Genomic DNA, 110,369 nt, shown 5'->3' with positions numbered 1-110,369 from the left:
GCGACGCTGATGGGCCTCACCGGCCCGGCGCTGGCGGCGGTGATGATCGCCATGTCCGTGCCGACAGCCGGCGCATCCTACCTGCTTGCACGCCAGATGGGCGGCGACGCGCCGCTGATGGCCGAGATCCTGACCTTGCAGACGCTGGCCGCAGCGCTCACCATGCCTCTCGTCTTCCTGCTCGCACTCTAGGCGAGCGCCTCACAATCGCGGTGGAGAAAGCGCCTCCACGCTTGAGCGGTTCGGGCCCAGCGCCTATAGGGTAGGCTTTGATGAGCGCACACCCGACCCCCGCCGCGGACGCCTTTCCGCACCGCCACCTGCTCGGCATCGAAAGCCTGCAGCCTCACGAAATCTCGTTCCTGCTCGACAGGGCCGAGGAAGCCGTCGAGATCAGCCGCCAGGTTGAGAAGAAGAAGTCCGTCCTGCGTGGGCGAACGCAGATCAATCTCTTCTTCGAGGCATCGACCAGGACACAGTCTTCCTTCGAGATTGCCGGCAAGCGCCTCGGCGCCGACGTCATGAACATGTCGGTCGCCTCCTCCTCGGTGAAGAAGGGCGAGACGCTGATCGACACGGCGGCGACGCTGAACGCCATGCACCCGGACATCATCGTCGTGCGTCACCATGCGGCTGGCGCCGTGCATCTCCTGGCCCAAAAGGTCGGCTGCTCGGTCATCAACGCCGGCGACGGAGCGCACGAGCACCCGACCCAGGCCCTGCTCGACGCACTCACGATCCGCCGCCACAAGGGCCGCATCGCGCGGCTCACGGTGGCCATCTGCGGCGACATCCTGCATTCGCGCGTCGCCCGCTCGAACATCATCTTGCTCAACGCGCTCGGTGCGCGTGTGAAGGTCGTCGCCCCTTCCACGTTGCTGCCGAACGGCATCGCCGACATGGGCGTCGAGGTCTATCACGACATGCGCGAAGGCCTGAAGGACGCCGACATCGTCATGATGCTGCGCCTCCAGCGCGAGCGCATGCAGGGAGCCTTCATTCCCTCGGTGCGCGAATACTTCCGCTACTACGGCCTTGACCGCGAGAAGCTCGACGCCGCGAAGCCCGACGCGCTGGTCATGCATCCCGGCCCGATGAACAGGGGCGTCGAGATCGACCCGGAAATCGCGGATGGCCCGCAGAGCCTGATCCGCGAGCAGGTCGAGATGGGTGTCGCCGTGCGCATCGCCGTGCTCGAGGCGCTCGCCGCCCACCTGCCCAACTGCTGAGGAGCCAGGACATGGCGGAGACCCCTACCCCGATCGTGCTGGCCAACGCCCGCGTCATCGACCCCGCACGCGGGCTCGACGCGCCCGGCAGCGTCATCCTCTCCGGCGGCGCAATCCTTGCGGCCGGTCCGGAAGCGCAGAACCAGGGCGCGCCCGAGGGCGCCGAGATCATCGACGTGGCCGGCGCCGTGGTCGCGCCCGGCCTGATCGACGTTGGCGTCACGGTCGGCGAACCCGGCGGCGAACATCGCGAGACGCTGGCAAGCGCCAGCCGCGCGGCCGCGGCCGGCGGCGTCACCACCTTCCTTACCGCGCCCGACACCGACCCGGTGATCGACGACCCCGCGCTTGTCGACTTCATCCTGCGCCGCGCCCGTGACACGGCCATTGTCAACGTCCATCCGCTGGCCGCCCTCACCAAGGGCCTCGGCGGCGAGGAGATGAGCGAGATCGGCCTGCTCGGAGAGGCCGGCGCCGTCGCCTTCTCCAACGGCCACCACTCGGTCACCCACGCCGGCGTCATGCGCCGGCTCCTGACCTACGCCCGCGACTTCGACGCGCTGGTGATGCACCACACGGAAGACCCGGACCTTTCGGGCTCCGGCGTGGTCAACGAAAGCCTCGCGGCAAGCTGGAAGGGCCTGCCCTCGATCCCGCGCGAGGCCGAAATCATCATGCTGGAGCGAGATCTGCGCCTCGTCGCGCTGACGCGCGCGCGCTACCACGCGCAGACGATCTCCTGCGGCGAGAGCGCCAGGGCTGTCGCCCGCGCCAGGGACGCGGGCTGCGACGTCACCGCCGCCGTCACGATCAACCACCTGACGCTCAACGAGAACGACATCGGCCCCTACCGCACGTTCTTCAAGATGTCGCCGCCGCTGCGCTCCGAGGACGAGCGCCAGGCAATGGTCGCCGCCCTCGCCGACGGAACGCTCGACATCATCATCTCCAACCACGATCCGCAGGACGTCGAGACGAAGCGGCTGCCCTTCGCCGAAGCGGCGGATGGTGCCATCGGCCTTGAGACGCTGCTTTCCGCCGGCCTGCGGCTGGTCCACTCGGGCGATCTGGGACTTTCCACGCTGCTTGCCGCAATGACCTGCAATCCGGCGCGCCGCTTCGGCCTCCCGGGCGGGCGTCTCAGCGCCGGAGCCCCGGCCGATGTCGTCGTCTTCGACCCCGATATGCCCTGGGTCCTGGACAAGGAGAAGCTGCACTCGCGGTCCAAGAACTCGCCCTTCGAGGACGCACGCTTCACCGGCAAGGTGCTCAAGACGATTGTTGCGGGACGCATCGTCCCGGCCTAGGCTTACTTGGTCGCAACCGGAGGCTGCGAATGCCGGACCCGATTAGCTGGGGCCTCGTCTGGCCCTATTATCTCGCCGCACTCGTTTTCGGCTATCTCCTCGGATCGATCCCCTTCGGCCTGGTCATCACACGGCTTGCCGGACAGGGCGACATCCGCAAGATCGGCTCCGGCAACATCGGCACAACCAACGTCCTGCGCACCGGCAAGAAGCACCTTGCCGCGCTGACGTTGCTCGGCGATGCGCTGAAGGGAACCGTGGCCGTGCTTGTCGCCGCGCGCTTCGGCGGCCCGGATGCCGCCGTCATCGCCGGCGTTGGCGCCTTTCTCGGCCATCTCTTTCCGGTCTGGCTGCGATTTCGCGGCGGCAAGGGCGTCGCTACCTACCTGGGCATCCTGCTCGGCCTGTTCTGGCCGGCTGCTCTTGTCTTCGCCGCGATCTGGATCGCGGTCGCGGCGATCTCCCGTTATTCCTCACTCTCGGCGCTGGTCGCGACCCTCGCGACGCCGTTGCTGCTCTATTTCGCCTTCGACCGCGTGCAATACGCCCAGGTAATGGCGCTGCTGACGCTCCTGCTGTGGGTCATGCACCGCCAGAACATCCAACGACTGCTTGCCGGCTCCGAAGGCAGGATCGGGCAGAAGGGATGACGGAAACGCGGTCCGACGGCGGTGCGGGCCGCACGCTTTCCGACCGTCAGCGCACGGCCTGGCTTCGCCTCATCCGTTCCGAGAACGTCGGTCCCGTCACCTTTCGCGAACTGGTCAACCACGCCGGATCGGCGGAGGCAGCGCTTGCCGCGCTCCCCGAACTGTCGGCGCGCGGCGGCAAGCGGCGCATCCGCATCGCCAGCCAGGCGGAGGCGGAGGACGAGATCGCCGCGCTGGCGCGCATTGGCGGCGGTTTGCGCGCGCTCGGCGAGCACGGGTACCCCCCGCTCCTGCGGCAGGTCGACGGTGCGCCGCCGCTGATTGCCGTTCTTGGCTCCAGCGCGCGCCTCGCCAGCACCGCGACCGTCGCCATCGTCGGCGCACGCAACGCCTCACTCGCCGGCCAGAAGATCGCGACCGAGATCGCCACGGAACTTGGAAACGCCGGGTTCACGGTCGTCTCCGGGCTCGCGCGCGGGATTGACGCAGCCGCCCATCGCGCCGCTCTGGCCCAGGGCACCATCGCCGTTCTGGCCGGCGGTGTCGACATCATCTACCCGCCGGAAAATCGCGACCTCTACCGCGAGATTGCCGACCGGGACGGCGCGATCGTCAGCGAGATGCCGTTCGGCTGGAAGCCCCGCGCCCGCGACTTCCCAAGGCGCAACCGCCTGATCTCGGGCATTTCGCTCGGCACGGTGCTGATCGAGGCGGCCCGCGCCTCTGGCTCGCTCCATACCGCCCGCTTCGCCGCGGATCAGAGCCGCGAGGTCTTCGCGGTTCCCGGCTCACCTCTGGACCCGCGCTCGGAGGGTGGAAACCGGCTCATCCGCGACGGCGCGACCCTCGTCACCTGCGCCGCCGACATCCTCGAGAGCCTGCAGAGCATCGAACTCGGCCACCAGCCGGAACGCCCCTTCGACATCGGCGAACCGGCGAACGACGACGCGCCGATGCGTCCGATCGAGGTCGGCGACAGCGATCGCGCCCGTGTGCTCTCCGCCCTGGGGGCGGCCCCGGTCGAACTCGATGAGCTCATCCGCTACACCGGGCTCGAGGCCCGCGCCGTCCATGTCATCGTGCTTGAGCTGGAACTTGCCGGCCGGCTCGAGCGGCATCGCGGCCAGAAGGTGAGCCTCGTCGACGCCCGCTAACCATCGCGCCCGGCGCAATCAGGTTGTAAAACATAAAACAACAACCAAGATACAACCGGAGGCTCGGAAAATACCCGCGCGGTCGACATTGCCTCATTCATACAACCCTTGATTTCATCCCCTACGAAGGATCGCGATCAAACGCGCCCTGCTCCAGGTCAGCGTGTTTGTCGAACGCCTCGACCCGCGCCATTTCAAGCAAATAAGCTAAAAAAGTCAATTCGTTATTAGAAGCCAGATCTCTCAGTTCGCGGCAAATCTGGGCGCAGTAGCGCGCCGCTTCGGACCTGTCGGCAAGGTGCTCTATCGGCATTTTGTGACCCGGATATTGGCCGAATAAAACGGCTGTTTGCGCAAATGCAACCTGTAGTTTTTTAAAGGCATGATACACGTTATAAACGATCACATGCAAGGCGACCACAGCACTTTCGACGGTCCGAAAGGCGTCCTGCAACCGCCTTCGCCACGGGCTGGGTTGTATCCGCGGAGCTCGCCGCCGTTCATCCGTAATGTGACGGGGCGCACTTGACCCGTCTGGCCGGAAAGGTCATTTGACAGGCATCGTGCAGTTGGGAGATCGTCCGGCGTCCGTCACGTCGGCCGGACCGACACCTTCCGCCGCCCGCCGCGTCGCGCGGGCTACCCGTTTCCGTTTGGGGTCTCATGGATATCGTCATTGTGGAATCGCCGGCCAAGGCCAAGACAATCAACAAGTACCTGGGGTCCAACTATCAGGTCCTTGCGTCTTACGGCCACGTCCGCGACCTGCCGGCCAAGGACGGTTCCGTCGATCCGGACGACGATTTCGCCATGCTCTGGGACGTGGACGCCAAGTCCCAGAAGCGCCTCAACGATATCGTTCGCGCCGTGCGAGACGCCGACCGCCTCATTCTCGCGACTGACCCTGATCGCGAGGGAGAGGCGATTTCCTGGCACGTGCTCGAGGTGTTGCGGCAGAAGAAGGCGCTGAAGGACAAGCCCGTCCAGCGCGTCGTCTTCAACGCCATCACCAAGAAGTCGATCCTCGAGGCCATGAACAAGCCGCGCGACATCGATGCGCCGCTGGTGGAGGCCTATCTGGCCCGCCGCGCGCTCGACTATCTCGTCGGCTTCACCCTCTCTCCCGTTCTGTGGCGCAAGCTGCCGGGCGCCCGTTCGGCCGGCCGCGTACAGTCGGTCGCTCTGCGCCTCGTCTGCGACCGCGAGGCGGAGATCGAGCGCTTCGTCAGCCAGGAATACTGGTCGGTTCTCGCCAATCTCGCGACCGCGGGAGGCGCGACGTTCCAGGCCCGGCTCGCCGCCTTCGAGGGCAAGAAGATCGGGCGCCTCGACATTCATTCCGGCGAGGAGGCGGAAAAGATCTCCGCCGTCCTCAATGCCGCGACCCTCTCCGTGGCGAGCGTTGAATCGAAGCCCCAGCGCCGCCACCCGGCGCCCCCCTTCACCACTTCGACGCTGCAGCAGGAAGCCTCGCGCAAGTTCGGCTTCGCCGCCGCGCGCACCATGCAGGTTGCCCAGAAGCTGTACGAGGGCGCCGACATCGGCGGCGAGACCGTCGGCCTCATCACCTATATGCGTACCGACGGCGTGCAGATCGCCGGCGAGGCGGTTGCCGCCGTGCGCAAGGTGATCGGCCAGGACTACGGCGCCGACTACGTGCCGGAAAAGCCGCGCCATTATTCCACCAAGGCGAAGAACGCTCAGGAAGCGCACGAGGCCATCCGCCCGACGGAACTGTCTCGTCGCCCGCGCGACGTCGCCCGCTTTCTCGATGCCGACGCCGCGCGCCTCTACGAACTGATCTGGAAGCGCACCGTCGCATCACAGATGGAAAGCGCCGTGCTTGAGCGCACCACCATCGACATCGACGCCACGGCCTCTTCCGGGGCCGCCGTGCTCCGCGCCACCGGTTCGGTCGTGCGCTTCGACGGCTTCTTCTCCGTCTATCAGGAGGGCCGTGACGACGAGGAGGACGAGGAAAGCCGCCGCCTGCCGGCCATGGCAACCGGCGACGCGCTCAAGCGCCTGTCCGTCGAGACCAGCCAGCACTTCACAGAGCCGCCCGCCCGCTTCACCGAGGCAACACTCGTCAAGAAGATGGAAGAGCTCGGCATCGGCCGCCCATCGACCTACGCCTCGACGCTGCAGACCCTGCGCGACCGCGACTATGTGAAGCTCGACGGCAAGCGTCTCATCCCCGAGGACAAGGGCCGGCTCGTCACCGCTTTCCTGGAGAGCTTCTTCAACCGCTATGTCGGCTACGACTTCACCGCCGAACTCGAGGAGAAGCTCGACCGCATCTCCGCCGGCGAACTGTCATGGAAGGATGTCTTGCGCGATTTCTGGCGGGATTTCTCGGGCTCGGTGCACGACACCAAGGACCTGCGCGTGTCGCAGGTTCTCGACGCGCTCAACGACATGCTGGCCGCGCACGTCTTCCCCGATCCCGGCACCGGCGCCGATCCGCGCAAGTGCCCGGCCTGCGAGACGGGCCAGCTCTCCATCAAGGTGAGCCGCTTCGGCGCCTTCGTCGGCTGCTCGAACTATGACAAGGACAAGCTCGACGGCAAGTCGCCCAACGAGAACCCGCCGCATTGCGGCTACACCCGGCCGCTGTCGGCGCTCGGCGCCGCGGACGGCGATGCGGAGATGGCCGACGGACCGAAGATCCTCGGCCAGGACACCGACACCGGGCTCGACGTGTCGCTGCGCTCGGGCCGCTTCGGTCCCTATGTCCAGCTCGGCGAGGAGGCCAAGCCCAAGCGCGCCTCGCTGCCGCGCGGCTGGGAGATCGCCGATATCGACCTCGAGAAGGCCCTCATGCTGCTGTCGCTGCCGCGCGAGGTCGGACCGCATCCCGAAGACGGCAAGCCGATCAGCGCCGGCATCGGCCGCTACGGTCCGTTCGTGCTGCATGACGGCACCTACGCCAATCTCGAAAGCGCCGACGAGGTGTTCTCTGTCGGCATCAACCGCGCCGTCGACGCACTCGCCGAAAAGCGCGCGCGTGGCAATCGGCGCGGCGCGACCGCGCCGCTGAAGGAGCTCGGCGAGCATCCAGACGGCGGCCCGATCACCGTCCAGGACGGCCGCTACGGTCCCTATGTCAAGTGGGCGAAGATCAACGCCACGCTGCCCAAGGGAACGGATCCTCTGGCGATCACGCTGGAAGAAGCCCTGCCGCTGATTGCGGCCAAGGCCGAAAAGTCCGGCAAGGGCACAAAGAAGGCCGCACCGGCGAAGAAGCCGGCCGCCAAGAAGGCGCCCGCGGCCAAGAAGACCGCCACCAAGACCGCCGCGACCAAGAAGGCGACGACCGCAAAGAAGCCGGCCGCCAAAAAGGCCAAGGCCAAGAGCGAGACGGCGGACGAGGAAACCGCCTCTTGAGCCCCCGCAAGACATCTCGCCCGCCGGTCGGCGGCAAGCGCAAGTCCCCAACCGCTGCGCAAGGCGCGGCCAAGCGCGGCGGCGCTGCGGAACTTCCCAGCAAGGAGGATATCCTTGCCTTCATCGCCAACAACCCCGGCGCGGCGGGCAAGCGCGAAATCGCGCGCCATTTCCGCATCACCGGCGGCGCGCGCATCTATCTGAAGCAGCTCCTGCGGGCGATGGCCGACGACGGATTGCTGGAGAAACGCCAGAAGCGCCTGGTGAAGGCGGGCGACCTGCCGCCGGTTCTCGTCGTGCTCGTCACCGGTCGCGACGCCGACGGCGAGTTGCTCGCCGTGCCGGCGAACTGGGACGAGGACGAGCAGGGCACGCCGCCCTCGATCCTGGTCATCGACGATCAACGCGGGTCGGGCCAGCGCGCGCCGGGTCTTGGCGACCGCCTGCTGCTGCGCACCACCTCCGATGAACCGGGCGAACAGGCGTCGCGCGCCGGACGCATCATCCGTGTCCTCGACAAGCAGGCCTCGAGCATTCTCGGCATCCTGCGCAAGGGACCCCGGGGGCATTTCCTCGAGCCCATCGACCGCAAGCAGCGCGAGCTCGAGATCGACGCAAGCGACCTCAAGGAGGCCGAGGACGGCGATCTCGTTTCCATCTCCCTGATGCGCGGCAGTCGCAACGGCGGCCCGCGCGGCCGCATCGTCAAGCGCATCGGCGCCCTTCACTCGGAAATGGCGGTTTCCGAGATCGCCCTGCACACGCACGGCATCCCGCACGAGTTTCCCGAGCGTGTGATCACGGCGGCGGCCGAGGCCAAGCCCGCGACGCTGAAGGGGCGCGAGGACTGGCGACGCGTGCCGCTGATCACCATCGACCCGGCCGACGCCAAGGACCACGACGACGCGGTCCACGCAGAGGCGGATCCCGATCCCGCCAACGCGGGCGGTTACATCGTCACCGTCGCCATCGCCGATGTCGCCTATTACGTCCGCCCGGGCGAACCGCTCGACCGCGAGGCGCATCTGCGCGGCAATTCGGTCTATTTCCCCGACCGGGTAATCCCGATGCTGCCCGAGGAGCTTTCCAACGGGCTTTGCTCGCTGAAGGAAGGCGAGGACCGGCCGGCCATGGCCGTGCGCATGGTCTTCGACGCCAATGGCGGCAAGCGCGGGCATACGTTCCACCGGGTGATGATGCGCTCGGCCGCCAAGCTCGCCTATCAGACGGCGCAGGCGGCGATCGACGGCAAGCCGGACGAGGTTGCCCCCGCGATCCTTGAGGACATCCTCAAGCCGCTCTGGGAGGCCTATGCCTGCCTCAAGCGCGGCCGGCAGGCGCGTGAGCCGCTCGATCTCGATCTGCCCGAACGCAAGATCAGGCTGAACGCCGAGGGTATGGTCGAGGGCGTCTTCGTGCCCGAACGTCTCGATGCGCACAAGCTCATCGAGGAGTTCATGATCCAGGCCAATGTCGCTGCTGCCGAAACGCTGGAAAAGGCACGCGTCCCCCTGCTCTACCGCGTGCATGACGCCTCCAGCCCGGAGAAGCTGGTGGCGCTGAAGGAGTTTCTGTCGACGCTTGGCATTCGCCTTGCGGCTTCCGGTGGCCTGCGGCCTTCCGCCTTCAATGCCATCCTGCACAAGGTCGCCGGCACGCCGGACGCCGAACTCGTCAACCAGGTCATCCTGCGCAGCCAGGCTCAGGCGGAATATTCGCCCGAGAACATTGGCCACTTCGGGCTCAACCTGCGCCGCTATGCCCATTTTACCTCGCCGATCCGCCGCTATGCGGACCTCATCGTCCACCGGGGGCTGATCCGGGCCCTGGGTCTTGGCGACGACGGGTTGCCCGAAGCGATGGAAGCGAAACTGCCGGCGATCGCCGCCGACGTATCGGCGGCGGAGCGTCGCGCGATGCTGGCCGAGCGCGACACCGTCGACCGCCTGATCGCGCTGTGGCTTGCCGACCAGGTCGGCGCCCGGTTCTTCGGGCGCATCTCGGGAGTGGTGAAGTCCGGCCTCTTCATCCGGCTCGACGACACCGGTGCGGACGGGTTCGTCCCCGCCTCGACCATCGGCAACGACTACTACCACTACGACGAATCGTCGCATTCGATGGGAGGCCGAAGTACAGGTGAAACCTTCTCTTTGGGCGACAAGGTAGAGGTGCGACTGGTCGAGGCGGCCCCTTATGCGGGTGCGCTGCGGTTTGAACTTCTGAGCGAAGGTCACTATCACAAGAGACGAAGCGCCGGTCAGCGCAGCGCCAAGCGCGCGCATGCCGGCGGCGGTGCTGGACGCACCCGCAAACCGAAAGGCCGACAGACATGACGGTGACCTACGCAGACAATGAGGCGCTCGCGAGCCACGAGACCGTAGCCAGCATCGCCAAGCCTCGCCGAGAGGTCGGTCGCGCGATGATGCTTGGCGCCAAGGGACGCTGCCCGAGCTGCGGCACCGGCCGCCTCTTCGGCAAGTATCTCAAGGTGAACCCGGTCTGCCCCGCCTGCGGCGAGGAACTGCACCACCACCGCGCCGACGACGCACCCCCGTATTTCACGATATTCATCGTCGGCCACGTCATCCTGCCGATCGCGCTTGCCGTGGAAATCGCCTTCGTGCCGCCGATGTGGCTGCATGTGGCGCTGTGGCTGCCGCTGATCACGGCGATGACGCTGCTGACCCTGCCGCCGGTGAAGGGCGCCCTGATCGGCTTGCAGTGGGCCAACTACATGCACGGCTTCGATCCGAACGCCATCGGCGACGACCAGCCCGCCTATGACTTCGGCCCCGTGCCCGACGCGGCACGCGGCCCGGAGGTCCGATGAGCGAGGAGCTTGTCCGGCGCCTGTCGTCCGCCGAACGTCAGACCAACAATCCGAACCTGCGTCCGCGCGACGCGGCGACGCTGCTGATTCTCGACCGTTCGCAAGCCGGCAGCCCCCGCGTGCTGATGGGTCGCAGGCACATGCGCCACCGCTTCATGCCGGGCATGTTCGTGTTCCCGGGCGGCCGTGTCGATCCGGCCGACAGCCGCGTACCGGTTGCCGGAGCGTATCATCCGGTCGTCGTCGAAAAGCTCATGCGCACCATGAAGGGGCCGAAGACGGAAGCCCGCGCCCGTGCCTTCTCGGTCGCCGCCATGCGCGAAACCTACGAAGAGGCCGGCGTGCTTGTCGGCACCCACGGAGAAACCAACGGCTGGACCGGCAAGGGGGATATGGCCGCCTACTCCGAGCGCGGCCTGCTGCCCGACCTGTCTCCGGTGCGCCTGATTGCCCGCGCGATCACGCCGCCCCGCCGCCCGCGCCGATTCGACACCCGCTTCCTCGCCGTTTTCGCCGATGCCATTGCCGACAGCCTCCCCGAAGGCACCGGCCCGTCGGGCGAACTGGAGGATGTCCACTGGCTCAGCCTGGAGGACGCGAAGGCGCTTGAGTTGCCGACGATCACTCTGACGATCATCGAGGAACTGCAGGCCCGCCTTGCCCGCGATCCCGAGCTTGCCCCCGAAACGCCGGTGCCTTTCTATTACTGGAAGGGCAAGGGTTTCGTCCGCGAGGAGATCTGACCGGGATTTGCCGGCTCGAGGCACGGATGCCGTTGCTTGCCGCTTGACTTTAACCGCGCGAAACGTATGGTGCGCGCCAGTTTCCCCATACCAGCCGGTGGAGCGTCCCCCTCCGATTTCAGGAGCCCGCGACGTACGGCCGGACACCAGTGCAAGGACTAGAGCGATGGCCAAGGCCAACACCATCAAGATCAAGCTGCTGTCGACGGCTGACACCGGTTTCTTCTATGTGACCAAGAAGAACTCCCGCACGATGACCGAGAAGATGGTCCAGCGGAAGTACGACCCGGTCGCCAAGAAGCACGTCGAGTTCCGCGAAGCGAAGATCAAGTAATCTTCCTCGCAGCACGGGCCGGATGGGCGCAGGACGCCTCCGGCCCCGCGAGACGGGCGCAAACAGAAACGCGGCTTCTCTTTTCATGCCAGCGCTTCCGCAAGACGCTCCGCCAGGGCCCCCTCGGGGGCCTTTCGCATGTCTGGAGGGTGGCGCGCGGCCTGGCCCGGCCAATGGCCAAGAACACGGCACGGACACACCTGTCGTCGCGCGAAAGCAGGTCTCTGTGGGAAGATGATTGGTCGGAGGGGGATAGGCGACCGGCGTCCCCTCGGATCATTGAGGCCACTCGGACCCAAGGGGACGCCGGTCAACCCACGGTGTCAGGAGATGCGGCGGACCTGAACGTTCCGTGGGATTTCATGTCCGGAGCGAGACGATTGCCCCACCAGACCGAAGCCACCCTACCCAAAGCGTCAGCCGAATCAACGGCAACGGTTGATTGTTAAGATTTTATTTTCTTTTAATGTAAATGAACGCAGTTAATGGCTGGCCTACGTAATTTTATTGCGCGAACTTTTGACCAACTTGTCATTGCTATCGAGATTCTTTGCAATACGTCCGGACCCGCGGCATCTCTCACACACGGTCCACCGGCAAAGTTGCATCTCGATCCTGCCTGGGGATGATGTTGGCCGCCCGGGGGCGTTGCCCGGCGGGCAGGACCCTGCCGCCGCAGCAAGGATGCGCCCCGTCATGAAGATTTCGATTGCCCTCCCCCTCCTCATCGCCGGCCTTCTCGCGCTGGCCGGCTGCGAAACCGTTTCGAAGGAGCAATGCGTCGCCGGCGATTGGAGCGAGCTTGGCAAGGCCGACGGCGCGCAAGGTCACCTGACGAAGCGATTCGAGGATGTGGTCAAGGATTGCGGCCGCTACGGCATCACCCCGGACGCGGATGCCTATATGGCGGGCTGGCACCAGGGCGTGCGACTCTACTGCACCCCGCAAAACGGCTTCTCCCTGGGCCGCCAGGGCAAGGAGCTGTCGCCCGTCTGCCCGGCGCAGACGGCCGCCCTGTTTCGCCAGAGCCACGACCTCGGCCGGCGCATCTGGAAGGCGGAGGACCGGCTGCGTGATACGGAACGGCGGATTTCCTCGGCCGAGTCCCGCCTGCGCGAGACACGCACGAAGCTCGACGGACTCAACTGTCGCGATGTCGAGCGCGACCAGCGCGAGGCCTGCCGCGACCGGCGCGAAACGCTGCGCCAGCGGATGGACGATGCACGCTTCGAACTGCAGGATGCCCGCTTCGAGCTCAACGACCGCCGCCGCGCCTACGACATGGCGGTCTCCTCCGTCAACGCAGAGGCGTCGCGGGTGATCCCTGGATACCGGGGCGAATAGTCCCGTCGAAACCGGACCGGGGCGGCGGATACCGCCGCCTCAGTCTCCCAGATAGGAGCGGACGGTCTCCAGGAACTTCGCCACCGATATCGGCTTGGAGATATACGCCTCGCATCCACCCTGGCGGATGCGTTCCTCGTCGCCCTTCATCGCGAACGCGGTGACCGCGATCACCGGGATGATCTTGAGCTCGTCATCCTCCTTGATCCACTTGGTCACCTCCAGGCCGGACACTTCCGGCAACTGGATATCCATGAGAATCAGATCTGGACGATGGGCGCGCGCAAGCTCCAGCGCCTCGATCCCAGTGCGGGTCTGCAGCGTCTGATATCCGTGCGCTTCCAGCAGGTCATGAAACAGCTTCATGTTGAGTTCGTTATCCTCAACAATCAGCACGGTCTTAGCCATAATAATCGCCTTCGTCCCCGTGCCCACCGGGCCAGCCTCAGTCCTGCGCATATATGTCTCCAGACATCATCACGCGAGAGCTGCTGGCAATGGTCCCTTTCCCACGATAGGTACCATATATCGTAGAGAGAATTCGTTTCGGAAAGGCAAACACGAATGACCGAGCGACGTCCATCCCGCCAACAGGTGGCAGCGGCCGAGGCTCTGGCCACCGACGCGCTTGCCTATCTAGCTGGCGACCTTGAGCATCTTGGCCGTTTCCTGGCACTTTCGGGCATCGGTCCGGCGGAATTGCGCGATGCGGCGAGCGAGCCCGGCTTCCTTGTCGGCGTGCTTGAGTTCTACATGGGGCACGAATCGCTGCTGCTTGCCTTCTGCGAGGCGCGCGGCCACCGCCCCACCACCTTTGCCTCCGCCCGCTTCGCGCTGGACACGGAAGGCCGCGAGGCGCTCGAGGACGATGATCTCTGAGGTTTCCCGCCCGCTGGTCATCTGCGACGTGGACGAGGTGACGCTGCATTTCATCCGCCACCTAGAAACCTTCCTGGCCGAACGCGACCTGCGCTTCCTGAGCCATCGCTACCGGCTTGCTGGCAACATCGCCGGGGCGGATGGCGTCGCGCTCGACCAGCCCGCGCTGCAACCGATTCTCCAGGCGTTCTATGACGCATGGGTCGGCCGCCAGAGCCCGGTCGCCGGCGCCGCCGCGGCACTCGAGAGGCTCTCGGCCAGTGCCGAGATCGTCTTTCTGACCAATCTGCCCGGCCCCTGGAACGAGGAGACGCGGGCACGCACGCTTGCCCGCAACGCCATGCCCTATCCCCTCGTCGTCAATGCCGGCCCGAAGGGCGCGGCTGCCGCGCGGCTTGCCGGAGATCGCGCAGCCCCGGTGGTGTTTCTCGATGACAGCCCCGCGCATCTGCGCTCCGTCGCCGAGACCGTTCCGGGTGCCCGCCGCATCCACTTCGTCGCCGATCCGCGCTTTCTGGCGCTCTCGGAGGATGTCGAGGGCGTGGCGTTGAAGACCGATGACTGGCGCCGGGCGGAGGCGTATATTTCGAGCCTGTTCGCCCGCTAGAGAAGGATCGCGGCCCGCGCCTGCCGGCAGGGGCCGGATGAACGTCGCCATGGCCCCCAGTGAGCATGATGCGGGCGAAAGCCCCGCAACGGCGCGCCCGCTGTGTCGCGACTGTGGCGCCCGCCCGCAGCGCCTTGCGCCCGGCGGCAGCCTCGGTCCGCGCTGTCCGGTCTGTGGGAGCCCGCGCCTGTTGCGCCATCGCGAGCTCGACAGCCTCTCCATCGCTCACATCGACTGCGATGCCTTCTACGCCTCAGTCGAGAAGCGCGACAACCCGGAGCTCGCCGACAGGCCAGTGATCGTCGGCGGCGGCAAGCGCGGCGTCGTCTCGACCTGCTGCTACATTGCCCGCATTCGCGGCGTTCGCTCCGCCATGCCCATGTTCAAGGCGCTCGAGGCGTGCCCGGATGCAGTGGTGATCAAGCCGGACATGGAGAAATACGGCCGCGTCGGACGCGAAATCCGCGAACGCATGCGGGCGCTCACCCCGCTTGTCGAGCCGCTGTCCATCGACGAGGCTTTCCTCGATCTCGGCGGCACGCAGAAGCTGCATCGGGCAACCCCGGCGGAGGCGCTCGCCCGCCTGGCGCGCGAAATCGAGCGCGACATCGGCGTCACCGTCTCCGTCGGCCTCGCGGCCAACAAGTTTCTGGCCAAGATCGCCTCCGATTTCGACAAGCCGCGCGGTTTCTCGGTCATTGGCGCGGCGGAGGCGGCCGGTTTCCTCGCCGACAAGCCGGTCGGTCTCATTTGGGGCGTCGGCAAGGTGTTCCAGGAGAAACTAGCTGCCGACGGCATCCGCACCATCGGCCAGCTCCAGACGCGCGATCCCGTCGACCTTGCCCGCCGCTATGGCGCCATGGGCCTGCGGCTCGCCGAACTCGCCCACGGGCGCGACCGCCGCAGCGTGTCCCCCGACAGGGAAGTGAAAAGCGTCTCCAACGAAACCACCTTCGATACCGACATCGCCGATCTGGAGCGCCTGCGCGCCGTGCTCCGCCGGCTCAGCGAAAAGGTGTCGGAGCGCCTGAAGTCGGCGGAACTGGCGGGGCGCACGGTGACGCTGAAATTGAAGACGTCGGAGTTTCGCACCGTCACCCGGTCGCGCAGCCTCTCCGACCCGACCCAGCTCGCCGACAGGATCTTTTCCGCCGGCGATGCGCTGTTGCGACCGGAGGTCGACGGACGGCGCTACCGGCTGATCGGCATCGGCGTCTCGGAATTCGCCGATCCGGTGCAGGCCGATCCGGACGACCTCGTCGATCCGGCCGCCGGTCAACGAGCCAAGGCCGAGCGCGCCGTCGACGCGCTGCGCGAGAAATTCGGCCGTAACTCCGTGGAACTCGGGTTGACGCGCGCCGCCGACATCCGCCCGCAGCGCGACCGCTCGTGAGGCGCGGCCTCAGCCGCCGCAGGCGACCGGCTCGAGCCGCGTGAACTCCGACAGGTTGCCCTTCAGCGTGAAGTCGCCATAGTCGAGCGTCAGCCGGCGGCTGACGCCGTTTTCATAGAGCAGGAAGGAAAGCTGGTAGACCGGCGTCCGCTCGCCCGTCTCGTCGCTCTTCTCGTCGAAATAGGAAATGGTCACGGGCCAGTGGTCGGCCGTCCCGATGGCGTCCACCGCCTTGGCATCGTCGCGCTCCGGCGCGCCCGGCCCGTCGCGGCGCTGCCCGATCACCGCCGTTGTCTCATAGACCTTGTCGCCCGTATCCGAGCCATCGAAAATATCGGCGATGAAGATCGTCTCGCCCTGCTCCGCGGCATCGAGCATCCGTCGCAGATGCTCCGTCGGAAACAGCGCCTTGCCGTTGATCGCGGTGTCGCGCTTCTCGGGCTTCTTCAGCGCCAGCGCGATTCGCCCGTCTGCATGAACCGCCCGACCGCGCGTTTCCTCGCTGAGCGCGCGGTTCACATAGGTCTTGGAGAGAAACTGAAAGGTCTTGCCCGAAGCTTCCTCGTAGGAGCTTGTCTGCAGGTCCGTGACGCGCACCGCGCCGCTTTCGTCGGAGACCTGCGTCACGAAGCGGAACGCCACGCTGTAGCCCTCGCACGGCCCTCCTGTGATCTCATAGACCATGCGCCCGCGCAGACCTGCGATTCCCGCCCCGTCCGGCTGCTCGCCGAGGGCAAGGTCGTAGACCGCGCGGTGGGTCAGCAGTTCCATCGCTCCGGCAGCGGGAACGCCCGCCGCAATCGCGCCCAGAGCAAGCCCGGCCAGTCCGGAAAAGGCGCGGCGCGCGGACAATCCTGCCATGTGTCGTCTCCTAGAAACCTTCGCGCGTCAGTCTCGCGCATCTCGCCTGCTTCGGCCAGCCCCCGCGTGCGCGGGGGACCGCGGGCCCTCGCTTGCGGGCCCCGGCGATTTGCGTCACTGTCCGCGGCGAATGGGGCGGCCCGGCGGCATCCGCGAGGATTCGCAGCACCGTGTCGCCATCACGTCACACGGACTGCCCGCGAGACGCAAGCGCGACCGGGCTCCTGCCCACGAAAGGAAAAAGCATGAGCGGAACCATCGAGGCACGGCTTGGCGAACTCGGCGTCACGCTTCCCGTACCGGCCGCCCCCGTGGCGAACTACGTGGCGCACATGAAGTCTGGGAACCAGCTCTTCATTTCCGGCCAGGTGCCGATGGGCCCGAACGGCCCGGAGTACAAGGCAAAGCTCGGCGAGAACGCCTCCGTCGAGGACGGACAGGCCGCCGCCCGCCTCTGCGCCATCAACATCCTCGCCCAGGCGAAGGCCGCCCTGGGTGACCTCGACAAGATCGTCCAGCTCGTCAAGATCGTCGGCTTCGTCAACTCCACGCCCGATTTCACCGACCAGCCGAAAGTCGTCAACGGCGCTTCCGACTTCATGGTCGAGGCACTGGGCGAGAAGGGCCGCCACGCCCGTTCGGCCGTCGGCGTTGCCGCTCTTCCCCTTGGCGTCGCCGTCGAGGTCGAGGCGATCTTCGAGATCGCCTGATCCCGCCGGCACCTCCCCGCCCGCCGGTTTCGCGGCGGGCGGAGCCCCTTTACCTCCCCCCTTTCCCTCCACAGATCCGGTCCTGCTCCACCCATGCGCGACATTTCCTGGCTTACGAAGCGGCCAATCGCCCATCGCGGATACCACGACGCGAGCGCCGGGCGGCTCGAGAACTCCCCAAGCGCCGTCGAGGCAGCCGTTGCAAAGGGCTTCGCCATCGAGGTCGACCTGCAGCAGAGCGCCGATGGCAAGGCCATCGTCTTCCACGACGACAGGCTCGACCGGCTGACCTTCGAGACCGGCGACATCCGCGCCCGCACGGCCGACGAACTGTGCCGCCTGTCGATGCGCGGCAGCGATGACAAGCTGTGGCTCCTGGAGGACCTTCTCGCCCTCGTCAACGGCAAGGCCGGGCTTTGCATCGAGCTCAAGTCGCGCTTTTCCCGCCAGCCGTCGACCGAATGGGTCGCCGGCATCGCCGCCCAGTTGCAAGCCTATCAGGGGCCGCTCGCGGTGAAGTCCTTCGATCCCGACATGATGTCGTTGATGCGCGCGGCGGCTCCCGAGATCCCGCGCGGCGCGCTCGGCGACGGGGCTCGCGACATGAAGGAATGGGGCCGCGCCTCGCGCATCGACCGCTTCGCCCTGCGCCACATGCTCTACGCGGCACGCACGCGCCCGAGCTTCGTTTCCTACTGGGTGAAGGACCTTCCGGCCATCGCTCCTTCGCTCCTCAAGCGCGTGTTCGGACTGCCGATCATCACCTGGACCGTGCGCACGGCGGAGGACAGGGAGCGCGCCGCCCACTTCGCCGACCAGATCGTGTTCGAAGGTTTCGATCCCGACGCGGCCTGATCCGGTTTCTCCACCGGGCGCGGCCTTTTCCCCGCCCGTCGGCTGACCTACATTGAGCATGCGGAAGGTGACACGGCGCGCCCGGATCCTGGCCAGGCAGGCACGCTCACGACAACGAGGAGACCGGCCCGCGACGCCGGGACGGAGCCGCAACCATTGAGCTCGCACGAAGACAACACCGATGACTTCCGCCTGACGGCGATCGGGGGCCTGGGCGATATCTCTCGCCACGACTGGGACGCGCTCGCCAATCCCGGCTGGACACTCGGCCCCGGAGGGGCGCTCTCCCGCGATGTCGGAGTTGAATTAACATCTCAGGGCGCGGAATCGCTTTCTTCGGAAACCGCGTTCAACCCGTTCATCTCCCACGACTTTCTATCGATTCTCGAGGAAAGCGGCTGCGTCGGCGCGAAAAGTGGCTGGCTGCCCCAGCACCTGGTTCTGGAAGACCCGCGCGGAAAGCCCGTCGCCGCCCTGCCCTGCTACCTCAAGAACAACTCCATGGGAGAATACGTCTTCGACCACGCCTGGGCGGATGCGTTCGAGCGCGCGGGCGGCAACTACTATCCCAAGCTTCAGTGCTCGGTCCCCTTCACGCCGGCAACCGGACGGCGCTTCCTGACCAGCGCCGGCATCGATCGCCGGGCGGCGATCGGCGCACTGCTCGGCGGCGTCACCGCGCTCTGCCAGATGCGCGAGGCCTCCTCGGTTCACATCACATTCATGACCGAACCGGAATGGCAGGCGGCAGGCGACGAGGGCTTCCTGCGCCGCATGGACCAACAGTTCCACTGGCTCAATGCCGGCTATGCGTCCTTCGAGGCATTTCTCGACGATCTCGCCTCGCGCAAGCGCAAGCAGATCCGCAAGGAGCGGCGCGAGGCGCTGGCCAATGACATCGAGATCGACTGGGTCACGGGCAAGGACCTGACCGAGGCGCACTGGGACGCGTTTCACGCCTTCTATCGGGACACCGGAAGCCGCAAGTGGGGCCGACCCTATCTCAACCGGCGGTTCTTCTCGCTGCTGGGCGAGAGGCTTGGAGAGCGGGTGCTGCTCGTCATGGCGCGGCGCGAGGGGCGCCCGATCGCCGGCGCGCTCAATCTGATAGGCTCCGACACATTGTTCGGGCGCAACTGGGGCTGCACGGAAGACCACCCCTTCCTGCATTTCGAGGTCTGCTATTATCAGGCCATCGACTTCGCCATCTCCCGAGGCCTCGCCCGCGTCGAGGCGGGCGCGCAGGGTGCGCACAAGCTTGCCCGGGGCTATCTGCCCGCCCCCACGTACTCCGCCCACCACATCGCCCACCCGGGCCTGCGTCGGGCGGTTGCCGACTATCTCGAGCAGGAGCGCGACGCCGTCCAGCTCGAGGGCGAGGCGATCCGCGCCGAATATTCCCCCTTCAGGAAGACCTGAAGACCCTCAGCCAAGTGATTCTGGCGACTCAGGTTTTCAGGCCCGCTGACGCGACACGCGATGCGCTCGCCTGAATCATTTTCTCAAGCCGCGTGAATCACTTTCTGAAGTTGCCGTTGAATCAGAACTTGAACCCCGACGCCGGCTGTGCTGCCAAGAAGGTCACCGATCAATCAACCGTCGACGCGGGTTTGCGCGACGATTCAAGGGGAGCATCCATGCCCATCGACACATCCCTCGCCTATGACGACCAGAACGTTTTCGCGAAGATCCTGCGCGGCGAACTGCCGGCGCAGAAGATCTACGAGGACGACAAGACCCTTGCCCTCATGGACATCATGCCGCGCGGCGACGGCCACTGCCTGGTGATCCCCAAGGCTCCCTCGCGCAACGTCCTCGACATCGCCGAGGCCGACCTCTTTGCCGTCATGTCGAGCGTGCAGAAGCTCGCCCGCGCCGTCGTCAAGGCCTTCGACGCCGATGGCGCGACAATCCAGCAGTTCTCCGAAAGCGCCGGCGGCCAGGTGGTGTTTCACACCCATGTCCACGTCATTCCGCGCTTCGAGGGGGTGGCGCTGAAGCCCCACACCGGCACGATGGCCGAGCAGAGCGTCCTCGCGGATCACGCCGAGAGGATCCGCGCCGCGCTTGCCGACTGACGCCGACGATCCGGCAGGTGGCGGCTCAGCCCGCCGCCTGCCCAAGCGGAGCGCCCCCGGCATCCGTCGCGTGGATCGAGCCGGAGAGCAGCCGCCCGGAGAGCGCGACGCTTAGCGCGAAGACGGCCAGACCGCCAAAAAGATCGACCAGGTGGTGTCCGCCGTGCAGGAGAACCGCCAGCGGCATCGTCAGGTTGACAAGGACGAGCAGCACGAACAGCGGCCGTACCGAGCGGGCAAACCACACCGCCATCAGCGCCATGACCAGATGGACGGAAGGGAACGCCACCAGCCCCAGCACATCGCGCGGCGAGATCAGCGACACACCCTCCATCGCCAGCCGGTTGAGTTCCTCGCCATAGGTCGGTCCAACCACCATGCCAAGCCGTGAGATCACGTCCACGGGAATGTCGAAATAGGCCGAGGGACCGGAACTGGGGAAGGCGAACCAGAACAGGATCGACAGGGTTACAGCGAGAACCCCGGTGAGCAGGAAACGGTGCAGCTCGGCTGCCCGCCCCGTCAGGCCGAGCGTCAGGATCAGCAGCACGAACTGGAACAGCGAGCTCATGTAGACGAAGCCAAGCGCCCTGCCGAAGATCGGCGTCGCCGACATCGCCATGACCAGATCCGGCCAGGAATAGCCCATCAGCGCGTCGATACGCATGAGCAGCCCGTCGACCCGGCGCGGCCCGACCGGCAGCAGCAGGTAGTTGAACACCGAAACCGAGATGGTGAAGAGAATGAAGAGGCCGGCGCTCACGGCGGCGAGCGCGATGTTCGGATCCCGCCGGCGCAGCCGGTAGAACAGCCCGAGCGCCAGCACCCCGAGCCCGACACTGACGAGCGGCGCATAGCCGGCCCAGTCGATCGCAACCCCGCGCACCGCGACAAGCACGGCATCGACCAGATAGATCGCGCCAATTCCCGTTGCTACGACCCGTTCTGCTGGAAGAAGTGCCATTCCGCCCCCCGCTGCCTTCGCAGGCTCTCGATAGCAGGCGCGGTCTAAGAAAGCTTTAAGTGGCGGGAATTGCGAGCGCGAACCAGCCGGCGACCAACACCACCTCGGCCACCGCGACACCGACGACGACCCGCTGCCGCGAGGCCAGAAACGCGGCAAAGCCCACCGCCACGGCAAGGATGCGCAAGGCGACCGGCGCGGCCTCCAGCGCGCCAATGGGAAAGAGGATGAGCCGCGAGATCACGCCAGCGACGAGCGCTGTCGCCACGCATCGCACGAAGATCATCACCTCGCTGTCCTCGCGCAGCCGCCCGGAAGCCAACACGCCGAGCCAGCGCCAGACGTCGGTGGCGAACCAGCCCGCGACAAGGATCATTGCATAGGGCCACCACCAGGCATCGGCGGCCGTCATCGCCATCCCCTCCGCGCCACGCGCATGCCGACATAGGCGAGCGTGCCGCCGACCAGCCCGGTCCACAGCAGGTCGAAGCCCGGCTGCAACAGGAAGAACACCGGCCCGAGCACGAGCCCCGTCAGCATCGCCGCCTTGTCGGTCGGCAGCCGCGAGGCGCTCCACATGGAGCACAGGAAATAGATCGGCGTCAGCATCGAAAGCGCGCCGGCCAGGGCGATCGGCATGCCGTCGATCATCACATAGGCGACACCGGTCATGCAGAAGACGAAGGAGGTCAGGCTGCCGCCGAAACCGAGGAAGAACGGCAACCGCGCCGGCCTCGGCAGGTCCTGGAGATTGCGCATGGCAAAAACCCAGGCCGTCACCGCAACGAAATGCGAGGCGATCAGCAACGGCCAGCGGCTGCGCCTGTTGTCGTCACGCAGGATCGGCATCAGCGCCATGGTCATCGGCATCAGCCGCACGGAGGCCAGCGCCACGGCGATGCTGGCCGGCAACATGCCCATGCCCGAGGTGATCGCCCCCGTCAGCACGACGATGCTCGGCAGCGCCCAGACCAGCCCGGTCATCGCCAGCGTCTGGCCCAGCGTCAGGCCGCTCTCCCGGGCAAGGCCGGCGTAGCCGATAAACGCGGCAGTCAGGATCAGCGCCGGAATGGAAACCGCCGCGCGCATGCCGCGCAGGGCCCAGATGCGGGCCGGGAGCAGATCGTCTGGCGCGGGAGCATCTGGAGAAACGGGATCGCTGGTCATCACGGACTGTCGCTCGGGCGGGGCGCACGCCGGGCAAACCGCACGGCAGACGTGTCATTCTACCTAGCAGCTTGCCCGTGAAAAGCAAAACGGCGCCCAGGGGCGCCGTTTCGGTTTGTATCAGCTCGTCGTGAACGGATCTCAGTCCGCCAACGGAACCTTGGGCACCAGGCTGCGCTTGCCGCTGCCGCCACCCGACTTGCCTGCGGGCTTGGCCGGCTCGCTCGTCGCCTCCGCCTTCTTCGCGGCAGGCTTGCGCTTGCGCTTGGGACGCGCCGCCTTGGGCTTTTCGGCCTTGGGCCTGGCGATGGTTTCCTCGACGCTCTCCAGCAGCAGTCCTTCCGCATCCTCGGACACGGAGACCTTGACGGTGCCGCCCTTCCTGAGCTTGCCGAACAGCACCTCGTCGGCCAGCGGCCGCTTGATGTGCTCCTGGATGACGCGCGCCAGCGGGCGAGCGCCCATGCGCTCGTCGTAGCCCTTGTCGGCGAGCCAGGCGATGGCGTTCTCCGTCAGCTCGAAGGTCACGCCGCGATCGGCAAGCTGCGCCTCGAGCTGCATGACGAACTTCTCGACGATCCGGTGCACCACCTCGGTCGGCAGGCTGCCGAAGGCGATGACGGCGTCGAGCCGGTTGCGGAACTCCGGCGTGAACAGGCGGTTGATCGCCTCCAGATCCTCGCCCTCGCGCTTGACCCGGTTGAAGCCGATCGGCGTCTTCGCCATGTCGGACGCACCCGCGTTGGTCGTCATGATCAGGATGACATTGCGGAAGTCGACCTGCTTGCCGTTGTGATCGGTAAGCCGGCCGTGGTCCATCACCTGCAGCAGGATGTTGAACAGGTCGGGATGCGCCTTCTCGATCTCGTCGAGCAGCAGCACGCAATGCGGATGCTGGTCGACGCCATCGGTCAGCAGGCCGCCCTGGTCGAAGCCGACATAGCCCGGAGGCGCGCCGATAAGCCGCGAGACCGTGTGCCGCTCCATGTACTCCGACATGTCGAAGCGCAGCAGCTCGACGCCGAGCGAGGAGGCAAGCTGGCGGGCGACCTCTGTCTTGCCGACGCCGGTGGGGCCGGAGAACAGGTAGTTGCCGATCGGCTTGTCGGGCTCGCGCAGGCCCGCCCGCGCTAGCTTGATGGAGGTCGCAAGCGCCTCGATCGCCTGATCCTGACCGAACACCATCCGCTTCAGCGTCGACGTCAGGTTGGACAGCAGCTCTTCGTCGGACTTGGACACCGACTTCGCCGGGATCCGCGCCATCGTGGCGATCGTCATCTCGATCTCCTTGACGCCGATCGTCTTGCGACGACGGCCCTCGGGAACGAGTTTCTGCGACGCTCCGGACTCGTCGATCACGTCGATGGCCTTGTCCGGCAGCTTGCGGTCATTGATGTAGCGCGCCGACAGTTCGACCGCTGTCTTGATCGCGTCATTGGTGTAGCGGACCTTGTGGAAGGTCTCGAAATACGGCTTCAGACCCTTCAGGATCTCGATGGCGTCGGAGACCGTCGGCTCGTTGACGTCGATCTTCTGGAACCGCCGCAGCAGCGCCCTGTCCTTCTCGAAGAACTGGCGATATTCCTTGTAGGTGGTCGAGCCGACGCAGCGGATCGTGCCGGAGGCGAGCGCCGGCTTCAGCAGGTTGGAGGCGTCCATCGCCCCGCCCGAGGTTGCGCCCGCGCCGATCACCGTGTGGATCTCGTCGATGAACATCACCGCGCCGGGGTAATCCTCGATCTCCTTGACGACCTGCTTCAACCGCTCCTCGAAATCGCCGCGATAGCGGGTGCCGGCGAGCAGCGCGCCCATGTCGAGCGAGAAGATCGTCGCATCGAGCAGGACCTCGGGCACGTCCTTGTCGACGATGCGCTTGGCAAGCCCCTCGGCGATGGCCGTCTTGCCGACGCCCGGGTCGCCGACGAAGAGCGGATTGTTCTTCGAACGGCGGCAAAGAATCTGGATCGTGCGCGAGATTTCCGAATCCCGGCCGATCAGCGGATCGATCTTCCCCGCTCGCGCCTTCTCGTTGAGGTTGACGCAATAGGCCTCGAGCGCGTCCGTCTTCTGCTTGGGCTTCTCCACGCCCTCGTCGTCGGTCGCCGCCTCCTCGTCGGCGCCGCGCACGGGGCGGGCCTCCGACATGCCGGCACGCTTGGCGATGCCATGGGAGATGTAGTTGACCGCGTCGTAGCGCGTCATGTCCTGCTCCTGCAGGAAATACGCCGCATGACTCTCGCGCTCGGCGAAGATCGCGACGAGCACGTTGGCGCCGGTCACCTCCTCGCGTCCCGAGGACTGCACATGGATCACCGCGCGCTGGATGACGCGCTGGAAACCCGCGGTTGGCTTGGAGTCATCGTCATTGTCTACGACGAGGTTCTCGAGCTCGGTGTCGATATAATCGACCAGATTGCGCTTCAGCGCGTCGAGATCGACGTTGCAGGCCCGCATCACCGCAGCCGCGTCCTGATCCTCGATCAGGGCGAGCAGCAGATGCTCAAGCGTTGCGTATTCCTGCTGGCGCTCATTCGCGAAGGAGAGAGCCTGATGCAGGGCCTTTTCGAGACTTCTGGAGAATGAAGGCACAGGTGCCCCCTATTTCTTTTCCATCACACACTGCAGAGGATGCTGGTGTTTGCGCGCAAAGTCCATGACCTGCGTTACCTTGGTCTCTGCGACCTCATAGGTAAAGACACCGCACTCTCCCGCACCGTGATGATGGACGTGCAACATGATGCGCGTGGCTTCTTCACGGTCCTTCTGGAAGAACCGCTCGAGCACGTGCACGACGAACTCCATGGGCGTGTAGTCATCGTTGAGGAGGAGGACCCGGTAGAGGTTCGGCCGTTTGGCCACCGTCCGCGTCTTGGTGACGACCAGATTGCCGGTATCGTCGCCATCGCCGCGCTTTGGTCCATTCGTCATCGTCACTCCACTGCCCGCCGCGACGGGCCAACCCTGTCATTCATTGTTTTGCGAAGCCTGAGCCGGATTCGCGCTTCGCGCAAGCCACCGTTTGCGGCGACAGGCCGAAACCCGCAATCCCGCCCGGGCGTTTTCCCCGGACTGCCCGGGGCGGCCACTTCACCCTCCCGCCCGGTTTCATCGGCCAGGAGCACAGGCAGCGCTTCAAGAGGATCGGCCCTGCGCTGCTGCTCAGGCCGGCGGTCACGACGCGACCGCGTTATCTAATGTATGGCATCCGCGCCGAACCTCAATGGTCGGCAGGCCCGACAAACGCATCTTGCGCCGGTGATCGTGCATTCACTTTTTCGGGAGCATGTCGCGCTCTCGGCCGACGGGACAAGAAAAGCCGGCGAAGGAAAGCTGTGGTGAAAAAAGAAGTTTCTGCAAAATGACCCGCGGGCGCACGCCCAGCCGCGAAAACCACGGCCAAAACGAAAAACGGCGGGCAAGATGCCCGCCGCTGAACCGAAATCCGAAGGCTTACTTGGCAGCCTTGGAAAGCGCGCCCTCGTAGGACTTGTAGCTTTCCTTGGCGATCTCGGAATACATCTCGCCGATCTTGGTCGCCTCGCCGACGAAGGACTCATAGGCGCCCTTAACGTATTCGCTCTGCGCCTCGAAGGCCTTGTCGAGCGACTTGGCGGAGACGAGCTTCTCAAGAGCGGCGGAGCCATCCTCGAAAGACTTCTTCTGGTAGTCGGCGACCTCGGAGGCGATCGCCTGCATGCCCTTGGTCATGGCGCCGAAGCTCTGCATCATGACGTCCATATTGTCCTTGCCGAACTTCTGGAAGTCTTCAAATCCGTTCATCATGGAAACCCCTGTCATATGGTTACCCGTTGCGCCGGATCGTGTCTTACTGACGAGGGCGCCTGAGGGATCGTGTCTTTAGGCCCGAGGCCGAGAACGTACCGGTTGCACCGCAAAAGCGGGCGCCCCGGCGGCGCATCTCGATATCGAGCACATCGATTACGTCCTGATATTTATGCGCTGCACAAATCTTGTCAAGGTTGTATTTTGCACTGCAGCATAACCAGTTCTCCGTATTGCATGACACAAACGAATGGTTAGGGTTTTCGGTTCGCCCGGTCGGAGCGGCGCCGGACGAGCCGGGAAATTCGCTTCCCGCAAAAAAATCCCGCCTGGACTCCCATGCGCGGCGCGCTCGGCCCGGCTTTTGGCCGTTTTTGGCGCCGATGGGTTGCAAACAGACGCCCCGGTCGGTCAAGGTGCGCCCTGTCAACGAGCGCTTCCAGGGGTGCTCGGTAACGGCACATTAACTGCCTTTTGCGACTCTCCGGTATCGACCATGCACATGGCAAACGGCTGAATGCCTTGAAAAACCCTATCGCTCCCCGATGGCGTTTGGACATTCGTAACCCTGTTTGAGGCATGGTCGGCTGAGATGAGCGGAGCCGACACGCGAGCGCCATGCGCCCCGAGGCTCCGGAGACCGAAACACCTGGCCCGAATGGGGTGACATTGTGCTGAGTAAAGGTGTGAAGCGTTTCGGACGCGCTATCGCTATCGGCCTTCGCGGAACGATTTTCGCCGGCCTTGTGCTCGGCGTTTCCGCACTGGCGGCCATGCCCGCCGTCGCCAACTCCAAGTATTCCGGTATCGTCGTGGACGCGAAGACCGGCAAGACCCTCTACAGTTACAAGGCGGACACGTACCGCTTTCCCGCGTCGCTGACCAAGATCATGACGCTCTATGTGCTTTTCGAGGAAATCGAGGCGGGTCGCATGTCGATGCAGACGCCCCTCAAGGTCTCGAAATACGCATCGAGCCGCCCGCCCTCCAAGCTGGGGCTGAAGCCGGGCAGCACGATCAAGGTCAAGGACGCGATCATGGCGCTGGTGACCAAGTCGGCCAATGACGTGGCCGTCGTCGTCGCCGAGAATGTCGGCGGCTCGGTGCCCCGCTTCGCCAAGCGCATGACGCGCACGGCCCGCAGCATCGGCATGAAGCGCACGACCTTCCACAATCCCTCGGGCCTGCCCGACAAGCGCCAGGTCACCACGGCGCGCGACATGGCGCTGCTCGGCCGCGCCATCAAGGATCGCTTCCCGAAGTACTTCAAGCTCTTCAGCAAGCGCTCCTTCGCCTACAAGGGCCGCCGCTATGGCAACCACAACCGGCTTCTCGGCAAGGTGCGCGGCGTCAACGGCATCAAGACCGGCTACACCCGCGCCTCCGGCTTCAACCTGGTGACCAACGTCGAGACCGACGGCCGCCACGTTGTCGCGGTCGTGCTCGGCGGACGCTCGGGTGCCTCGCGCAACGCCCAGATGAAGAAGCTGATCGCGCAGTATCTTCCCAAGGCAACCCGCGGCCGGCGCACCGCCCCCGCGCTCGTCGCCTCCGCGCCGGCAAGCAGCCGTCCCGCCTATGCGGAACTGCGCAATGTGCCGGTGCCTGATCTGAAGCCGAGCGTCGCGGTCGCGGTCGCGGCAGCGCTGCCGTCCCCCGCGCCGGCGGCTCCGATCCCCCTGCCCGTCTCCGCGCCGATCCAGGTCGCCTCCGCCGCGTCCGAGCCGATCGTCACCGGATCCATCGTCCCGGTGCCGCAGAAGGCCGATCTCAAGGCCGCGCTGCGTCGCAAGACGCTGGCCTATGCGGGCGCCAACCAGGTGCCGACCCCGCGTGCCCCGGATCTTGCCATCCGTTCCGTGCGCACCCAGGCGATCCATGTCGCCAACGCCCAGGCGCAACAGCAGGAGGCCCGCCCGCTGCCGGACGCGCCGAAGTCCGCCTCGGTGACGCTGGCGACGAACAACATCGTCGAGCCGCAGCCGGGCTGGCAGGTCCAGATCGCCGCAGCCGACAGCGAGGACGCGGCCGTCGCAATGCTGAAGAAGGCGCGCACCGCGGCCGGCTCCACGCTGCGCGGCTACGATCCCTACACGGAGCCGGTCGCTTCCGGCGGCGCCACCCTCTATCGCGCCCGTTTCGTCGGGTTCGAGACGAAGACCGCCGCGTGGAATGCCTGCTCGACACTGAAGCGCAAGCGCTTCAACTGCTACGCCGTATACCAGTGAGGCGGGCCTCGCAGCCCGTCGCGCCGGACTTGAGTGTGTAACGCGTATCTATGAGTTCAGTCATGATCGAGAAGCAGGTCCTTCGCCTCGTTGAGTTTCGCGGCGAGAAAGCCGCTCCCTCCCTGGTCGGGATGGACGCGCTTCATAAGCCGGCGGTGCGCCGCGCGGATTTCCGCCTGGCCGGCGCCGGGCGCAAGCCCCAGAACCTGGTAGGCCTCCTCCTTGGTCATGGCGCCCGCGCCAGGCGCGGCTCCATGCCCCGCTGCAGCATCCGCCTCGAAGTCTACACGCCATCCGGGATGCCGGCGGTCGAGATAAGCTTCAAGTAAGGCTCGACTGTCGGGATCTCCCGACACCTCCCGCAGGAGCCCCTCCAGCTCCGCGACCGAAAACTCGGATAGCCGGCGCCCCTCATGGGTGCCGGCAAGAACCTCCCCCTCCATGTCGCCGCTGTCGTGATCGAGACGCATCTCGAGGAAGGCCGAGCGGACGACGGACACCTGCCCCCCGCCTCCGCCACTCCCCGCCGGCCGGAACCCCTTCGCCCGCCCGAGACCGAGCATCGCCAGCCCGGCGCCTCCGACGAGCATCGCCAGGTCGATCCGACGGACCCAGACCAGCACCCCCGCTCCGGCAAGCAGCGCCACCCCCGCACCGGTCTTGATCTGACGGGCAAGGCGCGCCGGATCGGCGCTGGTCATCGAGCTCGCGAACATGAAAAGCAGGCCGAGAACTGCCACGCCGAGCAGCAGAAACCCCATTGCGTCATCCCCTTGTTGATCAGGCAGGTAAAGGCGGCGGCACTATAGCCCAAGCCTGGGCGCCGGCCGCGCGGCAGGCGAGCGCCATGAATTATCTGACGTGACGCAGAAGCAGCCGGGCGCCGGCATCGCCGGTCTTTTCCAGCCGCGCAAGGCCATCGCGACCGCCCGCCGCATAGACCGCGGCGGCCTTCAGCAGCGAGGCCAGTTCGCCAGGAGACGACCCGTCGAGGCGGAAGTGGGCGCCTCCCGTCAACCGTGCGATCTCGCGAAACGCTGTTTCCGCCCCCGCCTCGCGCCCTTCCTGGAAGATGAAGGCCGGCACGCCCAGAACGCCCAGTTCCCCGGCGCGTGCGCAGAGCATGTCGACGTCCTCCTCCACGCAGTCGCCGACATAAACCAGCGCCTGCACCTTGCGGCGTCGGGTTTCGTCGATGGCGTGGCGCAGCACCTTGCGGATCTGCGTCTGCCCGCCCCGGCAGTCGATCCGGCTCATGAGCGCGGCCAGCGTCGGCCCGTCCTTCACCCATTTCGAGGCGGCGCAATCGCCGAAGCCGCGAAAATAGACGAGTTGCATGGCGAGATTGCCGACCCGGCCAGCCGCCTCGAACATCTCCGCCTGGATATGGCAGGCGCGGTCCCACGTCGGCTGGCGGCTCATGGTGGCGTCGAGCGCGATGACGAGCCGCCCGGCGGTGGCCAGTCCGCGGGTCTCGCGCGCGGCATCGAGAAAGGCCGAGACCTTACCGCTCGAGGTGGCCGAAACCGCCCCGCCCCGGCTCCCGCGGTCAAGCGGCCTTGCCGCGCCTCCGGTTTCGAGGCCCGTCCTTGCTCCGGTGCTGTCGTCGGTTTTCCCGGCCACCTGCCACTCCCCTGCAAGCTGGTTTCATCATTGAAATTTCATATGGCGTGCATTGCGGAAAATTCCAAACAATGGACGCGAAATGACGCTAGAACACTCGCCGGGTCAACGGGATGGGAGAAACGCCGCGATGACGACACCGAATGTGTACCGCACGGTCGACGACCTGCGCCAGGCGGTCGCGGCCGCACGCGCCCGGGGCGAGCGCATCGCGATGGTGCCGACGATGGGCGCGCTCCACGAAGGCCACCTGTCGCTCGTCCGGCAGGCGCGGGCCGAGGCCAGCTTCGTTGTTGTCTCGATCTTCGTCAATCCGACGCAATTCGCCCCGACCGAGGATTTCGACGCCTATCCGCGCGATGCGGACACCGACCTCGCGCTGCTTGCCGGAGAAGGCGTCGCCGGCGCCTTCATGCCCTCGGCGCGGGAAATGTATCCGCAAGGCTTCGCCACCAGCCTCGCTGTCGGCGGTCCGGCCGAGGGTCTGGAAAGCGCGACGCGCCCGCATTTCTTCGGCGGCGTCGCCCTTGTCGTCACCAAGCTGCTGCTCGCCGCCCTGCCCGACGTGGCTGTGTTCGGCGAGAAGGACTACCAGCAGCTCTGCGTGGTGCGCCGCTTCGTCCGCGATCTCCATATTCCCGTGGCGATCCTTGGCGGCGAAACGGTGCGCGAGGCGGACGGGCTCGCGATGTCATCGCGCAACCGCTACCTGGCGACCAGCGAGCGGGCCCGCGCCGCGGTGCTACCGAAGGTGCTGCGCGACGCGGTCGCCCGCCTCGAGGCCGGCGACGATGCCGGCGCGGTTCTCGCCAGCGGCGTCGACGCCCTGTCCTCCGGCGGCTTTGATGTCGATTATCTGGAGCTGCGCGCGGCGGAAACGCTGGCCCCGCTCGACGCGGACAGCCGCGACGCACGCCTTCTCGTCGCAGCCCGGCTCGGATCGACGCGGCTCATCGACAACATGGCCGTGACGCTTCCCGGCTGAAGCGGAGCGCATTCAGATCAGGCAGAGCTCGGCGAGTTCGCGGCGCATCGCCTCGGGAATATCGCCGCCGCCCTCGAGACGGGGGATGTCGGCGGGCGCATCCTCAGCCTTGAGATAGCGCCAGCCCTGGAAGGGGCGGCGCGGCTGCGGCCGTGTCTGATGCAGCACCGGCTCCAGCACCAGATGGCAGCGCTTGATACCCGAGGTGTCGGTGAAGGGACGCACCGCCAGCAGCTTCTGGCGGGCCTGTACCGCGCCCTTGATCACCCAGTAGAGCGAACCGCCGTCGAGCAGTTCCCCGGTTCTGGTCGGCGCCATGCGGGTCGTATGGGTCTGCTCCGCCGCCGCGCCGTTCTCCTTGAGTTCGGCGAGACGGAAGTCGATCCACGCCTGCAGGTCCTCGAAGGAATCGACACCGACGCACAGCTTGACGAGATGAAGGGTCATGCCCTCCGTTATAGGCCGGTCGCGCGCCGCGCAAAGCCGAAACCGCCGCATCTTTGCCCGCTATACACATCGTCGCGCGCCAATGCCGCTGCGGGCGCCGGGCCTCGGCCTTCGCCGGCGCGGGCGCACACGGGCTTGCGCGAATCGAAGATGCGGCCCTTCCTTGCTGCATGAAGGTATTTCTGACTGGCGGAACCGGAACGATCGGGCTGGCGGTGACCGCCGCTCTCATAGCCCGCGGCCATCGGGTGAGCGGACTTGCCCGCTCGCCGGAGGCTGGCGCGCGTCTGCGCTCGCACGGCGCCTCCGCCTGGTCGGGCGACATCGGCGAGCCGCGCGACTGGCTCGACGCCGCCTTGTCCTGCGATTGCCTCGTGCACCTGGCCAACAGTTTCGACGCGAGCGCCCATCGCGCCGAGCGCCGGCTCGTCGCCGCGCTGAAAGCCCTGCCGCCGAGAGCCGAACCGTTTCATCTGGTGACGACAGGCGGGGTCTGGCTCTATCCCGAGACGACGGGCGTCGCAGTGCGCGAGACGACGTCCTATGCCCCGCTCCCGGCCTTTGCCCATGTCGCCAACGCCATCCGCTCGCTTGCCTCCATGCGGCACCTGGCGCTGTCGGTCATCCACCCCGCGCTCGTCTGCTCCCGCGACGCCGGCCCGATCGCCGACATGCGCCGCGCGGCGGAAACCGGCCGCCCCTTCGCCACCCGCGCCGGTCGCGAGACCCTTTGGCCGCTGGTCGAGGTTGAAGATCTCGCCGACCTCTACGTGCGCGCCGTCGAGGCGCGGCGCTACCGCCTCACCGCCATCGGCTGCGCCGTCGAGGGCGTTCCCATGGAGCAATTGATGCGGCTCGTCTCCGACCGGACGGGGCTGCGGCTCGATCTCGAGCACCCGCAATGTCCGGCCTGCCTGCCCGCCGATCTCGACATCGAAGCCGGCTACGCCCGTTCGCAGCGGGCAAGCGGCGACGGCGCGCGCAAGCTTCTCGGCTGGCAGCCCCGTTTCACGGATGCCACCGCCCTGGTCGACGCGCTGCTGCCCGTCGCCGGATAGGCGCGGCCTCGTCGGCCGGCCCCTCCCCTGCTCCTAGTCCTCGTCGGCGAGCGTGGCGACGGCTGCGCCCTGGTCGACCTGCGCGCCCTCGGACACGAACACGGCCTCCACCGTGCCGTCGCGCGGAGCAAGGATGGCGTGCTCCATCTTCATGGCCTCGACCACCGCGATCCGCGCGCCCTTCGCCACCGTGTCGCCGGCCGCGACATCGACGGCGATGACCTTGCCGTGCATCGGCGCCTTGATCGCGGCAGCGCCGCCTTCCTCTTCCGCCACCCGCGCGAGCTGGTCGACAAGCGCCACCTTGACCGCGCGTCCGCCCTCCAGCGCATAGGCAATCGCGCCGGCGATCCTGACGTCGCCGCCCGTGCCGGCGCTCGCCCCCGCTCCAAGCGGCACCGCGCGCCCCTGTTCCCAGGCCACGGTCACGTCGCGCGGCTCGCCGTCGACCTCAACCTTGATGCCGACCTTGCGCGTGCCGGCAAGCTCGAAGGCATCGCAGACGCTGAAGGGATCGCTCCAGCCGCCGGCTTCGGCGGGCCCGCCGCGCCCCAGAAGCGCCGCTGCCGCCAGCGCCACCGTGCCGTCGGAAACGCCGCCTTGTGTCAGCTCCGCGATGTCACGGTCGATAAGGCCGGTATCGAAGCCTCCGGCGCGGACCTCCGCGTTGGCGACAAGCCTGGCAAGAAAAGCGAGATTGGTCTTCGGCCCGGCGATCCGCGCGGCGGAGAACTGGCGCGCCAACCGGTCGAGCGCAACCTCGCGTGTCGGCCCGTAGGCAATCACCTTGGCGATCATCGGGTCGTAGAAGGCCGAGATTTCCGCCCCCTGCTCGACGCCCGTGTCGATGCGAATGCCCTCGCTCTCGGGAAGGGCCAGGATGTCGAGCCGTCCGGTGGAGGGCAGGAAACCGGTGTCCGGGTCCTCCGCGTAGAGCCGCACCTCGACCGCGTGGCCGGAGAGCGGGATTTCGTCCTGCTCAAGCGGCAGCCCCTCGCCGGAGGCGATGCGGAACTGCCATTCGACAAGGTCCTGTCCGGTGACGAGTTCGGTGACCGGATGCTCGACCTGCAGGCGGGTGTTCATCTCCATGAACCAGAATCCGTCCGGGCGCAGCGAGCCGGAGCCGTCGGCGATGAACTCGATGGTGCCGGCGCCCGCATAGTTCACCGCCTTCGCGGCGGCGACCGCGGCCGCGCCCATGGCGGCACGGGTTTGCGCGTTCATGCCGGGGGCAGGTGCCTCTTCCAGCACCTTCTGGTGACGGCGTTGCGCCGAACAGTCGCGCTCGTACAGATGAACCGCATTGCCCTTGCCGTCGCCGAAGACCTGGATCTCGATGTGGCGCGGGTTGAGGACGAATTTCTCGATGAGAACGCGCGGATCGCCGAAGGCGGATTTCGCCTCGCGTTGCGCCGAGGCGAGCGCGGCGTCGAAATCGATGGCCTTGTCGACCCGGCGCATGCCCTTGCCGCCGCCGCCGGCCACCGCCTTGATCAGCACGGGATAGCCAACCTCATAGGCCTTGCGCTTGAGGAACTCCGCGTCCTGCTTCTCTCCGTGATAGCCAGGAACCACCGGCACGCCGGCCTTTTCCATCAGCCCCTTGGCGCCGTCCTTCAGGCCCATGGCGCGGATGGCCGAGGCGGACGGCCCGACGAAGACGATGCCCGCGGCGGCGCAGGCCTCCGCGAAATCGGCGTTTTCCGACAGGAAGCCGTAGCCCGGATGGATCGAGGCCGCCCCCGTCTGCTTCGCCGCCGCCAGGATCCGCTCGGCGACCAGATAGCTCTCCGCGCTCGGAGAAGGGCCGATCGGCACGGCCTCATCCGCCAGGCGCGTGTGCAACGCCCCCCGGTCAGCCTCGGAGTAGACGGCGATGGTGCGCAGGCCGAGACGGCGCGCGGTCTTGATGATGCGGCAGGCGATTTCTCCGCGATTGGCGATCAGCACCGAATCCAGCATGGAGACCCTCTTGTCGTTCGGACATTGGCAGGCGGCGGCACGCGGGAAACGGCTTCCCCGCGAAGGCGCATTCACATGCGGAAGACGCCGAAGCGCGTCTCCGGGATCGGCGCGTTGAGGCTCGCCGAAAGCGCCAGCGAGAGCACGCGGCGGGTTTCGCCCGGCAGGATGATGCCGTCGTCCCAAAGCCGCGCCGTGGCGTGGTAGGGATGGCCCTCGGCCTCGTATTTCTCGCGGATCGGCGCCTTGAAGGCCGCCTCTTCCTCCGTGCTCCAGGCGCCACCGTCCTTCTCGATGTTGTCGCGCTTGACGGTCGCAAGCACGCTCGCCGCCTGTTCTCCGCCCATCACCGAGATACGGGCATTGGGCCACATGAACAGGAAGCGCGGGCCGTAGGCACGGCCGCACATGCCATAGTTGCCCGCCCCGTAGGAGCCGCCGACGATGACGGTGATCTTCGGCACCTTGGCGCAGGCGACCGCCGTCACAAGCTTGGCGCCGTCCTTGGCGATGCCACCGGCTTCATGTTCGCGCCCGACCATGAAGCCGGTGATGTTCTGGAGGAACAGCAGCGGGATCTTGCGCTGGCAGCAAAGCTCGACGAAATGCGCGCCCTTGAGCGCCGATTCCGAGAACAGGATGCCGTTGTTGGCCAGAATGCCGACCGGCATTCCGTGGATGCGGGCAAAGCCGGTGACCAGCGTCGTGCCGTAGGTGGCCTTGAACTCGTCGAGTTCGGAGCCATCGACGAGACGGGCGATGACCTCGCGGATGTCATACTGTTTCTTCAGGTCAACCGGCACCACCGCATCGAAATCCGCCGGGTCGGCGTGTGGCGGTCGCGGCGCGCAAAGCGCCGGTGTCGGCGATTTCTCGCTGTTGAGATTGGCAAGGATGCGCCGCGCCTGGGCGAGTGCCTGGTCGTCGTCGAGCGCGTAGTGGTCGGCGACGCCCGAAACCCTGGCATGAACCTCGGCGCCGCCGAGATCCTCGGCCGAGACCTCCTCGCCGGTCGCCGCCTTCACCAGCGGAGGACCCGCCAGGAAGATCGTGCCCTGCCGCCGGACAATGATCGTCTCGTCGGACATCGCGGGCACATAGGCACCGCCGGCGGTGCATGACCCCATGACCACCGCGATTTGCGGAATGCCCATGGAGGACATGGTCGCCTGGTTGAAGAAGATGCGGCCGAAGTGGTCGCGGTCCGGAAAGACCTCGGTCTGGTTGGGCAGGTTGGCGCCGCCGGAATCGACCAGATAGATGCAGGGAAGCCGGTTCTCCATGGCGATTTCCTGCGCCCGGAGATGCTTCTTCACCGTCATCGGATAATAGGTGCCGCCCTTGATGGTGGCATCGTTGCACACGATCATGCAGTCGCGGCCCGAGACCCGGCCGATACCGGTGATCAGCCCCGCGCCGTGGATCGCGTCATCGTAGAGGCCGAGCGCCGCAAGCGCCCCGACCTCGAGAAACGGCGTGCCCGGATCGAGCAGCCGGGCCACCCGCTCCCTTGGCAGGAGCTTGCCGCGCGAGACGTGGCGTTCGCGCGCCCGCTCGTTTCCGCCCATCGCCGCCTCGGCGCGACGCGCCAGAAGGTCGTCGCGAAGCACCTCCCAGGCCGCGCGGTTGGCCTCGACCTCCGGCCCTTTCGTCGTCGCGTTGCTGCGCAGGATCGCCACCCGATCGCCTCCCCGGTTGCATCGTGCCAGAGCGCCGCCAACCGTGGCGCCACCCTTCACCCATCCTCTTCGTCGGGACAGTGAATTACGTTTACGTTCAAGTCAACATGATCTATTTTTGATATATATTTCATCCGCTTGATAAATATCAATCGACCTCGTCAGCAGCCACCACAAGCGTTTCTGCGGCCGCCGCCTCGCGCCATTCCCGCATGAAGGGGTGCTCCATGACGGCGTGCGCATAGGCGGCTTCCACCTCGCCGAGCGGCAGCCGGTAGGTCAGGAAGCGCGAGACGACAGGCGCGTAGAAGCAGTCGGCCGCGGAGAAGGCGCCGAAGAGAAAATCGCCGCCACCGCCGAAGCGCGCCCGGCAGTCGCGCCAGATCTCGCAGACCCGCGCGATATCGCGCGCCGCATCGGGCGCGCCCGGATGGACCGCCGGGGCCCGGCGCAGGTTCATCGGGTAATTCCCGCGCAGGTCGAAAAATCCGGAATGGAACTCCGCGACAACGGAGCGCGCCTGGGCACGCGCCGCCTTGTCCCGCGGCCACAGCCCGGCAGCCGGAAAGGTCTCGGCGAGATACTCGATGATGGCGAGCGAGTCCCAGATATGGGTCTCCCCGTCGATCAGCACCGGAACGCGCGCAGCGCGCGATATCTCCTTGATGCGGCTGTAGAACTCGGGCGTGTCGAGCGGCAGCAGCATGTCCTCGAAATCCGCTCCGCTGGCTCTGGCCGCAAGCCAGGCGCGCAGCGACCATGACGAATAGGTCCTGTTTCCGATCACCAGCTTCATGATCCCTCCTCACAGCTCCCCGTATTTTTAACCATCGACATCAGCGAATTGTTATTCTCGCCCTGCTAAACTGACTGAGAATTTCAAGTCATGTTTTCCAGTGTGTCATGATCCGATGCTTGTTTCTGTACTCAAAATCGCGGCTCTGGCGATCGTTCTCACAACGGGCCTTCACGGCCCGCACCCGGCCATTGCGCAAGCCGACGGTCGCGGCCGCGCGCCGGAAGCCTCCGACGAGGCCCCGGTCTTCGTCGTAGCCAACACGGCCACGATCAGGCGTGGTGAGGACGGCCTGATCGAGACCCGTGCCTCCGATTTCGACCAGCGTCTGGTGAGCATCGAGCGTTCCGGCGACTCCTTGCTGCTGAAACTGGACACCGTCATCCGCCTGTGGCGCATTCCCGACGGTCTGGCGCGGATCGAATGGCCCGTGCAGCCGGGCATCACCCTGTCGCGCGAGGACGCCATGGCCCTGGCGCGCGTGACCTCTCTCGCCGATGTCGACACCTGGGGTGCCCAGATCGACTGGCCCTCGCTCGGTCCCGTGACGCTGATCATGGTCGCCATCGGACCCGACCAGTTCGCCGGCCTGCTGTCGAGCGCGCCCTCCAATGTGAAGGTGCTCAGGCAGATGATTTTCCAGCGGGCCCGGCCGACCAGCAGCCGGCCGCGCTTCGATACGGCGGCCGACAACCCCTGCGGCGGCTGCTGAGGCACACCTGCCAGGCGGCCAGGATTCATCAGCCCGCCCGCGTCTCCTCGGCGCTCTCGACCGGACCGCCGGCCGCCTTCCAGGCCCCGAAGCCGCCGGCGATATGGGCGACCGGCGCAAGCCCCATTTCCTGCACCGCCCGTGTCGCCAGCGCCGACCGCCAGCCGGCCGCGCAAAAGAACACGAAGCGCTTGTCCTCGCCAAAGACCGGCTTGTGATACGGGCTGTCCGGATCGACCCAGAACTCCAGCATGCCGCGCGGCGCGTGCACTGCAGCAGGCACGCGGCCCTCGCGCGAAAGCTCGCGCACGTCGCGGATATCCACGAAGACGACATCGGGATCGCCGTGAAGGGCGATCGCCTCCTCGACGGACAGGGTCTCGATCGCGGCCGTGGCCTCGTCGACCAGCGCCTTGTAACCCTTGGTGATTTTTCCGCCCATCCGCGTCTCCTCCGCTCGCGTCCTCGCCGGCGGCAAGTGTTCCCGCCTCGGGCGGCCGGTGCAAGGGGAAATGACTGTCCCCGCCGGGCTGCCGTCGGGACAAAAGAAAAAGGGCGCGGATACCGCGCCCTTTTTCCTGAATTTCTGCCGTGCGGATCGCCTTTCATGGCGACCGGCCGAACCGCAATCCGTTCAGCCCATTGCCGCAACTGTGGCCGGAACCACATCGGCGCTGCCAAATACATAAAGCAGCGCCAATACGCCACCTGCCAGGAGAACGGCCCAAGCCGTTACACCCCAACAGGATTTTTGAGCCTGTTCGTCCATGGATGTCCTTTTGTCCGAAAATCGCGGCCCTGATAGCCCCCACGGCCGCCGTCGGTCCAGAGCGTGGATTTAACGATTTGGAAAGGACTTCGCAAGTGCAAAAAAAGAACGGGCTGCCGTGTGCGTCATGCATGGCAGCCCGGTGTGCATTTCGGGCGAACCCGACGACAAAATTACGCAATCCTGCAAGCCGACGAAGCAATCTTGTCGCCACGAGGCGCGCGCCGCATCAGGCGATGGAGCGGGACGCCTCCCGGAGCTTGATCGTCGCCTCCTGCACCCGGCCCGTCTCCTCGGACAGGCCGCGCATGTTTCCAGTGATGGCGGAGACGCCGACGGAGGCCTGCTGCATGTTGCCGGAGATCTCGCGGGTCACCGAGGACTGCTCCTCGATCGCCCCGGCGATACCGGCGGAAATGTCGCTGATCTGCTGGATGATCTCCATGACCGAGCGAATGGAGTTTTCCGCCAGGCTGGAGCCCGACTGAACCGACAAGATCTGCCCGTTGATATCCTCGGTCGCCTTCGCCGTCTGGCCGGCCAGGTTCTTCACCTCGCTGGCGACAACCGCGAACCCCCTGCCGGCTTCGCCGGCGCGGGCCGCCTCGATGGTGGCGTTGAGGGCCAGAAGGTTGGTCTGGCCGGCGATGTTCTCGATCAGCTCGAGCACGTCGCCGATCTTCTGAGCATCGCGGGCAAGGCCCGACATCACCGACGAGGACTGCTGCGCCTCGTTGACGGCACGTCCGGCGATCTCCATCGCCTGCTTGACCTGGCGCGCGATCTCGTCGATCGACGACACCAGCTCTTCGGCAGCCGCGGCCACGGCCTGGACATTGGAGGACGTCTGCACCGACGAGGCGGAAGCGTTGGCGGCCTGCGAATTCGCCTCGACCATGGAGCGGGCGACGCTGTCGAGATCGCGGTCGATCTCGCGCTGGACGGCCTCGCGGTGCATGCGCCGCTTCACCTGCTCGGTCCGGTCGGTGGCGAATTTCACCACCTTCAACGGCTTGCCATCCTCGTCGAGGATCGGGTTGTAGGTGGCCTGGATGTAAACCTCCACGCCGCCCTTGCCGAGACGGAGGAACTCGCCCGAGTGATACTGGCCCGACCGCAGCTTGTCCCAGAACTCGCGGTACTCGCGGCTGGCGCGGTATTCGGCGCCGAGGAAGATATCGTGCTTGCGGCCCTTGACCTCGTCGAGCCGGTAGCCGAGCGCTGCCAGGAAGTTCTCATTGGCATCGAGAATGGTGCCGTCCATCGCGAAGCTGATGATGGCCTGCGAGCGATTGATGGCGGCAACCTGACCGTCGAGGTCCATGTTGCGGTGCTTCTCGTTGGTGATGTCGGTGGCGAATTTCACCACCCGCACAACCTTGCCGGCGCTGTCGAGGACCGGATTGTAGGACGCCTGCAACCAGATTTCCTTGCCGTCCTTGCCGATGCGGCGGAACTCGCGCGCCTGATAGTCGCCGCGCACCAGCGCCGCCCAGAACGCGCGGTATTCCGCGCTGTCTCGCTCAACCGGCCGCACGAACATGCTGTGATGCTTGCCGCGGATATCCTCGAGACGGTAGCCCATGGTCGCCAGAAACGCGTCGTTGGCATCGATGATCGTGCCGTCCGGCTTGAATTCGATGATCGCCTGCGACCGGCCGAGTGCCTCGAGAAGCGCCTTGTTCTTGTCATACAGCATTGAAATTCCACGCATCTCGCAAGCTCTCCTGTTCTCGCGGCGTCCGCCAACAAGATACGCGGAAGAAATTTCCGCTACGTTAATTTTCCAATGCAACTCCCATTTACGGAGTACTGCTTATTGGAAGTTTTCGCAGGCTTGGCGCCTGCTTCCGGAGGCTATCGCCTCTGGACAACAAGTGAGGTTCGAGTTCCGCACAAACGCCCTTCCGACGACCGACCGGCACGAGGCCTCGCCATCCGCAAGGGGTCAGGCGATGGCCCGCGACGCCTCGCGCAGCTTCACCGTCGCCTCCTGCACCCCCTCGGTCACCCGCGACAACGAGCGCATGCTCCCCGAGATGGTGGCCACGCCGGCCGAGGCCTGCTGCATGTTGCCGGAGATTTCCCGCGTCACCGAGGATTGTTCCTCGATGGCCGAGGCAATGCTTGCGGAAATGTCGTTGATCTCCTCGATGATCTCCATGATCGCCTGGATCGACGTTTCCGCGAGGCTCGAGGACGACTGCACCGATACGATCTGTGCGTTGATCTCCTCGGTCGCCTTCGCCGTCTGCGAGGCGAGGTTCTTCACCTCGGATGCGACGACGGCGAACCCCTTGCCCGCCTCTCCGGCGCGCGCCGCCTCGATGGTGGCATTGAGCGCCAGAAGATTGGTCTGGCCGGCAATGCTCTCGATCAACTCCAGAACGTCGCCGATCTTCTGTGCGTCGCGGGCCAGCCCGCCCATCACCGTTGAGGACTGCTGAGCCTCCGTGACGGCGCGGCCGGCAATCGTCATCGCCTGGGTCACCTGGCGCGAGATTTCCTCGATGGAGGCAACCAGCTCCTCCGCCGCGGCGGCGACGGCCTGAACGCTCGACGAGGTCTGCTCCGAGGAGGCCGAGGCATCGGCAGCCTGCGAATTGGCGTTGACCATTGCGTCGGCGACATCGGTCAGACCGCTGTCGATCTGCTTCTGCACGGCCTCGCGATGACGGCGCTGGTTGACTTCCGCCGTGCGATCGGTCGCGAACTTGACGACCTTCACCAGCTTGCCGTCGTCGTCGAAGATCGGGTTGTAGGTCGCCTGGATGATGACCTCGCGCCCGCCCTTGGCGACCCGCGAGAACTCGCCGGCATGGAACTCGCCGGAGCGCAACTTGTTCCAAAAGTCGCGATAGTCCTGGCTGCCCCTTTGGCTTTCGTCGATGAAGATCTCGTGCTTGCGCCCCCGGATCTCGTCGAGCTGGTAGCCCATCGCGTTCAGGAAGTTGTCGTTGGCATCGAGGATCGTGCCGTCCATGGCGAAGCTGATCACCGCCTGGGAGCGGTTGATCGCCTCGACCTGCCCGGTGAGGTCGAGGCTGCGCTGCTTGTCGGCGCTGATGTCGGCCGCGAATTTCACCACGCGCGCCACCTTGCCCGAACCGTCGAGAACCGGATTGTAAGACGCCTGCAGCCAGACCTCACGACCGCCCTTGCCGATCCGCCGGAACTCGCCGGCACGGAACTCGCCACGCGCCAGCGATGCCCAGAACGCGCGATAGCCAGCCTTCCCTTGGTCGTCCTGGCGCACGAACATGCTGTGATGCTTGCCGCGGACCTCGTCAATGCCGTAGCCCACGGCCGACAGGAAAGCCTCGTTGGCATCAAGGATCGTGCCGTCCGGCGTGAATTCGATGATCGCCTGCGACTTGTCCAGCGCCTCGAGCAGGGCCTTGTTCTTGTCATAGAGAAAAGAGATCCCGCGCATTGACGCCTCCTGATTTGTTTCTTCCCTTGATACGCACATGACCCTAGGTCAGATTTTCTGCCAAAGGATTAATAAATGCATCTGAATTATAAAAAGCGCCAAGTTGCCACCAATAGTTGAAAAATGAAAGCGCCGTGAAAAACAAAGTCCGGACAAGAAAAACGGCTTTTATATAAAATTATACGGAACAAGCAGGAGATATAAGCTCATTGAACCTGATAAAGCCGCTAATATTACGAAGAATGAAGGCTCTCTTCCGCAAACCGCTGAAGATCGGGAAAGTACACAGGAAATTGCAGAAGATCGCAGTGCCTTCGCTTTTGCGAGGAGCTGACGCGCTTCCGCCGTGCGCCGCGCGCTATCTGCTGGCAGGATCGGAGGTCAGGAAATGAGTCGATCCCGGCTTGCGGCATCAATCGCGCTGGCCGGGAACAGGAAGGAGTTACCGCCATGCTGCCCCTGTCCAGCCTCGACGTGACGGCGATCGCCTTCTTTCTGGCGTCCTGGCTTGCCTTCAATGTCGTCGTCGAACTGTCGCCGCTGCGCAAGATCACCCTGTCGCATCAGATGGACATGCACCGGCGCGGCTGGATGCTGGCGATGAGCCGTCGGCGCGTCAGGATCATGGATGTCGGCATCGCCGCCGGGCTGCAACAGGGCACGGGCTTCTTCGCCTCGACCTCGCTGCTGGCGATCGGCGGCTGTTTCGCGCTGCTGACCTCGACCGAATCGATCTTGCGCATCCTCACCGACATCGGCCTCGGCGAGGGACGCACGGCGGCGAACTGGGAGGTCAAGGTGCTGGGGCTGGCGCTGATCTTCTCCTATGCCTTCTTCAAGTTCGGCTGGGCCTACCGGCTGTTCAACTATGCCACCATCCTGATGGGCGCGGTGCCCGACGGCGATCCGCCCCCGGCAGAGGCGAAGGCGTTTGCCGAGAACGCCGCCGGCGTGATGGTGCTCGCCGGCCGCCACTTCAACCGCGGCCAGCGCGCCTTCTTCTTCTCGATGGGATATCTCGGCTGGTTCATCGGGCCATGGACGTTCTTTGCCAGCACGCTGTTCGTGCTGGCCGTGCTCGGCCGGCGACAGTTCTTCTCCCGCGCCCGCGGCTTCGCCATGGCCGCGCACCAGGTGCCGGTGCCCGCAACGCCCCCCCCCGAAAGCGAGGCGGCCGGCACCGAGCGGCCCGACCCGCTCGGCTGAAGGGCATCCGCTCAACCCCGGCGAGACAAGACCAGCCGGCTCGTTCGCTCAGCACAGATCTTCGATGAGAGCGAACCGCTCCCAAATGATCTCCATATCCGGGGAAAACCCGCCATTGCGCTCAAAATACTCGCGATGTCCCTCGCGCCAGCCCTCAAGGCTGTCGTCCTCGCCTTCGGCCAGGGCCATCGCTTCCGTCACCTCGTCGAACCGGCATTGGATCAACTCGACCGTCTCAATGACCAGAGCCGGCGTGTCGTCCCAGTTCAGGGCAATATCCCGCCGCCCGATCTCCGGCGTGGGCTCGCCATTCTGACAGTCCCGCAAGGCGCTGCAGGTCGCCACTTTTCTGCCTGATCGCACCAGCGACAACAGCCTCTCGCACAAGGCGGCACTGTCGCCGAACTTGAACGTCTCGGCCGTCGGATAGCGCTGCTTCAGCGTCGTGACGTCTTCTGACATGTGCGCATCCTCCTCCTCGCGTTGGGCTCGGCAGGATGTTGCACATCAAGAGCCCGATCAGAAGGTCGCGCATGGGATTGATGTCGATATCCAAGGCTTATGCCCACCCGGAGCGGGCCCGAGTCCCACCTTGCTCAAGCCCGGACGCTCTCCGGCCGCCATCCGTCAGGTGACGATGGAACGCGATGCCTCGCGCAGCTTGATGGTCGCGCCCTGCACCTGCTCGGTCGTCGTGGACAGCGACCGCATGCTGTCGCTGATGACGGAAACCCCGACCGACGCCTGATGCATGTTCTGGGAGATCTCGCGGGTGACGCTCGACTGCTGGTCGACCGCCGCGGCGATGGTCGCGGAAATCTCGTTCACCTCCTCGATGATCGACATGATCGCCAGGATCGAGCTTTCCGCCTGCCCGGAGGACGACTGGACCGAAACGATCTGTGCGTTGATCTCCTCGGTCGCCTGCGCTGTCTGCGCGGCAAGGTTCTTCACCTCGCTCGCCACCACCGCGAAGCCCCTGCCGGCCTCCCCGGCCCGCGCCGCCTCGATGGTGGCGTTGAGGGCGAGAAGATTGGTCTGGCCGGCAACACTCTCGATCAGTTCCAGTACGTCGCCGATCTTCTGCGCGTCCCGGGCCAGGCTGCCCATGACGGTCGACGACTGTCGCGCCTCGACCACCGCGCGGCTGGCGACCTTCATCGCCTGCTCGACCTGGCGGGAGATCTCCTCGATGGAGGAGACGAGTTCCTCGGTCGCCGCGGCGACGGCCTGCACGCTGTGCGAGGTCTGCTCGGAGGACGCCGAGGCGCTGGCGGCCTGGGCGTTGGCCCCGGTCATGGCGTCGGCCACCTCGGCGAGATCCGCATCGATCTGCACCTGGACGGTCTCGCGCCGCCGCCGCCGCTGCACCATGGCGGCGCAGTCATAGGCGAACTTGACGACCTTGATCGGCTTGCCCTGGTCATTCAGGATCGGATTGTAGGTCGCCTGCAGCCAGATCTCGCGCCCGCCCTTGCCGACGCGGCGGAACTCGCCGGCGTGAAACTGCCCGGCACGCAGCTTTTCCCAGAATTCGCGATACTGGCTGCTTGCGCGATACTCCGGTTCCACGAACATCTCGTGCTTGCGCCCCCGGATCTCATCAAGGCTGTAGCCGACGGTCTTGAGGAAGTTCTCGTTGGCGTCGAGGATGGTGCCGTCCATGGCGAAGCTGATAACCGCCTGCGAGCGGTCGATGGCGGCGAGTTGCCCGTCGGAATCAAGGCTCCGCGCCTTCGCGGCCGTGACGTCCGCCGCGATCTTCACGACCTTCTCGACGCGACCGGAGCGGCCGGGCACCGGATTGTAGGACGCTTGCAGCCAGATCTCGCGCCCGCCCTTGCCGATGCGGAGGAACTCGCCGGCGCGAAACTCGCCGCGCGCCAGGGACGGCCAGAAGTCGCGGTAGGCATCCCCCTCGCGGTCGACCTCACGCACGAACATGCTGTGGTGCTTGCCGACGATCTCTTCGAGCCGGTAGCCGGTTGCGGCAAGAAACACCTCATTTGCCGAAACAATCGTGCCGTCCGGCTTGAACTCGATGAGCGCCTGGGACTTCGTCACCACGTCGAACAGGGCCTGGGCCCTGCCTGAGAACAAAGAAAGACCGAGCATTCTGCAACCCCCGAATAACCACCCTCCGGGAATTGACCCTACGTAATTACACCTTACACACCCTTAACGCGAGCCGCAAAAAATATACGTCAAAAATAACAATGCAAAATTCCCTCCAAATAGATAAAATAGATTTCATAATATATGCTCAAGAGATCGGGCGCCAGATTCGCGTCTTGAAACAAAACATCCCTGAAAATCTTGACGATCATCGATCGGCAGACATGCGATACCGGCCGCGATACACCCGCGTCAGGGTTGAGATCAAGATGGGCAGCAGGAAAAACGGCGGAGATGCCCTCAGGCGGTGTCGTGGGCGGCTTGGAGCACCCTTGCGGCATGTGCGCCTTCAGCACACCAGTGCCCCTCGGCGTCGATGGCGCCGGCCGGCGGCATGAACACCGACACGGGATCGGTGAAGCCGCGCACCTCGAAGCGACCGAGGTCGCCCGCCCGGCACCCCATCATGTCGGCGATGGTGTCGGACACGAGAATATCCTGTGCGAGATCGCGGGCGAGACCGGCGATGCGCGAGGCGAGGTTGACCACGGGCCCGACAACGGTGAAGTCGAGCCGCGTCTCCGCCCCGACGTTGCCGTAGAACACATCGCCCGCGTGCAGGGCGATGCCGACGCGCAGGTCGGTGTCGTCGATCTTGTAGACCTCGTTGATCTCGGCGACCCGCGCCACCACGTCGCGGGCGCAAAACAGCGCCTGACGAGCGGCCGTATGCGCCGTTTCCTCGCTGTCATAGGGAAAGACGGCCATCACCTCGTCGCCGATGAACTTCAGCACCTCGCCGCCATGCGCCTCGACCGCCTTGTCGACCGCGTCGAAATAGTCGTTGAGCATGGCGATCAGCCGGTCGCCGGGCAGTTCGTTGGAAATGTGGGTGAAGCCGCGCAGATCCATGAAGCCGACCACGGCGGAGATCGTTTCGCCGTCGCCGCGCTTGATGGTGCCCGCCAGCACACGACCGCCCGCTCGCCGGCCGACGTAGGTCTCCAGCAGCGTGCGCCCGGTACGCTTCAGCGTCTGCAGTTCGAAGAGAAGCGCCAGCGGCGCGGTGATCGTCTCCAGCACGGCGACATGGCTTGCGGAAAAGCCCCCGGGGGCACGCGTTGCGAAGGTGATCGCCTTGGTGGTGCCGTCGGAGAAGGGGAGCGGCAGCGCCAGATAGTCGGTGTAGCCGGCCTCGATCAGATCCGCGACGATGCCGTAGCCGGGCAGATCGTTGTTGCCCTCAAGGCGGATGCGCACTGGGCGCTGCTCCGTGTAGATGATCTTGATCGGGCTGTTCTCGTAGGTCTTGAAGGTGACTTCCGTCTCGAGATAGCGACGCACCTCGCTACCGCCCTCGCGCGTCCACAGCACGGATTCGGTGCGCACGTTGGGATGAAGGATCGAGATGCCGGTCATGATCCGCTCGACCGGCACGCCGCTCGCCATCAACCGCGACGCGACCCCCTCGATCAGCGGACGGCCGTCCTCGATGCGGACCGCCTCGCCATAGAGCCAGGCGGTGATGGCGGCGGAAGCGACAGGTGCGGAAAGGGTCATGACCTTGGGTCCCGAGAAGGTCCGGACCCTTGCGGGCCGAGGAAGGAAGCAGCATAGCGCGAAAAGCCGGGAGACGGGGCCAACCGGCAGCATTCCTTACTTAGGATGAAATGCCGCCGGATAAAGACCTCTCTCCAGGACCCGGCCGAATTGCCGCGACCTGTGGCCTATTCGCCGTCCCAGGCGGGGGCGAAGTCCGGATCGACCGTGCGCCGGCGCTCCTGGCCCAGCGCCGAGATCGCGGCCATCTCGTCGTCGCTCAGCTCGAAGTCGAAGATCGCGGCGTTTTCCGCCAGGCGGGCCGGGTTCGAGGTCTTGGGGATGGCGATGGTGTTGTCCTGCTGGACCAGCCAGCGCAGGGTCACCTGGACCTCGTTCTTGCCGTGGCGCTTGCCGATATCGCCGATGATCTCGCTGTCCATCACCGCGCCGCGGGCAATCGGCGCATAGGCGGTGAGCCCCATGCCGGCCGCATCGAGCGCCTCGCGCACCTTCACCTGCGACAGGAACGGGTGATACTCGACCTGGTTGACGGCAAGCTGGCCGCTGGCAAGATCCTGCGCCTCGCGCACCATGCGCGCGGTGAAGTTGGAAACGCCGATCGCCCGCGTCCAGCCGCGCCCCTTCACCTCCAGCAGCGCCTCGATCTGCTCGTTCAGCGGCACATGGGTGTTGGGCCAGTGGATCAGGAACAGGTCGACATACTCCTGTCCCAGCCGGTCGAGGCTGTGCTCCAGCGAGCGGATGAGCTTGTCCGGCTCGAGCTGGTCGTGCCAGACCTTGGTGGTGAGGAAGTAGTCGCCGCGCGGCGCGGATGCCGAGCGCAGCCCCGCGCCGACGGCCTTCTCGTTGTCATACATGGCGGCCGTGTCGACATGCTTCCAGCCGCTCTCGAGCGCGGAACGCACCATGTCGCGGCAGATCTCGCCGTTGAGCGGCCAGGTGCCGAGGCCGAGCGCGGGGATCTCGACCCCGCCGAGCGAAAGATACTTCATCGTCATCCCTCCTGGGTGGATCGACCGGCACCCGGCCGGCCGGAAAGAGAAAGGGCCCGGGAACCGCCCTGCCGATGGCACGACGGCCCCCAGGCCCTCACGTCGTCATGGCGCGCCGCGCCGTCACCGTCAGTCGAGATCGGAGACGGAACCCGCGATCTTGCCGACAAGACCGTACTCGATGCCCTCTTCCGGGCTCATCCAGTAGTCGCGGTCGGTGTCCTTCTCGATCCGCTCCATCGGCTGGCCGGTGGCGGCGGCGAAGATCTTGTTGAGGCGGTCGCGCATCTTGAGGATCTCGCGGGCCTGGATCTCGATGTCGCTGGCCTGACCGCCGGCGCCGCCGGACGGTTGGTGCAACAGGAAGCGGGTGTTCGGCGTGCAGTAGCGCCGCTCCTTGGGGACCGACACATAGATCAGCGCACCGGCGCTCGCCACCCAGCCCATGCCGAGGATGCGGACTTCCGGAGCGATGAACTTGATCGTGTCATGGATCATGTCACCGGATTCGACGTGGCCGCCGGGCGACGACACGATCACCGTGATCGGATCATGCGACACCTGCGCCATGGCAAGCAGGCGGGCGGAAACATCGCGCGCCAGTTCCTGGGTGATCGGGCCAGTGATCAGGACGGTGCGCGCGTCGAACAGATGCTTGTCGACCTGGATGGACGGCGGCGTCTTGGTCTTGTCGTCTTCCTCTTCGTCGAGGCGGGCGGGCACATCGTTCGTCTTGATGGTCATGTTCAGGATCTGCTCCTTCGTGAAGACGGAATCGGCTCGTTCGTCCTGTCTTGATCCCCATACTTAGGCGATGCGCGCGCCTCCGGCAAAGGGGGATCGAAAAGAAGGTTGCCGCAATCTCGCCAAGCGTCCGCCCGCGGGCATGTTTCCAACCACATATCCAAAGGCGGCTGCGTAAAACCTACTGCTTGGCACGGCGGCGCACGCCAAGCAGAAGCATCAGGATAAACGGCAGCGACGGCCACTGGAACCAGATATGTCCGAAGCCGGAGAAAAGGTTCAGCAGAAAGAAGAACGCAATGCCACCAACGGCAAGCCGCACCCGCCGCCCCTGCGCGTGGTACCAGTCGAGGAAGACGGCCGCCCCCGACGCATCCGGCTCTCTCGCACCACCGCCAAAGCCACGGGCATCGCTCTCCCAGCCCCCTGGCGCCGCGCCCTCGCCGTGCGGCACGGCATTGCCCCCACCGATGCGCACCAGATAGGTGTCGACCGGTTCGCTGAGGTTCTTGACGGACTGGACGCCCAGACGCTCGAAGCCCAGCGCAAGCTTCGTCTTCACCTGGTCATAGACGGTCGCGGAAATGACAATGCCGCCGGGTTCGGCGATCTGCTGCAGCCGCGCGGCGATGTTGACGCCGTCGCCGTAGATGTCATCGCCATCGACCATAACATCGCCCAGGTTCAGGCCGATGCGAAACACCATGCGCTGCTTCGCCGGCAGCGCCTCGTTGCGCCGTGCCAGCTCGTCCTGGATCTCCACCGCACAGCGCACGGCCTCGATCACGGACGCAAACTCGACGATGACCGCATCGCCCCAGGTGTTGACGATGCGCCCGTCATGCGCGGCAACCAGCCCGCCGATTGCCTCGCGGCAGGCACGCAGCCGATGGAGCGTGCCGTCCTCGTCCGCCTCCATGAGCCGCGAATACTGCACCGCGTCGGCGCAAAGGATCGCCGCCAGTCGGCGTTTTACCTGGCTCATCAAGGCCCCCGAAGGTGCAATATGCACGTCCCTTGAATGGCGTCTGCGAGGCACAAGTTCAAGAGGCAAGCCGCATCAGGGCACGGATGCTCCACACCGCGAGCCCGAGCCAAAGGGCAATGATGACGAATGCCGCCGCGCGACTGGGGCGAGGACCGTCCCCGGCGGCGACCTGCCGACGCGCCCGCTCCATCAACTCGTCCGGCATGAGCCGCAGCACCAGCCAGATCCCCGCGGGAACAAGCACAAGATCGTCCAAGAGCCCGAGAACGGGAATAATGTCGGGAATGAGGTCGATCGGCGACAGGGCATAAGCCACCACCGCCGCCGCAAGGAGCCGCGCGACAAGCGGCGCCTGCGGATCGCGCACGGCAAGCGCCAGCGCGGCCACCTCGCGTTTCAGGCGCCCGGCCCAGGACGCAAGCCGGGCGAGCATGGTCCGGACGGCCCCACGACCCGCCACGGCCCGGACCTCAGGCGGTCTTGTTGAAGATCTCCCGGCCGATCAGCATGCGGCGGATTTCCGAGGTGCCGGCGCCGATCTCGTAGAGCTTGGCGTCACGCAGAAGCCGGCCGGTCGGATACTCGTTGATGTAGCCGTTGCCGCCCAGAAGCTGGATCGCGTCGAGCGCCACCTTGGTCGCCGCTTCCGCCGCATAGAGGATCGCGCCGGCGGCATCCTCGCGCGTCGTCTCGCCGCGGTCGCAGGCACGCGCCACCGCATAGACATAGGCGCGCGTGGCGTTCATGGAGACATACATGTCCGCCACCTTTCCCTGCACGAGCTGGAAGGTGCCGATCGGCTGGTCGAACTGCCGGCGCTCGTGGACATAGGGGATCACCACGTCCATCGCCGCCTGCATGATGCCGATGGAGCCCGCTGCCAGCACCGTGCGCTCGTAGTCGAGACCGGACATCAGCACCTTGACGCCCTTGCCCACGTCGCCGAGCACGTTCTCCTCCGGCACCTCGCAGTCCTGGAACACCAGTTCGCCCGTGAGCGAGCCGCGCATGCCGAGCTTGTCGAGCTTCTGGGCGACGGAGAAGCCCTTGAACCCCTTCTCGATGAGGAAAGCGGTGATGCCTTTCGCTCCCGCCTCCGGATCGGTCTTGGCATAGACGATCAGCGTGTCGGCGTCCGGACCGTTGGTGATCCACATCTTGGTGCCGTTGAGAATGTAGCGGTCGCCCTTCTTCTCGGCCCTGAGTTTCATCGAGACCACGTCGGACCCCGCGCCCGACTCGGACATGGCAAGCCCGCCAAGATGCTCGCCAGAGACAAGCTTGCCCAGATAGCGGGTCTTCTGCGCATCATTGCCCCAGCGCCGCAGCTGGTTGACGCAGAGATTCGAGTGCGCGCCATAGCTGAGACCGATGGAGGCGGACGCCCGGCTCACCTCTTCCATGGCGACGCAATGTTCCAGGTAGCCGAGACCCGAGCCGCCCCATTCTTCCTCAACGGTGATGCCGTGCAGGCCAAGCTCTCCCATGGCCGGCCACAGTTCCGCGCGCGGAAACCAGTCCTCCCGGTCGATGCGCGCGGCAAGCGGGGCGATGTTGTCCTGCGCATAGGACCGCACCGTGTCGCGCAGCATGTCGGCGGTCTCGCCAAGGTCGAAATTGAAGCTCGGAAAATCGTTGCGGATCATGGTTTCCTCCCGGGCGGCCTTGCCGCTGATCGTCAGTCTTGCACGAGAATGTGGTCGTAGCGCACGAAAGGGCTCAGCACCGCGACCTGATCGTAGAGCCGGCGGGCGCGGGCGTTGTCGTTGTCAGTCTGCCAGTAGACCGAGCGGCAACCCGCCTGCCGCGCCGCTCCGTAGACCGCCTCGATCAGCGCCCGGCCGACACCGCCGCCACGCTGGTCGGCCTCCACATAGAGGTCCTCCAGATAGCAGGTCGGCTCGATTGCCCAGGTCGTTTCGTGGACATGATAATGGACGAGACCGACCGCCCTGCCTCCGGCCTCGGCAATCAGCCCCTGATGAGCGCCGTCGCCGACGATGCGGGCGAAGACCGCGTCGGTGACGCCGGGTGCCAGCGTCTGGCGGTAGAAGGTGAGATAGGCTTCCCACAGCGGATCCCATGCCGCGCGGTCGGCGGCGACAAGCGGGCGTACGCCCGGTGCGATCATTTCAGTCATTCATGCCTTCCAGAGCCATCAGGGTGAAAAGGCCCGTGGCGATATGCACATCGGGCTCTCCGTCGGTTTCGCCCCAGACGTCGGAGGCGGCAACCGTGAGCGTGCGCCCGGGCTTGATCACCCGCCCGCGCGCCACCAGCCGGGCGCCGCGGCCGGGGTTGAGCAGGTTCATCTTGAATTCGGTGGTCAGCACGCCGTAACCCCGGGGATAGAGCGAGAGCGCGGCATATCCGGCGGCGCTGTCGGCCAGCGTCGTGGAAACGCCGGCATGAAAGAACCCGTGCTGCTGCTTCAGCCCCGGCGCCTCGGAGGCGACGAGATCCACCTCGCCCGGAGCGAGCCGGCCGATCGAGGCGCCGAGCGTGTCCATGAAGCTCTGGCGTGCAAAACTTGCGGCAACCCGGCGTTCCCAGTCGGGATCGCGCGGCTCGAAACGGCTCATGATGAAGTCCCCTCCTCTTCGGTATCGCCGGATGCAACGGAGCCGGCAAACAGGTCCGCGGTCGGCCCGAGCTGGGCAAGACGCAGGCGCGCGCCGGCATCGACCTCGTCGAGCTCGGCAAGCGTCAGATCGATGTCGCGGCGCTTGGCCAGCAGTTCCTGCCGCCGGCTTTCGATGCGCGCCATCAGCAACTGGAGCTGGCCGGCCTCGCCTGGCGACTTGTCGTACATGGTGATGATGTCGCGGATCTCCGCGAGCGAGAATCCGAGGCGCTTGCCGCGCAGGATCAGCTTCAGCCGGGTGCGGTCCCCCGGACGGTAGAGCCGCTGGCGTCCGCGCCGCGTCGGCTTGAGAAACCCCTCCGCCTCGTAGAAGCGCAGGGTGCGCGTCGTCACGCCGAATTCCTGTGTGAGCTGGGTGATCGTATAATAGGTCGCCATTGCCCCTCCGAAGGAAAGGCTCGCTTACGTTTACGTTTTAGTCAATCAATTTTGAAAACCGCTTTTATTTCCGATGGCAAGAGCGATTGATATTTTCTCAATCCCATCTGAACCCGGTTTCTTTCGCCACAGGAACGAAGGCCGCCTCCGGCGCGGTTTCTCACCTCCCGCCCGGCGCTCGCATTCAGATCGCCTCTCGGCGCCCCCCCCGAGGCGTTTGCGCATATGCCTCCCCGCTCACCTCCCACACCGCCGTCACCCCGGGCTTGACCCGGGGCCCAATCATTTCCGGGCCGCTCGCGATGCGGGCACCGGGCCCTGCGGAACGCTCCGGGCGGACCAACCACCGCCGCCCCTGCCGCGACGTGGATTGGATCCCGGGTCAAGCCCGGGATGACGCCGAGGGGAAGGACAGGCATCCCGTTGCGCCGCCCGTCCACGCGCCTCCCCCCGAGGCGTTTGCGCATATGCCTCCCCGCTCACTTCCCACACCGCCGTCACGCCGGGCTTGACCCGGGGCCCAATCCTTCCCGGGCCGCTCGCGATGCGGGCACCGGCTCCTGCGGAACGCTCCGGGCGGACCAACCACCGCCCCCCCTGCCGCGACGTGGATTGGATCCCGGGTCAAGCCCGGGATGACGCCGAGGGGAAGGACAGGCATCCCGTTGCTCCGCCCGTCCACGCGCCTCCCCCCAAGGCGTTTGCGCATATGCCTCCCCACTCACCTCCCACACCGCCGTCGCCCCGGGCTTGACCCGGGGCCCAATCCTTCCCGGGCCGCGCGCGATGCGGGCACCGGGCCCTGCGGAACGCTCCGGGCGGACCAACCACCGCCCCCCTGCCACGACGTGGATTGGATCCCGGGTCAAGCCCGGGATGACGCCGAGGGGAAGGACAGGCAGCGCGCGGCGCGCGGGTGGCGCCGGGGAGCAGCAGGAAGGCGATACGTGCCGCACGCGCAACGCCGGGGCAAGAGCTGGACAGGGGGCAATTGACCGATCGTGAGATTGGGCCAATATGAAGAGGGGGCGGGTTGTCGGCCACAAAAGCGGCAGGACAACGGATAAGGACAGGACGATGCGGAGCGGACGGAAATGCGGGGCGCGGGGAAACCGACGCGCTCTTGCCGGCCTCGTGGCCGGGATCGCGGGCACGGCGACGCTTGTCGCCGGCCTCACCTTCGCGCCGCAGGAGGCCGCCGCCCAGCGCCCCGACCTCAGGCAAATGAGCTGCGCACAGGCGCGCAATCTCGTCGCCCGGCGCGGCGCGGTGGTGATGACGACGGGCCGCTACACCTACGAGCGCTTCGTTGCGGGACCACGCTGGTGCGATCACTGGGAGACGGTGGCCCCGCGCGCGGCGGCCACACGCGACAATCCGCGCTGCGTCGTCGGCTATATCTGCGAAACGCCGCTCTTTCGCCCCTTCGGCTGGGATCGCTGAGGCGCTCTCGGGAGTTCAGATCTCGAAATCCGGGATTTCCGCCACCGCGTCGCGCAGCTTTTCCGACCACATGTGCGACAGGTCGGCGAAATAGGGATTGTCTTCCTCGATGCGCGTCTGGCGGTGAGCGGAAAAACTGTCGGTGTTGTAGAGCAGCAGGTCGATGGGCATGCCGACCGACAGGTTCGAGCGCAGCGTCGAGTTGAACGACAAAAGCACCAGCTTCGCCGCCTGACCGAGGCGCATGTCGGAGCGCGTCACCCGGTCGAGGATCGGCTTGCCGTATTTGTGCTCGCCGATCTGCAGGAAAGGCGTGTCGGGCGAGGCCTCGATGAAATTGCCGGCCGAATAGATCTGGAAGAGGCGCGGTGCCTCGCCCCGGATCTGCCCCCCGAGCAGGAAGGTGACGCTGAAGTTCTCCGAGTTTGCCGCCAGCGCATCGCCGTCGATGGCACGCACATCGCGCACCGCCTGCCCGACGAGACGCGCCGCCTGGAACATCGTCTCGGCCGAGAACAGGCTTTTGCTCGCACCGCTCTCCTCGCGCGACAGACGCTCGGACAGAAGCGACACCACCGACTGCGTCACCGCGAGATTGCCCGCCGCCATCAGGCAGATGACCCGGTCGCCGGGCTTTTCCCAGACATGCAGCTTCTTGTAGGTCGCGACATTGTCGAAACCCGCATTGGTGCGCGTGTCGGCCGCCATGACAAGGCCGCGCTCGAGTTTCAGGCCAACGCAATACGTCATCTCAGGTCAGTCTCCGGCAAGGCATGGGCCGACAGGCGGCTCCGGCGTCGCCCGCACCCGAGGCGCCGCGTCGGGCGTCTCGAATCGCGGTGGGTCGATGAAAGGGATTTGACAGGCTCCGCCCTGCTTCGGCAATGCCTGCCGACGATCCTGCAGCGGTGTTCGCGCGACTATTGCTGCGCCTGCGCCTGCTCTCGGTTGACGGCCACCTCAACATTCATGTCCTCGCAGAGACCGCCACCGGCGCGCACGCCACGGATCGGTGCCGCGGAGCGCGAGTCGAGCCCCGTGGTCAGGCGGATGTAACGGTCGGTCGGGCACATGCCGTTCGACACGTCGAAACCGACCCAGCGAAGGCCCGGCACCTTCACCTCGGCCCAGGCATGATGGGCCTCTGATTCCTGTTCCTCCGCAAGCAGCATGTAGCCGGATACGTAACGTGCCGGAAACCCGGCGACACGGGCAGCCGAGATGAAGATGTGGGCGTGATCCTGACACACCCCATGGCCCGCGGCCATGGCCTCGGCCGCGGTCGTGTTCACCTCGGTGACGCCGGTCACATAGGCCACCTTGTCACGGATCGCCTCCATCAGCGCATGACAGCCGGCAACCGCGTCCTCCCCGCCGAGAAGCCCCGCCAGCCGGCGGATCGCCGGATTGGGCCTGGTCAGCGGCGTCAGCCGCAGATAGACGGCCTCCGGTGCCGGATCGCCGATGTCGCCAACGACGCCGGCGGTGTCCTCGGTGTCGACGACCCCCTCGACGGTAATCACCAGTTCGTCGACCGGATCACGGTAGCTGATCACGTCGACACGGTTGCCGAAGGCATCGGTGTAAAAGGGCGCCTTGGAATAGCCCGGCACCTCGACCCGCCAGGAACGCACCTTTTGCGCGGGCATGTCCGGCGGCGTCAGCCGAAGCTGCTGGACCATGTGCGCGATGGGCTGGTCATAGCGGTAGCGCGTTACGTGCTTCACGACGAGGCGCATGCGTCTCTCACTTTCCGTGGCAAGGCCGAACCGGTGTCATCCTCCAGGTCGGCCAGACGCTTCGGGGCCGCTTGCGGCGCGGATCTCCGGCCGGGCGGAAATGCAGTGTTCCCTCAAGCAAAGTGATAGTCGACTCCGAGCTGGATGCCGAGGGCGTTGTTGCGCGCGATCAGGTCGGCCAGAAACTCGTGCAATCCGCCCTGGAAGATCCGCTCCATCGACCCCTCCTGCAGCAGAGCGTTGGTCTCATGCGCCAGCCGCAAGGCTTCCGGTTGCTCGCCGTAGCGGGCCGTGAGATCGACCATGCTGCCGGTGATCCAGTCGTAGCAATAGGCGAGCGAGCGCGGCATCTCCTTCCGCAGGATCAGGAATTCCGCGACATTGAAGGGCCGCACATTGGAATCGCGGTAGGCATGGCGGTAGCTGCGGTGGGCGGAGACCGAGCGCAGGATCGTCGACCACTGGTAGCGGTCGAGACTGCCGCCGACGAACTCATTGTCGGGAAGCAGGATCCAGTACTTCACATCGAGAATGCGCGATGTGTTGTCGGCCCGCTCGACGAAGGTGCCGAACTGCGAGAAGTGATAGCCTTCGTCGCGCATCAGCGTACCGAGCAGGGCGCCGCGAAACATCATCGAGCGCTGTTTGATCCAGGACAGGAAGTCCGGCAGCTTGTCGTCGTTCATATGCTGCGGACGCACCTCCATGAACTCGAGGTAGGTGGTGTTGATGCTCTCCCACATCTCGCCGGTGATCGCGGTGCGCACCGAGCGGGCGTTGTTGCGCGCCGCCTCGATGCAGGTGCGCACCGACGACGGGTTCTCCGGGTCGAACAGCATGTGCGCCACGATCGAGCGTTTGGTCAGTTCGTCGTACTTGTTGAAGAAGGCGGTCTCGCAGCCGGCGCTGGCGAGCGTCGAACGCCAGTCTTCGGACACGTCCTGCCCGAGGCGCGGCGTCATTGAAATACGGTAGCCGACCTCGAGCAGGCGGGCCATGTTCTCCGCCCTCTCGTTGTAGCGCGAGGTCCAGAAGAGCGATGCGGCGGTACGACCGAGCATGAAATCAGTCCTCCAGTACCCAGGTGTCCTTGGTGCCGCCACCCTGACTGGAATTGACCACCAGGGAGCCTTTCTTGAGCGCAACGCGGGTGAGACCGCCCGGCGTGATGCGCACCGTATCGCCCACGAGAACATAGGGCCGCAGGTCGACATGGCGAGGCGCCAGTCCCGAGGCCACATGGGTCGGACAGGTGGACAGCGACAAGGTCGGCTGCGCGATGTAGTTGCCGGGATTGGCCTTTAGCCGCCGCTTGAACTCGGAGAGCTCGCGCTTCGACGCCGTCGGGCCGATGAGCATGCCGTAGCCGCCCGAGCCGTGCACCTCCTTGACGACGACCTCGGCGAGGTGCTCAAGCACATAGGCGAGATCGTCGGGCCGTGAGCAGTTCCACGTCGGCACGTTCTGCAGGATCGGCTTCTGGCCGGTGTAGAACTCGATGATGTCGGGCACATAGGCGTAAATCGCCTTGTCGTCGGCAATCCCCGTACCCGGCGCGTTGCAGATCGTCACATTGCCGGCCCGATAGGCGTCGAACAGACCGGGCACGCCGAGCATGCTGTCGGGACGGAAGGTCAGCGGGTCGAGAAAGGCGTCGTCGATACGCCGGTAGATGACATCCACCTGCTCGGGCTCGCGGGTGGTGCGCATCCACACCTTGCCGTCATCGACGTAGAGGTCGCGCGCCTCGCACAGCTCGACGCCCATCGAGTCCGCAAGAAACGCATGCTCGAAATAAGCGGAGTTGAAGATGCCCGGCGTCAGCACGCACAGCCTCGGCTTGCGGTCGCAGTGCAGCGGCGCGACGCTCTCCATGGTCTCGCGCAGCATGTCGGGATAGTGCTCGATCGGCGCCACCCGGTTCATCTGGAAGAGCTCCGGGAACAAGCGCATCATCGTCTCGCGGTTCTCCAGCATGTAGGAGACGCCGGAGGGCGTGCGGGTGTTGTCCTCCAGAACGTAGAACTCGTCCTCGCCGACGCGCACAAGGTCGGTGCCTATAATATGGGCATAGACGCGCCGCGCCGGGGAGAAGCCGACCATCTCCGGCAGGAACGCCTCGTTCTGGATAATGAGTTCGGCAGGAATGCGCCCGGCACGGATGATCTCCTGCCGGTGGTAGATGTCATGCAGGAAGGCGTTGAGCGCACGCACGCGCTGCTCGATGCCGGCCGACAGCCGCCGCCACTCGGCCGCCGACAGCACCCGTGGCACGATGTCGAAGGGGATGAGCCGTTCCGTCGCCTCCGTCGCGCCGTAGACGGCGAAGGTGATGCCGAGCCGGCGGAAGATCGTCTCCGCCTCGCGCGACTTCTTGCGCATCTCCGCCGGCGGCAGGGTCTCGAACCAGTCGGCAAGGCGTTGGTAGGGTTGGCGGGGACGGCCGTCCGGCTCGAGCATCTCGTTGAAAAACGACGTCTCTGTCATCATTCCCCCCGTCGCCATCTTGCCTCCAGCTCCGCTTGCTCCCGTCTCTCGCCGCCCCTTCGGAGCGGAACGCGACGGGCTTGCCCGGCTGTTCCTTCCCGTCGATGGTGGCAATCGGCGCCCGCCGTTCCAAGTCCGAAAAAACGCCAGAGACTGACCAGATTTTCGGCGTGGCCGGCGCAGGCCGGACGCAAGGCTTTCAACAAGCTTATCCTTCCCTCCCCTTGCGTCAAACGCCAAACCGCACTGCGGCGGCAACGCGGGCAGGAATGGCAAGGGCAGGCGGGAGGAAAAGAGCGCAGGCGCGCACGCCCCGGCCGCACGCGGCGCGCCCGGGCGGCGAGCGACGGGGAAGGAGGTCAGACCGGCTGGAGAGAGAGGATCAGGGCGGCGGCGTCGAAGTCGCGGCGCCGGGCGGCGCGCACGGCCGCAGCCTCGTGATCCATGCCCCACTGTTCGATATTCCAGTCCTCGTCGACGCAGGCCGCCTGCCAGACCGCATCCGCCTCCATCTCGCCCTCGCCAAGCGACAGGGCCAGCAGGGCGGAGCCGGTGATCGTGGTGGCAACGTGAAGCGCCGCCAGATGCAGCGGCGTACGCCCCTCCAGCGCGGCGCGAACGCGGGCGACGAGTTCCGGATCCTGACGGACCGGCATGATGCCGGCGGCAAGCTTGAAGCGGCCGCCATGACGCGCCTCGGCCCGCGCGATCACCGGCCCCCAGAGGTCTTCCTGAAGACGGCAGAGCCGGTCCGGCCCCTCCGCGCGGTAGCACAGGAGGTCATTGCCGGCATAGGCGGCGATGTCGTCGGCAACCTCTCCGGCGGCTTTCGCCACCGCATCCACCGCCACATTGACGATGCGCGTCACCGGCATGGTGAGCGGGTCGATTTCCTTGCCCTGGGCCGCCCATTCGCCGGCCATGGCCTCGGCCACGCCGCGGTTGGCGATGCGCAAGGGCTCCTTCGTTGGCGTCTTGACCGCGCGCCCGTCGAGAAGCACCGCATGAACAGGCCCCTCGGGTCCGTCCTGCGTGCCGACCTCGACTGCCTCGTAGAAGCGCTTCGCCAGCGTACGGCGCGACAGCGCGCGGGCGCGTTCCACCGGGTTCGCGGCGGCGTCCGTTTCAAGGTCGCTCAGGATGTCGCGCATGTATCTTTCCCGTCAGGTTGCCGCCGCGGCGTCCGGTGCATCCGGCAGGGCGTGCGAGAGGCTCCGCTCCCAGCCGAACAGGTCCGAAATCGCCGGCAGGAGCTGATCGAACCCGTCGATCAGCCGGAACGGGCGGCTGGTCGTGAGCCGCACCCGGTCGTGATAGCCCCAGGTGACGCCAATGGCGGCGACACCCGCCGCCCGCGCCATGTCGAGATCATATGTGGTGTCGCCGACCATGACAGTCTTCGCGGGATCGACGCCGGTTTCGGCGATGGCCTGCTCGATCATCGCCGGATTGGGCTTCGACGGCGCACTGTCGGCCGTCTGGATGGTGACGAAACGCCCTTCCAGGCCGTGCACCTTCTGAAGGTGACGCACCCCGCGCAGCGCCTTGCCGGTGGCGATGCCAAGCAGCACGTCGTCGTGCGCCGACAGCGCATCGAGCGCGGCCCGCGCGCCGGGATAGAGCGGATCATTGTCGAGCCCGGCTTCGCGGCGGGAAACCTGCGTGCGGCGGTAGGCATCCGCCATCGCCGGAACGAGATCCGCCTGCTCCTGCGGGATCAGCCGACGAAAGGCGACCTCGAGCGACAGGCCGACGATGGAGAGCCCCCGCTCCCGGTCCGGCGCCGGCAGGCCGACGGCGGCAAAACCGGCCGCAAGCCCGCGCAGGATCGTGTCCTGGCTGTCGACCAGCGTGCCGTCACAATCGAAAATGACGAGATACAGGGCTCAATCCTCCGGATCGTCGGTCTCGGGATCGTATTGGGCGGCATCGAGGCCGAGCAGGTTCCAGGTCTGCTGCATGTGCGGCGGCAGCGGCGCGGACACATCGATCACGCCGCGCCCGGAGGGATGCGGAATGACGATGCGGCGGGCGTGCAGATGCAGCTTGTTCTGGATGCCGCCGGGCAGCTCCCAGTTCTCGATGTTGAAATACTTCGGATCGCCGATGATCGGGTGATGAATATGGGCCATGTGGGCGCGCAACTGGTGTGTGCGGCCGGTGATCGGCCGCAGCGACACCCAGGCGACCTTCTGGCCGGAATTCTCGACCACCGAATAGAGCGACAGCGAGTGCTGCGCCTCGTCCTCGCCGTGGCGGGCGATGCGCATGCGCTCCTCGTCCTCGTCACGCGCGAGATAGGTCGAGATGCGGCCCTGGCGCGGCTTGGGAACGCCGGCGACCATCGCCCAGTAGATCTTGCGTGTCTGGCGGGCGCGAAACGCCTTGGCAAGCTCCGCCGCCGCCTTGCGTGTGCGTGCCAGCAGCAGGATGCCGGACGTCTCGCGGTCGAGCCGATGCACGAGGCGCGGCTTTTCGCCCTTCTGGTCGCGGAAGGCCTCGAGCATGCCGTCGAGATGGCGCGTAAGCCCGGAACCGCCCTGCACGGCGAGGCCGGCGGGCTTGTTCAGCACCATGACCTCGCGGTCCTGATAGACCACCATCGCCTCCACCGCCTCGCGGTCGCCCTCGACCAGCTTGCGCGACTTGGGCTTGGGGTTGGCCAGGTCCCTGGCCGACACATGGGCGTCGGTCTGAAGCGGGGGAATGCGCACCACCTGCCCCGTGCCGACACGGGTCGAGGTCTCGGCGCGCTTGCCGTCGACACGGATCTGACCGGTGCGCAGGAGCTTCTGCAGATGACCGTGTCCAAGACCCGGATAGCGGGACTTGAACCACCGGTCGAGCCGCATGCCCGTCTCGTCGGGGGTGACGGTGATCTGTTCTATGCCGGCCATGGTTCTTGTCGGTCCCGGGCTGCGCAGGTCTGTGCGCGCGAAAGGTGGCGCGACGTACGGCGCGCGGACCTCCAGGGCCCGTCGCGGGCGCCGCCATCGCAAGGAACGCCCTACCTAATGCGGCCAGCCGGCAAGAGCAAGCTTGGAGCGCGACGCCGTCCCCGGCCCGCGGTTTCAGGCGGCGGCGACCAGCGCGCGCATCGCCCAGAGGCTGACGAACAGCGCGGCGACGGACACCAGCACCGAGACGAGCGCATAGACAAGCGCCGTCATCGCCTCGCCGCGATCCCACAGAAGCACCACGTCGAGGGAGAAGGCGGAAAACGTCGTGAAGCCGCCAAGGAACCCGGTCGCCAGCAACAGGCGCAGCCCCGAATCGCCGCTCGAGCGCGCCGCCAGCCAGCCGACAAGCACGCCCATCAGGAGCGAGCCCACCACGTTGACAGTGAGCGTGCCGACGGGAAAGCCGGTGCCGAAGAGCCTGAGCGCCCACATGTTGACCAGATGCCGGCAGGCCGCTCCCGCGCCCCCGCCCAGCGCCACCAGAAGAAGATGCTGCATCGCCCCCTCGCCTACTCCTGAAAGTTCGGCCACAGCGCCGGCGAGGCAAGCTCGACCACATTGCCGTCCGGATCGTCGAGATAGAGGCTGATGCCGCCCGCCGGCCAGGTCACCTCGGAGCGGATGGTGACGCCCGAGGCGAGAAGATGCGCCCGCCAGGGCTCCACGTCCGCCTTGGCGATGCGAAAGGCGAAGTGCGACGGCCCGTCGCTGTGGTGCCCCGGCACGGTGCCGCCCGGCGTCTCGAGATCCTCCGACGTGAGCCCCCGGGCGAACACCAGCAGCGTTTCGCCCGGGCCTGCGTCATACGCATTGAGCCTGTCGCCGGACAGCATCCGCTCGAGCCCGAGCACACCGCCATAGAAGCGGTAGGCAGCCTCCAGATCGTTCACATAGACTGCCGTCTCGAGAATACCCTGCACGCGGGGGGGTGTCGTCATGTCATGTTCTCCAGCACGTTACCGCCCCTCACAGGGGCAGTTGGAACCATAGAGCCGCGATCCACAGGAACGCAAAGAAGCCGACCACGTCGGTCACCGTCGTCACGAACACCGATGAGGCAATGGCCGGGTCGATGTTCATCTTTTCCAGCGCGACGGGAATGAGCAGGCCGGAAAGCCCGGCGAAAAAGAGATTGACGACGATGGACGAGGCGATGACCACGCCAAGCCCGACACTGTCGAACCAGAGCCACGCACACAGCCCCACGAGCATGGCGAGCGCCACGCCGTTGAGCAGACTGACCAGCACCTCGCGTCGAAGCACCCGCCACATGTTGCGCGCGTCGAGTTCCTGGGTGGCGAGCGCGCGCACGGCCACCGTCATCGTCTGGGTGCCGGCATTGCCGCCCATGGAAGCGACGATCGGCATCAGCACGGCAAGCGCCACCATCGCCTCGATGGTCCCTTCGAACAGCGAGATCACCACGGAGGCGAGAACGGCGGTGCCGAGATTGACCACCAGCCAGTTCAGCCGCGAGCGCGCGGTGACAAGCACCGTATCGGAAATCTCCTCGTCGCCGAGGCCGGCCAGACCGCGCAGATCCTCCTCGGCCTCCTGCTGGATGACGTCGACGATGTCGTCGATCATCAGCATGCCGACGAGACGGCCGGCGTCGTCCACGGCGGCGGCCGAGACGAGGTTGTAGCGCTCGAAGCTTCGGGCCACCTCCTCGCGGTCGTCGGTCGCCTTGAAGGTCTCCGGATCGTCGGTCATGATCGCGGAGATCTTGGTGTTGCGCTTGGTCCTGAGGATCTTGTCGAGCGGCACCGCGCCGATCAGCCGGAAGCCCGGATCGACCACGAAGATCTCATGGAAGGTCTCAGGCAGGTCCTCCGCGTCGCGCATGTAATCGATGGTCTGGCCGACGCTCCAGAACGGGGGAACGGCGATGAAATCCGTCTGCATCAGACGGCCGGCCGATTCCTCCGGATAGTCGAGAGACCGCTGCAGCTGGATCCGGTCGGGATAGGGAAGCTGCTCAAGGATCGCCGCCTGGTCCTCGGGCTGCAGGTCCTCCAGAATGTAGACGGCGTCATCCGAATCCAGCTCGCCAATGCCCTCGGCAAGCGTGTCGTTCGGCAGTTCGTCGAGAATGGCGAGGCGCACCGCCTCGTCGAGTTCGGTCAGCGCGGCGTAGTCGAATTCCTCGCCGAGCAGGCGCACAAAGGGTACGCGCCGGTCGGACTCGAGCGATTCGATCAGGTCGGCGACATCCGCCTCGTGCAGATCGCCGGCAAGGCCGATCAGCGCCGGGGCATCCTCCGTGTCGACGGCGGCGCGCGCCAGCGCGAGGAAGTCCTCGGAGACGCGCCCGTCATCGTCGCGCACCGGTGGCATTTCCAGAAGGGCATCGTTCGGTTCGACAGGCTCGGCTTCGGCCACGATCCCCTCCTTGGTGCTGTGTGTTTCAGGTCGCTTGCGCGGCGGGAAAGGTCGCAGCGGCAGACGGATCGCGACGCGCCGCGGCATCGAACCGAAGCGCACCGGAGCACGCGGACCCTGTCGTCGGTCCACGGCCCGCCCGAGTTCCGCATCTGCGGGGACCCGCCTCCCCACCCACATGCTCTAACGTCAAGCGGGCGATGCCTCAAACGGAATCTCGCCCGCCAGCGCGATTGCCCACCGGCGCTCGCCAAAGCGGAATATGTCTGCAAGTCATGGAAAAACAAGGGCCACGGGAGAACGTCGCCAAGAATGCCTCAGCGCATCCGCTCCTGACAGGCCCGCGCCACGATGAGCGCACAGCCCGTCGGCTGCGGCTTGCGGAAGTAGCGCTCCAGATTGCCGACGGCGGATCGATCCGGCTGCAGCCGGTCCACGAGCGCCAGAATATCCTCGTCGTTCACGTGATGCTGGTAGCCGTGCGAACCGAACATGTCGAAGGTGTTGAGCACCGTCTGCCGGTAGAGCCGCCGCTTGCGCTCCAGCCAACTCTCGCCGGCGACCCGGGGCAACCGGCCGCTGAGACAGAAACGCAGCTTGTTGAGCAGATAGCCGAGCCCCGGAACAAGGCGAAGCGCGGCGACCACCTTCGAATAGGCGAGAATCGCCCCGAAGGGCAGCCGCGACAGCACCGCACGCACCGGGCGGTAGACGAAATGGGTGCGAACGAAACCCATCAGCCCGCGTATCTGCGCCTTGTAGCAGTTGAAGACGAAGGCCCCGCCAGGCGCAACGATCTCGTAGAGCGCTTCGGCGGTCTTCTCGACGCTCGGCGTGTGCTGGATGACATTGTGGCAGATCACATAGTCGCGGATGGAGCGGCGGCGAAGCGGCGGCGCATCTATCGAGCACTGGATCGCATCGAAGTTCGGCCATTTCGTTACATCGATGTTGCGGGAGACGACATCGTCGACGCTGTGGGACAGGTCGAGCAGGATCACCCGCTCCGCGCCGCTCTCCAGCATCCACAACGACTGAGCGCCACTGCCGCCGCCGGCATCGACGATCACCTTGCCCGCGAAGGCCGACGTGTCGCCGAAGGTGTTGGCGACGGTGTGATCCAGCCAGTTCTGCTTGAAGGCGTCGAAATTGAAGTGATTCCACTGGTCGCCGAACGAGCGGACCGTCTCGTACATCTCCGGCGCGACGAAGCGGGGAATGCCGCGCACGATCGGATAGACGGCACCGTCAGCAGCGACAAGCTCGCCGCTTTCGATACGACCGTCCCGAAGGACCTGCTTGCGCAGGGACAGAGGTCCGCCATCGCGCGGGTCGGCAAGAAGATCGGCGAGGCCCGGCGTCATCTTCCCCCACAAGAAGCCAAAGGTCGTTCCTGCCGAAGAATAGCCTGCAGCCAGGCACAAAAAAACCCGGTCCGAAGACCGGGTTCTTTTTTGGTGCGGTCGAGAAGACTCGAACTTCCACGGGTTTTACCCCACAGCGACCTCAACGCTGCGCGTCTACCAATTCCGCCACGACCGCTTGTCAGTCTTGCGTCTGCCGGGACAGTGCCCCGCGACGCGCCATCCTCTAGCAAAAGGAATTTTCCGGCGCAAGCGAATTGCGCGAGGATATGCACAGGCACGAAGCATGAGGCTCAAAGAGGCCCGGTCTTGCGCGTCGCGCGCACCTCGGGGGGGCGCATCAGAACCTCGGTGATCGAAACGCCGATGCGTTCGCCATGCAGCACCACCTGGCCGCGGGCGATCGGAATGTTGTTGGCGAGGATCTGGACGTCATCTTCCTCGCGCGCGGTCAGCTCGATGACCGCGCCACGACCCATGCGCAACAGCTGATGGATCGGCATCTCGGCTTTCCCGAGCACCACGGAAATGTCGATGGAAATATCGTCGAAAATGCCCATGTACCCGCCCGGGACCGATGAGGAATGGCAATCCGCCAGCATTCATCCTATACGGCCTTTGCCGCCTGCCGACCTTGGCCGGCGTCTGGTTAACAAACCCCTAACGGACTTGCAAAATGACAGAGCGCGCGGACCTCGCCCGGATCTTTCTCCCCCCGTCGGACGCGCCGGCGGTGGAGTGGGCGGTGAGCGCCCGGCCGGTCGCCTATGACGTCGCCGTCGCCGAAATGGAGCGCCGTGTCGCCGGCATCGCCGAGGGGACGTTGCCCGAGCGCGTCTGGCTGCTGGAGCACCCTGCGCTCTACACCGCCGGCACCAGCGCCAACCCGTCCGACCTACTCGCCCCCGACCGCTTTCCGGTCCATGCCACGGGGCGCGGCGGCCAGTACACCTATCATGGCCCCGGCCAGCGCGTCGTCTATGTGATGCTCGACCTGAAGCGCAGAACCCCGGATGTGCGCGCCTTCGTCGCGACCCTGGAAGACTGGCTGATCGGCGCGCTGTGGGAGCACCACATCCGCGGCGAACGGCGCGAGGACCGCGTCGGCGTCTGGGTGCGCCGGCCCGACAAGGGCGAAGACCGCGAGGACAAGATTGCCGCGATCGGCATCCGCATGCGCAAATGGGTAAGCTTTCACGGCATTTCTCTCAACGTCGATCCCGACCTCGACCACTTCTCGGGTATTGTGCCCTGCGGCGTCACCCGTCATGGCGTCACGAGCCTCGTCGATCTCGGCCTGCCGGTAACGCTGGAGGACGTCGACATCGTGCTGCGCCGAACCTTTGAAGAGCGATTCGGGCCGACCGAGACCGCGACCGCCCCGTAACGGATGTTTTTCGCTGGCGGCGGACCGACGCCGCGTTGTTTCATGGACATGACCTGGCCGGAGGGCAGACCGATTTATTCCCGCGCACGTCTTTTCCCCTTGCTGCTGGCGACATTTCTCGCCCTCCCCCCCGTCCTTGCCACCACGACCTCCCGAACGGATGCGGCAGAAGCCGAGAGTGCCTGGAGCTATGATGTCGTCTCTGGCATTCCCCGCTTTTCCACCCACACCAACGACGGGGCGAGTTTCACGATCTGGTGCCAGAAGGCGCGCAAGGGCATGCACCCTGTTGTCGACGTCCGCATCGACAACCGTCCGCCACCGGCGGGTAAGTTGCTGAAACTCATCATCAGCGGCTCGATCATCCAGATGCGCGCCGACCGATACGGACTGGTGCGCGCCGACTGCAGGTACTGTGGCGACCAGTTCACCTGGCTCTGGCACATGCTGCGCCGCAGCTCGGGCGTGCAGGTCCTGTTCGACGACGAGCGTTTCGCCAATTTCAGCCTGCGCGGCGTCTCGCAGGTGCTCGGCGCGCGCATATGCGGCGCGGACGCCCACGTCGCCCGCTCGCACTGATCCCCTCTCGGCGCCGCCCCCTGCGGCGCTGGCTCGCCCGTGCCGGCTCTGCTATGGCTGGCGCATGTTGCGGCCCGGCCCTGTCCGAGGCCGCGCCCGGCGCCGCGCCTTCGCGGCCCGCCCGTCTCGCGCAGGTTCCCCATGGACACCATTCATCTCGAAGACCTCGCCTATTTCGCCTTTCACGGGCTGCACGACGAGGAGGCGCGGCTTGGCCAGCGGTTCATCGTCGATCTGACCTGCTGGGTCGACCTTGGGCCGGCCTCGCGCACCGACAAATACGCCGACACCGTGTGCTATGCGACACTGACGCGGGCCATCGAGAACGTCGTCACCACCGCCCGCTTCAACCTGATCGAGCGGCTCGCGGGCGCCATCGCCGAGGCGGTGTTCGCAACCGACGAGCGCATCGAGCGCCTGCGCGTGCGCGTGCACAAGCCCGGTGCGCCGCTGCCTATCGCCAGCGGCCGCGTCAGCGTCGAGATCACCCGGTCCCGGAACTCGGACGCGCCGGACGCATAGGCGCCGAAGCGACAGGCGCCGGCGGCACCGCCCTCGGCGTGAACGCGGCAGCGGCCTCGCCCAGGGTCCTGGACGCGACCTCCTCGTCACTGCCATCGGCGAACATCGCCTCGACGTCCTCAAGCAGCATCGGCACCAGCGTCGGATCCGCGTCGAGCTTGCCGCGCTCCTCCTCAAGGATGGCGCGAAACACGTTCCGCCGTGCCACGCGCAACTGTGCCGGCGACACGGAAACTTCCGCCGAGGCCGCGCGCACGGCGATGGCGATCAGCCGGTCCGCCGCCGTCAGCCGCCCCCAAAGATAGTCGTGCTCGCGCCAGCGTCGGTTGAAGAACGCTCCAAAGGCGTTGAGGCTGCGCCCCTTCAGCGTGACGCCGCCCGGGCGCAGCGAATTGGCATCGGTCGGGCTGATCCGGTCGACGCGGATCTCGTTGTGTTCAGCCGTCGCCGAGCGCCGCAACACCGGCAGCGTCACCAGGTCGTAGAAGGCAAAGCCCAGATAGGCCGTGTTGAGCGACCGGCGAAGACGCGGCGGGAGATAGTTGAGCGCCATCACCGAGAAGATGTCGTCGCTGAGCTTGTCGAGATCCGCCAGTCCCATGCGCGCGCCGAGCAGCGCGATCAGTTCCTCGACGCGCGTATCGGTATCCGCGATGGGGGCCGACAGCAGCCGCAACGCGCAGTTGCGCGTCGCCTCGCCGTAGAAGTCGACCGACCAGCGCTGTGTCAGGTGCTCGACCTGCTCGTAGAGCGTGCTCTTGAGCTCGTCCATCTCCACCGGATCGACCTGCGCTTCTGGGTCCGTTTCGCGGTAGAGGAGATTGAGCCGACGGATCACGAAACGCAGCCGGCGCACGCGGTAGTCGACATCAAGGGCGCGCAGCAGCCTCAGGATCGGCTCCGGCGTGCCCGAGCCCGCCTCGCCGATCATCGCCCCGGCCGAAATGCCCGCATCGACACGCTGGCGGGCAATCCACGCCTCCAGCAGCCTGGCGATGCGCCGCTCGGCCTCCGACCGTCTCTGCTCCACCGAACGGCCGGTTCCCGGAACCACCAGCCCGGCCAGCAGCGTTGCCGTGCGTGTCGCGATGCCGGCGAGCTTGAGCCGCTGGTAGCCGTGATAGGCGTAGCCGGCGAAGACGTGAGCCCGCTCGTTGACCATCGCGCGGCTGCGACTGAGCTCCTTCACCGTCATCGGCCGCTCGCCGTCGCCGCGCAGGATCGAGCGCACCTCCTGCTCCACGACCGGCTCGGCGGCGGCGATCACCTCGGCCACCTGCGCCACCTCCCGGTTGTAGTCGGCCACCTGCTCCAGCGCGTCGCCAATCGGCTCATTGCGCGGAATATGCGCGAGCGAGGCCAGGATGACGCGGAAGAACCCGGGGCTGCGTGGCCCCTCGGACAACGGACCGTTGCCCTCCTCCTCCGCATGGCTGTCATTACCCGCCAGCGGATCGACATAGACGATACGGCGCACGACCTCACGCGACGCCGGACGCCCGGAGATCGCCTCCAGCACCGGCTGGAACGGCTTGTTCATGACGACGCTGCCGTCGATCAGGATACGCCCCTCCGCATCGCCCTCGGGAAAGGCGGCGGCGAGAAAGGCCTCGCGATTCGGCCAGGTCTCGCCGCGCTCGGCCAGTACCTTGTCCATCTCGCCGACGGTCATCGGCGGGAACGCGCCGGGAAACGACGATGTGGCGCGCGCGGAGAACACAAGATCCGGCACCGACGCATCGGTGAAGGCACTCTCGATCTCCCCAGTGCCCCGGCAGCGCGCGCCATAGTGCAGGATGCGCCGATGCTCGGTCTCCTCGACCTCGACGCCATCGTCGATGGGAAAGCGCCGACGCGCGCCGTGGTAATCGGTGGTGGTGACGAAAAGGTCGAGCGACTGGCCGCGCGGGATGAGCGTCTCCGGCTCGTGGCGGCCCGACGGCCGCGCCATCGACTGGGCGGCATCCAGCATCCAGCCGACATAGCGCTCTCCGGAAAAGGGCGGCGTGAACCAGCGCGCCTGCATGAACTGGCGCAGCTTCGCGCGCGTCTCAGCATCGGTCACTTCCGACTTCAGCGCCCGCGACACGAGACGGTCCAGAACGGGAGCGATGGAGCCCTTGAGATAGCGCGTCAGCCCGACCGGATCGCCGGCAAGGCGGGTGACGTCGGCGTTTTCCAGCCACAGGTCGCGGTGCTGCTCGAGCGACAGGTTATGGGCCAGCGCCCGGCCGAGCATGATGCCGTTGACGCCGCCAGCCGAGGCCCCGGAGATCACATCGACGACGACACGAAGATCCGCCTTCGGACGGAAGAGCGCCAGCAGCTCCGCATAGGCGGCAACGCTCGGCTCATCCGCCTGCGGGGCTTCGCCAGGAACCGAGGCGGCAAGATCCGCCGCACCGGCATTGCCCCCCTCGCCGACCGCCCCGCCATGCCCGGCGGCAAGCGGATCCGCATGGGCGAGCGGATCGATCCGCGTCGCGCGGCGGCGCCCACCGGGCTGCCTGTCCTTGCCGTTCCCGCGATGTGCCTCCAGGCGACGCGAGGCGCGCACCAGGGAGAGGAACTCGCGGGTGATGCCGTGCATGTAGACGGCGAGCGAAACACCGCCGTAGAGCACCAGCGCCAGACGCAATTCGATCTGTTTCATGGACGTTGACACGCCCTTCGCGTTTCCACCCGACTGTCGACGCGTACCCTTGTGGCACCGTCGCCTGTTGCGCCATCGTCCGCCTATTCGCGGCGCAGCGCAATGGCACAACCGCCTCCCCTACCCCTGTCCGCGCTCCTTGCGCAGGCGCGCCCAATAGTCGAGCCGCTTGCGGATCTCGCGCTCGAAGCCCCGCTCCGGCGGATCATAGAAGCGCTGGCGCCCTATCGTCTCGGGGAAATAATCCTGTCCCGAGAAGGCGTCCGGCTGGTCGTGGTCATAGGCATAGCCGTCGCCATAGCCTTCCGACTTCATCAGCTTGGTGGGGGCATTGAGAATGTGCTTGGGCGGCGGCAGGGAGCCGCTTTCCTTGGCCTTGCGCAAGGCGCTCTTGTAGGCGGTGTAGACGCCGTTCGACTTGGGTGCGGTGGCGAGATAGACGACCGACTGTGCGAGCGCCAGCTCGCCCTCGGGCGAGCCAAGCATCTGGTAGGCGTCGCGCGCCGCATTGGCCTGCACCAGCGCCTGCGGGTCGGCGAGCCCGATGTCCTCCACCGCCATGCGGATCAGCCGGCGGGCGAGGAACAGCGGGTCCTCGCCGCCGTCGAGCATGCGACAGAACCAGTAGAGCGCGGCATCCGGGTCGGAGCCGCGCACCGACTTGTGCAGCGCCGAGATGAGATTGTAGTGGCCGTCGCGCGACTTGTCGTAGACCGGCGCGCGCCTTTGCACGAGTTCCTGCAGCCGTTCGGCGTCGAAGGTCTCGCCCTCTCGCGCCGCCCGCCAGACGTCCTCGGCAAGCGTCAGCGCCGCCCGCCCATCGCCATCGGCCATGCGCAGCAGCGCCGCGCGCGCGCCTTCGTCGAGCGGCAGCGGCCTGCCCTCCTCCTCCTCGGCGCGCGCCAGCAGCTTGTCGAGCGCATCGCCGTCGAGAGTGCGGAAGGTAAGCACATGCGCCCGCGACAACAGCGCCGCGTTGAGCTCGAAACTCGGGTTCTCGGTTGTCGCCCCGACGAGCGTCACCGTTCCATCCTCCATGACCGGCAGGAAGCTGTCCTGCTGGGCGCGGTTGAAGCGGTGGATCTCGTCGACGAAGAGCAGCGTGTTGCGCCCTGTCATCCGTGCGGCGCGCGCGCCCTCGAACACCTTCTTGAGATCGGCGACCCCGGTGAAAATGGCCGAGACCTGCTCGAAACGCAGGTCGGTCGCATCCGCCAGCAGCCGGGCGACCGTTGTCTTGCCCGTTCCCGGCGGTCCCCAGAAGATGAGAGACCCGAGCGAGCGGGTGGCAAGCATGCGCGTCAGCACGCCCTCCTCGCCGATCAGATGTTCCTGACCTACCACATCCTCCAGCCGCGCCGGCCGCATCCGGTCGGCCAGCGGACGGCGCGCGTCAGCGCCAAGCCCGGCAGCGTGAAAAAGATCGCTCATGGAAGTCGCCAGCCTGCCCGCACGGCCCTCTAGCCCCTCAGCGCGATGCGCAGAACCCGGTCGCCGCGCTTGATCTCGAGACGCCAGATGCCCGGATCGCTGTCGGCGATGCGCACCAGCTCCCGCGTGTCCGCGACCGACGCACCATTGATCGACAGGACGATGTCGCCGCGCTGCAGGCCGACCCGCGCCGCCGGGGAGCGATTTTCGAGCGCGCCGATGACCACGCCGGTCTCGAAGCTGTCGAGCCGCAGTTCCTCGGCGACCGCCGGCGACAGGTTCATCACCGTCGCGCCGACGAAGGGAGAATAGCCCCGGATCTTGCGCGGATCGCGCGGCACGGTTTCCGGCGCAGGTTCCAGCGCGACCGTCAGCGTCTTCTCGCCATCGGCCCGAAGCACGGTGAAGTCGGTGCTCGAGCCGACGTTGCGGTTGGAGAACCGGTAGCCGAAGCTGTCGGGATCGCTCACTTCCGCGCCGCCGACGCGCACGATCAGGTCGCCGACCTTCAGTCCGGCGCGCGCGGCCGGCGACTTCTCCGCGACCTGGGTCACCAGCACGCCGCTCGGCCGCTCGAGCCCGAGCGCCTCGGCGATCTCGGCGCTCACCATCTGCAGGCTCGCACCGAGCCAGGGCCGGTGCAGCTTGCCGTCGCCCTTGGCCGCGCTGGCGACGAAACGCGCCATGTTCGAGGGAATGGCGAAGCCGATGCCATTGGACCCGCCCGAGCGGGAGAAGATGGCGGTGTTGATGCCAACGAGCCGGCCCTGCATGTCAACGAGCGCTCCGCCCGAGTTGCCCGGATTGATGGCCGCGTCCGTCTGGATGAAGAACTGGTAGTCGGTGACGCCGACGCGGGTGCGCGCCAGCGCCGAGACGATGCCCTGGGTCACGGTCTGGCCGACGCCGAAGGGATTGCCGATGGCAAGCACGATGTCGCCGACCTGAAGCTCGTCGGAATCGGCAAAAGGTAGGAACGGCAGGTCGCCGTCGAGCCCCTTCACCTTGAGAATGGCAAGGTCCGTGCGCTCGTCCTTGAGCACGATGTCGGCGTCATACTCGCGCCGGTCGGCCAGCGCCACACGCACCTCGTCCGCGTCGGCGATGACATGATGGTTGGTCAGGATGATGCCGTCGGCGGAGACGATCACGCCCGAGCCAAGCGAGGATTCGACCCGCTGTCGCTGGGGACCGAGCCCCTGGTCGGGACCACCGAAGAAGCGGCGAAAGAACGGGTCGTCGAAGAACGGCGACCGTGGCCGGCTCTGCACCGTGCGGCTGGCGTAGACGTTGACGACGGCCGGCGTCGCCTCCTTCACCACCGGGGCGAAGGACATGGACAGCTCCGCCGCCGTCTGCGGCACCTTGCGCCCGTTGCCGGCGCCGTCGGCGGCGAAGGCGAAGCCCGCCGGCAGGAGACTTGCGACCAAAAGGACCGCGAGCGCGCGTTTTCCGGCCCGAACCAGACGTGACCCATCCATCCCGGCAATCTCCTCGCTGGCAGGTCCCGGTCCTGCCGGGACGCTCCGATTTCCATGAACCCGCCCGCTTCACCTCAAGGCGCCCGCTCAGCAAAGGGCGGACGCGTGCGGGAAACGGCGGAAAGGATCGAACCCGCCATACATGCCAGATTGGGGCGAAACGTGGCAATGGGACAGACGGATCGATTTGCCGCATCCCCGCCGAGCACGGACCTCGCCCACAACGAAAAAAGGCCGCCGGATTTCCGGCGGCCTTCGGTTTTCGGTTCAGCCTTTCGCTCAGGCGGAGCGGACCTGACCGAGGAAGTTCTTCACTTCCTTGTCGAGATGCTCGGCCTGGGTCGCCAGTTCGGTCACCGACGTGGAAACCGCGTTGGCGGCGTCCGTCGTCTGCTCGGAAATGCTGCGCACCTCCGAAATGTCGTTGGAGACCTTGGACGTGCCACCGGCAGCGCGCTGGGTGTTCTCGGCGATGCTCTGCGTGGCGAAGCTCTGCTCCGTCACTGCCGCCGACACATCCGTCACCGACTGGCTGATCTCGCCGATCGTGTGCTGAATCTCGCCGATGGCCGTCACCGCATCCTCGGTTGCATGGCGGATGGCATCGATCTGCTGCTGGATCTCGCCGGTCGCCTTGCCGGTCTGTGAGGCAAGCTCCTTGACCTCGGCGGCGACGACCGCAAAGCCCTTGCCCGCCTCACCCGCACGCGCCGCCTCGATGGTGGCGTTGAGCGCGAGAAGGTTGGTCTGGTCGGCAATGTCGCTGATGAGCGTCACCACCTCGCCGATGCGGTTGGCCGCCTCGGCGAGCGAGCGCACCGTTCCGTTGGTCGACTGCGCCCGTGCCGTCGCCGTCTGGGCGATGACCGACGACCGCTCGATCAGCGAGGAGATCTCCTGGATCGAGCTCGAGAGCTGGTCGGACGCCGTGGCGATCGACTGCACCTCGTTCATCGCATCCATCGACATCTGCGCCGCGCGGTCCGAGGTGTCGCCCGAGACTTCCGTCATCTCGCGCATCGTGTCGGCCGACACGCGCAGGCTGTCCACCGAGCGGGCGACATGATCGACCACCTGGCCGACGGTCGCCTCGAAGTCGGAGGCGAGGTCGGAGAGCATCTGCTGGCGCTGCTCGGCCTGCGAACGGGCAAGCTGGGCTTCATGCGCCGCCCGCCGCTCCTGTTCCTCGACCGCGTTCTGGCGGATCAGCACGACGGCGCGGCCGATATCGCCGATCTCGTCGCCACGACGCGCGGCGGCAATATCGGTCGAGGTATCGCCACCGGCGATGGATTCAAGCGCCCGCACCAGTGCATGGAGCGGCTTGGTGATGGAGCGCGAGAACAGCAGCGCCACGACAATGGCGAGACCGACCGTCACGAGCGTCAGGATCACCATCGAGTTGCGCATCTCGGTAACGGCGGACAGCGTTTCCGCCACCGACCGCTCGGCGACGACGGCAAGGCGAACGTTGCCCACCTCCATCGGCACCGCGACCGTCATCCGGTCGACGCCATCGACATTGGCAACAACCCCCTCGCCGTCCGAGCCGGCAAGTGCTGCATTGACGACCGGGTTGTCGGCGACCTCGACCAGCGCGGTGGCCTCGCTCGAACGCGGCTTGTTGGTGACAAGATGATTGCTCGCGTCGACCACATAGACCTGGCCGGTCTCGCCAAGATCCTCAAGCCCGTTGGTGATCCGCTCGAAATACTCCGAGCCGATGCGCACAACGACGACGCCAGCGAGCTGCTGGCCATTGAACTTGGTCAGATAGGCGGGCTGCGCAATGAACATCGACGGCGCGCCGCCGGCCGGGGCGTAGAACGAAAAGTCCGAGACGAACTGCTCGCCCGGCTTGCCGGCCATGGCCTTGTTGAACACGTCGGCAAGCGCGGTGTCCTTCAGTTCGTCATCGGAGACGAGGTGAAGGAAATCGCCGGATTTGGTGACGCTGTAAAGCACCCGGCCGTCCGCGCTGATGGCGTAGATATCTGCATAGCCATTGTTCTTCCACGCGGAGTAGAAGCCGGCATGAAGCTCCGAGTGGCGCCAGGCGTAGAGCGTCTTGTTGTTCTTGCCGCTCAGCTCGGCACGGCCGGCGGCGTCGAGGCCATCCGGCTGGAAATAGGCGAGAAGCGTCTCGCGCTCCTGATCGATGCTGGACATGGCCGCATCGAGATCTCCGAACGCCATCGCCGCGCCCGCGCCGGAAACGGTGGTCGACAGATCGCCGCGCAGCATGCCGAGCTTGGAGTCAGCAAGCCCTTCACGCGCCTTCGCGATCATCGTCAACTCGCCGATGGCGGAATTGGTAAGGCCCTCACGGGCATTGAGATAGCCACCGATGCCCACAGCAACACAAGCTGCGAAGGTCAGTCCGACCATCAACACCGGCACGACGACCGACAACTTCAGGAAACGATTCCCCGTCCGAGCCTGCGGCTCGCCACCCTGCGACATATCACCCCTCCGAACGCGTGGGACCCTATCGCTAAAGTGGTACTCATGAGGGCGTTAAAATTTGGATAATCGATATCTTCAAAAATGCGAGTTAAATCAAGTTCTTAATGAAAAATGCCAAAACGGGCGGGGCAACCCAGGGTGCCCCGCCCGCCTCGAAATGTGCAGTTACGCAGCGTCTTCAGACACCTGCGCGGCTTCATTGCGCGCACGGTCGACGGCACCCTTGGCATCGACATCGCGATCGACAAACTCGATCACGGCGAGCGGGGCGTTGTCGCCATGGCGGAAGCCGGCCTTGAGGACGCGCGTGTAGCCGCCATTGCGGCCCTTGTAACGCTCGGCCAGTGTGTCGAACAGCTTGCGCACCAGGGCGACGTCGCGGATCTGCGCGATCGCCTGACGGCGGGCGTGCAGGTCGCCACGCTTGCCGAGGGTGACAAGCTTCTCGACGATCGGACGCAGTTCCTTCGCCTTGGGAAGGGTGGTCACGATCTGCTCATGCTCGATCAGGGACGCCGACATGTTGGCGAACATCGCCTTGCGGTGGCTGGACGTCCGGTTGAGCTTGCGGCCGCGATTGCCGTGGCGCATGGCTCTCTCCTTTTTCGATGGGGGCGGTCAGGCCGCCTCTTGAACCCGGGGTGATCGCGCTTACGCGATCAATACTGATGATCTTCGTAACGCTTAGCGAGTTCGTCGATGTTCTCCGGCGGCCAGTTGGCCACCTCCATGCCAAGATGGAGACCCATCTGGGCAAGAACTTCCTTGATCTCGTTGAGCGACTTGCGGCCGAAATTCGGCGTCCGCAGCATCTCCGCCTCGGTCTTCTGAATGAGATCGCCAATATACACGATATTGTCGTTCTTCAGACAGTTGGCCGAACGCACCGAAAGCTCGAGCTCGTCCACCTTCTTCAGAAGCGCCGGGTTGAACGCGAGCTCGGGGACGGTGTCCTCCTTCACTTCGCGACGCGGCTCCTCGAAATTGACGAAGATGGAAAGCTGGTCCTGAAGGATGCGTGCCGCGAAAGCGACCGAATCCTCGGGAGAGACCGATCCGTCGGTCTCGACCGTCAGCGTCAGCTTGTCATAGTCGAGAACCTGGCCCTCACGGGTGTTCTCGACCTTGTAGGACACCTTCTTGACCGGCGAGTAGAGGCTGTCGACCGGGATCAGCCCGATGGGGGCGTCTTCCGGACGGTTGCGCTCTGCCGGCACGTAGCCCTTGCCGGTGTCGACGGTGAATTCCATGCGGATCTCGGCGCCCTCGTCGAGGGTGCAGAGCGCGAGATCGGGGTTCAGAACCTCGATGTCACCAACCGTCTGGATGTCGCCCGCCGTCACCACGCCCGGTCCCTGCTTGCGCACAACCATGCGCTTGGGACCCTCGCCCTGCATGCGCAGCGCGATTTCCTTGATGTTCAGGATGATGTCGGTGACATCCTCGCGAACGCCCGGGATGGACGAGAACTCGTGCAGCACGCCGTCGATCTGCACCGCCGTCACGGCTGCGCCCTGGAGCGAAGACATGAGGATGCGGCGCAGCGCGTTGCCGAGCGTCAGGCCGAAGCCACGCTCCAGCGGCTCGGCGACAACCGAACCAAGGAGACGCGGATCGTAGCCCGGCTTCACGTCAAGCTTGTTCGGCTTGATCAATTCCTGCCAGTTCTTGTGAATGCTCAAATCTCTTCCTCCGGCTGTCCCGCCGGGACGCGAGGCGCCCGGCCATGCTGTGCCATGGGAATAAAAGGTGTGCGACTGGTCGTCAGACGCGGCGGCGCTTGCGCGGACGGCAACCGTTGTGCGGGATCGGCGTCACATCGCGGATCGACGTCACCATGAAGCCGGCCGCCTGCAGCGCGCGAAGCGCCGACTCACGACCCGAACCAGGACCGCGAACCTCGACCTCGAGGGTGCGCATGCCGTGCTCGGCGGCCTTGCGGGCCGCGTCCTCGGCCGCGACCTGAGCCGCATACGGGGTCGACTTGCGCGAACCCTTGAACCCCATCGCGCCAGCGGACGACCAGGAGATCGCGTTGCCCTGGGCATCGGTGATGGTGATCACGGTGTTGTTGAAAGTGGAGTTCACATGCGCGACGCCGGAGGAAATGTTCTTCCGTTCGCGACGACGGACGCGCGTGGTGTCTTTTGCCATTTTTGTATCCCTTGCTCGATCTCTTCACCGCCGTATGTCGGCGGCTCCACCGGGCGATTTCCGATGAATTACTTCTTCTTGCCGGCAATCGCCTTCGCCGGACCCTTGCGGGTGCGGGCGTTCGTATGGGTGCGCTGGCCGCGCACCGGAAGGCCGCGACGGTGACGCAGGCCACGGTAGCAGCCAAGGTCCATGAGACGCTTGATGTTCATCGCGACCTCGCGACGGAGGTCGCCTTCGACGATGTAGTCGCGGTCGATGGTCTCGCGAATCGCGAGAACTTCGGCATCGCTGAGCTCGTTGACACGACGCTCGGGAGCGATGTTCACCTTCTCGGTGATCTCCTGCGCGAACTTCGCGCCGATGCCATGGATGTACTGAAGCGCGATGACGACGCGCTTGTTCGTCGGAATGTTAACGCCTGCGATACGGGCCAATGCCGTCTCCATGTTGGGCGCGCCCGAATTGGGCTGCGCCGGGTTGCCCCCGCGTCCGGTGGAGCCCGGCCCCTGCGGGGAAACTCAGTTGCACAAAAAGCATCCGTGCCGCGCGGTTGCCGCGCGGCGCGAATGCGGGTCTTGTGGCAGGGGGCGAGCCTTAGCTTGCCGTTGCCACCGCGTCAAGCGCGGAATCGATCTGCGCAGAGACCTCGTCAATCGACTTCATGCCATCGATCGACCGAAGCTGGTTGCGGCTGCGATAATAGGGAGCGACCACGGCGGTGTCCCGGTTGTAGGCGGCAAGACGCTGCTTGAACACCTCGGGATCATCGTCCTTGCGCACCGGCTGGCCGGCGGCCCTGGCGTCGGCCGCGCGCTTCATGATGCGCTCGACAAGCCGGGTCTGGTCGACCTCGAGCTCAAGCACCGTATCGAGCTTGAGCCCCTTGCCCTCAAGCATCCGGTCGAGCGCCTCGGCCTGTGCGACCGTGCGGGGAAACCCGTCGAGGATGAAGCCGTTCTGGGCATCCGCCTCCTCGATCCTGTCAGCGACGATACCGATGACGATATCGTCGGAAACAAGACCACCCGCATCCATCACCGACTTGGCCTTCAGACCCACCGGCGTCTCCGCCGCCACAGCGGCCCTCAGCATGTCACCGGTCGACAGCTGCGGAATGCCATGCTTCTCGACCAGGCGCGCTGCCTGCGTGCCCTTGCCCGCCCCCGGCGGGCCGAGAAAAATCAGTCTCATCTGCGCTTCCCCCTGAGCTTCGCCTTCTTCACCAGTCCCTCATACTGATGAGCGAGCAGATGTCCCTGGATCTGAGAAACCGTATCCATGGTCACACTCACGACGATCAGGAGAGACGTACCACCGAAGTAGAACGGAACGCCCGTCGCGGAAATGAGGAATTCGGGTAACAGGCAGACCAGGACGATGTAGATGGCGCCGACAGCAGTGATGCGCGTCAGCACGTAGTCGATGTACTGGGCGGTCCTCTCCCCCGGACGAATGCCCGGAATGAAGCCGCCATGCTTCTTCAGATTGTCGGCCGTGTCCGTCGGATTGAACACGATCGCCGTGTAGAAGAAACAGAAGAAGATGATCAGGACGGCATAGAGCACCATGTAGAGCGGCTGGCCGTGGCCAAGCAGCGCCGTGATCGTCGTCAGCACGCCGGAATCGCCGCCCGTCGCGCCAAGCCCTGCCAGCGTCGCCGGAACAACGAGAAGCGAGGAGGCGAAGATCGGCGGGATAACGCCGGCGGTGTTGAGCTTGAGCGGCAGGAACGAGGTGTTGCCCTCGAACATGCGGTTGCCCATCTGCCGCTTCGGATACTGGATCAGAAGACGTCGCTGCGCCCGCTCCATGAACACGATCACCGCGATCACGACGACGGAGAGAATCAGCAGCAGCAGGATGATCGGCGTCGCAAGCGCGCCCTGGCGGCCGAGCTCAAGCGTCGAGGCAAGTGCCGCGGGAAGACCGGCGACGATGCCCGCGAAGATGATCAGCGAGATGCCGTTGCCGATGCCGCGCGACGTGATCTGTTCGCCGAGCCACATCAGGAACATCGTACCGCCAACCAGCGTCACCACGGTGCTGGCACGGAAGAACCAGCCCGGATCGAGAACCACATTCGTCGACGATTCAAGGCCGACGGCGATGCCGTAGGCCTGCACGGTCGCAAGCAGCACCGTGCCGTAGCGCGTGTACTGATTGATGACCTTGCGGCCCTGCTCGCCCTCCTTCTTCAGCGCCTCGAGCGACGGTACGACCGACGTCAGCAGCTGAATGATGATGGAGGCCGAGATGTAGGGCATGATGCCGAGGGCCAGGATCGCCATGCGCGCCACGGCACCGCCGGTGAACATGTTGAACAGGCCGACGATGCCCTGCTGCGCCTGACCAAAGGCCTGCGCAAAGGCATCCGGATTGATCCCCGGCAGCGGCACGTAAGTGCCGAACCGATACACAAGAAGCGCACCCAGTGTGAACCAGATACGCTTCTTCAATTCCTCGGCTTTGGCGAAAGCTGAAAAATTCAGATTAGCCGCTAGCTGTTCGGCAGCAGATGCCATTCCAGGCTCCGGTCAGGTGAGTGCACTCGAGAAAGGAAAAATGGGGGAAACCCAGGCTTATTCAGCCTGGGCTCCGATAATTGCGACCTTGCCGCCAGCCTTCTCGACAGCCTCGATGGCCGCCTTGGAGGCGCCGGCGATCTCGAAGGAGACCACGGTCTTCAGCTCGCCGTCGGACAGGAGGCGAACGCCATCCTTGACGCGACGGATGACGCCGGCGGCCTTGAGAGCCTCCGCAGTCACGGTCTCGCTGGCGTTGAGCTTGCCGGCGTCGATCGCCGTCTGCACGCGACCAAGCGAAACGGCCGTGAACGACTTCGCGAAGATGTTCACGAAACCGCGCTTCGGCAGGCGACGGTGGAGCGGCATCTGGCCGCCCTCGAAGCCCTTGATCGCAACGCCCGAGCGGGACTTCTGACCCTTGACGCCACGGCCGCCGGTCTTGCCCTTGCCCGAACCGATGCCGCGACCAACGCGCATGCGATCTTTCGTGGCGCCGGGGTTGTCCCGGAGTTCATTGAGTTTCATCGTCTGTCTCCCCGCACTCTCACGCGTCTTCGACGACGCGAACGAGGTGCTGAACCTTCCGGATCATGCCACGCACTTCCGGAGTATCCTTCAGCGTCGAGCGGCGGTGCATCTTGTTCAGACCAAGACCGATCAGCGTTGCCCGCTGGTCCTTCGGGCGCCGGATCGGGCTGCCCACCTGCTCGACCGTAACGGTCTTATCGTTCGCCATGGAACCAAGCCTTTCTCAAGCTGGTGTCTGCGGAAGCCGGGTTCAACCCTCGGCCGCCACAACGCTGTCGTCGATGTCGCGGCGACGCGACTGGATCTGCGACACCTTGAGGCCACGACGGGCCGCGACGGAGCGCGGGCTATCTTCGTGCTTCAGCGCCTCGAAGGTGGCGCGCACCATGTTGTAGGGGTTCGCCGAGCCGAGCGACTTGGCAACCACGTCCTGAACGCCGAGCGTCTCGAACACCGCACGCATCGGGCCACCGGCGATGATGCCGGTACCAGCCGGAGCCGCGCGAAGCACGACCTTGCCGGCGCCGTGGCGACCGTTGACGTCGTGGTGCAGCGTCCGACCCTCGCGCAGAGGCACGCGGATCATGGAACGCTTCGCGGCCTCGGTGGCCTTGCGGATCGCTTCCGGCACCTCACGCGCCTTGCCGTGACCAAAGCCAACGCGGCCCTTCTGGTCACCGACAACGACGAGTGCGGCAAAGCCGAAACGACGACCGCCCTTCACCACTTTGGCGACGCGGTTGATATGAACGAGCTTGTCGACGAACTCGCTGTCACGCTCGTTACGATCGCCGCCGCGCTCCCGATTATCCTGTCTCGCCATGATATTCGCTTTCGTTTGTCTGTGAGCGTCTTATACGACGATCAGAATTCAAGTCCGCCCTCACGCGCTGCGTCGGCAAGAGCCTTGACGCGGCCGTGAAACAGATAGCCACCGCGGTCGAACACCACCTGGGTGACGCCAGCAGCCTTGGCGCGCTCGGCCAGAACCTTGCCCACAGCCGCGGCGGCGGCGATGTTCGCGCCGGACGTGATGTCGACGCGCAGGTCCTTGTCGAGAGACGATGCCGAGGCCAGCGTGTGGCCCTTCGCGTCGTCGATGATCTGAGCATAGATCTGCTTGGACGAACGGTGCACCGAAAGCCGCGGGCGGCCGTTCAGAACCTTTTTGATCGAACGGCGGACGCGGTCGCGGCGGCGCTCGAAGAGTGTGTGTGTCTTCGCCATGATCCGGTCCGTTACTTCTTCTTGCCTTCCTTGCGAACGATGAACTCGCCCGCATAGCGAACACCCTTGCCCTTGTAGGGCTCAGGCGGACGGAACTCGCGAATCTCGGCAGCCACCTGACCGACGCGCTGCTTGTCGATGCCGGAGATCACGATCTCGGTCGGCTTCGGGCAGGCCACCTCGATGCCATCGGGCATCGGGTAGACGACGTCGTGGGAGAACCCGAGAGCGAGCTGCAGGTTCTTGCCCTGCACCTGGGCGCGGTAACCGACACCCGTGATTTCGAGACGCTTCTCGAAACCCTTGCTCACACCCGTAACGAGATTTTCGATCATGGTGCGGGACATGCCCCACATCGCACGCGCGGGCTTGCTGTCCACGCGCGGATTCACCTTGATGCCATCATCCGTCATTTCGGCCAGAACCAGGCTGTTGAGAGCGAAGGAGAGCTGCCCCTTCGGTCCCTTGACCTCAATGCTCTGACCGTTGATCGTTGCCGTTACCCCGCTAGGCACGGGGACTGGCTTCTTGCCAATACGAGACATATGACCAACCTGTCCAATCTACTTCGTACGAAGTGACTGCCGCATCAGAAGATGCGGCAGAGAACCTCGCCACCGACATTCTGCTCCCGAGCATCATGATCCGCCATCACGCCACGCGGCGTGGAGAGGATCGAGACACCGAGGCCGTTTGCGACGCGCGGGATGTTCCTCACCGAGGAGTACACCCGCCGACCCGGCTTAGAAACCCGTTCGATCGAACGGATCACCGGCTCGCCGTCGAAATACTTGAGCTCGATCTCGAGCTCGGACTTGCCGCCCTCATATTCCACGGTCGTGTAACCGCGGATATACCCTTCCGCGGCCAGTACGTCGAGCACATGTTCGCGCAGCTTGGAAGCCGGCGAGTTCACCTTGCTCTTGCGACGCATCTGGGCATTGCGGATACGGGTCAGCATATCGCCCAAGGGATCGGAAATCGCCATGGGATTCTCCTTACCAGCTCGACTTCACGAGGCCCGGGATAAGTCCCTTGGAGCCCAGTTCGCGAAGCGCGACGCGCGACATCTTAAGCTTGCGATAGTAGCCACGGGGGCGACCCGTCACTTCGCAGCGGTTGCGCAGGCGCACCTCGGCCGAGTTGCGCGGCAGTTTCGCCAGCTTCAGCCGGGCTGCATAACGCTCCTCGAGCGACAGGCTCTCGTCCTTAGACATTGCCCGGAGCTCCGCACGCTTTTCGGCGTACTTGTTAACGAGCCGCTCGCGCCGCTTGTTCTTTTCGACCGCGCTTTTCTTCGCCATCGTTCTGTCCTCGTTCCTTGCCCGTTACGCCTTGCGGAACGGGAAGTTGAACGCGCGCAGAAGCTCGCGCGCCTCGTCGTCCGTCTTCGCGCTCGTGCACACGATCACATCAAGGCCCCAAACCTGGTCGACCTTGTCGTAGTTGATCTCCGGAAACACGATGTGCTCCTTGATGCCCATGGCATAGTTGCCACGGCCGTCGAAGCTCTTCGCATTCAGCCCGCGGAAGTCACGAACGCGCGGCAGCGCGATGGTGATCAGGCGGTCCAGAAATTCGTACATGCGCTCGCCACGCAGGGTGACTTTAGCGCCAAGCGGCATGCCTTCGCGCACCTTGAAGGTAGCGATGGACTTGCGCGCCTTGGTGATCACCGGCTTCTGACCGGCAATCGCGGCCAGATCGTCAGCAGCGATCTTGGCCTTCTTGCTGTCCGCGACCGCCTCGCCGACGCCCATGTTGAGAACGATCTTCTCAAGGGTCGGGATCTGCATCGGGTTCTGGTAGTTGAACTTCTCCTGCAGCATCGGACGGATCTTATCCAGATATTCCGTCTTCAGCCGGGGAAGCGTCTTGGTATCAGCCATCGATCAGATCTCCCGAGCGCTTGGCCACGCGCACCTTCGTGCCGTCTTCCTTGACCTGGAAACCGACCCGGGTCGGCTTGCCGTCCTTGGGATCGGCGAGCGCCAGGTTCGATACGTGAATCGGCAGCTCCTTGGAGATGATGCCGCCTTCAGCCTGGGCGGTCTGACGCTGATGGCGACGAACGACGTTCACCCCACGCACCAGAGCCTTGTCTTCCTTCGGCATCATGGCGACGATCTCGCCGGTCTTGCCCTTGTCGCGACCGGTCAAAATGACGACAGTGTCGCCCTTCTTGAGCTTTGCGGCCATTACAGCACCTCCGGAGCGAGCGAAATAACCTTCATGTGGTTCTTCGCCCGCAGCTCACGCGGAACCGGCCCGAAGATACGGGTACCAATCGGTTCCTTGTTGTTGTTGATCAGCACGGCCGCATTGCGGTCGAACCGGATCACAGAGCCGTCGGGACGGCGGATATCCTTCGCCGTGCGCACAACGACCGCTTTCATCACGTCGCCCTTTTTGACGCGGCCGCGCGGGTTAGCCTCCTTCACGCTGACGACAATGATGTCGCCCACGCTGGCATACTTCCGCTTCGAGCCGCCGAGCACTTTGATGCACATGACACGACGGGCGCCGGAATTGTCCGCCACGTCGAGGTTTGTTTGCATCTGAATCATGACTGGCCGCCTTGTTCTTCTTTCACCGCGCTCGCATGGGAGCGCCGGAAGTCACGTCAGTCCGCGGTCGAACCCTCGACAACGGTCCAGGTTTTCGTCTTCGAAACCGGCGCGCATTCCTGGATGAGGACGAGGTCCCCGGCCTTGCATGCGTTGGTCTCGTCGTGCGCCCGATACTTCTTCGAGCGGCGGACGGTCTTCTTGTACAACGGATGCGTGAAGCGGCGCTCCACACGAACCGTCACCGTCTTGTCATTGGCGTCGCTGACAACGACACCCTGCAGAACGCGCTTGGGCATCCCGTTCTCCTTACGCGCTTGTGGCCACACGCATTTCGCGCATGATCGTCTGAATGCGCGCGATGTCGCGTCGCACCTGGCGCACACGCGCCGTATTCTCAAGCTGACCGGTCGCACGCTGGAAGCGCAGGTTGAACTGCTCCTTCTTAAGCGTCTCGAGCTCGGTTCCCAGCTCGTCCAAGGTCTTTGCCCGAACGTCGGTCGCCTTCATGGCATCAGTCTCCTGGTCGCGCCTTAGTCGGCGATACGCTGAACGAAGCGGCACTTGATCGGCAGCTTCGCAGCGGCCAGGCGCATCGCTTCGCGCGCCGTCTCTTCCGGCACACCGTCAATCTCGAACATGATCCTGCCGGGCTTGACCTTAGCGGCCCAGTAGTCCGGCGAACCCTTACCCTTACCCATACGCACTTCGGTCGGCTTAGACGACACCGGCACGTCCGGGAAAATCCTGATCCATACGCGACCCGCACGCTTCATGTGACGGGTCATGGCACGACGGGCCGCCTCGATCTGGCGCGCGGTCACCCGCTCCGGCTCCACGGCCTTCAGGCCAAAGGCACCGAAGTTGAGATCGGTACCGCCCTTGGCGGTTCCGTGGATCCGGCCCTTGTGCTGCTTGCGGAACTTCGTTCGCTTCGGTTGCAGCATCTCTTCTCTCTCGCTCTGCTACTGTCCAGAACCCGGTCGGCGGCTTACGCCGCGCGACCGCGCTCGCGACGTCCGCCGCCCTGGTTCGTCCCATCGCCCTCGACCGCGCGGCGCTCAGACGCCATCGGGTCGTGTTCGAGGATCTCACCCTTGAAGATCCAGACCTTGACACCACAAGTGCCATAGGCCGTGTGAGCCGTCGAAACACCGTAGTCGATGTCCGCACGCAGCGTGTGCAGCGGAACCCGACCCTCGCGGTACCATTCGGTACGTGCGATCTCGGCGCCACCCAGACGGCCACCGCAGTTGATGCGGATACCCTGGGCGCCCATGCGCATCGCCGACTGAACGGAACGCTTCATGGCACGGCGGAAAGCCACGCGACGCTCGAGCTGCTGGGCGATCGAGTCGGCCACCAGCTGGGCATCGGTCTCGGGCTTGCGCACTTCAACGATGTTGATGTGCACGTCCGAGTTGGTCATCGCTGTCAGCGCCTTGCGGAGCTTCTCGATGTCCGCACCCTTCTTGCCGATCACCACACCCGGACGACCGGAATGGACGGTGACGCGGCACTTGCGGTGCGGGCGCTCGATGACGACCTTCGAGATCGCGGCCTGCTTCAGCTCCTTGAGGAGGTATTCGCGGATGCGAAAGTCCTCGTGGAGCAGCTTGCCGTATTCGCCCTTGTCGGCGTACCAGCGCGAATCCCAGGTGCGATTGATCCCGAGGCGCAGGCCGATCGGATTGACTTTATGTCCCATCAGGCAGTCTCCTCGACTTCGCGAACGACGATCGTCAGGTTCGAAAAGGGCTTCTCGATCCGGCCGACGCGGCCACGAGCACGCGGCTGGAACCGCTTGATCACGAAAGCCTTGCCCACGTGGGCCTCGGCGACGACAAGGCTGTCGACGTCGAGATCGTGGTTGTTCTCGGCGTTGGCGATTGCCGACATCAGCGCCTTCTTGACGTCGTCGGAAATCCGCTTGCGAGAAAAGGTCAGATCGGCAAGAGCCTTTTCCACCTTCTTGCCGCGGATCGACGCCGCGACCAGGTTCAGCTTACGCGGGGAAACGCGCAGCATCCGGGCGACCGCCTGCGCCTCGTTATCGGCGAGCGCGCGCCCGCCCTTCGGCTTGCCCATCGTTACTTCCTCTTCGCCTTCTTGTCCGCGCCGTGACCGTAGTACGTACGGGTCGGCGAGAACTCGCCGAACTTGTGACCGATCATATCCTCGGACACCATCACCGGAACGTGCTTCTGGCCGTTGTAGACGCCGAACGTCAGACCTACGAATTGCGGCAGAACCGTCGAGCGGCGGCTCCACATCTTGATCACTTCGTTGCGACCCGAGGCGCGGACCTTGTCTGCCTTCTTAAGCAGAAATCCGTCGACGAACGGGCCCTTCCAAACAGAACGTGCCATGTTCGGCCCCTCTTATTTCTTGCGCGCGTGACGGCTGCGGACGATGAACTTGTCCGTGGCCTTGTTGGAACGCGTGCGCTTGCCCTTGGTCGGCTTGCCCCACGGCGTGACCGGATGACGGCCACCCGAGGTACGACCCTCGCCACCGCCGTGCGGGTGATCGACCGGGTTCATGGCGACACCGCGGACATGCGGGCGACGACCCATCCAGCGAGACCGACCGGCCTTGCCAAGATTGATGTTGCCGTGGTCCGGGTTCGACACCGCGCCGACCGAAGCCATGCAGGTGCCGAGGATACGGCGCTGCTCGCCAGACTGCAGGCGAACCGTGGTGTAACCCTGGTCGCGACCGACGATCTGCGCATAGGCACCGGCGGAGCGTGCGATCTGGCCACCCTTGCCCGGCTTCATCTCCACATTGTGGACGATGGTGCCGACGGGGATCGCCGAAAGCGGCATCGCGTTGCCCGGCTTGACGTCGACGGCCTTGCCTGCGACGACCTTGTCGCCCTCGGCCAGACGCTGCGGCGCCAGGATGTAGCTGAGCTCGCCGTCCTCATACTTGATGAGAGCGATGAACGCCGTGCGGTTCGGGTCATACTCGATCCGCTCGACAGTGGCGAACATATCGAGCTTGGTGCGCTTGAAGTCGACCAGACGATAGCGGCGCTTGTGACCGCCACCGCGGTTCGGCGAGGTCGTGCGGCCGGTGTTGTTACGACCGCCAGACTTCGTCAGACCCTCGGTCAGCTGCTTGATCGGCTTGCCCTTGTAGAGGCCCGCGCGATCAACCATCACCAACTGGCGGCGACCCGGCGACGTCGGATTAAAGGTCTTAAGTGCCATCTTTCCTCTCCGCCCTTAAAGCCCGGTCGTCACGTCGATGGACTGACCGTCGGCAAGCGTGACGACGGCCTTCTTGACGTCCGACTGACGACCGATACGGCCGCGGAAGCGCTTGGTCTTACCCTTGCGCACGAGTGTGTTGACCGCCGTCACCTTGACGCCGAACAGCTTCTCGACCGCTGCCTTGATCTCGGGCTTGGTCGCCGTCGGGGAGACGTTGAACACGACCTTGTTCTCTTCCGAGGCCATGGTCGCCTTCTCGGTAATCACCGGGGAAACGACCGTGTCGTAATGCTTCAGGATGCTCATTTGAACCGCTCCTCGAGCGCCGTCACGGCGGCCTTGGTCAGGACGAGCTTTTCCCGGCGCAGAATGTCATAGACGTTGATGCCCTCGATCGGCAGAACGTCGATCGCCGGGATGTTGCGCGAAGCCAGGCAGAAGTTCTGGTCCAGCTCGCTACCGTCCACGAACAGCGCGTTCTTCAGGCCGAGCTTGGCGAAGCGCGACACGAGTGCCTTCGTCTTCGCCTCGTCCGCCGCGGCTGCCTCGACGATGATCAGGCCTTCGGCCTTCAACTTCGCGGACAGTGCGTGGCGCAGGCCGAGCGCGCGGATCTTCTTCGGCAGGTCATGCGCATGACTGCGCACCACCGGACCGTGAGCCTTGCCGCCGCCGCGGAACTGCGGGGCCTTCTTGTTGCCGTGACGAGCGCCGCCGGTGCCCTTCTGGCGGACGAACTTCTTCGTCGTGCCGGAAACTTCCGAACGCTGCTTCGCCTTGTGCGTACCCGCCTGGCGCTTGGCAAGCTGCCAGCGCACGACGCGGTGGATCAGGTCGGTGCGCGGATCGAGACCAAAGATCTCGTCCGACACCGTGATCGAACCGGCGGCGGCCCCGTCGAGGGTCTTCACCTCAAGTTCCATCACTCGCTCTCCTTCTCGACCGCAGCGGCTGCGGCACCAGCGCGATAAGCGCCCGGAACCGGCACACCCTCGGGCAGAGCCTTCTTGACGGCGTCACGAACCAGGATCCAGCCACCCTTCGAACCCGGGACAGCGCCCTGGATCATGATGAGGCCGCGCTCCGGATCGGTGCGCACGATCTTCAGGTTCTGCGTCGTGACCTGCTCGGCACCCATGTGACCGGCCATCTTCTTGCCCTTGAACACCTTACCGGGGTCCTGGCACTGGCCGGTCGAGCCATGCGCACGGTGGGTAATGGACACGCCGTGAGAGGCGCGCATGCCACCGAAATTGTGCCGCTTCATGGCACCCGCAAAGCCCTTGCCGATCGAGGTGCCCGTGACATCCACGAACTGCCCGTCGACAAAATGGTCCGCCGTGATCTCGGCGCCAACCTCGATCACGTTTTCCGCGGAAACGCGGAACTCGGCGAGCTTGCGCTTCGGCTCAACGCTGGCGACCGAGAAGTGGCCGCGCATCGCCTTGGGCGTATTCTTCACCTTGGCCAGACCGGCGCCGACCTGCAGCGCGACATAGCCATTCTTTTCTTCCGTCCGGTGGGCGACGACCTGACAGTTCTCAAGCTTGAGAACCGTAACCGGCACGTGCTCTCCCGCATCATTATAGATGCGAGTCATTCCCACCTTCTGTGCGATCACTCCAGAACGCATCGGCGTGTCCCCTTGTGAGCGCCTTACAGCTTGATCTCGACGTCGACACCAGCGGCCAGGTCGAGCTTCATAAGCGCGTCAACCGTCTGCGGCGTCGGATCAACGATGTCGAGAAGACGCTTATGCGTGCGCATCTCGAACTGATCACGGCTCTTCTTGTCGATATGCGGTCCGCGAAGCACGGTGTACTTCTCGATCCGCGTGGGCAGCGGCACCGGGCCGCGCACCTGTGCACCGGTCCGTTTCGCCGTGTTGACGATCTCGCGGGTCGAGGCATCGAGTACACGATGATCGAACGCCTTGAGACGGATCCGAATGTTTTGACCGTTCATCTCTCAGTCCCCATGCGGTCCGCCCGTCGTCTGCCGACGTGCGGACCAGGTTACATTACTTGATGATCGAAGCGACGACGCCGGCACCGACGGTGCGGCCGCCCTCGCGGATGGCGAAGCGCAGGCCTTCTTCCATCGCGATCGGCACGATCAGCTCAACCTCGACCGACACGTTGTCGCCCGGCATCACCATCTCGGTGCCCTCGGGCAGCGTGACAACACCCGTGACGTCCGTCGTGCGGAAGTAGAACTGCGGACGATAGTTGGTGAAGAACGGCGTGTGACGGCCACCCTCTTCCTTCGTCAGGATGTAGGCCTCGGCCTTGAAGTTCGTGTGCGGCGTAACCGAACCCGGCTTGCACAGAACCTGACCGCGCTCAACGTCCTCACGACCAATGCCGCGGATCAGCGCGCCGATGTTGTCGCCAGCCTGGCCCTGATCGAGCAGCTTGCGGAACATCTCGACGCCCGTGACAGTCGTCTTCTTCGTGTCGCGGATGCCGATGATCTCGACTTCCTCGCCGACCTTCACGATGCCGCGCTCGACGCGACCCGTGACGACCGTGCCACGACCCGAAATCGAGAACACGTCCTCGATCGGCATCAGGAACGGCATGTCAACCGGACGCTCGGGCGTCGGGATGTAGTCGTCGACCGCAGCCATCAGCTCACGGATCTTCGTCTCGCCGATCTCCGGATCGCGACCCTCGAGGCCGGCAAGAGCCGAACCCGCAACGATCGGAATGTCGTCGCCCGGGAACTCGTAGGACGAAAGAAGCTCGCGCACTTCCATCTCGACGAGCTCAAGGAGCTCCGCGTCATCGACCTGGTCGACCTTGTTCAGGAACACGACAAGCGCCGGAACACCGACCTGACGCGCAAGCAGGATGTGCTCGCGGGTCTGCGGCATCGGGCCGTCGGCAGCCGAACAAACCAGGATCGCGCCGTCCATCTGCGCAGCACCCGTGATCATGTTCTTCACGTAGTCGGCGTGACCCGGGCAGTCGACGTGGGCGTAGTGACGCGCTTCCGTCTCGTACTCAACGTGAGCCGTCGAGATCGTGATGCCACGCGCACGCTCTTCGGGAGCGGCGTCGATCATGTCGTACGCCTTGAAGTCGCCGAAGTACTTCGTGATCGCGGCCGTCAGCGTCGTCTTGCCGTGGTCAACGTGACCAATCGTGCCAATGTTAACGTGCGGCTTCGTCCGCTCAAACTTTGCTTTCGCCATCGGATTTCTCCGTACCTTAGTTCTTTAATTGATCTGGCGGTGACAGCGTCAGGCGAACTTTGCCTGAACTTCCTGCGCGACGGCCTGCGGAACCTGTTCGTAGTGATCGAACACCATCGAATACTGAGCACGACCCTGCGACATAGAACGCAGGTTGTTCACGTATCCGAACATGTTCGCCAGCGGCACCATCGCATTGACGACAGTCACGACACCGCGGTTTTCAGTCCCGGTGATCTGACCGCGACGCGAATTCAGGTCGCCGATCACATCACCCATGTAGTCTTCCGGTGTCACCACCTCGACCTTCATGATGGGCTCGAGAAGCTTCGGCGCGGCCTTTTGAATGGCCTCGCGGAAACCGGCACGGGCCGCAATTTCGAACGCCAGGACCGAGGAGTCGACATCATGGTAGGCACCGTCGATGAGGGTGGCCTTGATGTCGACCATCGGGAAGCCGGCGAGCGGGCCCGAGGACATGACGCTCTCGATACCCTTGGTGACGCCCGGGATGTACTCCTTCGGAACCGAGCCACCAACGATGGTGCTCTTGAAGGTGTAACCGGCGCCGACCTCGTTCGGCTCGATGACGATCTTGATGCGGGCGAACTGGCCCGTACCACCGGTCTGCTTCTTGTGCGTGTAGTCGACTTCCGCCAGACGGGTGATCGTCTCGCGATAGGCAACCTGCGGCGCACCGATGTTCGCCTCGACCTTGAACTCGCGCTTCATGCGGTCGACGATGATGTCGAGATGAAGCTCGCCCATGCCGGCGATGATCGTCTGGCCGGATTCCTCGTCGGTCTTGACGCGGAACGACGGATCCTCGGCAGCCAGGCGGTTGAGCGCGAGGCCCATCTTTTCCTGGTCGCTCTTGGTCTTCGGCTCGACGGCGATCTCGATGACCGGATCCGGGAACTCCATGCGCTCCAGGATGACCGGCTTCAGCGGGTCGCAAAGCGTGTCGCCCGTCGTCGTGTCCTTCAGACCCGCGATGGCGACGATGTCGCCAGCGTAAGCTACATCGATGTCCTCACGCGAATTCGCGTGCATCTGCATCATGCGGCCGACGCGCTCCTTCTTCTCCTTGACGGTGTTCTGGAGCGAAACGCCCTTGTTCAGAACGCCGGAGTAGATGCGGCAGAAAGTCAGCGAACCGACGAACGGGTCGTTGGCGATCTTGAACGCGAGCATCGAAAGCGGCTCTTCGTCGTTGGACTTGCGGACGACTTCGCCCTCGGTCTTCGGATCGATACCACGGATCGACGGGACGTCGATCGGGCAAGGCAGGTAGTCCACGACACCGTCGAGGAGCGGCTGCACGCCCTTGTTCTTGAAGGCCGAACCACAGAACACCGGAACGAACTCGCCGTTGATGGTGCCCTTGCGGATGAGAGCCTTCAGACCCTCGTTGGTCGGCTCTTCGCCCTCGAGATAAGCCTCCATCGCGGCCTCGTCGGCCTCGACAGCGGTCTCGATCATCAGATCGCGGAATTCCTGAGCGCGATCGACCAGGTCAGCCGGGATGTCGACCTCGTCCCAGGCAGCGCCGAGCGTCTCGTCGCGCCAGATGAGAGCCTTCATCTTGATCAGATCGACCAGACCGGCGAACTCGTTCTCGGCGCCAACCGGCACCTGAACGCAGAGCGGCTTGGCTCCGAGGCGGGTCTTGATCATCTCGACGCAGCGGTAGAAGTCCGCGCCAAGCTTGTCCATCTTGTTGACGAAGATCATGCGCGGGACATGATACTTGTCGGCCTGGCGCCAGACCGTCTCGGTCTGCGGCTCGACACCGGCGTTGGCGTCGAGCAGAGCGACGGCACCGTCGAGAACGCGAAGGCTGCGCTCCACCTCAATGGTGAAGTCGACGTGACCCGGCGTGTCGATGATGTTCAGACGCTTCTCGTTCCAGAATGCAGTCGTCGCGGCCGACGTAATCGTAATGCCGCGCTCCTGCTCCTGCTCCATCCAGTCCATCGTGGCGGCGCCGTCGTGGACTTCGCCGATCTTATGGCTCTTGCCGGTATAGAACAGAATCCGCTCGGTCGTCGTCGTCTTGCCCGCGTCGATGTGGGCCATGATGCCGAAATTGCGGTAATCTTCGATCTTATGAGTGCGCGACATGATGTCAGCCTCTTGCGGTCCGGTTACCAGCGATAGTGCGAGAACGCGCGGTTGGCCTCAGCCATCCGGTGCGTGTCTTCACGCTTCTTGACAGCCGAGCCGCGGTTGTTCGCGGCATCGAGCAGCTCGCCGGAAAGGCGATCGATCATCGTGGTCTCGTTACGGCCGCGAGCAGCCGAAATGAGCCAACGGATCGCCAGAGCCTGGCGACGATCGACACGAACCTCGACGGGCACCTGGTAGGTGGCACCGCCAACACGACGAGAGCGAACCTCGACCTGCGGCATGACGTTGTCGAGCGCAGCGTGGAACACTTCGATCGGATTCTGGCGAACTTTGCCCTCAATCACGTCGAAGGCACCATAGACGATGCTCTCGGCATTGGATTTCTTGCCGTCGTACATGATCGAATTCATGAACTTGGTGACGACCGCATCCCCGAACTTCGGATCAGGGATAATCTCGCGCTTTTCAGCCCTGTGACGGCGTGACATGACAGATCCTCAGACCTTGACCTTCCAAAGTACCAACCCGGGGCTGGCCTTTTTGCGCTCAAACTAGACCCGTTGCCGGGCCCGCGATGACTGCGACCCGCCTGCGAGCCGCGAAACTCTACCCTCCATGGCCGTTACCGGCGTCCGAAGGTCGGGCGAAACGGCTACTTCCCGCATAGCGCAAGCAACCGGTTGCCCGCCGAACACACGGAATCGCGCCTATTCCCGTCAGTCAGACAGGAAAGGCGCCGCCAATCGAGAGGACCACCTTGCGGCGGTCGTACTTGCGATATTTTTCGCCTCGTAATCCCGGCAGCGTTTAAGCAACTCCATGTTCCATGCGCGTCGCATCGGAACCAACAGGTGCTTACCGCCTGCCTTGGGGATGGCCGGAAACTACAGACAGGCCCGCCCTGCGTCAAGTGCGTGGACCAATTAAATCGGCAGTATTCCGCCGCTCGGGAGTCAGGCGGTTACATTTTCGATTGTGACCGTATCGCGCAATTTCTGCAAAGTCACGAAGCGTGTAGCGACACAGTTGATCATTCATGTAGCGAGCGTCCTTCCCTGGTCGGAAACCGGCGGCAGAATGAATGGCCCACACGCCCCCGAGAGAGCCCCGGGGCGAGCCGGCGTCAACGCTTCGGTAACTTTTGCCTCGAGAATCGTGGGCCCGCGGCCCGATTCCCCACTCTCTCCCGCATCCGATTCCATCGAACTGATTCCATTGCCGATTCCCGCGCCGCCGCCGAGTAGCCGGAGGGTCCCAGAGCAGGCGGCTCAGTCGCGGAAGGCAATGACCGCGACTTCTCCTGCAAGCGCATCCTGATAGGCGCTCTCGAAGGTCGGATCCTCCGGCTCCTCGAGCACGACGCCGATCTGGTCGAGCTCGGCCGTGACATAGCCCTCCCCGGCCAGCGCCTCGAGCGCGCGGCGCACGGCGCTGTCCTCGTCGGGTGCGCACAGCAGGATATTCACCTCGACATTCTCTTCAGGCGTACCGACGCTATCCAGCCGTGCCCGGCCGAAGATCGCATAGACGGTCGGCGGCAGCTCGCCCTCGGGGCCGTTTCCCGGTGTATCAGCCATGGTGGTCTCCCATCGTCCAGTTGTCGGATGAAAGGGCGCTCTTTGCGCCCACGCATCCCGCCCAAGAAAAAAGGGCCGCACATGGCGGCCCTTTTCGATTTCGTCTCGGGATGAGCCGGCCTTATTCGCCGGCGCCCGTCATGTCCGCCAGCATCGGGTCGGCCTCTCCAGCCGTGGACGTCGCCCGTCGCGCCTCGAGAATGAGGTCGTCGCGGTGCTGTGCCACCTGCCGGATCTTGGTCATCATCGCGCCCGTTCCCGCCGGGATCAGGCGGCCGACGATAACGTTCTCCTTGAGGCCCTCGAGCGCATCTTCCTTGCCGTTGACCGCCGCCTCGGTGAGGACGCGGGTGGTCTCCTGGAACGATGCGGCCGAGATGAAGGACCGCGTCTGAAGGCTCGCCTTGGTGATGCCGAGCAGGACCGGAACGCCCGACGCTGGCTTCAGGGCCGCGTCGATGGCCCGCTCGTTGACGTCGTCCAGATCGAGCTTGTCGATCTGCTCGCCCGTCAGCAGGTCCGTGTCGCCCGCATCGGTGATCTCGATCTTCTGCAGCATCTGGCGAACGATCACCTCGATGTGCTTGTCGTTGATCACCACGCCCTGCAGCCGGTAGACCTCCTGGATCTCGTTGACGAGGTAGGCGGCAAGCGCCTCCACGCCGCGGATTGCCAGGATGTCGTGCGGTGCCGGGTTGCCGTCGAGGATGTACTCACCCTTCTCGATGGTGTCGCCTTCCTGCAGGTGGAAGTGCTTGCCCTTCGGGATGAGGTACTCGACCGGCTCCAGGCTCTCGTCATGCGGCTCGATGATGACGCGACGCTTGTTCTTGTAGTCGCGCCCGAACCGGATGGTGCCATCGATCTCGGCGATGATCGCGTGGTCCTTCGGACGACGCGCCTCGAACAGTTCCGCCACCCGCGGCAGACCGCCGGTGATGTCCTTGGTCTTGGCGCTCTCCATCGGGATACGCGCGAGCACGTCGCCGGCCTTCACCGTCGCACCGATCTGAACCGCGAGGATCGCATCGACAGACAGCAGCGCGCGGGCGTCACCGCCACGCGGCAGCTTCTTCAGCGAACCGTCCACGTCCTTGATCACGATCGCCGGCTTCAGGTCGTTGCCACGCTGCGAGGTACGCCAGTCCATGACGACACGCTTGGTGATGCCCGTGGCCTCGTCGGCGGTCTCCTGCGCCGAAACGCCCTCGACCAGATCTTCGGAGTCGACGATACCATCGACCTCGGACAGCATCGGACGGGTGTAGGGATCCCACTCCGCGATGCGCTGTCCGCGCTCCACCGTGTCGCCCTCGTCCACATGCAGCTTCGAGCCGTAGGCAATGCGGTGCACGGCACGCTCGTTGCCGTCGGCATCGGTGATCACCACGGCCATGTTGCGTGCCATCGCGACGAGGTTCCCGTCGGAATCGCGCACCGCGCTGCGGTTACGGATCGACACCGTGCCCTCGAAGTTGGACTCGATGAACGACTGATCGACCACCTGCGCCGTGCCACCGATGTGGAACGTACGCATGGTGAGCTGCGTGCCCGGCTCGCCGATCGACTGCGCCGCGATGACGCCGACCGCCTCGCCGATGTTCACCGGCGTGCCACGCGCAAGGTCGCGGCCGTAGCAGGTGCCGCAAACGCCGCGCTTGGTCTCACAGGTCAGCACCGAGCGGATCTTGATCATCTGGACGTTGGCCGCCTCGATGACCTCGACCTCCTTCTCCTCGATCAGGGTGCCGCGCGGAACGATCACTTCGCCGGTGGCGTGGTTGAGCACGTCCTCGGCAGCCGTACGACCGAGCACGCGGTGACCGAGCGAGGCAATGACCTGGCCAGCGTCCACGATGGCCTGAACGGTGATGCCGTTCTCCGAACCGCAATCGCGCTCGAGAATGATCGAATCCTGCGCCACGTCGACGAGACGGCGGGTCAGGTAACCCGAGTTCGCCGTCTTGAGCGCCGTATCCGCCAGACCCTTACGGGCGCCGTGGGTGGAGTTGAAGTACTCCAGAACCGACAGGCCTTCCTTGAAGTTCGAGATGATCGGCGTCTCGATGATCTCGCCCGACGGCTTGGCCATGAGGCCGCGCATGCCGGCAAGCTGCTTCATCTGCGCGGGGCTGCCACGGGCACCGGAATGCGACATCATGTAGATCGAGTTGATCTGCTTCTGACGCCCGGTCTCCTCGTCGATCTGCACCGACTGAATGCGCTTCATCATCTCGTCGGCGACGCGATCCGTGCACTTGGCCCAGGCGTCGACGACCTTGTTGTACTTCTCGCCCTGGGTGATCAGGCCGTCGTTGTACTGCTGCTCGTATTCCTTCACGAGCTCGGCCGTCTCGTCGACCAGCTTGGTCTTGTTGTCCGGAATGACCATGTCGTCCTTGCCGAACGAAATGCCGGCGAGGCAGGCGTGGCGGAAACCGAGACCCATGATCCGGTCGCAGAAGATCACCGTCTCCTTCTGCCCGCAGGCACGGTAGACGGCGTCGATCATGCGGCTGATGTCCTTCTTGGTCATCAGCTTGTTGCAGACGTCGTAGGGGACCTCGTGATGGTCCGGCAGAAGCTCGCCAATGAGCATGCGGCCCGGCGTCGTCTCGATGATGCGCGTGCTGACAGTGCCTTCCGCGTCGGTCGTGCGAACACGGCCGCGAATCTTGGCGTGCAGGGTGACGGCCTTCGTGTCGAGCGCATGATGCAGCTCGCCGATGTTACCGAACACCATGCCTTCGCCCGGCTCGTTGTCGGCGATCAGCGACAGGTAGTAGAGGCCGAGAACGATATCCTGGGACGGCACGATGATCGGAGAACCGTTGGCCGGATGCAGGATGTTGTTCGTCGACATCATCAGCGTGCGTGCTTCGAGCTGCGCCTCGAGCGACAGCGGGACGTGCACCGCCATCTGGTCACCGTCGAAGTCGGCGTTGAACGCCGCGCAGACGAGCGGATGCAGCTGGATCGCCTTGCCCTCGATGAGGGTCGGCTCGAACGCCTGGATGCCGAGACGGTGCAGCGTCGGCGCGCGGTTCAGCAGCACCGGATGCTCGCGGATGACCTCGTCGAGGATATCCCAGACCTCCGGACGCTCCTTCTCCACGAGCTTCTTCGCCTGCTTCACCGTGGAGGAGAAGCCCTTGGCGTCGAGACGCGAGTAGATGAACGGCTTGAACAGCTCGAGCGCCATCTTCTTCGGCAGGCCGCACTGGTGCAGCTTGAGCTCCGGACCAACCGTGATCACCGAACGCCCCGAATAGTCGACGCGCTTGCCGAGCAGGTTCTGACGGAAGCGGCCCTGCTTGCCCTTCAGCATGTCGCTGAGCGACTTCAGCGGACGCTTGTTGGCACCCGTGATGACGCGACCGCGGCGGCCGTTGTCAAACAGTGCGTCGACCGACTCCTGCAGCATCCGCTTCTCGTTGCGGATGATGATGTCGGGCGCGCGCAGCTCCATCAGGCGACGCAGGCGGTTGTTACGGTTGATCACGCGGCGATAGAGATCGTTCAGATCCGATGTCGCGAAGCGGCCGCCGTCGAGCGGGACGAGCGGACGCAGGTCCGGCGGGATCACCGGAACGACGGTCATGATCATCCACTCCGGCTTGTTGCCGGAATCGATGAACGCTTCGACGATCTTCAGGCGCTTGGCGAGCTTCTTCGGCTTCAGCTCGGTGGTCGCCTCGGCGATCTCCTTGCGAATGAAGTCGCGCTCCTTCTCGAGGTCGAGCGCCATCAGCATCTCGCGGATGGCCTCGGCGCCGATCAGGGCCGTGAAGGTGTCCTCGCCGTAGTCGTCCTGCGCGCGAAGGTAGTCTTCCTCGGACAGGAGCTGGCGCGGCTTCAGCGGCGTCAGACCCGGCTCGAGAACAACGTAGTACTCGAAGTAGAGCACCCGCTCGAGGTCCTTCAGCGTCATGTCGAGCAGAAGGCCGATGCGCGAGGGCAGCGACTTCAGGAACCAGATGTGCGCGACCGGAGCGGCGAGCTCGATGTGGCCCATGCGCTCGCGGCGAACGCGCGACAGGGTCACCTCGACGCTGCACTTCTCGCAGATCACGCCCTTGTACTTCATGCGCTTGTACTTGCCGCACAAGCACTCGTAATCCTTGATCGGGCCGAACACACGGGCGCAGAACAGGCCGTCGCGCTCCGGCTTGAACGTCCGGTAGTTGATCGTCTCCGGCTTTTTGATTTCGCCGTAGGACCAGGACAGGATCTTCTCGGGGCTCGCGAGCGAGATCTTGATGTGGTCAAAGGTCTGTGCGGGCACCTGCTGATTAAACAGGTTCATGACCTCATGATTCATGGGCTCTCTCCTCGAAAGCACGGAAGGGAAGCAGGACCTTTGTCCTGCTTCCCGAACCGTCGGTGCGGCATCTGGTATCGGCGTCAGTCATGCGGCGGAGATCACTCCGCCGCATCGACCGCCGGAAGGTCCCCGTCGGTGGAGGGAACCTTGTTGTCCTTGAGCTCGACATTGAGGCCGAGCGAGCGCATTTCCTTGACGAGAACGTTGAAGCTCTCCGGAATGCCCGCCTCGAACGTGTCATCGCCACGAACGATAGCCTCATAGACCTTGGTACGGCCGGCGACGTCGTCCGACTTCACCGTCAGCATCTCCTGCAGCGTATAGGCAGCGCCATACGCCTCGAGTGCCCACACCTCCATCTCGCCGAAGCGCTGGCCACCGAACTGGGCCTTGCCGCCGAGAGGCTGCTGGGTCACCAGCGAGTAGGGACCGATCGAACGCGCGTGGATCTTGTCGTCGACCAGGTGGTGGAGCTTCAGCATGTAGATGTAGCCCACGGTCACCTGGCGGTCGAACGGCTCGCCCGTACGCCCGTCGTAGAGCTGCGACTGACCCGAGCTGGCGAACTTCGCCTGCTCCAGCATCTTGACGATGTCCGGCTCGCGGGCGCCGTCGAAGACGGGAGTCGCGATCGGAACACCGGTCTTGAGCTGGTCGGCGAGGCGCAGCAGCGACTCGTCGTCGTAGTCCTTGACCGGCTCGCCCTTCAGGTTGTCGCCGAAGACCTCGACGATTTCGCCCCTGAGCGCATCGAGCTTTCCGGAGCGCTTGTACTCCTCGTAGAGCTCGCCGATACGGTGGCCCATGCCGGAGCAGGCCCAGCCGAGGTGCGTCTCCAGGATCTGCCCGACGTTCATGCGGCTCGGCACGCCGAGCGGGTTCAGCACGATGTCGACATATTCGCCGTTGCCCAGGAACGGCATGTCCTCGATCGGGTTGATCTTGGACACGACGCCCTTGTTGCCGTGACGGCCGGCCATCTTGTCGCCCGGCTGAAGCTTGCGCTTCACGGCAACGAAGACCTTGACCATCTTCATCACGCCCGGCGGCAGCTCGTCGCCACGCTGCAGCTTCTCCACCTTGTCGATGAAGCGCTGCTCGAGACGCTTGCGGCTCTCGTCATACTGACCGCGAAGCGCTTCCACTTCGCTCATCAGCTTCTCGTCCTCGACGGCGAACTGCCACCACTGCGAACGCGGGAACTCGTTGAGGACGTCGCCGTTGATCTCGGCATTCTTCTTGAAGTGCTTCGGCCCGGCGATGGCGACCTTGCCGAGGATCATCTCGGCCAGACGGCCATAGACGTTGCGGTCCAGGATCGCCTGCTCGTCGTCGCGGTCCTTGGCGAGACGCTCGATCTCCTCGCGCTCGATCGCCATCGCGCGCTCGTCCTTCTCCACCCCGTGGCGGTTGAAGACACGCACTTCGACGACCGTGCCGCCCACGCCCGGCGGAAGCCGCAGCGAGGTGTCGCGCACGTCGGAGGCCTTCTCGCCAAAGATGGCGCGCAGAAGCTTTTCTTCCGGCGTCATCGGGCTCTCGCCCTTCGGCGTGATCTTGCCGACCAGGATATCACCCGGCTTCAGCTCGGCACCGATATAGACGATGCCGGCCTCGTCGAGGTTCTTCAGCGCCTCTTCCGAAACGTTCGGAATGTCGCGCGTGATTTCCTCCGGCCCGAGCTTCGTATCACGCGCCATCACCTCGAATTCCTCGATGTGAATGGAGGTGAACACGTCGTCGCGCACGATCCGCTCGGAGAGCAGGATGGAGTCCTCGAAGTTGTAGCCGTTCCAGGGCATGAACGCGACGCGCACGTTCCGGCCGAGAGCCAGATCGCCGAGATCCGTTGACGGCCCGTCGGCGATGATGTCGCCCTTGCCGATCAGATCGCCGACACGCACCAGCGGACGCTGGTTGATGCAGGTGTTCTGGTTCGAACGCTGGAACTTCATCAGCCGGTAGATGTCGACGCCCGACTTCGCAGGATCCAGATCCTCGGTCGCGCGAATGACGATACGGGTGGCGTCCACCTGATCGACCACACCGGCGCGGCGAGCGGCGATGGCGGCGCCGGAGTCGCGTGCGACAACCGGCTCCATGCCAGTGCCGACGAGCGGCGCCTCGGCACGCACCAGCGGCACGGCCTGACGCATCATGTTCGAGCCCATCAGCGCGCGGTTCGCGTCATCGTTCTCGAGGAACGGAATGAGCGAGGCGGCAACCGAAACGAGCTGCTTCGGCGACACGTCCATGAACTCGACGCGCTCGGGCGGGAGCAGCATGTTCTCGCCCGCATGGCGGCAGGTGATCAGGTCGGACACGAAACGGCCGTCGCCATCGATCTCGGCGTTGGCCTGGGCGATGTGATACTTCGCCTCTTCCATCGCCGACAGATAGACCGTCTCGGCGGTAACCTGACCGTCCTTCACCTTCCGGTACGGGCTTTCGATGAAGCCGTACTTGTTGATGCGGGCAAAGGTCGCCAGCGAGTTGATCAGGCCGATGTTCGGGCCTTCCGGCGTCTCGATCGGACAGATGCGGCCATAGTGCGTCGGGTGCACGTCGCGCACCTCGAAGCCGGCACGCTCACGCGTCAGACCGCCCGGGCCAAGCGCCGAGAGACGACGCTTGTGGGTGACTTCCGACAACGGGTTGGTCTGGTCCATGAACTGCGACAGCTGCGAAGATCCGAAGAATTCGCGCACGGCCGCGGCCGCCGGCTTGGCGTTGATCAGGTCCTGCGGCATGACCGTGTCGATCTCGACGGAAGACATGCGCTCCTTGATCGCACGCTCCATGCGCAGCAGGCCGACGCGGTACTGGTTTTCCATCAGCTCGCCAACGGAACGCACGCGGCGGTTGCCGAGGTTGTCGATGTCATCGATCTCGCCACGGCCGTCGCGCAGCTCTAGGAGCTCCGTGATCACCGCAAGGATATCTTCCTTGCGGATGGTGCGGACCGTGTCCTCGCACTGCAGGTCGAGGCGCATGTTCATCTTCACGCGTCCAACCGCGGAAAGGTCGTAGCGCTCGGAATCGAAGAACAGCGACTGGAACATCGCTTCCGCGGTGTCGATCGTGGGCGGCTCGCCCGGGCGCATGACCCGGTAGATGTCGAACAGCGCGTCCTCGCGGGTCTCGTTCTTGTCGACCGTCAGCGTGTTGCGGATGTAGGCACCCGTCGTCACGTGATCGATGTCCAGGATCGTGATCTCGGCATAGCCGCGATCGACAAGATCGCCGAGAACCTTCTCGTTGATCTCCTCGCCGGCCTCGGCGTAGATCTCGCCGCTCGCCGGATCGACCATGTCCTCGGCCAGATAATGACCGTAGAGATCCTCGTCGACGACCTTGAGCGCCTTGACGCCCTTGTCGACGAGCTGGCGAACGGTGCGCGCGGTGATCTTGCGGCCAGCCTCGATCACGACCTCGCCGCTGTCGGCGTCGATCATGTCGAAGGACGCCTTGGTGCCCTTCAGACGGTCACCCTCGAACGGAACACGCCAGGTGCCCGGCTCGTCGCGGGTGTACTCGATCTTCTTGTAGAAGGTGTTCAGGATCTGCTCGCCGTCGAGGCCGAGGGCCTTGAGCAGTGAGGTGACCGGAATCTTGCGACGGCGGTCGATGCGCGCATGCACAATGTCCTTCGCGTCGAACTCGATGTCGAGCCACGATCCGCGATAGGGAATGATGCGTGCGGCGAAGAGCAGCTTGCCCGAGGAGTGGGTCTTGCCCTTGTCGTGATCGAAGAACACGCCCGGCGAGCGGTGCATCTGCGAAACGATCACGCGCTCGGTGCCGTTGACGACAAAGGTGCCGTTGTCCGTCATGAAGGGCATGTCGCCCATGTAGACGTCCTGCTCCTTGATGTCCTTGACGGACTTCGCGCCGGTGTCCTCGTCGACATCGAACACGATCAGGCGCAGCGTCACCTTGAGCGGCGCGGCAAAGGTCATGCCGCGCTGACGGCACTCTTCGACGTCATACTTCGGCGCCTCGAACTCGTAGCTGACGAATTCGAGCAGGGCGGTGCCCGCAAAGTCGGAAATCGGGAAAACCGACTTGAAGACGGCCTCTAGTCCTTCTTCGGCACGGCCCTTTTCGGGCTTGTCCACCTGAAGGAACTGGTCGTAGGACGCCTTCTGCACCTCGATGAGATTGGGCATCGCGGCGACTTCGCGGATCGATCCGTAAATCTTGCGGACCCGCTTGCGACCGTTGAACGTGTGCGCCATTGTCGCTCCTCGTTTCGATCTGATACGGCTCTCCGAAAAGCCGATCCCGGCCTAACCGCCGGCATGTCTGAGACACGCTGCGGCCCTTCGGACAACCGCCCCTTGGAAGGACCGCGCTTCGGCGACACCCTTCTTAGGGACTGATACCCCGCACGGGGAGACCCGCCGGGGTTTGGAAAGATGCGGTCCCGGCCGCGAAGGCCGGGACCGCGGGGCATAAGCCCTGTTACTTCAGCTCGACCTTGGCGCCGGCCTCTTCGAGCTTCTTCTTCAGCTCTTCGGCTTCAGCCTTGGCAACGGCTTCCTTCACCGTCTTCGGAGCGCCCTCGACCAGGTCCTTGGCTTCCTTGAGGCCAAGACCCGTGATCGCACGGACTTCCTTGATGACGTTGATCTTCTTGTCGCCAGCGTCGGTCAGGACGACGTCGAACTCGGTCTTCTCTTCCTCGACCGGAGCAGCAGCGCCAGCGCCAGCAGCGGCAACGGCGACCGGAGCGGCGGCGGAGACGCCCCACTTCTCTTCGAGCATCTTGGAGAGCTCGGCGGCCTCCATGACGGTCAGAGCGGACAGTTCTTCAACGATCTTCTCGAGATCAGCCATATTCTCAAATCCTTATGGTTCGAACCGTAATCGGTTTCGACAGTGTGTTTGGAATCCGCCTTATGCGGCCTCGTCCTTCTTGGCGTACGCGCCGAACACGCGGGCAAGCTGCCCGGCCGGAGCGTTGACGACCTGGGCGATGCGCGAAGCAGGGGTCTGAATCAGGCCCACCAGCTTGCCACGCAGCTCGTCCAGCGACGGCATCTCGGCCAGAGCCTTGACACCATCCGCATTCAGGTTCGTCGAGCCGAGTGCGCCACCCAAAACCACGAGCTTGCTCTGGTTCTTGGCGAACGCCATCGTGGCCTTGGCAGCGGCGACCGGATCTTCCGAATAGGCGATGACGGTCGGACCACTGAACAGGACGGCGATGTGCTCGAGCTCAGTGCCTCGAAGGGCAAGTTTCACAAGACGGTTCTTGGCGACTTTGACCGTGCCGCCGGCTGCCCGAACCTGCGACCGGAAGGTCGTCATGTCCGCAACCGAAAGCCCGGCGTAGTGCGCGACGACGACAACGCCGGTGCCCTGAAGCACCTCGTTGAACGACGCGACGAACTCTCGCTTCTCCGTTCTTTCCACTTGCCTACTCCATTTGGCGGCGAATGCCGCCGGTTTGTCTCTGCCGCCCGCAGGCGATCCCTCGTGAGGACCGTCGGCGGACAACACCGAGGATCCTGCCCCCTCGCGAGCCTTTCGGCGCGGCAAGGACAAACGGTTCGAACCGGCTGGGGAATTCCCCGTGTCGGCTCTTACCCGTCTATGCAGGCCCGCTTCGGGCTTAAGCGATCAACCGGCGAACCGGCGTCACACACCTGCAGTCTCGGACAGGACACCCGCCCCGAGGGGCGGATGATCCGCCCGGCCAGGGCCGGGCGGAATTCGTGTCGCGACGCGTCGAGCGCGCCGCGAAAACAATCAGGCCGTAACGGTCGAGGTGTCGACCTTCAGGCCGGGACCCATCGTCGAGCTGATCGCAACCCGCTTGAGATAGGTGCCCTTGGCGCCGGCCGGCTTGGCCTTGATCACGGCATCGACGATCGCCTTGATGTTCTCGCCAAGCTTGTCGGCATCGAACGAGACCTTGCCGACGCCGGCGTGAATGATGCCAGCCTTCTCGACGCGGAACTGAACGGCACCGCCCTTGGCGTCACGCACGGCCGAGGAGACGTCCGGGGTCACGGTACCGACCTTCGGGTTCGGCATCAGGCCGCGCGGGCCCAGCACCTTACCCAGACGACCGACGAGCGGCATCATGTCCGGGGTGGCGATGCAGCGATCGAAATCGATCTTGCCCGACTGCACCTCGGCGACCAGCTCCTCGGCACCGACGATGTCGGCACCGGCGGCCTTGGCCTCGTCAGCCTTGTCGCCACGCGCGAACACGGCAACACGAACCGACTTGCCCGTGCCATTCGGCAGGACGCAGACGCCACGGACCATCTGGTCGGCGTGACGCGGGTCGACACCGAGGTTGATGGCGATGTCGACGGTCTCGTCGAACTTCACCTTGGACCGCTCCTTGACCAGCGCAAGCGCCTCGTCGAGAGCGTAGAGCTTGTTGCGATCAACGCCCTCGCGGGACGCCTTGACGCGCTTTGCAATCTTCGCCATCGACTTACTCCGTGACCTCGAGACCCATGGACCGCGCCGAACCGGCAACCATCAGCATGGCCGCGTCGACGTCGTTCGCATTGAGGTCCTTCATCTTCGCTTCGGCGATCTCGCGCACCTGGGCGCTCGTCACCTTGCCGGCGAAACCACCCTTGCCGGGGGTCTTCGAACCCGACTTCAGACCGGCAGCCTTCTTCAGCAGGAAGCTGACCGGCGCCGTCTTCACTTCGAACGTGAAGGAGCGGTCGGAGTAGTAGGTGATGACGGTCGGGCACGGCGTGCCCTTTTCGACATCCTGGGTCTGCGCGTTGAACGCCTTGCAGAACTCCATGATGTTCAGACCGCGCTGACCAAGCGCGGGACCGATCGGCGGCGACGGGGTCGCGGAGCCGGCCGGCACCTGCAGCTTGATGTAACCTTCAATTTTCTTCGCCATTCGTATCTCCAACTGGCGCTACCGACGAATCGGCATTCTCAGATCAGGTGGTCAGACCCCGTATCGCCCGGCGAACGATGCGAACGGTGCCTCCCACCAGGGAGTGGAGCAACTTCGCCCCAACTTGTCCGGCAACCTGCCGGACCCTCCGGCCCTTAGGCCGAAACTTCGCCAAAAACAACCGACCGCGCAGCCGCGAACACCCAAAAGGCGCTCGAGCGACATGCACGCGATCAGATCTTCTCGACTTGTCCGTATTCCAGTTCGACGGGCGTCGCCCGACCAAAGATCGAGACCGCCACCTTGAGGCGCGCGCGCTCGTCGTCGACTTCCTCGACATGCCCCGAGAAGGATGCAAAGGGGCCGTCGGCCACCCGTACCTGCTCTCCGATCTCGAAGCTCACAGACGGCTTCGGACGCTCGACGCCCTCCTGCACCTGATGCAGGATCCGCATGGCCTCGGCCTCGGAAATCGGAATCGGCTTCTGATCGGCACCGAGGAACCCGGTCACCTTCGGCGTGTTCTTGATCAGATGGTAGGCCTCGTTGGTCATTTCCATCTTGACCAGAACGTAGCCCGGGAAGAACTTCCGCTCCGCGTCGACCTTGCGACCACGGCGAACCTCGACAACCTTCTCGGTCGGAACGAGCACTTCCTCGAACAGATCCTCAAGCCCCTGCTGGGAAGCCTTCTCCCGAATCGATTCCGCCACCTTCTTCTCGAAATTCGAGTAGGCGTGCACGATGTACCAACGCTTGGTCATAATCCCTCGAGCCGATTGCATTCCGATCCCAACTTAGGAGCCAAGACCGAGAAGCCAGCCGATACCCCGACCCATGAGCCAGTCGGCAAGCAGAAAGAAGACGGAGGCCAGAATCACCATGATGAACACCATCACGGTAGTAACCGCGGTTTCCCGGCGCGTCGGCCAAGAGACCTTGGCCGTTTCCTTGCGGACCTCGCCGATGAACGTGAAAGGGTTCGATTTCGCCATTGAACTACCGGTTTCGTCACGACACACAGGCGCGCGGAATCATCCACGCGCCTTGGTCGAAAGCCCTAATTAAGGCCTAACGGCCCGTCGATCAAGAGCAAAGGTGGCAGGGGCGGAGGGACTCGAACCCCCGGCCCTCGGTTTTGGAGACCGATGCTCTACCAGCTGAGCTACACCCCTAGACCTTTCAAGGCCTTCGTTTAAGGAGTTTTCACGGACGCATCAAGCGGGAAATGACGAATGGGTGAATTAATTCACATTTCGTTTGAACCAGCTAGACGGGAATAGCCCTCACACGCGAAAGCCGCGGCGCGCGCACCGAGGTCGGCCTCGCGCAGGGCACACAAACCGCCAGATCACCGGCCGAAGGCGTCGTCACCGCCGCCCGACACGGCACCCACTCCAGACTTTTCCCCGGCGACACACGCGCACCTCAAGCGCCCGGACGCAGAGCGAAGCCCCCTCCCCGCGAACGCAAGAAGGGCGCGACCTTGCGAGGCCGCGCCCTTCGAGTTCATGCCACCCGCGAGAATCGCGGGAAGCGTATTACTTGATGATCGAAGCGACGACGCCGGCACCGACGGTGCGGCCGCCCTCGCGGATGGCGAAGCGCAGGCCTTCTTCCATCGCGATCGGCACGATCAGCTCAACCTCGACCGACACGTTGTCGCCCGGCATCACCATCTCGGTGCCCTCGGGCAGCGTGACAACACCCGTGACGTCCGTCGTGCGGAAGTAGAACTGCGGACGATAGTTGGTGAAGAACGGCGTGTGACGGCCACCCTCTTCCTTCGTCAGGATGTAGGCCTCGGCCTTGAAGTTCGTGTGCGGCGTAACCGAACCCGGCTTGCACAGAACCTGACCGCGCTCAACGTCTTCACGACCAATGCCGCGGATCAGCGCGCCGATGTTGTCGCCAGCCTGGCCCTGATCGAGCAGCTTGCGGAACATCTCGACGCCCGTGACCGTCGTCTTCTTCGTGTCGCGGATGCCGATGATCTCGACTTCCTCGCCGACCTTCACGATGCCGCGCTCGACGCGACCCGTGACGACCGTGCCACGACCCGAAATCGAGAACACGTCCTCGATCGGCATCAGGAACGGCATGTCAACCGGACGCTCAGGCGTCGGGATGTAGTCGTCGACCGCAGCCATCAGCTCACGGATCTTCGTCTCGCCGATCTCCGGATCGCGACCCTCGAGGCCGGCAAGAGCCGAACCCGCAACGATCGGAATGTCGTCGCCCGGGAACTCGTAGGACGAAAGAAGCTCGCGCACTTCCATCTCGACGAGCTCAAGGAGCTCGGCGTCATCGACCTGGTCGACCTTGTTCAGGAACACGACAAGCGCCGGAACACCGACCTGACGCGCAAGCAGGATGTGCTCGCGGGTCTGCGGCATCGGGCCGTCGGCCGCCGAACAAACCAGGATCGCGCCGTCCATCTGCGCAGCACCCGTGATCATGTTCTTCACGTAGTCGGCGTGACCCGGGCAGTCGACGTGGGCGTAGTGACGCGCTTCCGTCTCGTACTCAACGTGAGCCGTCGAGATCGTGATGCCACGCGCACGCTCTTCGGGAGCGGCGTCGATCATGTCGTACGCCTTGAAGTCGCCGAAGTACTTCGTGATCGCGGCCGTCAGCGTCGTCTTGCCGTGGTCAACGTGACCAATCGTGCCAATGTTAACGTGCGGCTTCGTCCGCTCAAACTTTGCTTTCGCCATCGGCGTCGCTCTCTTAGCTTGCGGTTAAGTCCATCAAACTCGATAAAGACCCGACCGCCGCTCGGCGGTGGATGCTCTGACCTGGCAACGTCATTCTCGCATGCCAAGTCCGGTTGCGGCCGTGAACTCGTAAGTGGAGCGGGTGAAGGGAATCGAACCCTCGTCATCAGCTTGGAAGGCTGCTGCTCTACCATTGAGCTACACCCGCCGCCGGTCGGGGGGTGGTGGAGGAGGTTGGATTCGAACCAACGTAGGCAAAGCCAACGGATTTACAGTCCGTCCCCTTTAACCACTCGGGCACTCCTCCGAGTCACCCTTCCCGACGCAGAAGCGTTCCGGATGGCTTCACGAAAATGCCTCGCAAAACAATCGCGAGGCCGTTCCCGTGGCGGGTGTTATGCAGATCAGGCATGGGGGTGTCAACGCCCATTTGCCTCCTGTGGACACAAAATCGACGCCCCCGGTGGATCGCTTTCCGCTTGCCCGCGATGGGGACCCGCGATAAGCGCTCGTCCCATGACAACGCCCACTCGCCCCGCACGCCGGCATCCCGGCGGAAAACCCCGCCATCGCGGTTCCTCTTTCTCCCGACAGGCTGAGGAAGGCCCGCTGCATCTTTATGGGCTGCACACGGTCGAGGCGGCCTTCAACAATCCCCAGCGCGAGCGCATCAAGCTGCTGGCGACGGAAAACGCCTTGCGCCGCCTGGCCGAACGCGGCGTCTCCCCGGACGTGCCTGTGGAAATCGTCAGCCCGCGCCAGCTCGACAAGCTCGTGGGCCGCGATGCGGTGCATCAGGGCGCTGTGCTGGAGGCGCTCCCCCTGCCCGCTTATGGTGCGCGCGACCTCGGACGCGCCCGGCTCGTGCTGGCGCTCGACCAGGTGACGGACCCGCATAATGTCGGCGCCATCCTGCGCTCCGCCGTGGCGCTGGCCGCCGACGCCGTGGTGACGACGGAGCGCCACGCGCCGGAAGAAGGCCCCGTGCTCGCCAAGTCGGCCTCGGGCGCGCTCGATCTCATCCGTCATGTGCGCGTCAAGAACATGGCCCGCTTCGTCGCGGAAATGCGCGAGGCCGGCTTTACCTGCGTCGCGCTCGACAGCGACGGCCCTGCGCGACTCGAGGACACCGAACTTGGCGACAAGGTCCTGCTGGTGCTTGGCTCGGAGGGCAAGGGCGTGCGCCAAGGTGTGCGCGAAGCCTGCGGCACGCTCGCCCGCCTCGACATGCCCGGCGAGATCGCCTCGCTCAATGTCTCCAATGCCGCCGTTCTCTCTCTCTATGTAACGCGCATGAAACTGGGGCTTTGAGCGAACCCGCGCGCACCTGCCACCGGGCTTTCTCCGCCCCTTGAGCACAACGCGCGTTTTTCGCACAGGCAGCACGCTAGAAACTGATGCACCCCGTCAGGACTTGTGCTAGAAGCGCCGCGTTTGCCGGTATAGCTCAGCTGGTAGAGCACCTGATTTGTAATCAGGGGGTCGCGGGTTCGAATCCTGCTGCCGGCACCACCTCCCGGTGACATTCCTCCGAGCGTCGGTCCTTCAGGGCATGGTTCGGTCCGCTGCGCCGGGACCAGCCCTTTCGCGCAGTCCCGCACCACGGGGCTTGACGCCCCGACGCCGCCCGGCCAACCCGCAACGGCGGTCCGGTCGAGACACAAGAGGACAGAAGATGACCCCGCTCGGTTTCCCGGATCCCGCCTTCGTCGCCCGCCAGACCGCGAAGATGCTGCTTGAGGTCAAGGCCGTCCATTTCCGTGCCGACGAGCCCTACAAGCTGACTTCCGGCATCGCCAGTCCGGTCTACATCGACTGCCGCA

At 65.1% G+C, this 110,369-nt stretch carries 114 protein-coding genes and 5 tRNA genes (2 of these 119 running past the window's edge); 30 read left to right on the top strand and 89 right to left on the bottom strand.

What is annotated here, in order from left to right; all coding sequences use genetic code 11:
• The 5 genes from ACSLUQ_RS04115 to dprA form a co-directional block, all read left to right on the top strand.
• Nucleotides 1–192: the 3' portion of an AEC family transporter gene (locus tag ACSLUQ_RS04115; RefSeq protein ID WP_417773961.1), read on the top strand. The gene continues 735 nt to the left of window position 1, outside the view; 192 of the gene's 927 nt are visible here — the last part of the coding sequence; its start codon lies beyond the left edge, outside the window; its stop codon occupies nucleotides 190–192.
• An 80-nt stretch (nucleotides 193–272) separates the two neighbouring features.
• A complete protein-coding gene (locus tag ACSLUQ_RS04110) occupies nucleotides 273–1,229 on the top strand; it encodes an aspartate carbamoyltransferase catalytic subunit (RefSeq protein ID WP_461807766.1) in 957 nt (318 codons plus the stop codon).
• A gap of 11 nt (nucleotides 1,230–1,240) precedes the next feature.
• A complete protein-coding gene (locus ACSLUQ_RS04105; protein WP_417773963.1) occupies nucleotides 1,241–2,536 on the top strand; it encodes a dihydroorotase in 1,296 nt (431 codons plus the stop codon).
• A gap of 29 nt (nucleotides 2,537–2,565) precedes the next feature.
• The gene (gene plsY, locus ACSLUQ_RS04100; RefSeq protein ID WP_461807765.1) at nucleotides 2,566–3,186 is read left to right on the top strand and encodes a glycerol-3-phosphate 1-O-acyltransferase PlsY; all 621 of its coding nucleotides are present in this window, start codon (nucleotides 2,566–2,568) and stop codon (nucleotides 3,184–3,186) included.
• The gene (dprA, locus tag ACSLUQ_RS04095; RefSeq protein WP_461807764.1) at nucleotides 3,183–4,340 is read left to right on the top strand and encodes a DNA-processing protein DprA; all 1,158 of its coding nucleotides are present in this window, start codon (nucleotides 3,183–3,185) and stop codon (nucleotides 4,338–4,340) included. The genes plsY and dprA overlap by 4 nt, the downstream gene beginning before the upstream one ends.
• 121 nt (nucleotides 4,341–4,461) lie before the next feature.
• Here the strand turns inward: dprA and ACSLUQ_RS04090 are convergent, their stop codons facing one another.
• Entirely contained in the window at nucleotides 4,462–4,794 is a 333-nt protein-coding gene (locus ACSLUQ_RS04090; RefSeq protein ID WP_417773966.1) for a hypothetical protein, read from the bottom strand.
• A 209-nt stretch (nucleotides 4,795–5,003) separates the two neighbouring features.
• Between ACSLUQ_RS04090 and topA the strand changes: the two genes are divergently transcribed.
• The 6 genes from topA (at nucleotide 5,004) to ACSLUQ_RS04060 (ending at nucleotide 12,978) form a co-directional block, all read left to right on the top strand.
• Nucleotides 5,004–7,727 (top strand): type I DNA topoisomerase, encoded by a 2,724-nt coding sequence (gene topA, locus ACSLUQ_RS04085; protein WP_461807763.1) that lies wholly within the window; start codon nucleotides 5,004–5,006, stop codon nucleotides 7,725–7,727.
• Nucleotides 7,724–10,060 (top strand): ribonuclease R, encoded by a 2,337-nt coding sequence (gene rnr, locus ACSLUQ_RS04080; RefSeq protein WP_461807762.1) that lies wholly within the window; start codon nucleotides 7,724–7,726, stop codon nucleotides 10,058–10,060. Before topA ends, rnr begins: the two co-directional genes overlap by 4 nt.
• Nucleotides 10,057–10,557: a DUF983 domain-containing protein gene (locus ACSLUQ_RS04075; RefSeq protein ID WP_417773969.1), complete on the top strand. Its 501-nt coding sequence runs from the start codon at nucleotides 10,057–10,059 to the stop codon at nucleotides 10,555–10,557. Before rnr ends, ACSLUQ_RS04075 begins: the two co-directional genes overlap by 4 nt.
• Nucleotides 10,554–11,300 (top strand): NUDIX hydrolase, encoded by a 747-nt coding sequence (locus ACSLUQ_RS04070; RefSeq protein ID WP_461807761.1) that lies wholly within the window; start codon nucleotides 10,554–10,556, stop codon nucleotides 11,298–11,300. Before ACSLUQ_RS04075 ends, ACSLUQ_RS04070 begins: the two co-directional genes overlap by 4 nt.
• A gap of 166 nt (nucleotides 11,301–11,466) precedes the next feature.
• Nucleotides 11,467–11,634, top strand: a complete 168-nt coding sequence (rpmG, locus tag ACSLUQ_RS04065; RefSeq protein WP_093806908.1) for a 50S ribosomal protein L33 — start codon at nucleotides 11,467–11,469, stop codon at nucleotides 11,632–11,634.
• Between the two features lie 696 nt (nucleotides 11,635–12,330).
• Entirely contained in the window at nucleotides 12,331–12,978 is a 648-nt protein-coding gene (locus ACSLUQ_RS04060; protein ID WP_461807760.1) for a DUF2799 domain-containing protein, read from the top strand.
• A gap of 39 nt (nucleotides 12,979–13,017) precedes the next feature.
• On the opposite strand, the gene ACSLUQ_RS04055 is transcribed toward ACSLUQ_RS04060, so the two are convergent.
• Nucleotides 13,018–13,386 carry a response regulator gene (locus ACSLUQ_RS04055; protein ID WP_417773972.1) on the bottom strand — a complete coding sequence of 123 codons (369 nt, stop codon included), beginning with the start codon at nucleotides 13,384–13,386 and terminating at the stop codon, nucleotides 13,018–13,020.
• A gap of 156 nt (nucleotides 13,387–13,542) precedes the next feature.
• Between ACSLUQ_RS04055 and ACSLUQ_RS04050 the strand changes: the two genes are divergently transcribed.
• Genes ACSLUQ_RS04050 through ACSLUQ_RS04040 form a run of 3 tightly spaced genes read left to right on the top strand, consistent with a single transcriptional unit; the run spans nucleotide 13,543 to nucleotide 15,857 of the window.
• A complete protein-coding gene (locus ACSLUQ_RS04050; protein WP_461807759.1) occupies nucleotides 13,543–13,857 on the top strand; it encodes a DUF3572 domain-containing protein in 315 nt (104 codons plus the stop codon).
• Nucleotides 13,847–14,464 carry a hypothetical protein gene (locus ACSLUQ_RS04045; RefSeq protein WP_461807758.1) on the top strand — a complete coding sequence of 206 codons (618 nt, stop codon included), beginning with the start codon at nucleotides 13,847–13,849 and terminating at the stop codon, nucleotides 14,462–14,464. Before ACSLUQ_RS04050 ends, ACSLUQ_RS04045 begins: the two co-directional genes overlap by 11 nt.
• 49 nt (nucleotides 14,465–14,513) lie before the next feature.
• Nucleotides 14,514–15,857, top strand: a complete 1,344-nt coding sequence (locus ACSLUQ_RS04040; protein WP_461807757.1) for a DNA polymerase IV — start codon at nucleotides 14,514–14,516, stop codon at nucleotides 15,855–15,857.
• 9 nt (nucleotides 15,858–15,866) lie between these two features.
• Here ACSLUQ_RS04040 and ACSLUQ_RS04035 read toward each other — a convergent pair whose 3' ends face one another.
• Nucleotides 15,867–16,718 carry a cell envelope integrity EipB family protein gene (locus ACSLUQ_RS04035; RefSeq protein WP_417773976.1) on the bottom strand — a complete coding sequence of 284 codons (852 nt, stop codon included), beginning with the start codon at nucleotides 16,716–16,718 and terminating at the stop codon, nucleotides 15,867–15,869.
• A 245-nt stretch (nucleotides 16,719–16,963) separates the two neighbouring features.
• On the opposite strand from ACSLUQ_RS04035, the gene ACSLUQ_RS04030 reads away from it, so the two are divergent.
• The 4 genes from ACSLUQ_RS04030 to ACSLUQ_RS04015 all read left to right on the top strand — a co-directional run bounded on the left by ACSLUQ_RS04030 (nucleotide 16,964) and on the right by ACSLUQ_RS04015 (nucleotide 20,361).
• Complete coding sequence (locus ACSLUQ_RS04030; RefSeq protein ID WP_417773977.1) at nucleotides 16,964–17,428, top strand: RidA family protein; 465 nt, start codon at nucleotides 16,964–16,966, stop codon at nucleotides 17,426–17,428.
• Between the two features lie 93 nt (nucleotides 17,429–17,521).
• Entirely contained in the window at nucleotides 17,522–18,283 is a 762-nt protein-coding gene (locus ACSLUQ_RS04025; RefSeq protein ID WP_461807756.1) for a glycerophosphodiester phosphodiesterase family protein, read from the top strand.
• Nucleotides 18,284–18,439: 156 nt separating this feature from the next.
• On the top strand, nucleotides 18,440–19,702 hold the full coding sequence (locus tag ACSLUQ_RS04020; RefSeq protein ID WP_461807755.1) for a GNAT family N-acetyltransferase: 1,263 nt from the start codon (nucleotides 18,440–18,442) through the stop codon (nucleotides 19,700–19,702).
• Between the two features lie 218 nt (nucleotides 19,703–19,920).
• On the top strand, nucleotides 19,921–20,361 hold the full coding sequence (locus ACSLUQ_RS04015; protein WP_417773980.1) for an HIT family protein: 441 nt from the start codon (nucleotides 19,921–19,923) through the stop codon (nucleotides 20,359–20,361).
• A gap of 25 nt (nucleotides 20,362–20,386) precedes the next feature.
• Here the strand turns inward: ACSLUQ_RS04015 and ACSLUQ_RS04010 are convergent, their stop codons facing one another.
• The 6 genes from ACSLUQ_RS04010 to ACSLUQ_RS03985 all read right to left on the bottom strand — a co-directional run bounded on the left by ACSLUQ_RS04010 (nucleotide 20,387) and on the right by ACSLUQ_RS03985 (nucleotide 26,275).
• The gene (locus ACSLUQ_RS04010; protein ID WP_461807754.1) at nucleotides 20,387–21,325 is read right to left on the bottom strand and encodes a phosphatase PAP2 family protein; all 939 of its coding nucleotides are present in this window, start codon (nucleotides 21,323–21,325) and stop codon (nucleotides 20,387–20,389) included.
• A gap of 55 nt (nucleotides 21,326–21,380) precedes the next feature.
• A complete protein-coding gene (locus ACSLUQ_RS04005; RefSeq protein ID WP_461807753.1) occupies nucleotides 21,381–21,743 on the bottom strand; it encodes an AzlD domain-containing protein in 363 nt (120 codons plus the stop codon).
• Nucleotides 21,734–22,492: an AzlC family ABC transporter permease gene (locus ACSLUQ_RS04000; RefSeq protein WP_417773983.1), complete on the bottom strand. Its 759-nt coding sequence runs from the start codon at nucleotides 22,490–22,492 to the stop codon at nucleotides 21,734–21,736. Before ACSLUQ_RS04000 ends, ACSLUQ_RS04005 begins: the two co-directional genes overlap by 10 nt.
• A gap of 141 nt (nucleotides 22,493–22,633) precedes the next feature.
• A complete protein-coding gene (gene clpA / locus ACSLUQ_RS03995; RefSeq protein WP_417773984.1) occupies nucleotides 22,634–25,081 on the bottom strand; it encodes an ATP-dependent Clp protease ATP-binding subunit ClpA in 2,448 nt (815 codons plus the stop codon).
• Nucleotides 25,082–25,090: 9 nt separating this feature from the next.
• Nucleotides 25,091–25,420 carry an ATP-dependent Clp protease adapter ClpS gene (gene clpS / locus ACSLUQ_RS03990; protein ID WP_417773985.1) on the bottom strand — a complete coding sequence of 110 codons (330 nt, stop codon included), beginning with the start codon at nucleotides 25,418–25,420 and terminating at the stop codon, nucleotides 25,091–25,093.
• A 522-nt stretch (nucleotides 25,421–25,942) separates the two neighbouring features.
• Nucleotides 25,943–26,275: a phasin family protein gene (locus ACSLUQ_RS03985; RefSeq protein ID WP_417773986.1), complete on the bottom strand. Its 333-nt coding sequence runs from the start codon at nucleotides 26,273–26,275 to the stop codon at nucleotides 25,943–25,945.
• A 671-nt stretch (nucleotides 26,276–26,946) separates the two neighbouring features.
• Here ACSLUQ_RS03985 and ACSLUQ_RS03980 point away from each other — a divergent pair.
• Nucleotides 26,947–28,503 carry a D-alanyl-D-alanine carboxypeptidase gene (locus ACSLUQ_RS03980; protein WP_417773987.1) on the top strand — a complete coding sequence of 519 codons (1,557 nt, stop codon included), beginning with the start codon at nucleotides 26,947–26,949 and terminating at the stop codon, nucleotides 28,501–28,503.
• A 56-nt stretch (nucleotides 28,504–28,559) separates the two neighbouring features.
• Here ACSLUQ_RS03980 and ACSLUQ_RS03975 read toward each other — a convergent pair whose 3' ends face one another.
• Both ACSLUQ_RS03975 and ACSLUQ_RS03970 read right to left on the bottom strand, forming a co-directional pair.
• Entirely contained in the window at nucleotides 28,560–29,264 is a 705-nt protein-coding gene (locus ACSLUQ_RS03975) for a DnaJ domain-containing protein (RefSeq protein ID WP_461807752.1), read from the bottom strand.
• A gap of 91 nt (nucleotides 29,265–29,355) precedes the next feature.
• Entirely contained in the window at nucleotides 29,356–30,126 is a 771-nt protein-coding gene (locus tag ACSLUQ_RS03970) for a VWA domain-containing protein (protein WP_461807751.1), read from the bottom strand.
• A 130-nt stretch (nucleotides 30,127–30,256) separates the two neighbouring features.
• Here ACSLUQ_RS03970 and panC point away from each other — a divergent pair, with 130 nt between their 5' ends.
• Complete coding sequence (panC, locus tag ACSLUQ_RS03965; protein ID WP_417773990.1) at nucleotides 30,257–31,111, top strand: pantoate--beta-alanine ligase; 855 nt, start codon at nucleotides 30,257–30,259, stop codon at nucleotides 31,109–31,111.
• Nucleotides 31,112–31,123: 12 nt separating this feature from the next.
• Here panC and ACSLUQ_RS03960 read toward each other — a convergent pair whose 3' ends face one another.
• A complete protein-coding gene (locus tag ACSLUQ_RS03960) occupies nucleotides 31,124–31,558 on the bottom strand; it encodes a DUF1489 family protein (protein WP_417773991.1) in 435 nt (144 codons plus the stop codon).
• A gap of 170 nt (nucleotides 31,559–31,728) precedes the next feature.
• Between ACSLUQ_RS03960 and ACSLUQ_RS03955 the strand changes: the two genes are divergently transcribed.
• Complete coding sequence (locus tag ACSLUQ_RS03955; protein WP_461807750.1) at nucleotides 31,729–32,616, top strand: NAD-dependent epimerase/dehydratase family protein; 888 nt, start codon at nucleotides 31,729–31,731, stop codon at nucleotides 32,614–32,616.
• 33 nt (nucleotides 32,617–32,649) lie between these two features.
• Here the strand turns inward: ACSLUQ_RS03955 and ACSLUQ_RS03950 are convergent, their stop codons facing one another.
• The 3 genes from ACSLUQ_RS03950 to ACSLUQ_RS03940 form a co-directional block, all read right to left on the bottom strand.
• Nucleotides 32,650–34,581 (bottom strand): acetyl/propionyl/methylcrotonyl-CoA carboxylase subunit alpha, encoded by a 1,932-nt coding sequence (locus ACSLUQ_RS03950; RefSeq protein ID WP_417773993.1) that lies wholly within the window; start codon nucleotides 34,579–34,581, stop codon nucleotides 32,650–32,652.
• Nucleotides 34,582–34,652: 71 nt separating this feature from the next.
• Complete coding sequence (locus ACSLUQ_RS03945) at nucleotides 34,653–36,260, bottom strand: carboxyl transferase domain-containing protein (RefSeq protein ID WP_461807749.1); 1,608 nt, start codon at nucleotides 36,258–36,260, stop codon at nucleotides 34,653–34,655.
• Between the two features lie 148 nt (nucleotides 36,261–36,408).
• Nucleotides 36,409–37,056, bottom strand: coding sequence for a glutathione S-transferase family protein (locus ACSLUQ_RS03940; protein WP_461807748.1), 648 nt, complete (start codon nucleotides 37,054–37,056; stop codon nucleotides 36,409–36,411).
• Nucleotides 37,057–37,171: 115 nt separating this feature from the next.
• Between ACSLUQ_RS03940 and ACSLUQ_RS03935 the strand changes: the two genes are divergently transcribed.
• Nucleotides 37,172–37,768, top strand: coding sequence for a hypothetical protein (locus ACSLUQ_RS03935; protein ID WP_461807747.1), 597 nt, complete (start codon nucleotides 37,172–37,174; stop codon nucleotides 37,766–37,768).
• A 28-nt stretch (nucleotides 37,769–37,796) separates the two neighbouring features.
• Here the strand turns inward: ACSLUQ_RS03935 and ACSLUQ_RS03930 are convergent, their stop codons facing one another.
• The 3 genes from ACSLUQ_RS03930 to ACSLUQ_RS03920 form a co-directional block, all read right to left on the bottom strand.
• Nucleotides 37,797–38,210 carry a rhodanese-like domain-containing protein gene (locus ACSLUQ_RS03930; protein WP_417773997.1) on the bottom strand — a complete coding sequence of 138 codons (414 nt, stop codon included), beginning with the start codon at nucleotides 38,208–38,210 and terminating at the stop codon, nucleotides 37,797–37,799.
• 556 nt (nucleotides 38,211–38,766) lie between these two features.
• Complete coding sequence (locus ACSLUQ_RS03925; protein ID WP_461807746.1) at nucleotides 38,767–40,251, bottom strand: methyl-accepting chemotaxis protein; 1,485 nt, start codon at nucleotides 40,249–40,251, stop codon at nucleotides 38,767–38,769.
• 234 nt (nucleotides 40,252–40,485) lie between these two features.
• On the bottom strand, nucleotides 40,486–41,970 hold the full coding sequence (locus ACSLUQ_RS03920) for a methyl-accepting chemotaxis protein (RefSeq protein ID WP_461807745.1): 1,485 nt from the start codon (nucleotides 41,968–41,970) through the stop codon (nucleotides 40,486–40,488).
• 450 nt (nucleotides 41,971–42,420) lie between these two features.
• Between ACSLUQ_RS03920 and ACSLUQ_RS03915 the strand changes: the two genes are divergently transcribed.
• Nucleotides 42,421–43,176 (top strand): DUF599 domain-containing protein, encoded by a 756-nt coding sequence (locus ACSLUQ_RS03915; protein WP_461807744.1) that lies wholly within the window; start codon nucleotides 42,421–42,423, stop codon nucleotides 43,174–43,176.
• Between the two features lie 48 nt (nucleotides 43,177–43,224).
• Here the strand turns inward: ACSLUQ_RS03915 and ACSLUQ_RS03910 are convergent, their stop codons facing one another.
• The 11 genes from ACSLUQ_RS03910 to ACSLUQ_RS03860 all read right to left on the bottom strand — a co-directional run bounded on the left by ACSLUQ_RS03910 (nucleotide 43,225) and on the right by ACSLUQ_RS03860 (nucleotide 52,600).
• Nucleotides 43,225–43,638, bottom strand: a complete 414-nt coding sequence (locus ACSLUQ_RS03910) for an ASCH domain-containing protein (RefSeq protein ID WP_461807743.1) — start codon at nucleotides 43,636–43,638, stop codon at nucleotides 43,225–43,227.
• 165 nt (nucleotides 43,639–43,803) lie between these two features.
• Nucleotides 43,804–45,291 carry a methyl-accepting chemotaxis protein gene (locus ACSLUQ_RS03905; RefSeq protein WP_461807742.1) on the bottom strand — a complete coding sequence of 496 codons (1,488 nt, stop codon included), beginning with the start codon at nucleotides 45,289–45,291 and terminating at the stop codon, nucleotides 43,804–43,806.
• A gap of 300 nt (nucleotides 45,292–45,591) precedes the next feature.
• Nucleotides 45,592–46,851 carry an adenylate/guanylate cyclase domain-containing protein gene (locus tag ACSLUQ_RS03900; protein ID WP_461807741.1) on the bottom strand — a complete coding sequence of 420 codons (1,260 nt, stop codon included), beginning with the start codon at nucleotides 46,849–46,851 and terminating at the stop codon, nucleotides 45,592–45,594.
• 167 nt (nucleotides 46,852–47,018) lie between these two features.
• Nucleotides 47,019–47,846, bottom strand: a complete 828-nt coding sequence (locus ACSLUQ_RS03895) for an aldo/keto reductase (RefSeq protein ID WP_417774004.1) — start codon at nucleotides 47,844–47,846, stop codon at nucleotides 47,019–47,021.
• Between the two features lie 129 nt (nucleotides 47,847–47,975).
• The gene (locus ACSLUQ_RS03890) at nucleotides 47,976–48,590 is read right to left on the bottom strand and encodes an ATP-dependent Clp protease proteolytic subunit (RefSeq protein ID WP_417774005.1); all 615 of its coding nucleotides are present in this window, start codon (nucleotides 48,588–48,590) and stop codon (nucleotides 47,976–47,978) included.
• 181 nt (nucleotides 48,591–48,771) lie between these two features.
• Entirely contained in the window at nucleotides 48,772–49,575 is an 804-nt protein-coding gene (locus ACSLUQ_RS03885; RefSeq protein ID WP_417774006.1) for an adenylate/guanylate cyclase domain-containing protein, read from the bottom strand.
• Nucleotides 49,576–49,633: 58 nt separating this feature from the next.
• Nucleotides 49,634–50,011, bottom strand: coding sequence for a DUF1232 domain-containing protein (locus ACSLUQ_RS03880; RefSeq protein ID WP_461807740.1), 378 nt, complete (start codon nucleotides 50,009–50,011; stop codon nucleotides 49,634–49,636).
• Nucleotides 50,012–50,048: 37 nt separating this feature from the next.
• A complete protein-coding gene (locus tag ACSLUQ_RS03875) occupies nucleotides 50,049–51,224 on the bottom strand; it encodes an isovaleryl-CoA dehydrogenase (protein WP_461807739.1) in 1,176 nt (391 codons plus the stop codon).
• A gap of 32 nt (nucleotides 51,225–51,256) precedes the next feature.
• Complete coding sequence (locus ACSLUQ_RS03870; RefSeq protein WP_461807738.1) at nucleotides 51,257–51,718, bottom strand: GNAT family N-acetyltransferase; 462 nt, start codon at nucleotides 51,716–51,718, stop codon at nucleotides 51,257–51,259.
• The gene (locus tag ACSLUQ_RS03865; RefSeq protein WP_417774010.1) at nucleotides 51,711–52,160 is read right to left on the bottom strand and encodes a PaaI family thioesterase; all 450 of its coding nucleotides are present in this window, start codon (nucleotides 52,158–52,160) and stop codon (nucleotides 51,711–51,713) included. Before ACSLUQ_RS03865 ends, ACSLUQ_RS03870 begins: the two co-directional genes overlap by 8 nt.
• Nucleotides 52,157–52,600 (bottom strand): MerR family transcriptional regulator, encoded by a 444-nt coding sequence (locus ACSLUQ_RS03860; RefSeq protein ID WP_461807737.1) that lies wholly within the window; start codon nucleotides 52,598–52,600, stop codon nucleotides 52,157–52,159. Before ACSLUQ_RS03860 ends, ACSLUQ_RS03865 begins: the two co-directional genes overlap by 4 nt.
• Nucleotides 52,601–53,677: 1,077 nt before the next feature.
• Between ACSLUQ_RS03860 and ACSLUQ_RS03855 the strand changes: the two genes are divergently transcribed.
• Complete coding sequence (locus ACSLUQ_RS03855; protein WP_417774012.1) at nucleotides 53,678–54,043, top strand: hypothetical protein; 366 nt, start codon at nucleotides 53,678–53,680, stop codon at nucleotides 54,041–54,043.
• Between the two features lie 15 nt (nucleotides 54,044–54,058).
• Here the strand turns inward: ACSLUQ_RS03855 and ACSLUQ_RS03850 are convergent, their stop codons facing one another.
• From ACSLUQ_RS03850 to ACSLUQ_RS03790, 13 genes are all read right to left on the bottom strand, one after another.
• On the bottom strand, nucleotides 54,059–54,793 hold the full coding sequence (locus ACSLUQ_RS03850) for a peptidase (RefSeq protein ID WP_461807736.1): 735 nt from the start codon (nucleotides 54,791–54,793) through the stop codon (nucleotides 54,059–54,061).
• Between the two features lie 170 nt (nucleotides 54,794–54,963).
• Nucleotides 54,964–55,782: a transglutaminase family protein gene (locus tag ACSLUQ_RS03845; RefSeq protein ID WP_461807735.1), complete on the bottom strand. Its 819-nt coding sequence runs from the start codon at nucleotides 55,780–55,782 to the stop codon at nucleotides 54,964–54,966.
• 113 nt (nucleotides 55,783–55,895) lie between these two features.
• Nucleotides 55,896–56,843 (bottom strand): alpha-E domain-containing protein, encoded by a 948-nt coding sequence (locus ACSLUQ_RS03840; RefSeq protein WP_461807734.1) that lies wholly within the window; start codon nucleotides 56,841–56,843, stop codon nucleotides 55,896–55,898.
• Nucleotides 56,844–56,847: 4 nt separating this feature from the next.
• Entirely contained in the window at nucleotides 56,848–58,272 is a 1,425-nt protein-coding gene (locus ACSLUQ_RS03835) for a circularly permuted type 2 ATP-grasp protein (RefSeq protein ID WP_417774016.1), read from the bottom strand.
• A 356-nt stretch (nucleotides 58,273–58,628) separates the two neighbouring features.
• A complete protein-coding gene (locus tag ACSLUQ_RS03830) occupies nucleotides 58,629–59,420 on the bottom strand; it encodes an ATP12 family chaperone protein (protein ID WP_461807733.1) in 792 nt (263 codons plus the stop codon).
• A 12-nt stretch (nucleotides 59,421–59,432) separates the two neighbouring features.
• Nucleotides 59,433–60,140 (bottom strand): HAD-IA family hydrolase, encoded by a 708-nt coding sequence (locus tag ACSLUQ_RS03825; RefSeq protein ID WP_461808462.1) that lies wholly within the window; start codon nucleotides 60,138–60,140, stop codon nucleotides 59,433–59,435.
• Between the two features lie 15 nt (nucleotides 60,141–60,155).
• The gene (locus ACSLUQ_RS03820; RefSeq protein WP_417774018.1) at nucleotides 60,156–61,166 is read right to left on the bottom strand and encodes an RluA family pseudouridine synthase; all 1,011 of its coding nucleotides are present in this window, start codon (nucleotides 61,164–61,166) and stop codon (nucleotides 60,156–60,158) included.
• A 174-nt stretch (nucleotides 61,167–61,340) separates the two neighbouring features.
• Entirely contained in the window at nucleotides 61,341–61,727 is a 387-nt protein-coding gene (gene crcB, locus ACSLUQ_RS03815) for a fluoride efflux transporter CrcB (protein WP_417774019.1), read from the bottom strand.
• Between the two features lie 11 nt (nucleotides 61,728–61,738).
• On the bottom strand, nucleotides 61,739–62,167 hold the full coding sequence (locus ACSLUQ_RS03810) for a VOC family protein (protein ID WP_417774020.1): 429 nt from the start codon (nucleotides 62,165–62,167) through the stop codon (nucleotides 61,739–61,741).
• Between the two features lie 28 nt (nucleotides 62,168–62,195).
• A complete protein-coding gene (mgtE, locus tag ACSLUQ_RS03805; RefSeq protein ID WP_461808461.1) occupies nucleotides 62,196–63,566 on the bottom strand; it encodes a magnesium transporter in 1,371 nt (456 codons plus the stop codon).
• 362 nt (nucleotides 63,567–63,928) lie between these two features.
• The gene (locus ACSLUQ_RS03800; protein WP_461807732.1) at nucleotides 63,929–64,975 is read right to left on the bottom strand and encodes a methyltransferase domain-containing protein; all 1,047 of its coding nucleotides are present in this window, start codon (nucleotides 64,973–64,975) and stop codon (nucleotides 63,929–63,931) included.
• 91 nt (nucleotides 64,976–65,066) lie between these two features.
• Nucleotides 65,067–65,153 (bottom strand) — tRNA-Leu (locus ACSLUQ_RS03795).
• Nucleotides 65,154–65,268: 115 nt separating this feature from the next.
• On the bottom strand, nucleotides 65,269–65,535 hold the full coding sequence (locus ACSLUQ_RS03790) for a FliM/FliN family flagellar motor switch protein (protein WP_417774022.1): 267 nt from the start codon (nucleotides 65,533–65,535) through the stop codon (nucleotides 65,269–65,271).
• A gap of 116 nt (nucleotides 65,536–65,651) precedes the next feature.
• On the opposite strand from ACSLUQ_RS03790, the gene lipB reads away from it, so the two are divergent.
• From lipB to folB, 3 genes are all read left to right on the top strand, one after another.
• Nucleotides 65,652–66,362: a lipoyl(octanoyl) transferase LipB gene (gene lipB, locus ACSLUQ_RS03785; protein WP_417774023.1), complete on the top strand. Its 711-nt coding sequence runs from the start codon at nucleotides 65,652–65,654 to the stop codon at nucleotides 66,360–66,362.
• A 99-nt stretch (nucleotides 66,363–66,461) separates the two neighbouring features.
• Entirely contained in the window at nucleotides 66,462–66,941 is a 480-nt protein-coding gene (locus tag ACSLUQ_RS03780) for a hypothetical protein (protein WP_417774024.1), read from the top strand.
• A 141-nt stretch (nucleotides 66,942–67,082) separates the two neighbouring features.
• Nucleotides 67,083–67,463: a dihydroneopterin aldolase gene (gene folB / locus ACSLUQ_RS03775; RefSeq protein ID WP_417774025.1), complete on the top strand. Its 381-nt coding sequence runs from the start codon at nucleotides 67,083–67,085 to the stop codon at nucleotides 67,461–67,463.
• Here folB and ACSLUQ_RS03770 read toward each other — a convergent pair.
• From ACSLUQ_RS03770 to ACSLUQ_RS03540, 47 genes are all read right to left on the bottom strand, one after another.
• A complete protein-coding gene (locus ACSLUQ_RS03770; RefSeq protein WP_461807731.1) occupies nucleotides 67,426–70,116 on the bottom strand; it encodes a patatin-like protein in 2,691 nt (896 codons plus the stop codon). The genes folB and ACSLUQ_RS03770 overlap by 38 nt on opposite strands.
• Before the next feature lie 120 nt (nucleotides 70,117–70,236).
• Complete coding sequence (locus ACSLUQ_RS03765) at nucleotides 70,237–71,547, bottom strand: replication-associated recombination protein A (RefSeq protein WP_461807730.1); 1,311 nt, start codon at nucleotides 71,545–71,547, stop codon at nucleotides 70,237–70,239.
• A 29-nt stretch (nucleotides 71,548–71,576) separates the two neighbouring features.
• Nucleotides 71,577–73,028: a DegQ family serine endoprotease gene (locus tag ACSLUQ_RS03760; RefSeq protein ID WP_461807729.1), complete on the bottom strand. Its 1,452-nt coding sequence runs from the start codon at nucleotides 73,026–73,028 to the stop codon at nucleotides 71,577–71,579.
• 279 nt (nucleotides 73,029–73,307) lie between these two features.
• Complete coding sequence (locus ACSLUQ_RS03755) at nucleotides 73,308–75,491, bottom strand: methyl-accepting chemotaxis protein (protein ID WP_461807728.1); 2,184 nt, start codon at nucleotides 75,489–75,491, stop codon at nucleotides 73,308–73,310.
• A 168-nt stretch (nucleotides 75,492–75,659) separates the two neighbouring features.
• Entirely contained in the window at nucleotides 75,660–76,085 is a 426-nt protein-coding gene (gene rplQ, locus ACSLUQ_RS03750; protein ID WP_417774030.1) for a 50S ribosomal protein L17, read from the bottom strand.
• 68 nt (nucleotides 76,086–76,153) lie between these two features.
• The gene (locus tag ACSLUQ_RS03745) at nucleotides 76,154–77,176 is read right to left on the bottom strand and encodes a DNA-directed RNA polymerase subunit alpha (RefSeq protein WP_417774031.1); all 1,023 of its coding nucleotides are present in this window, start codon (nucleotides 77,174–77,176) and stop codon (nucleotides 76,154–76,156) included.
• An 82-nt stretch (nucleotides 77,177–77,258) separates the two neighbouring features.
• Nucleotides 77,259–77,648 (bottom strand): 30S ribosomal protein S11, encoded by a 390-nt coding sequence (gene rpsK / locus ACSLUQ_RS03740; RefSeq protein WP_417774032.1) that lies wholly within the window; start codon nucleotides 77,646–77,648, stop codon nucleotides 77,259–77,261.
• A 68-nt stretch (nucleotides 77,649–77,716) separates the two neighbouring features.
• Nucleotides 77,717–78,085 (bottom strand): 30S ribosomal protein S13, encoded by a 369-nt coding sequence (gene rpsM / locus ACSLUQ_RS03735; RefSeq protein WP_417774033.1) that lies wholly within the window; start codon nucleotides 78,083–78,085, stop codon nucleotides 77,717–77,719.
• A gap of 160 nt (nucleotides 78,086–78,245) precedes the next feature.
• Nucleotides 78,246–78,842, bottom strand: a complete 597-nt coding sequence (locus ACSLUQ_RS03730; protein WP_417774034.1) for an adenylate kinase — start codon at nucleotides 78,840–78,842, stop codon at nucleotides 78,246–78,248.
• Entirely contained in the window at nucleotides 78,839–80,173 is a 1,335-nt protein-coding gene (gene secY / locus ACSLUQ_RS03725; RefSeq protein ID WP_417774035.1) for a preprotein translocase subunit SecY, read from the bottom strand. Before secY ends, ACSLUQ_RS03730 begins: the two co-directional genes overlap by 4 nt.
• Before the next feature lie 57 nt (nucleotides 80,174–80,230).
• The gene (rplO, locus tag ACSLUQ_RS03720) at nucleotides 80,231–80,701 is read right to left on the bottom strand and encodes a 50S ribosomal protein L15 (protein WP_417774036.1); all 471 of its coding nucleotides are present in this window, start codon (nucleotides 80,699–80,701) and stop codon (nucleotides 80,231–80,233) included.
• A gap of 19 nt (nucleotides 80,702–80,720) precedes the next feature.
• Complete coding sequence (gene rpmD / locus ACSLUQ_RS03715; RefSeq protein WP_417774037.1) at nucleotides 80,721–80,912, bottom strand: 50S ribosomal protein L30; 192 nt, start codon at nucleotides 80,910–80,912, stop codon at nucleotides 80,721–80,723.
• A gap of 42 nt (nucleotides 80,913–80,954) precedes the next feature.
• Nucleotides 80,955–81,527, bottom strand: coding sequence for a 30S ribosomal protein S5 (rpsE, locus tag ACSLUQ_RS03710; RefSeq protein ID WP_417774038.1), 573 nt, complete (start codon nucleotides 81,525–81,527; stop codon nucleotides 80,955–80,957).
• A gap of 41 nt (nucleotides 81,528–81,568) precedes the next feature.
• Nucleotides 81,569–81,931, bottom strand: coding sequence for a 50S ribosomal protein L18 (rplR, locus tag ACSLUQ_RS03705; protein ID WP_417774039.1), 363 nt, complete (start codon nucleotides 81,929–81,931; stop codon nucleotides 81,569–81,571).
• Nucleotides 81,932–81,942: 11 nt separating this feature from the next.
• Complete coding sequence (gene rplF, locus ACSLUQ_RS03700; protein ID WP_417774040.1) at nucleotides 81,943–82,476, bottom strand: 50S ribosomal protein L6; 534 nt, start codon at nucleotides 82,474–82,476, stop codon at nucleotides 81,943–81,945.
• A gap of 44 nt (nucleotides 82,477–82,520) precedes the next feature.
• Nucleotides 82,521–82,919: a 30S ribosomal protein S8 gene (gene rpsH / locus ACSLUQ_RS03695; protein ID WP_417774041.1), complete on the bottom strand. Its 399-nt coding sequence runs from the start codon at nucleotides 82,917–82,919 to the stop codon at nucleotides 82,521–82,523.
• A 10-nt stretch (nucleotides 82,920–82,929) separates the two neighbouring features.
• The gene (gene rpsN / locus ACSLUQ_RS03690) at nucleotides 82,930–83,235 is read right to left on the bottom strand and encodes a 30S ribosomal protein S14 (protein WP_417774042.1); all 306 of its coding nucleotides are present in this window, start codon (nucleotides 83,233–83,235) and stop codon (nucleotides 82,930–82,932) included.
• A gap of 24 nt (nucleotides 83,236–83,259) precedes the next feature.
• Nucleotides 83,260–83,820, bottom strand: coding sequence for a 50S ribosomal protein L5 (gene rplE, locus ACSLUQ_RS03685; RefSeq protein WP_417774043.1), 561 nt, complete (start codon nucleotides 83,818–83,820; stop codon nucleotides 83,260–83,262).
• Nucleotides 83,813–84,130 carry a 50S ribosomal protein L24 gene (gene rplX / locus ACSLUQ_RS03680; protein WP_417774044.1) on the bottom strand — a complete coding sequence of 106 codons (318 nt, stop codon included), beginning with the start codon at nucleotides 84,128–84,130 and terminating at the stop codon, nucleotides 83,813–83,815. Before rplX ends, rplE begins: the two co-directional genes overlap by 8 nt.
• Nucleotides 84,130–84,498, bottom strand: coding sequence for a 50S ribosomal protein L14 (gene rplN, locus ACSLUQ_RS03675; protein ID WP_417774045.1), 369 nt, complete (start codon nucleotides 84,496–84,498; stop codon nucleotides 84,130–84,132). Before rplN ends, rplX begins: the two co-directional genes overlap by 1 nt.
• Nucleotides 84,499–84,554: 56 nt before the next feature.
• On the bottom strand, nucleotides 84,555–84,797 hold the full coding sequence (gene rpsQ / locus ACSLUQ_RS03670) for a 30S ribosomal protein S17 (protein WP_417774046.1): 243 nt from the start codon (nucleotides 84,795–84,797) through the stop codon (nucleotides 84,555–84,557).
• A gap of 10 nt (nucleotides 84,798–84,807) precedes the next feature.
• A complete protein-coding gene (rpmC, locus tag ACSLUQ_RS03665) occupies nucleotides 84,808–85,008 on the bottom strand; it encodes a 50S ribosomal protein L29 (RefSeq protein ID WP_417774047.1) in 201 nt (66 codons plus the stop codon).
• 23 nt (nucleotides 85,009–85,031) lie between these two features.
• Nucleotides 85,032–85,445, bottom strand: a complete 414-nt coding sequence (gene rplP / locus ACSLUQ_RS03660) for a 50S ribosomal protein L16 (RefSeq protein ID WP_417774048.1) — start codon at nucleotides 85,443–85,445, stop codon at nucleotides 85,032–85,034.
• A gap of 44 nt (nucleotides 85,446–85,489) precedes the next feature.
• Nucleotides 85,490–86,206, bottom strand: a complete 717-nt coding sequence (rpsC, locus tag ACSLUQ_RS03655) for a 30S ribosomal protein S3 (protein WP_417774049.1) — start codon at nucleotides 86,204–86,206, stop codon at nucleotides 85,490–85,492.
• A complete protein-coding gene (gene rplV / locus ACSLUQ_RS03650; RefSeq protein ID WP_417774050.1) occupies nucleotides 86,206–86,586 on the bottom strand; it encodes a 50S ribosomal protein L22 in 381 nt (126 codons plus the stop codon). The genes rpsC and rplV overlap by 1 nt, the downstream gene beginning before the upstream one ends.
• A gap of 2 nt (nucleotides 86,587–86,588) precedes the next feature.
• Nucleotides 86,589–86,867 carry a 30S ribosomal protein S19 gene (rpsS, locus tag ACSLUQ_RS03645; RefSeq protein WP_417774051.1) on the bottom strand — a complete coding sequence of 93 codons (279 nt, stop codon included), beginning with the start codon at nucleotides 86,865–86,867 and terminating at the stop codon, nucleotides 86,589–86,591.
• Nucleotides 86,868–86,879: 12 nt separating this feature from the next.
• Nucleotides 86,880–87,713: a 50S ribosomal protein L2 gene (rplB, locus tag ACSLUQ_RS03640; RefSeq protein ID WP_417774052.1), complete on the bottom strand. Its 834-nt coding sequence runs from the start codon at nucleotides 87,711–87,713 to the stop codon at nucleotides 86,880–86,882.
• Between the two features lie 15 nt (nucleotides 87,714–87,728).
• Nucleotides 87,729–88,022 (bottom strand): 50S ribosomal protein L23, encoded by a 294-nt coding sequence (locus tag ACSLUQ_RS03635; protein WP_417774053.1) that lies wholly within the window; start codon nucleotides 88,020–88,022, stop codon nucleotides 87,729–87,731.
• Complete coding sequence (gene rplD / locus ACSLUQ_RS03630) at nucleotides 88,019–88,639, bottom strand: 50S ribosomal protein L4 (RefSeq protein ID WP_417774054.1); 621 nt, start codon at nucleotides 88,637–88,639, stop codon at nucleotides 88,019–88,021. The genes ACSLUQ_RS03635 and rplD overlap by 4 nt, the downstream gene beginning before the upstream one ends.
• Nucleotides 88,639–89,349 carry a 50S ribosomal protein L3 gene (rplC, locus tag ACSLUQ_RS03625; RefSeq protein WP_417774055.1) on the bottom strand — a complete coding sequence of 237 codons (711 nt, stop codon included), beginning with the start codon at nucleotides 89,347–89,349 and terminating at the stop codon, nucleotides 88,639–88,641. Before rplC ends, rplD begins: the two co-directional genes overlap by 1 nt.
• A gap of 23 nt (nucleotides 89,350–89,372) precedes the next feature.
• Complete coding sequence (gene rpsJ, locus ACSLUQ_RS03620; protein WP_067216522.1) at nucleotides 89,373–89,681, bottom strand: 30S ribosomal protein S10; 309 nt, start codon at nucleotides 89,679–89,681, stop codon at nucleotides 89,373–89,375.
• Between the two features lie 55 nt (nucleotides 89,682–89,736).
• A complete protein-coding gene (gene tuf / locus ACSLUQ_RS03615) occupies nucleotides 89,737–90,912 on the bottom strand; it encodes an elongation factor Tu (RefSeq protein WP_461807716.1) in 1,176 nt (391 codons plus the stop codon).
• 48 nt (nucleotides 90,913–90,960) lie between these two features.
• Nucleotides 90,961–93,036, bottom strand: a complete 2,076-nt coding sequence (gene fusA, locus ACSLUQ_RS03610) for an elongation factor G (protein WP_461807727.1) — start codon at nucleotides 93,034–93,036, stop codon at nucleotides 90,961–90,963.
• 23 nt (nucleotides 93,037–93,059) lie between these two features.
• Nucleotides 93,060–93,530, bottom strand: coding sequence for a 30S ribosomal protein S7 (gene rpsG / locus ACSLUQ_RS03605; protein ID WP_461807726.1), 471 nt, complete (start codon nucleotides 93,528–93,530; stop codon nucleotides 93,060–93,062).
• A gap of 780 nt (nucleotides 93,531–94,310) precedes the next feature.
• Nucleotides 94,311–94,619: a regulator gene (locus ACSLUQ_RS03600; RefSeq protein ID WP_461807725.1), complete on the bottom strand. Its 309-nt coding sequence runs from the start codon at nucleotides 94,617–94,619 to the stop codon at nucleotides 94,311–94,313.
• A 121-nt stretch (nucleotides 94,620–94,740) separates the two neighbouring features.
• A complete protein-coding gene (rpoC, locus tag ACSLUQ_RS03595; protein WP_461807724.1) occupies nucleotides 94,741–98,940 on the bottom strand; it encodes a DNA-directed RNA polymerase subunit beta' in 4,200 nt (1,399 codons plus the stop codon).
• Nucleotides 98,941–99,041: 101 nt separating this feature from the next.
• The gene (gene rpoB, locus ACSLUQ_RS03590) at nucleotides 99,042–103,181 is read right to left on the bottom strand and encodes a DNA-directed RNA polymerase subunit beta (protein WP_461807723.1); all 4,140 of its coding nucleotides are present in this window, start codon (nucleotides 103,179–103,181) and stop codon (nucleotides 99,042–99,044) included.
• Between the two features lie 226 nt (nucleotides 103,182–103,407).
• The gene (rplL, locus tag ACSLUQ_RS03585; RefSeq protein ID WP_461807722.1) at nucleotides 103,408–103,782 is read right to left on the bottom strand and encodes a 50S ribosomal protein L7/L12; all 375 of its coding nucleotides are present in this window, start codon (nucleotides 103,780–103,782) and stop codon (nucleotides 103,408–103,410) included.
• 60 nt (nucleotides 103,783–103,842) lie between these two features.
• Nucleotides 103,843–104,361 (bottom strand): 50S ribosomal protein L10, encoded by a 519-nt coding sequence (gene rplJ, locus ACSLUQ_RS03580; RefSeq protein ID WP_461807721.1) that lies wholly within the window; start codon nucleotides 104,359–104,361, stop codon nucleotides 103,843–103,845.
• Between the two features lie 336 nt (nucleotides 104,362–104,697).
• Nucleotides 104,698–105,393: a 50S ribosomal protein L1 gene (rplA, locus tag ACSLUQ_RS03575; protein WP_461807720.1), complete on the bottom strand. Its 696-nt coding sequence runs from the start codon at nucleotides 105,391–105,393 to the stop codon at nucleotides 104,698–104,700.
• Nucleotides 105,394–105,397: 4 nt separating this feature from the next.
• Nucleotides 105,398–105,829, bottom strand: a complete 432-nt coding sequence (gene rplK, locus ACSLUQ_RS03570; protein ID WP_461807719.1) for a 50S ribosomal protein L11 — start codon at nucleotides 105,827–105,829, stop codon at nucleotides 105,398–105,400.
• Nucleotides 105,830–106,062: 233 nt separating this feature from the next.
• The gene (gene nusG / locus ACSLUQ_RS03565; protein WP_461807718.1) at nucleotides 106,063–106,593 is read right to left on the bottom strand and encodes a transcription termination/antitermination protein NusG; all 531 of its coding nucleotides are present in this window, start codon (nucleotides 106,591–106,593) and stop codon (nucleotides 106,063–106,065) included.
• A gap of 33 nt (nucleotides 106,594–106,626) precedes the next feature.
• Nucleotides 106,627–106,824, bottom strand: a complete 198-nt coding sequence (gene secE, locus ACSLUQ_RS03560) for a preprotein translocase subunit SecE (protein WP_461807717.1) — start codon at nucleotides 106,822–106,824, stop codon at nucleotides 106,627–106,629.
• Between the two features lie 104 nt (nucleotides 106,825–106,928).
• Nucleotides 106,929–107,004 (bottom strand) — tRNA-Trp (locus tag ACSLUQ_RS03555).
• A 366-nt stretch (nucleotides 107,005–107,370) separates the two neighbouring features.
• Entirely contained in the window at nucleotides 107,371–108,546 is a 1,176-nt protein-coding gene (tuf, locus tag ACSLUQ_RS03550) for an elongation factor Tu (RefSeq protein WP_461807716.1), read from the bottom strand.
• A gap of 134 nt (nucleotides 108,547–108,680) precedes the next feature.
• Nucleotides 108,681–108,754, bottom strand: a tRNA-Gly gene (locus ACSLUQ_RS03545).
• A 14-nt stretch (nucleotides 108,755–108,768) separates the two neighbouring features.
• Nucleotides 108,769–108,853 (bottom strand) — tRNA-Tyr (locus ACSLUQ_RS03540).
• Nucleotides 108,854–109,062: 209 nt separating this feature from the next.
• Between ACSLUQ_RS03540 and ACSLUQ_RS03535 the strand changes: the two genes are divergently transcribed.
• From ACSLUQ_RS03535 to ACSLUQ_RS03525, 3 genes are all read left to right on the top strand, one after another.
• A complete protein-coding gene (locus ACSLUQ_RS03535; protein WP_417770714.1) occupies nucleotides 109,063–109,857 on the top strand; it encodes a TrmH family RNA methyltransferase in 795 nt (264 codons plus the stop codon).
• A gap of 125 nt (nucleotides 109,858–109,982) precedes the next feature.
• Nucleotides 109,983–110,058: transfer RNA gene (locus tag ACSLUQ_RS03530), tRNA-Thr, on the top strand.
• Between the two features lie 163 nt (nucleotides 110,059–110,221).
• Nucleotides 110,222–110,369: the start of an orotate phosphoribosyltransferase gene (locus ACSLUQ_RS03525; protein ID WP_461807715.1), read on the top strand. The gene runs 548 nt beyond the window's last position; only the first 148 of its 696 coding nucleotides appear in the window; it begins with the start codon at nucleotides 110,222–110,224; the stop codon falls past the right edge of the window.

Source organism: Stappia sp. ICDLI1TA098 (assembly GCF_054880955.1).
This window is presented reverse-complemented; position numbering and strand designations above follow the sequence as displayed.

Excerpts from the sequence above, each read along its gene's own strand:
- ACSLUQ_RS04110 (WP_461807766.1), top strand. The coding sequence starts at position 273 with ATGAGCGCACACCCGACCCCCGCCGCGGACGCCTTTCCGCACCGCCAC.
- ACSLUQ_RS04105 (WP_417773963.1), top strand. The coding sequence starts at position 1,241 with ATGGCGGAGACCCCTACCCCGATCGTGCTGGCCAACGCCCGCGTCATC.
- plsY (WP_461807765.1), top strand. The coding sequence starts at position 2,566 with ATGCCGGACCCGATTAGCTGGGGCCTCGTCTGGCCCTATTATCTCGCC.
- dprA (WP_461807764.1), top strand. The coding sequence starts at position 3,183 with ATGACGGAAACGCGGTCCGACGGCGGTGCGGGCCGCACGCTTTCCGAC.
- topA (WP_461807763.1), top strand. The coding sequence starts at position 5,004 with ATGGATATCGTCATTGTGGAATCGCCGGCCAAGGCCAAGACAATCAAC.
- ACSLUQ_RS04075 (WP_417773969.1), top strand. The coding sequence starts at position 10,057 with ATGACGGTGACCTACGCAGACAATGAGGCGCTCGCGAGCCACGAGACC.
- ACSLUQ_RS04070 (WP_461807761.1), top strand. The coding sequence starts at position 10,554 with ATGAGCGAGGAGCTTGTCCGGCGCCTGTCGTCCGCCGAACGTCAGACC.
- rpmG (WP_093806908.1), top strand. The coding sequence starts at position 11,467 with ATGGCCAAGGCCAACACCATCAAGATCAAGCTGCTGTCGACGGCTGAC.
- ACSLUQ_RS04060 (WP_461807760.1), top strand. The coding sequence starts at position 12,331 with ATGAAGATTTCGATTGCCCTCCCCCTCCTCATCGCCGGCCTTCTCGCG.
- ACSLUQ_RS04055 (WP_417773972.1), bottom strand. The coding sequence starts at position 13,386 with ATGGCTAAGACCGTGCTGATTGTTGAGGATAACGAACTCAACATGAAG.
- ACSLUQ_RS04050 (WP_461807759.1), top strand. The coding sequence starts at position 13,543 with ATGACCGAGCGACGTCCATCCCGCCAACAGGTGGCAGCGGCCGAGGCT.
- ACSLUQ_RS04045 (WP_461807758.1), top strand. The coding sequence starts at position 13,847 with ATGATCTCTGAGGTTTCCCGCCCGCTGGTCATCTGCGACGTGGACGAG.
- ACSLUQ_RS04040 (WP_461807757.1), top strand. The coding sequence starts at position 14,514 with ATGGCCCCCAGTGAGCATGATGCGGGCGAAAGCCCCGCAACGGCGCGC.
- ACSLUQ_RS04035 (WP_417773976.1), bottom strand. The coding sequence starts at position 16,718 with ATGGCAGGATTGTCCGCGCGCCGCGCCTTTTCCGGACTGGCCGGGCTT.
- ACSLUQ_RS04030 (WP_417773977.1), top strand. The coding sequence starts at position 16,964 with ATGAGCGGAACCATCGAGGCACGGCTTGGCGAACTCGGCGTCACGCTT.
- ACSLUQ_RS04025 (WP_461807756.1), top strand. The coding sequence starts at position 17,522 with ATGCGCGACATTTCCTGGCTTACGAAGCGGCCAATCGCCCATCGCGGA.
- ACSLUQ_RS04015 (WP_417773980.1), top strand. The coding sequence starts at position 19,921 with ATGCCCATCGACACATCCCTCGCCTATGACGACCAGAACGTTTTCGCG.
- ACSLUQ_RS04010 (WP_461807754.1), bottom strand. The coding sequence starts at position 21,325 with ATGGCACTTCTTCCAGCAGAACGGGTCGTAGCAACGGGAATTGGCGCG.
- ACSLUQ_RS04005 (WP_461807753.1), bottom strand. The coding sequence starts at position 21,743 with ATGGCGATGACGGCCGCCGATGCCTGGTGGTGGCCCTATGCAATGATC.
- ACSLUQ_RS04000 (WP_417773983.1), bottom strand. The coding sequence starts at position 22,492 with ATGACCAGCGATCCCGTTTCTCCAGATGCTCCCGCGCCAGACGATCTG.
- clpS (WP_417773985.1), bottom strand. The coding sequence starts at position 25,420 with ATGACGAATGGACCAAAGCGCGGCGATGGCGACGATACCGGCAATCTG.
- ACSLUQ_RS03985 (WP_417773986.1), bottom strand. The coding sequence starts at position 26,275 with ATGATGAACGGATTTGAAGACTTCCAGAAGTTCGGCAAGGACAATATG.
- ACSLUQ_RS03975 (WP_461807752.1), bottom strand. The coding sequence starts at position 29,264 with ATGGGGTTTCTGCTGCTCGGCGTGGCAGTTCTCGGCCTGCTTTTCATG.
- panC (WP_417773990.1), top strand. The coding sequence starts at position 30,257 with ATGACGACACCGAATGTGTACCGCACGGTCGACGACCTGCGCCAGGCG.
- ACSLUQ_RS03960 (WP_417773991.1), bottom strand. The coding sequence starts at position 31,558 with ATGACCCTTCATCTCGTCAAGCTGTGCGTCGGTGTCGATTCCTTCGAG.
- ACSLUQ_RS03955 (WP_461807750.1), top strand. The coding sequence starts at position 31,729 with ATGAAGGTATTTCTGACTGGCGGAACCGGAACGATCGGGCTGGCGGTG.
- ACSLUQ_RS03950 (WP_417773993.1), bottom strand. The coding sequence starts at position 34,581 with ATGCTGGATTCGGTGCTGATCGCCAATCGCGGAGAAATCGCCTGCCGC.
- ACSLUQ_RS03940 (WP_461807748.1), bottom strand. The coding sequence starts at position 37,056 with ATGAAGCTGGTGATCGGAAACAGGACCTATTCGTCATGGTCGCTGCGC.
- ACSLUQ_RS03935 (WP_461807747.1), top strand. The coding sequence starts at position 37,172 with ATGCTTGTTTCTGTACTCAAAATCGCGGCTCTGGCGATCGTTCTCACA.
- ACSLUQ_RS03930 (WP_417773997.1), bottom strand. The coding sequence starts at position 38,210 with ATGGGCGGAAAAATCACCAAGGGTTACAAGGCGCTGGTCGACGAGGCC.
- ACSLUQ_RS03925 (WP_461807746.1), bottom strand. The coding sequence starts at position 40,251 with ATGCGTGGAATTTCAATGCTGTATGACAAGAACAAGGCGCTTCTCGAG.
- ACSLUQ_RS03920 (WP_461807745.1), bottom strand. The coding sequence starts at position 41,970 with ATGCGCGGGATCTCTTTTCTCTATGACAAGAACAAGGCCCTGCTCGAG.
- ACSLUQ_RS03915 (WP_461807744.1), top strand. The coding sequence starts at position 42,421 with ATGCTGCCCCTGTCCAGCCTCGACGTGACGGCGATCGCCTTCTTTCTG.
- ACSLUQ_RS03910 (WP_461807743.1), bottom strand. The coding sequence starts at position 43,638 with ATGTCAGAAGACGTCACGACGCTGAAGCAGCGCTATCCGACGGCCGAG.
- ACSLUQ_RS03905 (WP_461807742.1), bottom strand. The coding sequence starts at position 45,291 with ATGCTCGGTCTTTCTTTGTTCTCAGGCAGGGCCCAGGCCCTGTTCGAC.
- ACSLUQ_RS03900 (WP_461807741.1), bottom strand. The coding sequence starts at position 46,851 with ATGACCCTTTCCGCACCTGTCGCTTCCGCCGCCATCACCGCCTGGCTC.
- ACSLUQ_RS03895 (WP_417774004.1), bottom strand. The coding sequence starts at position 47,846 with ATGAAGTATCTTTCGCTCGGCGGGGTCGAGATCCCCGCGCTCGGCCTC.
- ACSLUQ_RS03890 (WP_417774005.1), bottom strand. The coding sequence starts at position 48,590 with ATGACCATCAAGACGAACGATGTGCCCGCCCGCCTCGACGAAGAGGAA.
- ACSLUQ_RS03885 (WP_417774006.1), bottom strand. The coding sequence starts at position 49,575 with ATGAGCCAGGTAAAACGCCGACTGGCGGCGATCCTTTGCGCCGACGCG.
- ACSLUQ_RS03880 (WP_461807740.1), bottom strand. The coding sequence starts at position 50,011 with ATGCTCGCCCGGCTTGCGTCCTGGGCCGGGCGCCTGAAACGCGAGGTG.
- ACSLUQ_RS03875 (WP_461807739.1), bottom strand. The coding sequence starts at position 51,224 with ATGATCCGCAACGATTTTCCGAGCTTCAATTTCGACCTTGGCGAGACC.
- ACSLUQ_RS03870 (WP_461807738.1), bottom strand. The coding sequence starts at position 51,718 with ATGACTGAAATGATCGCACCGGGCGTACGCCCGCTTGTCGCCGCCGAC.
- ACSLUQ_RS03865 (WP_417774010.1), bottom strand. The coding sequence starts at position 52,160 with ATGAGCCGTTTCGAGCCGCGCGATCCCGACTGGGAACGCCGGGTTGCC.
- ACSLUQ_RS03860 (WP_461807737.1), bottom strand. The coding sequence starts at position 52,600 with ATGGCGACCTATTATACGATCACCCAGCTCACACAGGAATTCGGCGTG.
- ACSLUQ_RS03855 (WP_417774012.1), top strand. The coding sequence starts at position 53,678 with ATGCGGAGCGGACGGAAATGCGGGGCGCGGGGAAACCGACGCGCTCTT.
- ACSLUQ_RS03850 (WP_461807736.1), bottom strand. The coding sequence starts at position 54,793 with ATGACGTATTGCGTTGGCCTGAAACTCGAGCGCGGCCTTGTCATGGCG.
- ACSLUQ_RS03845 (WP_461807735.1), bottom strand. The coding sequence starts at position 55,782 with ATGCGCCTCGTCGTGAAGCACGTAACGCGCTACCGCTATGACCAGCCC.
- ACSLUQ_RS03840 (WP_461807734.1), bottom strand. The coding sequence starts at position 56,843 with ATGCTCGGTCGTACCGCCGCATCGCTCTTCTGGACCTCGCGCTACAAC.
- ACSLUQ_RS03835 (WP_417774016.1), bottom strand. The coding sequence starts at position 58,272 with ATGATGACAGAGACGTCGTTTTTCAACGAGATGCTCGAGCCGGACGGC.
- ACSLUQ_RS03830 (WP_461807733.1), bottom strand. The coding sequence starts at position 59,420 with ATGCGCGACATCCTGAGCGACCTTGAAACGGACGCCGCCGCGAACCCG.
- ACSLUQ_RS03820 (WP_417774018.1), bottom strand. The coding sequence starts at position 61,166 with ATGGCCGGCATAGAACAGATCACCGTCACCCCCGACGAGACGGGCATG.
- crcB (WP_417774019.1), bottom strand. The coding sequence starts at position 61,727 with ATGCAGCATCTTCTTCTGGTGGCGCTGGGCGGGGGCGCGGGAGCGGCC.
- ACSLUQ_RS03810 (WP_417774020.1), bottom strand. The coding sequence starts at position 62,167 with ATGACGACACCCCCCCGCGTGCAGGGTATTCTCGAGACGGCAGTCTAT.
- mgtE (WP_461808461.1), bottom strand. The coding sequence starts at position 63,566 with ATGCCACCGGTGCGCGACGATGACGGGCGCGTCTCCGAGGACTTCCTC.
- ACSLUQ_RS03800 (WP_461807732.1), bottom strand. The coding sequence starts at position 64,975 with ATGACGCCGGGCCTCGCCGATCTTCTTGCCGACCCGCGCGATGGCGGA.
- ACSLUQ_RS03790 (WP_417774022.1), bottom strand. The coding sequence starts at position 65,535 with ATGGGCATTTTCGACGATATTTCCATCGACATTTCCGTGGTGCTCGGG.
- lipB (WP_417774023.1), top strand. The coding sequence starts at position 65,652 with ATGACAGAGCGCGCGGACCTCGCCCGGATCTTTCTCCCCCCGTCGGAC.
- folB (WP_417774025.1), top strand. The coding sequence starts at position 67,083 with ATGGACACCATTCATCTCGAAGACCTCGCCTATTTCGCCTTTCACGGG.
- ACSLUQ_RS03770 (WP_461807731.1), bottom strand. The coding sequence starts at position 70,116 with ATGAAACAGATCGAATTGCGTCTGGCGCTGGTGCTCTACGGCGGTGTT.
- ACSLUQ_RS03765 (WP_461807730.1), bottom strand. The coding sequence starts at position 71,547 with ATGAGCGATCTTTTTCACGCTGCCGGGCTTGGCGCTGACGCGCGCCGT.
- ACSLUQ_RS03760 (WP_461807729.1), bottom strand. The coding sequence starts at position 73,028 with ATGGATGGGTCACGTCTGGTTCGGGCCGGAAAACGCGCGCTCGCGGTC.
- ACSLUQ_RS03755 (WP_461807728.1), bottom strand. The coding sequence starts at position 75,491 with ATGTCGCAGGGTGGCGAGCCGCAGGCTCGGACGGGGAATCGTTTCCTG.
- rplQ (WP_417774030.1), bottom strand. The coding sequence starts at position 76,085 with ATGCGCCACGGCAATCGCGGCCGCAAGCTCAACCGGACGTCCAGCCAC.
- rpsK (WP_417774032.1), bottom strand. The coding sequence starts at position 77,648 with ATGGCAAAAGACACCACGCGCGTCCGTCGTCGCGAACGGAAGAACATT.
- ACSLUQ_RS03730 (WP_417774034.1), bottom strand. The coding sequence starts at position 78,842 with ATGAGACTGATTTTTCTCGGCCCGCCGGGGGCGGGCAAGGGCACGCAG.
- secY (WP_417774035.1), bottom strand. The coding sequence starts at position 80,173 with ATGGCATCTGCTGCCGAACAGCTAGCGGCTAATCTGAATTTTTCAGCT.
- rplO (WP_417774036.1), bottom strand. The coding sequence starts at position 80,701 with ATGAAACTCAATGAACTCCGGGACAACCCCGGCGCCACGAAAGATCGC.
- rpmD (WP_417774037.1), bottom strand. The coding sequence starts at position 80,912 with ATGGCGAACGATAAGACCGTTACGGTCGAGCAGGTGGGCAGCCCGATC.
- rpsE (WP_417774038.1), bottom strand. The coding sequence starts at position 81,527 with ATGGCGAGACAGGATAATCGGGAGCGCGGCGGCGATCGTAACGAGCGT.
- rplR (WP_417774039.1), bottom strand. The coding sequence starts at position 81,931 with ATGGCGAAGACACACACACTCTTCGAGCGCCGCCGCGACCGCGTCCGC.
- rplF (WP_417774040.1), bottom strand. The coding sequence starts at position 82,476 with ATGTCTCGTATTGGCAAGAAGCCAGTCCCCGTGCCTAGCGGGGTAACG.
- rpsH (WP_417774041.1), bottom strand. The coding sequence starts at position 82,919 with ATGGCGATTTCCGATCCCTTGGGCGATATGCTGACCCGTATCCGCAAT.
- rpsN (WP_417774042.1), bottom strand. The coding sequence starts at position 83,235 with ATGGCGAAGAAAAGCGCGGTCGAAAAGAACAAGCGGCGCGAGCGGCTC.
- rplE (WP_417774043.1), bottom strand. The coding sequence starts at position 83,820 with ATGGCTGATACCAAGACGCTTCCCCGGCTGAAGACGGAATATCTGGAT.
- rplX (WP_417774044.1), bottom strand. The coding sequence starts at position 84,130 with ATGGCCGCAAAGCTCAAGAAGGGCGACACTGTCGTCATTTTGACCGGT.
- rplN (WP_417774045.1), bottom strand. The coding sequence starts at position 84,498 with ATGATTCAGATGCAAACAAACCTCGACGTGGCGGACAATTCCGGCGCC.
- rpsQ (WP_417774046.1), bottom strand. The coding sequence starts at position 84,797 with ATGCCCAAGCGCGTTCTGCAGGGTGTCGTTGTCAGCGACGCCAATGAC.
- rpmC (WP_417774047.1), bottom strand. The coding sequence starts at position 85,008 with ATGAAGGCGACCGACGTTCGGGCAAAGACCTTGGACGAGCTGGGAACC.
- rplP (WP_417774048.1), bottom strand. The coding sequence starts at position 85,445 with ATGCTGCAACCGAAGCGAACGAAGTTCCGCAAGCAGCACAAGGGCCGG.
- rpsC (WP_417774049.1), bottom strand. The coding sequence starts at position 86,206 with ATGGGACATAAAGTCAATCCGATCGGCCTGCGCCTCGGGATCAATCGC.
- rplV (WP_417774050.1), bottom strand. The coding sequence starts at position 86,586 with ATGGGCAAGCCGAAGGGCGGGCGCGCGCTCGCCGATAACGAGGCGCAG.
- rpsS (WP_417774051.1), bottom strand. The coding sequence starts at position 86,867 with ATGGCACGTTCTGTTTGGAAGGGCCCGTTCGTCGACGGATTTCTGCTT.
- rplB (WP_417774052.1), bottom strand. The coding sequence starts at position 87,713 with ATGGCACTTAAGACCTTTAATCCGACGTCGCCGGGTCGCCGCCAGTTG.
- ACSLUQ_RS03635 (WP_417774053.1), bottom strand. The coding sequence starts at position 88,022 with ATGAGCATCCTGAAGCATTACGACACGGTCGTTTCCCCGGTGATTACC.
- rplD (WP_417774054.1), bottom strand. The coding sequence starts at position 88,639 with ATGGAACTTGAGGTGAAGACCCTCGACGGGGCCGCCGCCGGTTCGATC.
- rplC (WP_417774055.1), bottom strand. The coding sequence starts at position 89,349 with ATGCGTTCTGGAGTGATCGCACAGAAGGTGGGAATGACTCGCATCTAT.
- rpsJ (WP_067216522.1), bottom strand. The coding sequence starts at position 89,681 with ATGAACGGTCAAAACATTCGGATCCGTCTCAAGGCGTTCGATCATCGT.
- tuf (WP_461807716.1), bottom strand. The coding sequence starts at position 90,912 with ATGGCGAAAGCAAAGTTTGAGCGGACGAAGCCGCACGTTAACATTGGC.
- fusA (WP_461807727.1), bottom strand. The coding sequence starts at position 93,036 with ATGTCGCGCACTCATAAGATCGAAGATTACCGCAATTTCGGCATCATG.
- rpsG (WP_461807726.1), bottom strand. The coding sequence starts at position 93,530 with ATGTCACGCCGTCACAGGGCTGAAAAGCGCGAGATTATCCCTGATCCG.
- ACSLUQ_RS03600 (WP_461807725.1), bottom strand. The coding sequence starts at position 94,619 with ATGGCTGATACACCGGGAAACGGCCCCGAGGGCGAGCTGCCGCCGACC.
- rpoC (WP_461807724.1), bottom strand. The coding sequence starts at position 98,940 with ATGAATCATGAGGTCATGAACCTGTTTAATCAGCAGGTGCCCGCACAG.
- rpoB (WP_461807723.1), bottom strand. The coding sequence starts at position 103,181 with ATGGCGCACACGTTCAACGGTCGCAAGCGGGTCCGCAAGATTTACGGA.
- rplL (WP_461807722.1), bottom strand. The coding sequence starts at position 103,782 with ATGGCTGATCTCGAGAAGATCGTTGAAGAACTGTCCGCTCTGACCGTC.
- rplA (WP_461807720.1), bottom strand. The coding sequence starts at position 105,393 with ATGGCGAAGATTGCAAAGCGCGTCAAGGCGTCCCGCGAGGGCGTTGAT.
- rplK (WP_461807719.1), bottom strand. The coding sequence starts at position 105,829 with ATGGCGAAGAAAATTGAAGGTTACATCAAGCTGCAGGTGCCGGCCGGC.
- nusG (WP_461807718.1), bottom strand. The coding sequence starts at position 106,593 with ATGACCAAGCGTTGGTACATCGTGCACGCCTACTCGAATTTCGAGAAG.
- secE (WP_461807717.1), bottom strand. The coding sequence starts at position 106,824 with ATGGCGAAATCGAACCCTTTCACGTTCATCGGCGAGGTCCGCAAGGAA.
- tuf (WP_461807716.1), bottom strand. The coding sequence starts at position 108,546 with ATGGCGAAAGCAAAGTTTGAGCGGACGAAGCCGCACGTTAACATTGGC.
- ACSLUQ_RS03535 (WP_417770714.1), top strand. The coding sequence starts at position 109,063 with ATGACAACGCCCACTCGCCCCGCACGCCGGCATCCCGGCGGAAAACCC.